98 protein-coding genes and 2 pseudogenes (1 of these 100 only partly in view) are annotated in these 115343 nt (G+C 71.9%); 57 read left to right on the top strand and 43 right to left on the bottom strand.

Annotated elements, in window-relative coordinates; all coding sequences use genetic code 11:
* Both cobM and cbiE read right to left on the bottom strand, forming a co-directional pair.
* A protein-coding gene (gene cobM, locus AB0N81_RS01705) for a precorrin-4 C(11)-methyltransferase (RefSeq protein ID WP_365354668.1) crosses the window boundary here: on the bottom strand, positions 1-673 show its 5' portion. Its footprint begins 77 nt before the window's first position; only the first 673 of its 750 coding nucleotides appear in the window; it begins with the start codon at positions 671-673; its stop codon lies off the left edge, out of view.
* Positions 670-1956 carry a precorrin-6y C5,15-methyltransferase (decarboxylating) subunit CbiE gene (gene cbiE, locus AB0N81_RS01700; protein WP_365354666.1) on the bottom strand — a complete coding sequence of 429 codons (1287 nt, stop codon included), beginning with the start codon at positions 1954-1956 and terminating at the stop codon, positions 670-672. Before cbiE ends, cobM begins: the two co-directional genes overlap by 4 nt.
* 156 nt (positions 1957-2112) lie before the next feature.
* Here cbiE and tsaD point away from each other — a divergent pair, with 156 nt between their 5' ends.
* From tsaD to AB0N81_RS01670, 6 genes are all read left to right on the top strand, one after another.
* A complete protein-coding gene (tsaD, locus tag AB0N81_RS01695) occupies positions 2113-3183 on the top strand; it encodes a tRNA (adenosine(37)-N6)-threonylcarbamoyltransferase complex transferase subunit TsaD (RefSeq protein WP_365354663.1) in 1071 nt (356 codons plus the stop codon).
* A gap of 26 nt (positions 3184-3209) precedes the next feature.
* A complete protein-coding gene (locus tag AB0N81_RS01690; RefSeq protein WP_365354661.1) occupies positions 3210-3803 on the top strand; it encodes a GNAT family N-acetyltransferase in 594 nt (197 codons plus the stop codon).
* A gap of 129 nt (positions 3804-3932) precedes the next feature.
* Positions 3933-4325, top strand: a complete 393-nt coding sequence (locus tag AB0N81_RS01685; RefSeq protein ID WP_365354659.1) for a cell division protein SepF — start codon at positions 3933-3935, stop codon at positions 4323-4325.
* A 130-nt stretch (positions 4326-4455) separates the two neighbouring features.
* Entirely contained in the window at positions 4456-5622 is a 1167-nt protein-coding gene (locus AB0N81_RS01680) for an ATP-binding protein (protein WP_365354658.1), read from the top strand.
* Positions 5619-5954, top strand: a complete 336-nt coding sequence (locus AB0N81_RS01675; protein WP_365354656.1) for a nucleotide pyrophosphohydrolase — start codon at positions 5619-5621, stop codon at positions 5952-5954. Before AB0N81_RS01680 ends, AB0N81_RS01675 begins: the two co-directional genes overlap by 4 nt.
* A gap of 174 nt (positions 5955-6128) precedes the next feature.
* Positions 6129-6611, top strand: coding sequence for a DUF6099 family protein (locus AB0N81_RS01670; RefSeq protein ID WP_365354654.1), 483 nt, complete (start codon positions 6129-6131; stop codon positions 6609-6611).
* A 65-nt stretch (positions 6612-6676) separates the two neighbouring features.
* Here the strand turns inward: AB0N81_RS01670 and AB0N81_RS01665 are convergent, their stop codons facing one another.
* Positions 6677-6898 (bottom strand): hypothetical protein, encoded by a 222-nt coding sequence (locus AB0N81_RS01665; RefSeq protein WP_365354653.1) that lies wholly within the window; start codon positions 6896-6898, stop codon positions 6677-6679.
* Between the two features lie 246 nt (positions 6899-7144).
* Between AB0N81_RS01665 and AB0N81_RS01660 the strand changes: the two genes are divergently transcribed.
* From AB0N81_RS01660 to AB0N81_RS01645, 4 genes are all read left to right on the top strand, one after another.
* Positions 7145-8068, top strand: a complete 924-nt coding sequence (locus AB0N81_RS01660; protein ID WP_365354651.1) for an LLM class F420-dependent oxidoreductase — start codon at positions 7145-7147, stop codon at positions 8066-8068.
* A gap of 244 nt (positions 8069-8312) precedes the next feature.
* Positions 8313-9722 carry a family 2B encapsulin nanocompartment shell protein gene (locus AB0N81_RS01655; protein WP_365354650.1) on the top strand — a complete coding sequence of 470 codons (1410 nt, stop codon included), beginning with the start codon at positions 8313-8315 and terminating at the stop codon, positions 9720-9722.
* 50 nt (positions 9723-9772) lie between these two features.
* Positions 9773-11035 (top strand): family 2 encapsulin nanocompartment cargo protein terpene cyclase, encoded by a 1263-nt coding sequence (locus AB0N81_RS01650; RefSeq protein WP_365354649.1) that lies wholly within the window; start codon positions 9773-9775, stop codon positions 11033-11035.
* A gap of 15 nt (positions 11036-11050) precedes the next feature.
* On the top strand, positions 11051-11929 hold the full coding sequence (locus AB0N81_RS01645) for a geranyl diphosphate 2-C-methyltransferase (protein WP_365354648.1): 879 nt from the start codon (positions 11051-11053) through the stop codon (positions 11927-11929).
* Positions 11930-11982: 53 nt separating this feature from the next.
* Here the strand turns inward: AB0N81_RS01645 and AB0N81_RS01640 are convergent, their stop codons facing one another.
* The gene (locus AB0N81_RS01640; RefSeq protein ID WP_365354646.1) at positions 11983-12801 is read right to left on the bottom strand and encodes a discoidin domain-containing protein; all 819 of its coding nucleotides are present in this window, start codon (positions 12799-12801) and stop codon (positions 11983-11985) included.
* A gap of 19 nt (positions 12802-12820) precedes the next feature.
* Between AB0N81_RS01640 and AB0N81_RS01635 the strand changes: the two genes are divergently transcribed.
* Positions 12821-13147, top strand: coding sequence for a hypothetical protein (locus AB0N81_RS01635; protein WP_365354645.1), 327 nt, complete (start codon positions 12821-12823; stop codon positions 13145-13147).
* A gap of 37 nt (positions 13148-13184) precedes the next feature.
* On the opposite strand, the gene AB0N81_RS01630 is transcribed toward AB0N81_RS01635, so the two are convergent.
* From AB0N81_RS01630 to AB0N81_RS01580, 11 genes are all read right to left on the bottom strand, one after another.
* The gene (locus tag AB0N81_RS01630; protein WP_365354643.1) at positions 13185-13781 is read right to left on the bottom strand and encodes a phage tail protein; all 597 of its coding nucleotides are present in this window, start codon (positions 13779-13781) and stop codon (positions 13185-13187) included.
* The gene (locus tag AB0N81_RS01625; protein WP_365354642.1) at positions 13778-15739 is read right to left on the bottom strand and encodes a putative baseplate assembly protein; all 1962 of its coding nucleotides are present in this window, start codon (positions 15737-15739) and stop codon (positions 13778-13780) included. The genes AB0N81_RS01630 and AB0N81_RS01625 overlap by 4 nt, the downstream gene beginning before the upstream one ends.
* Before the next feature lie 6 nt (positions 15740-15745).
* Complete coding sequence (locus tag AB0N81_RS01620) at positions 15746-16159, bottom strand: GPW/gp25 family protein (protein WP_365354641.1); 414 nt, start codon at positions 16157-16159, stop codon at positions 15746-15748.
* 13 nt (positions 16160-16172) lie between these two features.
* On the bottom strand, positions 16173-18092 hold the full coding sequence (locus AB0N81_RS01615; protein WP_365354639.1) for a VgrG-related protein: 1920 nt from the start codon (positions 18090-18092) through the stop codon (positions 16173-16175).
* Positions 18089-18850, bottom strand: coding sequence for a LysM peptidoglycan-binding domain-containing protein (locus AB0N81_RS01610; RefSeq protein WP_365354638.1), 762 nt, complete (start codon positions 18848-18850; stop codon positions 18089-18091). The genes AB0N81_RS01615 and AB0N81_RS01610 overlap by 4 nt, the downstream gene beginning before the upstream one ends.
* A gap of 1 nt (position 18851) precedes the next feature.
* Positions 18852-19289 (bottom strand): phage tail protein, encoded by a 438-nt coding sequence (locus AB0N81_RS01605; protein ID WP_365354637.1) that lies wholly within the window; start codon positions 19287-19289, stop codon positions 18852-18854.
* Between the two features lie 84 nt (positions 19290-19373).
* Positions 19374-22835 (bottom strand): hypothetical protein, encoded by a 3462-nt coding sequence (locus AB0N81_RS01600; RefSeq protein ID WP_365354635.1) that lies wholly within the window; start codon positions 22833-22835, stop codon positions 19374-19376.
* A 408-nt stretch (positions 22836-23243) separates the two neighbouring features.
* Positions 23244-23405, bottom strand: a complete 162-nt coding sequence (locus AB0N81_RS01595; RefSeq protein ID WP_365354634.1) for a DUF6760 family protein — start codon at positions 23403-23405, stop codon at positions 23244-23246.
* Positions 23402-23845, bottom strand: a complete 444-nt coding sequence (locus AB0N81_RS01590) for a hypothetical protein (RefSeq protein ID WP_365354632.1) — start codon at positions 23843-23845, stop codon at positions 23402-23404. The genes AB0N81_RS01595 and AB0N81_RS01590 overlap by 4 nt, the downstream gene beginning before the upstream one ends.
* Positions 23845-24288 carry a phage tail protein gene (locus tag AB0N81_RS01585; protein WP_125515614.1) on the bottom strand — a complete coding sequence of 148 codons (444 nt, stop codon included), beginning with the start codon at positions 24286-24288 and terminating at the stop codon, positions 23845-23847. The genes AB0N81_RS01590 and AB0N81_RS01585 overlap by 1 nt, the downstream gene beginning before the upstream one ends.
* A 54-nt stretch (positions 24289-24342) precedes the next feature.
* On the bottom strand, positions 24343-25929 hold the full coding sequence (locus AB0N81_RS01580) for a phage tail sheath subtilisin-like domain-containing protein (RefSeq protein WP_365354839.1): 1587 nt from the start codon (positions 25927-25929) through the stop codon (positions 24343-24345).
* Positions 25930-26411: 482 nt separating this feature from the next.
* On the opposite strand from AB0N81_RS01580, the gene AB0N81_RS01575 reads away from it, so the two are divergent.
* From AB0N81_RS01575 to AB0N81_RS01565, 3 genes are all read left to right on the top strand, one after another.
* Entirely contained in the window at positions 26412-29654 is a 3243-nt protein-coding gene (locus AB0N81_RS01575) for a BTAD domain-containing putative transcriptional regulator (protein ID WP_365354631.1), read from the top strand.
* A 110-nt stretch (positions 29655-29764) separates the two neighbouring features.
* Entirely contained in the window at positions 29765-31390 is a 1626-nt protein-coding gene (locus tag AB0N81_RS01570) for a peptidoglycan-binding domain-containing protein (RefSeq protein ID WP_365354630.1), read from the top strand.
* A 5-nt stretch (positions 31391-31395) separates the two neighbouring features.
* Positions 31396-32772: a hypothetical protein gene (locus AB0N81_RS01565; protein WP_365354628.1), complete on the top strand. Its 1377-nt coding sequence runs from the start codon at positions 31396-31398 to the stop codon at positions 32770-32772.
* A 42-nt stretch (positions 32773-32814) separates the two neighbouring features.
* On the opposite strand, the gene AB0N81_RS01560 is transcribed toward AB0N81_RS01565, so the two are convergent.
* The 3 genes from AB0N81_RS01560 to AB0N81_RS01550 all read right to left on the bottom strand — a co-directional run bounded on the left by AB0N81_RS01560 (position 32815) and on the right by AB0N81_RS01550 (position 36258).
* Positions 32815-34776 carry an ATP-binding protein gene (locus AB0N81_RS01560; RefSeq protein ID WP_365354838.1) on the bottom strand — a complete coding sequence of 654 codons (1962 nt, stop codon included), beginning with the start codon at positions 34774-34776 and terminating at the stop codon, positions 32815-32817.
* Positions 34777-34823: 47 nt separating this feature from the next.
* The gene (locus AB0N81_RS01555) at positions 34824-35492 is read right to left on the bottom strand and encodes a DUF4255 domain-containing protein (RefSeq protein ID WP_365354626.1); all 669 of its coding nucleotides are present in this window, start codon (positions 35490-35492) and stop codon (positions 34824-34826) included.
* Positions 35493-35553: 61 nt separating this feature from the next.
* Positions 35554-36258, bottom strand: a complete 705-nt coding sequence (locus AB0N81_RS01550) for a response regulator transcription factor (RefSeq protein WP_365354624.1) — start codon at positions 36256-36258, stop codon at positions 35554-35556.
* A 317-nt stretch (positions 36259-36575) separates the two neighbouring features.
* Here AB0N81_RS01550 and AB0N81_RS01545 point away from each other — a divergent pair, with 317 nt between their 5' ends.
* Positions 36576-37331: a DNA polymerase ligase N-terminal domain-containing protein gene (locus tag AB0N81_RS01545; RefSeq protein ID WP_365354623.1), complete on the top strand. Its 756-nt coding sequence runs from the start codon at positions 36576-36578 to the stop codon at positions 37329-37331.
* Positions 37332-37501: 170 nt separating this feature from the next.
* Here the strand turns inward: AB0N81_RS01545 and AB0N81_RS01540 are convergent, their stop codons facing one another.
* Positions 37502-37984: a MarR family transcriptional regulator gene (locus AB0N81_RS01540; protein ID WP_365354622.1), complete on the bottom strand. Its 483-nt coding sequence runs from the start codon at positions 37982-37984 to the stop codon at positions 37502-37504.
* A 79-nt stretch (positions 37985-38063) separates the two neighbouring features.
* Between AB0N81_RS01540 and AB0N81_RS01535 the strand changes: the two genes are divergently transcribed.
* The 7 genes and pseudogenes from AB0N81_RS01535 (at position 38064) to AB0N81_RS01505 (ending at position 48280) form a co-directional block, all read left to right on the top strand.
* Complete coding sequence (locus AB0N81_RS01535) at positions 38064-39317, top strand: multidrug effflux MFS transporter (RefSeq protein WP_365354620.1); 1254 nt, start codon at positions 38064-38066, stop codon at positions 39315-39317.
* A 115-nt stretch (positions 39318-39432) separates the two neighbouring features.
* Positions 39433-40035, top strand: a pseudogene (locus AB0N81_RS01530) (ATP-dependent DNA ligase); the annotation flags it as partial.
* Positions 40036-40324: 289 nt separating this feature from the next.
* On the top strand, positions 40325-41824 hold the full coding sequence (locus AB0N81_RS01525; protein WP_365354836.1) for a 3' terminal RNA ribose 2'-O-methyltransferase Hen1: 1500 nt from the start codon (positions 40325-40327) through the stop codon (positions 41822-41824).
* Positions 41821-44373, top strand: a complete 2553-nt coding sequence (locus tag AB0N81_RS01520) for a polynucleotide kinase-phosphatase (protein WP_365354618.1) — start codon at positions 41821-41823, stop codon at positions 44371-44373. Before AB0N81_RS01525 ends, AB0N81_RS01520 begins: the two co-directional genes overlap by 4 nt.
* Positions 44374-44434: 61 nt before the next feature.
* Positions 44435-45667 (top strand): arginine deiminase, encoded by a 1233-nt coding sequence (locus AB0N81_RS01515; protein ID WP_365354617.1) that lies wholly within the window; start codon positions 44435-44437, stop codon positions 45665-45667.
* 111 nt (positions 45668-45778) lie between these two features.
* Positions 45779-46777, top strand: coding sequence for an ornithine carbamoyltransferase (gene argF, locus AB0N81_RS01510; protein ID WP_365354616.1), 999 nt, complete (start codon positions 45779-45781; stop codon positions 46775-46777).
* Between the two features lie 45 nt (positions 46778-46822).
* Positions 46823-48280 carry an amino acid permease gene (locus AB0N81_RS01505; protein WP_365354615.1) on the top strand — a complete coding sequence of 486 codons (1458 nt, stop codon included), beginning with the start codon at positions 46823-46825 and terminating at the stop codon, positions 48278-48280.
* Here AB0N81_RS01505 and AB0N81_RS01500 read toward each other — a convergent pair.
* Entirely contained in the window at positions 48243-48692 is a 450-nt protein-coding gene (locus AB0N81_RS01500; protein ID WP_365354835.1) for an ATP-binding protein, read from the bottom strand. The genes AB0N81_RS01505 and AB0N81_RS01500 overlap by 38 nt on opposite strands.
* A gap of 220 nt (positions 48693-48912) precedes the next feature.
* Between AB0N81_RS01500 and AB0N81_RS01495 the strand changes: the two genes are divergently transcribed.
* Both AB0N81_RS01495 and AB0N81_RS01490 read left to right on the top strand, forming a co-directional pair.
* Positions 48913-49740, top strand: coding sequence for an enoyl-CoA hydratase family protein (locus tag AB0N81_RS01495; protein WP_365354613.1), 828 nt, complete (start codon positions 48913-48915; stop codon positions 49738-49740).
* Between the two features lie 2 nt (positions 49741-49742).
* Entirely contained in the window at positions 49743-52028 is a 2286-nt protein-coding gene (locus tag AB0N81_RS01490) for a bifunctional salicylyl-CoA 5-hydroxylase/oxidoreductase (RefSeq protein WP_365354611.1), read from the top strand.
* A gap of 24 nt (positions 52029-52052) precedes the next feature.
* On the opposite strand, the gene AB0N81_RS01485 is transcribed toward AB0N81_RS01490, so the two are convergent.
* From AB0N81_RS01485 to AB0N81_RS01475, 3 genes are read right to left on the bottom strand one after another with little or no spacing between them, the layout of a single operon-like run.
* On the bottom strand, positions 52053-52613 hold the full coding sequence (locus AB0N81_RS01485; RefSeq protein ID WP_365354609.1) for a HutD family protein: 561 nt from the start codon (positions 52611-52613) through the stop codon (positions 52053-52055).
* 45 nt (positions 52614-52658) lie between these two features.
* Positions 52659-53474 carry a PaaX family transcriptional regulator C-terminal domain-containing protein gene (locus tag AB0N81_RS01480; protein WP_365354608.1) on the bottom strand — a complete coding sequence of 272 codons (816 nt, stop codon included), beginning with the start codon at positions 53472-53474 and terminating at the stop codon, positions 52659-52661.
* Positions 53475-53483: 9 nt separating this feature from the next.
* A complete protein-coding gene (locus AB0N81_RS01475; protein ID WP_365354606.1) occupies positions 53484-55133 on the bottom strand; it encodes an AMP-binding protein in 1650 nt (549 codons plus the stop codon).
* Positions 55134-55241: 108 nt separating this feature from the next.
* Here AB0N81_RS01475 and AB0N81_RS01470 point away from each other — a divergent pair, with 108 nt between their 5' ends.
* From AB0N81_RS01470 to AB0N81_RS01415, 12 genes are all read left to right on the top strand, one after another.
* Positions 55242-56429 (top strand): acyl-CoA dehydrogenase family protein, encoded by a 1188-nt coding sequence (locus tag AB0N81_RS01470; protein WP_365354605.1) that lies wholly within the window; start codon positions 55242-55244, stop codon positions 56427-56429.
* Positions 56426-56827, top strand: a complete 402-nt coding sequence (locus AB0N81_RS01465; RefSeq protein ID WP_365354604.1) for a RidA family protein — start codon at positions 56426-56428, stop codon at positions 56825-56827. Before AB0N81_RS01470 ends, AB0N81_RS01465 begins: the two co-directional genes overlap by 4 nt.
* A gap of 130 nt (positions 56828-56957) precedes the next feature.
* Positions 56958-57704: a hypothetical protein gene (locus tag AB0N81_RS01460; protein ID WP_365354603.1), complete on the top strand. Its 747-nt coding sequence runs from the start codon at positions 56958-56960 to the stop codon at positions 57702-57704.
* Between the two features lie 166 nt (positions 57705-57870).
* Positions 57871-58581 carry a class I SAM-dependent methyltransferase gene (locus tag AB0N81_RS01455; protein WP_365354601.1) on the top strand — a complete coding sequence of 237 codons (711 nt, stop codon included), beginning with the start codon at positions 57871-57873 and terminating at the stop codon, positions 58579-58581.
* A 136-nt stretch (positions 58582-58717) separates the two neighbouring features.
* Positions 58718-59533, top strand: a complete 816-nt coding sequence (gene dapB / locus AB0N81_RS01450; protein WP_365354599.1) for a 4-hydroxy-tetrahydrodipicolinate reductase — start codon at positions 58718-58720, stop codon at positions 59531-59533.
* A gap of 5 nt (positions 59534-59538) precedes the next feature.
* A complete protein-coding gene (locus AB0N81_RS01445) occupies positions 59539-60687 on the top strand; it encodes an isopropylmalate synthase (protein WP_365354598.1) in 1149 nt (382 codons plus the stop codon).
* Positions 60688-60733: 46 nt separating this feature from the next.
* Entirely contained in the window at positions 60734-60919 is a 186-nt protein-coding gene (locus AB0N81_RS01440; RefSeq protein ID WP_365354596.1) for a lysine biosynthesis protein LysW, read from the top strand.
* Between the two features lies 1 nt (position 60920).
* Positions 60921-61787: a RimK family alpha-L-glutamate ligase gene (locus AB0N81_RS01435; protein WP_365354594.1), complete on the top strand. Its 867-nt coding sequence runs from the start codon at positions 60921-60923 to the stop codon at positions 61785-61787.
* Between the two features lie 243 nt (positions 61788-62030).
* Entirely contained in the window at positions 62031-63092 is a 1062-nt protein-coding gene (gene argC / locus AB0N81_RS01430; RefSeq protein ID WP_365354593.1) for an N-acetyl-gamma-glutamyl-phosphate reductase, read from the top strand.
* Positions 63089-63892, top strand: coding sequence for an acetylglutamate kinase (locus tag AB0N81_RS01425; protein ID WP_365354592.1), 804 nt, complete (start codon positions 63089-63091; stop codon positions 63890-63892). Before argC ends, AB0N81_RS01425 begins: the two co-directional genes overlap by 4 nt.
* 11 nt (positions 63893-63903) lie before the next feature.
* The gene (locus AB0N81_RS01420; RefSeq protein WP_365354591.1) at positions 63904-64467 is read left to right on the top strand and encodes a gamma-glutamyl-gamma-aminobutyrate hydrolase family protein; all 564 of its coding nucleotides are present in this window, start codon (positions 63904-63906) and stop codon (positions 64465-64467) included.
* A gap of 241 nt (positions 64468-64708) precedes the next feature.
* Positions 64709-66055 carry a VanZ family protein gene (locus AB0N81_RS01415; RefSeq protein ID WP_365354589.1) on the top strand — a complete coding sequence of 449 codons (1347 nt, stop codon included), beginning with the start codon at positions 64709-64711 and terminating at the stop codon, positions 66053-66055.
* Positions 66056-66314: 259 nt separating this feature from the next.
* Here the strand turns inward: AB0N81_RS01415 and AB0N81_RS01410 are convergent, their stop codons facing one another.
* Entirely contained in the window at positions 66315-67844 is a 1530-nt protein-coding gene (locus tag AB0N81_RS01410) for a UDP-N-acetylglucosamine 1-carboxyvinyltransferase (RefSeq protein ID WP_365354588.1), read from the bottom strand.
* A 161-nt stretch (positions 67845-68005) separates the two neighbouring features.
* Positions 68006-69970 carry an amidohydrolase gene (locus AB0N81_RS01405; RefSeq protein WP_365354586.1) on the bottom strand — a complete coding sequence of 655 codons (1965 nt, stop codon included), beginning with the start codon at positions 69968-69970 and terminating at the stop codon, positions 68006-68008.
* A 160-nt stretch (positions 69971-70130) separates the two neighbouring features.
* Here AB0N81_RS01405 and AB0N81_RS01400 point away from each other — a divergent pair, with 160 nt between their 5' ends.
* Positions 70131-71135, top strand: coding sequence for a LacI family DNA-binding transcriptional regulator (locus tag AB0N81_RS01400; RefSeq protein ID WP_365354584.1), 1005 nt, complete (start codon positions 70131-70133; stop codon positions 71133-71135).
* Here AB0N81_RS01400 and AB0N81_RS01395 read toward each other — a convergent pair.
* Positions 71117-72220 carry an alkene reductase gene (locus AB0N81_RS01395; protein ID WP_365354583.1) on the bottom strand — a complete coding sequence of 368 codons (1104 nt, stop codon included), beginning with the start codon at positions 72218-72220 and terminating at the stop codon, positions 71117-71119. The genes AB0N81_RS01400 and AB0N81_RS01395 overlap by 19 nt on opposite strands.
* 130 nt (positions 72221-72350) lie before the next feature.
* Between AB0N81_RS01395 and AB0N81_RS01390 the strand changes: the two genes are divergently transcribed.
* Positions 72351-73241 carry a sigma-70 family RNA polymerase sigma factor gene (locus AB0N81_RS01390; protein WP_365354581.1) on the top strand — a complete coding sequence of 297 codons (891 nt, stop codon included), beginning with the start codon at positions 72351-72353 and terminating at the stop codon, positions 73239-73241.
* Between the two features lie 102 nt (positions 73242-73343).
* Here AB0N81_RS01390 and AB0N81_RS01385 read toward each other — a convergent pair whose 3' ends face one another.
* A complete protein-coding gene (locus AB0N81_RS01385) occupies positions 73344-73931 on the bottom strand; it encodes a TetR family transcriptional regulator (protein WP_365354579.1) in 588 nt (195 codons plus the stop codon).
* Between the two features lie 88 nt (positions 73932-74019).
* On the opposite strand from AB0N81_RS01385, the gene AB0N81_RS01380 reads away from it, so the two are divergent.
* Positions 74020-74835, top strand: a complete 816-nt coding sequence (locus AB0N81_RS01380; RefSeq protein ID WP_365354577.1) for a class I SAM-dependent methyltransferase — start codon at positions 74020-74022, stop codon at positions 74833-74835.
* A gap of 198 nt (positions 74836-75033) precedes the next feature.
* Positions 75034-77748: an aconitate hydratase AcnA gene (gene acnA / locus AB0N81_RS01375; RefSeq protein ID WP_365354576.1), complete on the top strand. Its 2715-nt coding sequence runs from the start codon at positions 75034-75036 to the stop codon at positions 77746-77748.
* A 79-nt stretch (positions 77749-77827) separates the two neighbouring features.
* Here acnA and AB0N81_RS01370 read toward each other — a convergent pair whose 3' ends face one another.
* From AB0N81_RS01370 to AB0N81_RS01360, 3 genes are all read right to left on the bottom strand, one after another.
* A complete protein-coding gene (locus tag AB0N81_RS01370; protein ID WP_365354574.1) occupies positions 77828-78610 on the bottom strand; it encodes a hypothetical protein in 783 nt (260 codons plus the stop codon).
* 114 nt (positions 78611-78724) lie between these two features.
* Positions 78725-79117, bottom strand: coding sequence for a VOC family protein (locus AB0N81_RS01365; RefSeq protein WP_365354572.1), 393 nt, complete (start codon positions 79115-79117; stop codon positions 78725-78727).
* A 121-nt stretch (positions 79118-79238) separates the two neighbouring features.
* On the bottom strand, positions 79239-80591 hold the full coding sequence (locus AB0N81_RS01360) for an MFS transporter (protein WP_365354571.1): 1353 nt from the start codon (positions 80589-80591) through the stop codon (positions 79239-79241).
* A 409-nt stretch (positions 80592-81000) separates the two neighbouring features.
* Here AB0N81_RS01360 and AB0N81_RS01355 point away from each other — a divergent pair, with 409 nt between their 5' ends.
* Together AB0N81_RS01355 and AB0N81_RS01350 are read left to right on the top strand one after the other, a co-directional pair.
* The gene (locus AB0N81_RS01355; protein WP_365354570.1) at positions 81001-81900 is read left to right on the top strand and encodes a GNAT family N-acetyltransferase; all 900 of its coding nucleotides are present in this window, start codon (positions 81001-81003) and stop codon (positions 81898-81900) included.
* Between the two features lie 224 nt (positions 81901-82124).
* Positions 82125-83312, top strand: coding sequence for a S1 family peptidase (locus tag AB0N81_RS01350; protein WP_365354568.1), 1188 nt, complete (start codon positions 82125-82127; stop codon positions 83310-83312).
* A 166-nt stretch (positions 83313-83478) separates the two neighbouring features.
* Here the strand turns inward: AB0N81_RS01350 and AB0N81_RS01345 are convergent, their stop codons facing one another.
* A complete protein-coding gene (locus AB0N81_RS01345) occupies positions 83479-84897 on the bottom strand; it encodes an MFS transporter (protein WP_365354567.1) in 1419 nt (472 codons plus the stop codon).
* A 739-nt stretch (positions 84898-85636) separates the two neighbouring features.
* Between AB0N81_RS01345 and AB0N81_RS01340 the strand changes: the two genes are divergently transcribed.
* The 7 genes from AB0N81_RS01340 to AB0N81_RS01310 are packed head-to-tail and all read left to right on the top strand — an operon-like array spanning position 85637 to position 92817.
* Positions 85637-86401 (top strand): tRNA-dependent cyclodipeptide synthase, encoded by a 765-nt coding sequence (locus AB0N81_RS01340; protein ID WP_365354566.1) that lies wholly within the window; start codon positions 85637-85639, stop codon positions 86399-86401.
* A 2-nt stretch (positions 86402-86403) separates the two neighbouring features.
* Positions 86404-87498, top strand: a complete 1095-nt coding sequence (locus AB0N81_RS01335; protein ID WP_365354565.1) for a 2OG-Fe(II) oxygenase family protein — start codon at positions 86404-86406, stop codon at positions 87496-87498.
* Positions 87495-88403, top strand: coding sequence for a 2OG-Fe(II) oxygenase family protein (locus tag AB0N81_RS01330; protein WP_365354563.1), 909 nt, complete (start codon positions 87495-87497; stop codon positions 88401-88403). Before AB0N81_RS01335 ends, AB0N81_RS01330 begins: the two co-directional genes overlap by 4 nt.
* The gene (locus AB0N81_RS01325) at positions 88400-89980 is read left to right on the top strand and encodes a cytochrome P450 (RefSeq protein WP_365354561.1); all 1581 of its coding nucleotides are present in this window, start codon (positions 88400-88402) and stop codon (positions 89978-89980) included. Before AB0N81_RS01330 ends, AB0N81_RS01325 begins: the two co-directional genes overlap by 4 nt.
* Positions 89977-90948, top strand: a complete 972-nt coding sequence (locus AB0N81_RS01320) for a 2OG-Fe(II) oxygenase family protein (RefSeq protein ID WP_365354560.1) — start codon at positions 89977-89979, stop codon at positions 90946-90948. The genes AB0N81_RS01325 and AB0N81_RS01320 overlap by 4 nt, the downstream gene beginning before the upstream one ends.
* Before the next feature lie 52 nt (positions 90949-91000).
* On the top strand, positions 91001-91879 hold the full coding sequence (locus AB0N81_RS01315; protein WP_365354559.1) for a 2OG-Fe(II) oxygenase family protein: 879 nt from the start codon (positions 91001-91003) through the stop codon (positions 91877-91879).
* The gene (locus AB0N81_RS01310; RefSeq protein ID WP_365354557.1) at positions 91876-92817 is read left to right on the top strand and encodes a 2OG-Fe(II) oxygenase family protein; all 942 of its coding nucleotides are present in this window, start codon (positions 91876-91878) and stop codon (positions 92815-92817) included. The genes AB0N81_RS01315 and AB0N81_RS01310 overlap by 4 nt, the downstream gene beginning before the upstream one ends.
* A gap of 99 nt (positions 92818-92916) precedes the next feature.
* Here AB0N81_RS01310 and AB0N81_RS01305 read toward each other — a convergent pair whose 3' ends face one another.
* Both AB0N81_RS01305 and AB0N81_RS01300 read right to left on the bottom strand, forming a co-directional pair.
* Positions 92917-94050: a tetratricopeptide repeat protein gene (locus AB0N81_RS01305; protein ID WP_365354556.1), complete on the bottom strand. Its 1134-nt coding sequence runs from the start codon at positions 94048-94050 to the stop codon at positions 92917-92919.
* Entirely contained in the window at positions 94047-95369 is a 1323-nt protein-coding gene (locus tag AB0N81_RS01300; protein WP_365354554.1) for an AAA family ATPase, read from the bottom strand. Before AB0N81_RS01300 ends, AB0N81_RS01305 begins: the two co-directional genes overlap by 4 nt.
* A 203-nt stretch (positions 95370-95572) precedes the next feature.
* On the opposite strand from AB0N81_RS01300, the gene AB0N81_RS01295 reads away from it, so the two are divergent.
* On the top strand, positions 95573-95755 hold the full coding sequence (locus AB0N81_RS01295; RefSeq protein WP_365354553.1) for a hypothetical protein: 183 nt from the start codon (positions 95573-95575) through the stop codon (positions 95753-95755).
* 125 nt (positions 95756-95880) lie between these two features.
* On the opposite strand, the gene AB0N81_RS01290 is transcribed toward AB0N81_RS01295, so the two are convergent.
* The 5 genes from AB0N81_RS01290 to AB0N81_RS01270 all read right to left on the bottom strand — a co-directional run bounded on the left by AB0N81_RS01290 (position 95881) and on the right by AB0N81_RS01270 (position 101768).
* Positions 95881-99822 carry a GH92 family glycosyl hydrolase gene (locus AB0N81_RS01290; protein WP_365354551.1) on the bottom strand — a complete coding sequence of 1314 codons (3942 nt, stop codon included), beginning with the start codon at positions 99820-99822 and terminating at the stop codon, positions 95881-95883.
* 82 nt (positions 99823-99904) lie between these two features.
* Positions 99905-100369 carry a hypothetical protein gene (locus tag AB0N81_RS01285; protein ID WP_365354550.1) on the bottom strand — a complete coding sequence of 155 codons (465 nt, stop codon included), beginning with the start codon at positions 100367-100369 and terminating at the stop codon, positions 99905-99907.
* On the bottom strand, positions 100366-101094 hold the full coding sequence (locus tag AB0N81_RS01280; RefSeq protein ID WP_365354548.1) for a hypothetical protein: 729 nt from the start codon (positions 101092-101094) through the stop codon (positions 100366-100368). Before AB0N81_RS01280 ends, AB0N81_RS01285 begins: the two co-directional genes overlap by 4 nt.
* A gap of 76 nt (positions 101095-101170) precedes the next feature.
* Positions 101171-101269: a hypothetical protein gene (locus tag AB0N81_RS01275; RefSeq protein WP_365354834.1), complete on the bottom strand. Its 99-nt coding sequence runs from the start codon at positions 101267-101269 to the stop codon at positions 101171-101173.
* Positions 101235-101768, bottom strand: coding sequence for an FAD-dependent monooxygenase (locus tag AB0N81_RS01270; RefSeq protein WP_365354547.1), 534 nt, complete (start codon positions 101766-101768; stop codon positions 101235-101237). The genes AB0N81_RS01275 and AB0N81_RS01270 overlap by 35 nt, the downstream gene beginning before the upstream one ends.
* A 218-nt stretch (positions 101769-101986) precedes the next feature.
* Between AB0N81_RS01270 and AB0N81_RS01265 the strand changes: the two genes are divergently transcribed.
* Positions 101987-104146, top strand: coding sequence for an NACHT domain-containing protein (locus tag AB0N81_RS01265; RefSeq protein WP_365354546.1), 2160 nt, complete (start codon positions 101987-101989; stop codon positions 104144-104146).
* A gap of 525 nt (positions 104147-104671) precedes the next feature.
* Here the strand turns inward: AB0N81_RS01265 and AB0N81_RS01260 are convergent.
* The 3 genes and pseudogenes from AB0N81_RS01260 to AB0N81_RS01250 all read right to left on the bottom strand — a co-directional run bounded on the left by AB0N81_RS01260 (position 104672) and on the right by AB0N81_RS01250 (position 106776).
* Positions 104672-105391 (bottom strand): SGNH/GDSL hydrolase family protein, encoded by a 720-nt coding sequence (locus AB0N81_RS01260; RefSeq protein WP_365354544.1) that lies wholly within the window; start codon positions 105389-105391, stop codon positions 104672-104674.
* Entirely contained in the window at positions 105388-105858 is a 471-nt protein-coding gene (locus tag AB0N81_RS01255; protein WP_365354542.1) for a cupin domain-containing protein, read from the bottom strand. Before AB0N81_RS01255 ends, AB0N81_RS01260 begins: the two co-directional genes overlap by 4 nt.
* A gap of 82 nt (positions 105859-105940) precedes the next feature.
* Positions 105941-106776: pseudogene (locus AB0N81_RS01250) on the bottom strand (helix-turn-helix domain-containing protein).
* Between the two features lie 204 nt (positions 106777-106980).
* Here AB0N81_RS01250 and AB0N81_RS01245 point away from each other — a divergent pair.
* Complete coding sequence (locus tag AB0N81_RS01245; RefSeq protein ID WP_365354541.1) at positions 106981-107289, top strand: transposase; 309 nt, start codon at positions 106981-106983, stop codon at positions 107287-107289.
* A gap of 209 nt (positions 107290-107498) precedes the next feature.
* Positions 107499-108581, top strand: a complete 1083-nt coding sequence (locus AB0N81_RS01240) for a transposase (RefSeq protein WP_365354539.1) — start codon at positions 107499-107501, stop codon at positions 108579-108581.
* Between the two features lie 68 nt (positions 108582-108649).
* Here AB0N81_RS01240 and AB0N81_RS01235 read toward each other — a convergent pair whose 3' ends face one another.
* Complete coding sequence (locus AB0N81_RS01235; protein ID WP_365354538.1) at positions 108650-108847, bottom strand: hypothetical protein; 198 nt, start codon at positions 108845-108847, stop codon at positions 108650-108652.
* Positions 108848-108971: 124 nt separating this feature from the next.
* On the opposite strand from AB0N81_RS01235, the gene AB0N81_RS01230 reads away from it, so the two are divergent.
* Together AB0N81_RS01230 and AB0N81_RS01225 are read left to right on the top strand one after the other, a co-directional pair.
* On the top strand, positions 108972-111602 hold the full coding sequence (locus AB0N81_RS01230) for a helix-turn-helix domain-containing protein (protein WP_365354536.1): 2631 nt from the start codon (positions 108972-108974) through the stop codon (positions 111600-111602).
* 132 nt (positions 111603-111734) lie between these two features.
* Entirely contained in the window at positions 111735-111926 is a 192-nt protein-coding gene (locus AB0N81_RS01225; protein ID WP_365354535.1) for a hypothetical protein, read from the top strand.
* 311 nt (positions 111927-112237) lie between these two features.
* Here the strand turns inward: AB0N81_RS01225 and AB0N81_RS01220 are convergent, their stop codons facing one another.
* Positions 112238-113635 (bottom strand): sporulation protein, encoded by a 1398-nt coding sequence (locus tag AB0N81_RS01220; protein ID WP_365354533.1) that lies wholly within the window; start codon positions 113633-113635, stop codon positions 112238-112240.
* 145 nt (positions 113636-113780) lie between these two features.
* On the opposite strand from AB0N81_RS01220, the gene AB0N81_RS01215 reads away from it, so the two are divergent.
* A complete protein-coding gene (locus AB0N81_RS01215; protein WP_365354531.1) occupies positions 113781-113912 on the top strand; it encodes a hypothetical protein in 132 nt (43 codons plus the stop codon).
* A gap of 56 nt (positions 113913-113968) precedes the next feature.
* Positions 113969-115288: a UDP-glucose/GDP-mannose dehydrogenase family protein gene (locus AB0N81_RS01210; RefSeq protein WP_365354530.1), complete on the top strand. Its 1320-nt coding sequence runs from the start codon at positions 113969-113971 to the stop codon at positions 115286-115288.
* Positions 115289-115343 lie beyond the last annotated feature (55 nt).

Below are 115343 nucleotides of genomic sequence, written 5' to 3'. Positions count from 1 at the left end.
CCATGATGACGGCGGTCCGCACGATCCCCGCCTCCTTGACCTGGCCCGCGATGGAGTCCAGCGTGCCCCGCAGGATCACCTCGTCGGGCCGGCTGGCGAGGGCGACCACCGCGGTGGGGCAGTCGGCGCCGTAGTGCGGCAGGAGTTCCTCGACCACGCGGTCGACGTACCCCGCGGCCAAGTGGAGGACGAGCAGCGCGCCACTGCGGCCGAGCGTCGCCAGGTCCTCGCCCTCGGGCATGGCTGTCGCCCGCTGCGCGATCCGCGTGAGGATGACGGTCTGGCCGACGGTCGGCACGGTCAGCTCCCGCTTCAGCGCGGCCGCCGCCGCGGCGAACGCCGGTACGCCGGGCACCACTTCATAGGGCACACCGGCCGCGTCGAGCCGCCGCATCTGCTCGGCCACCGCACTGAACACGGACGGGTCGCCCGAGTGCAGCCGCGCCACGTCGAGCCCCCGCTCGTGCGCGTCGACCAACGCGGCGGTGATCTCGTCCAGGTTGAGCTGCGCGGTGTCCACGAGCTGCGCCCCGTCGGGGCATTCGGCGAGCAGTTCGCGCGGCACCAGGCTGCCCGCGTACAGGCAGACCTGGCAGGCGGCGATCCGCCGCGCGCCGCGGACCGTGATCAGGTCGGCGGCGCCGGGTCCCGCGCCGATGAAGTACACGGTCATCTCTGGTCAACTCCTGCTTGCTGGGCCCTGGACGGATCTGGGCCTTGGTCGGACTTGGTGACGGACCATTGGGTGACCGGCATGGCCTGCCGCCACCCGGTGAAGCCGCCCACGGGGACGGCCTGTGCGACGGCGAGCCGCACCAACTCGCCGCCGTGGCGCCGGTAGTACTCCGTGAGCAGCGCCTCGGACTCCAGCGTGACGGTGTTGGCGACGAGGCGCCCGCCGGGCGGCAGGGCGGCCAGGGCCGCGTCGAGGAGGCCGGGCGCGGTGAGGCCGCCGCCGATGAACACGGCGTCGGGCGTGGGGAGTCCGGCGAGCGCGTCGGGTGCCGCGCCGGTGACGACGCGCAGCCCCGGCACACCGAGCCGCTCGGCGTTGCGGGTGATCCGCTCGGCGCGCACGGGGTTCTTCTCGATGGTGACGGCACGGCACGCCGGGTGGGCCCGCAGCCACTCCACGGCGATCGAGCCGGAGCCGCCGCCCACGTCCCAGAGCAGTTCGCCGGGGGCGGGCGCGAGCGCGGCGAGCGTGGCGGCGCGGACATACCGCTTGGTGAGCTGCCCGTCGCTCTCGTACGCGGTGTCGGGCAGCCCCGGCACGACGCCGAGCCGCGGTGCGTCGGGGGAGCGGCGGCACTCGACCGCGACGACGTTCAGGGCGTCGCCGGGCGCGTGCGACCAGGTGCCGGCGACGCCTTCGTGCGTCGACTCGCCCGCGCCGCCGAGCTGTTCGAGGACGCGGAGCCTGCTCGGGCCGAAGCCGCGCTCGCGCAGCAGGGCGGCGACCTCGGCGGGCGTGTCCGCGTTCGCGCTGAGCACGAGGACGCGGCGCCCGTCGTGCAGCGCGGCGGCGAGCCGGGCGGCGGGGCGGCCGACGAGAGTGACGACCTCCGTGTCCTCGACGGGCCAGCCGAGGCGCGCGCACGCGAGGGAGACGGAGGACGGGTGCGGGAACACGTGCAGCGCGGCGGCGCCGAGCTCCTCGGTCAGGGCGCGTCCGATGCCGTGGAACATGGGGTCGCCGCTGGCGAGCACGGCGACGCGGCGGCCCGCGTGGGCGGCGAGCAGGCCGGGCACGGCGGGCCGCAGCGGAGAGGGCCAGGACACCCGCTCGCCCGCGCACTGTCCGGCGGGCAGCAGCTCCAGCTGGCGGGGTCCGCCGATGAGCACCTCGGCCTGGGCGAGTGCGGCGCGCGACGCGGCCGGGAGCCCGTCCCAGCCGTCGGCCCCGATCCCGACGACGGCGACGGCCGGTGGTTCTGCGGAGGGTGCGGGGGTCACTGCGGGTACCTGACCTCGGGGTTCGGGAGAGACTGCGCAGCTCCGCACTCTACTGCCGACCCGGCGGCGTACCCTTATTGCGAATGAGTTGCAGGTGCTAGTCATAAGCCGTACGGCTGTTCCGTGCGGCCCCCAGGGCAGAAAGGCCAACCCGTGATGGGCTCTCCGGTGGTGCTCGGCATCGAGTCGTCCTGCGACGAGACCGGCGCGGGCCTCGTCCGCGCGGGACGGCTGCTCGGCCACGCGGTGGCGTCGAGCATGGACGAACACGCCCGCTACGGCGGCGTCGTCCCGGAGATCGCCGCCCGCGCCCACGTCCACGCGCTCACCCCGGTGGTCCGCCGCGCCCTGGACGAGGCCGGCCTGCGGATGTCCGACATCGGCGCGGTGGCCGTGACGACCGGGCCCGGTCTCTCCGGCGCCCTCCAGGTCGGACTCGCCGGGGCGAAGAGCCTCGCGTACGCCCTGGACGTACCGCTGTACGGCGTGCACCACCTGGCCGGGCACGTCGCCGCCGACACCCTGGAGCACGGCCCGCTGCCCGACCCCTGCATGGTCCTCATCGTCTCCGGCGGCCACACCTCGCTCCTGCTCGTACGCGACCTCGCGCGCGACCCGATCGTCCACCTCGGCGACACCCTCGACGACGCGGCGGGCGAGTGCTTCGACAAGGTCGCGAGGGTCTTTGGACTGCCCTATCCGGGCGGCCCCGCCATCGACCGGGCGGCCCGCGACGGAGACCCTGCGGCCGTCCCCTTCCCGCGCCCGCTGACCGGCCAGCGCGACGCAGCGCACACCCACTCCTTCTCCTTCTCCGGACTGAAGACGGCCGCCGCGCGCTGGGCCGAAGGGCACGCGGGGCGGCCGCTCCCGGTCGCCGACGGGGCGGCGTCGCTCCAGGAGGCCGTCGCCGACGTACTCACCCGCAAGGCGGTCGCCGCCTGCCGCGAGCACGGCGTCGGCACACTCGTCGTGGTCGGCGGCGTCGCGGCCAACTCACGCGTACGCGCGCTCGCCGAGGAGCGCTGCCGGGCGGCGGGCATCGCGCTGCGCGTCCCGCCGCCGCGGCTCTGCACCGACAACGGCGCGATGATCGCGGCGGTCGGCGACCTGCTGGTGCGCGCGGGCGCGGCCCCCGCACCCCTGAATGTCTCGATCGACCCGTCGGCGCCACTGGAGTTCGCTTCGCTCCACCCCGTCGGCGCGGCCTTCGGGCGGGCGGCGTGACGGGGCGGCGGCCCGTCGTCCGACGGGTGACCGGCACCGAACTGCTCACGCGCTACGCCGAAGGCATACGTTCCGTCTACGCGGAGACCTTCGCGCAGCCGCCCTGGAACGAGGACCCGGCCGAGGCGGACCAGTACCTGAAACGCCTCGCGGACGACGCCGTTCGCCCCGGATTCACCGCGGCGGTCGCCCTCGACGACGGCGCGCACGCCCCCGGCGCGGACCGTGTGCCGCGCCTCATCGGCTTCACGACCGCCTGGACGACCGGCAGCCCGCTCCCCGACACCCGCTCGTATCCCCTGGTCACCGCCGCTCTCGGGGCCCGCGCCCACGACTGGCTCGGTGACTCTCTCCAAATCGACGAACTCGCCGTCCGGCCCACCGCCCACGGCCTCGGCGCCGGACGTGCCCTCCTCGCGGCGGTGACGCGAGACGCACCGGACGGCCGCTGCTGGCTCCTGACCGGGGCCCGCGCCACCGACGCGGTCCGGTTCTACCGCCGCGTCGGCTGGCACCAGATCACCCACCCCGCCCCGGACAGCCGGGACGTGACGGTGTTCCTCGGACCGGAGCACCCGGCCCGCTCCGAAGCCGCGAGGTGGCGAAGCTCACGCCGTTGAAACCCGGTGCGAAGGGGCACCCGGGCCGTGCCGGCGGCGGCGACCGTGTCGCTGTTGGGCTGAACGGGTGAGTTGGCGTAAGAATTGGCCGGTGCAGAGAACAAGTGCGAGCCAGGACGGGGTGGGCAAGTGAGCAGCAGTCAGCGCCACGACGTCACCGATGAACAGTGGGAAGGGCTCGCCCAGGTCGTACCGCTGCGCAGCCGCAACGAATGGCCCTCGTGGCCTGGACACCGCGCGCTGCCGGACGCGGAGACCGAGACGCGGCGCCGTTTCGTCGTGATGCGGGTCAACGTGTTCTCGGACGCCCGCGAGGTCGCCGAGACCGTGATGGCGCAGATCCCGGTCCTCCTCGACCTGACCGGCGCCGAGACCGAAGTCGCCAAGCGTGTCCTGGACTTCAGCAGCGGTGTGGTCCTCGGCCTCGGCTGCGGCATGCACCGGGTCGACAAGAACGTCTTCCTCCTGGCACCTCCCGGTACGGAGGTCCAGGGTCTGGTGGAGGCGGTCTCCCAGCAGTAAGGGCCGGTCCCCGCACCGGCGTAGCCTCTCGGCGGCCGGTGCGGAGGATCTTCAGGGGGAATCCCCCGATCGTAGGAAGGTCGGTTGGGCGTAACGGTTCGCCCGCTCCGCCGCCGCCTACCTTCCGGACATGACGGTGCATTCCCGGATGTCGGCCGCGCAGTCGTCGGCGGGGCAGGACCGGCCGCAGGTCACCGAACTGCGCCTTTCCGCCTTCGCAGGACACCGCGCCACAGTGCTCCCGCTCGGCCCGATGACCTTGCTCACCGGGCCGAGCGGCAGCGGCAAGTCCAGCGCGCTCGGCGCGTACGAGGCACTGGCGCGGCTCTGCGCCGGAGCGGAACTGCCCGACGTCTTCGCGGACCCCGTGGCGTGCGTGCCCGAGCGCGCCCGCGCCGACGGCCAGCGACGGCGCGGCTTCCGCATCGGCTGCACGGTCGAAGGACCCGCGGGCTCGGTCCGGCTCGACCTCGCCGTACAGGCGGAACCCGAACTCCGCGTCGTGGGCGAGCGGCTGACCCGCGACGGTCTCGTCCTCCTCGAGACAGCCCTGCGCGACCCCGGCCGGCGCGTGGTCCAGGCGGCCTGGCACACCGCGGGCGCATCACCCGTGACGCGCGCCCCCATGCCGGACGACCGGCTCGGCACGGCGCTCGTGCCGCTGCGCGTGGCGGGCAAGACGGACGGACAGCGGCTGGTGCTCGCGGCGGCGGAACAGGTGGTGGTCGCGCTCCGCTCGGCGTACGCCTGCGACCCGCGGCCCAGCCGCATGCGCGCCCCCGTCCCCGCTGGACTGGTCGGCACGGGCCGCCTCCTGGCAGGCTGCGACAACCTCGCCGAAGTCCTCTGGCGCACCCGCTCGGAGTGTGCGGCACGGCACGCGATGCTCGTCTCGGCGGTGCGTTCCGGATGCGCGGGGCAGGTCGCCGACGTGTCCGCCGAGGAGGTGGAGGACGGCACGGTGCACGCCTTCATCGACCGGGGCTGCGGGGTGCGCACGCCTCTCGGGCGGCTCGGCGACGGCGAGTTGCGGTTCCTCGCCCTGGCGTTGGTGCTGCTGACCGGGCCCGGCGTGCTCGCCGTCGACCCCGTGGCCGAGGTGCCGCAGGCGTACCAGACCCTGACGGTCCTCGCCGACGGCCTGGACCGGCGCCTGGACGCACGGCAGGCCCGTTCCCTCGGCGAACTGGCGGCCCGCACCTGCGAGCGCGGGCACATCCGGCTGGTGGGGTCGGTGGGGGACGCGTCCTGGGCGGCCGACGCCGAGGGCGCCTCGGTGGTAGACCTGGGGCCGTGACGGAACAACTTGACGTGGCGGTACTGCAGCGCAGGCTGGCCGAGTTCGCGGCGGCGCGCGACTGGAAGCAGTACCACACCCCGAAGAACCTGGCCGCGGCGCTCAGCGTGGAGGCGTCGGAACTGGTGGAGATCTTCCAGTGGCTGACGCCCGAGGAGTCCGCGCGCGTGATGGAGGACCCGGGCAGGGCGCCCCGGGTGGCGGACGAGGTGGCCGATGTCCTCGCGTATCTGCTGCAGTTCTGCGAGGTCCTGGGGATCGACGTGCTTGCCGCGCTCGCCGCGAAGATCGAGCGGAACGAGCAGCGCTTCCCGGTCCCGGAGGGCCCCTGACCCCTCTCCGGGCCCGCCGCACCGCCCTTGGAATTGATCCTTCCGATATTTTCGTCACTCTCCGGAGTGGATGGCTTGTCCAAACTCGATTACTTGTCCACAGAATTCCGGCTTCCCCTGGCTTTTCGCCCCGATGGGCATCACTCTGGGTAGTGGACAGGGAGGGGGTCGGACATGAACGCGACGCGGCTCATCGAAGCGAACCGCCGCGCCCTGGCGCGCAGTCAGGATCCGGCGGACATCGTCGTGGAGGTCTGGCAGTCGCAGGCGCTGGCGCAGGCGATCGGCAGCCACCTCGCGGTCGCCGGCCCGCCGGAGTTACGGGGCGAGGCGCTGGGCCTCAGCGAAGTCGGGGGCAGAGCCTGCGGGGTGCTCGACGCCCCCCGGCTGGGGACCGAGGACATACGGGCGGCGCGGCTGACGGAGACCGGCGACGCACATCAGGTCCTGCTCGGCCTCGGCAGGCTCCTCGGCGAGGTCGGCATCGCGCTCGTCGGCGTCGCCATGGGCGCCGAGGAGGAAGGGGTGTACTGGCAGTGCATGGAAGCGATCGACGCCGCCGACGAGTCGAGGGACCGGGTCCTGGAGATGCTGCGCAGACTCGCGGTGCGGGCGGAGAGCCTGCCCGAGCCCGACTCCGCGGCGGGGCCGTCATGAGGCGGCTCGGCGCCGCCCCCGCAAAAGAGCGGGGGAGCGGCGGCCCCGGGGGAGCGCCGGTGCCCTCAGAAGCGGCCGGGCTCGTCGTCGCCCTGCGGCCGGGCGCCCGCGGCGGGGGCTCCGGGCGGCGAGGACTGCTGCAGATCGGCGTCGAGCCGGGTCAGATCCGCGTTGAGCGCTGCCATCAACTCCTCCATCTGCTGCAGCAGGCCCTTGGGTGCGCCCTGCTGTGCGGGCACGGGCGCATCGTGCGCGGCCTCCTGCTCGGGCGCGGCTTCCTGGGACATGACGGCCTCCTCGGCCCTTGCCCTCCCGCGGCGGGAAGGCGGATGACGCAGACGGCGCACCGGCTGCGGCCGCCGGCGCGGGTGCCGGCTGCCCGGCTCCGCCCGAGCCAACGATCACCCGTCGGGCGGGGTCACTGGGGCGGACCCGCGCCGCCGCCGTGTTGACGGCTTTTCACCCGACCGAGGCGGCGGGGGTCCGGCGGGACCGACGGGGTTGACGGGCGTTCGAGCGTGCAGGATGGAGCCATGGATCTTCGAATCTTCACGGAGCCCCAGCAAGGGGCCACCTACGACACCCTGCTCACCGTGGCCAAGGCCACCGAGGACCTCGGCTTCGACGCCTTCTTCCGCTCGGACCACTACCTCCGCATGGGATCCGCCGACGGCCTGCCCGGGCCGACGGACGCCTGGATCACGCTCGCCGGGCTCGCCCGGGAGACCAAGCGGATCAGGCTGGGCACCCTGATGACGGCCGGTACGTTCAGGTTGCCCGGCGTCCTCGCGATCCAGGTGGCACAGGTCGACCAGATGTCGGGCGGCAGGGTGGAACTGGGCCTGGGTGCGGGCTGGTTCGAGGACGAGCACAAGGCGTACGGCATCCCCTTCCCCAAGGAGAAGTTCGCCCGCCTCGAAGAGCAGCTGGAGATCGTCACCGGACTCTGGGCGACGGAGGTCGGCAAGACCTTCAGCCACGACGGCAAGCACTACCAACTCACCGATTCCCCGGCCCTGCCCAAGCCCGCACAGGGCAAGGTGCCGGTTCTGATCGGCGGCCACGGCGCGACCCGCACCCCGCGCCTCGCCGCGCAGTTCGCCGACGAGTTCAACATCCCCTTCGCCTCGGTGGAGGACAGCGAGCGGCAGTTCGGGCGGGTCAGGGCGGCCGCCGAGCAGGCCGGGCGCAAGGGCGGCGACCTGGTGTACTCCAGCGCACTGGTGGTCTGCGTCGGCAAGGACGACGCGGAGGTGGCCCGCCGGGCGGCGGTGATCGGCCGCGACGTGGACGAGCTCAAGGCGAACGGCCTCGCGGGTTCGCCCGCCGAGGTCGTCGACAAGATCGGGCGGTACGAGGCGATCGGCGCGAGCCGCATCTACCTCCAGTGCCTGGACCTGGCCGACCTGGACCACCTGGAGCTCATCTCCTCGCAGGTGCAGTCGCAGCTGTCGTAGACCGACCGGCGACGGCCTGCCCCGTGCGTGACCGCCGGGCTCACCCCTCCGGGGCCCGGCGGTCACTCCGCTTGGTGCTGGTTTCCGGCCCCGTGGCCGGATAAACCCGACATCCGGATAAACCTGATGCGCGGCAAGATCGCTGCATCGAATTAACTGCACAGCGTTTTCAGGCGAGTTGATCCCCGCGGCCGTTAGCTTTCCCGTGGATCTGGACGGATACGTCACAAAGGAGACTCGCCTGATGAGCGTTGAGACCAGCCCCGAAGAGCGGCTGGAGCCGCCCCGGCAGTCCCTGAGCACAGCGGCTGCGCGCAACCTCGCCACCACGACCAAGTCCGCCCCGCAGATGCAGGAGATCACCTCGCGGTGGCTGCTGCGGATGCTGCCGTGGGTGGAGACCAAGGGCGGCGCCTACCGGGTGAACCGCCGGCTGACCTACACCGTCGGCGACGGGAGCATCGAGTTCCTGCAGAACGGCGCCGAGGTCCGGGTGGTCCCCAGGGAGCTCGGCGAGCTGGCCGTCCTGCGCGGCTTCGACGACGCGGAGGTGCTGACCGCGCTCGCCGACCGGTGCGTGCAGCGCGACTTCCGGGCCGGCGAGGTGCTGGTCGAGCGCGGCGCCCCCGCCGACCGGATTCATCTGATCGCGCACGGCCGGATCGGCCAGACCTCCGTCGGTAAGTACGGCGACGAGGTCGACGTCGCCGTACTTGCCGACGGAGGCCACTTCGGTGAGAACGCCCTGCTGGACCCCGACGCCAGGTGGAAGGTCACCGCCACCGCGAGGACCGCGGGCACCCTGCTCACCCTCTCCCGCGCCGACTTCGCCGCCGTCACGTCCACGGCGCCGGGACTCCAGGCCCACCTCAGGCAGTTCACCTCGCGCGCCCTGCCGCGGCAGACCCGGCACGGCGAGGCCGAGATCGCGATGTCGTCCGGGCACGTCGGCGAGGCTCAGCTCCCCGGCGCCTTCGTCGACTACGAACTCAACCCGCGGGAGTACGAACTCTCCGTCGCGCAGACCGTTCTGCGGGTCCACACGAGGGTCGCCGACCTCTACAACGGGCCGATGAACCAGACCGAGGAACAGCTCAGGCTCACCATCGAGGCGCTGCGCGAGCGCCAGGAGCACGAGCTGATCAACAACCGCGAGTTCGGGCTGCTCCACAACGCCGCCTTCAAGCAGCGCATCCAGAGCCACACGGGCCCGCCCACCCCGGACGACCTGGACGATCTGCTCTGCCGCCGCCGCGGCACCAAGTTCTTCCTCGCGCACCCCAGGACGATCGCGGCCATCGGGCGCGGGTTCACCGCCTGCGGGCTCTACCCGGACAACGTCGACCTCGGCGGCCAGCAGGTCCCGGCCTGGCGCGGTGTGCCGATCCTGCCCTGCAACAAGATCCCCATCACCGAGGACAACACCAGCTCGATCCTCGCGATGCGTACCGGCGAGGAGAACCAGGGCGTCATCGGTCTGCACCAGACGGGCCTGCCGGAGGAGTACGAGCCGGGCCTGTCGGTGCGGTTCATGGGCATGAGCGAGCAGGCGATCATCTCGTACCTGGTCACCGCGTACTACTCGGCCGCCGTCCTGCTGCCCGACGCGCTCGGCGTGCTGGAGAACGTGCAGATCGCCCGCAGGAGCGGCTAGGGCCTGTGTCGGAAGTCCCGCCCGCCCCGGCACTCACCAAGGAGCCATGGATGCCCGACACCGGGCTGCCACCCCTGCCACCGGACCCTGCCCAGCCACCGAAGCCTGCCCTGCCACCGACCCTCGCCCTGCCACCCACCCCGGCCCTGTCATCCCTGCCATCGCCTCCCGCCCCGCAACCGGCGCCCGCCCCGCCTCCGGACCCCGGCCTGGAACGGATTCTGCGCGGCCCGAGCGGTCTCGGCACGGCGGGCCTCCGTCTGCGCCCGCCCGCTGAACCCGAGGCCCCGGCCGAGGAGCCCGCCGCCGCTCCGGAGCCCGAGGCGCCCGACGAGGGCAAGGCGATCCCGGGGCTCTACCACCACGCGGTGCCACCGCCCGACCCCGAGCGGGTGGCGGAGGTCAGCCACCGGATCAAGGCGTGGGCGGTGGACGAGGTACAGGCGTTCCCCCCGGAGTGGGAGGACCAGTTCGACGGCTTCTCCGTCGGCCGCTACATGGTCGCCTGCCATCCGGACGCCCCCACCGTCGAGCACCTGATGATCGCCACCCGGCTGATGGTCGCGGAGAACGCGGTCGACGACTGCTACTGCGAGGACCACGGCGGCTCGCCCGTCGGACTCGGCAGCAGGCTCCTGCTGGCCCACACGGCACTCGACCCGCTCCACACCACGAAGGAGTACGAGCCGCGGTGGACGGAGTCGCTCCAGTCGGACGCGCCGCGGCGCGCCTACCGCTCCGCCATGGCGTACTTCCTCCAGCAGGCCAGCGACTCGCAGGCCGACCGGTACCGCCACGACATGGCACGGCTGCACCTGGGCTACCTCGCCGAGGCCGCGTGGTCCCAGACGGACCACGTACCGGAGGTGTGGGAGTACCTGGCGATGCGCCAGTTCAACAACTTCCGGCCCTGCCCCACGATCACCGACACCGTCGGCGGCTATGAACTCCCGGCCGACCTGCACGCCCAGGCCGCCATGCAGCGGGTCATCGCGCTCGCGGGCAACGCCACCACCATCGTGAACGACCTCTACTCCTACACCAAGGAACTCGACAGCCCCGGCCGCCATCTGAACCTGCCCGTGGTGATCGCCGAACGTGAGGACGTCTCGGACCGGGACGCCTACTTGAAGGCGGTCGAGGTCCACAACGACCTCATGCACGACTTCGAAGCAGAAGCCGCCGCCCTGGCGGCCGCCTGCCCCGTCCCGAGCGTGCAGCGTTTCCTGCGGGGCGTGGCCGCCTGGGTCGACGGCAACCACTACTGGCACCGGACCAACACCTACCGCTACAGCCTGCCCGACTTCTGGTAAGGAGCCGACACCACTGTGACCAGCACCGAACTCGCCAACGGCACGTCCCTGTCCATCCCCGCCCCGGCGTCCCCCTATCAAGGGGACATCGCCCGCTACTGGGACGGGGAGGCCAGGCCCGTGAACCTGCGCCTCGGCGACGTCGACGGGCTCTACCACCATCACTACGGCATCGGCGACGTCGACCACGACGCCCTCGGGAACGTCGACGACAGCGGGTACGAGAAGAGGCTGATCGCCGAGCTCCACCGCCTCGAGTCGGCGCAGACCGAAGTCCTCCTCGAACAGCTCGGCCCGGTCGGGCGTGGCGACACGGTCGTGGACGCGGGCTGCGGGCGGGGCGGCTCGATGGTCATGGCCCACCAGCGGTTCGGGTGCAAGGCCGAGGGCGTCACCTTGTCGGCCAAGCAGGCCGACTTCGCCAACGGGCGCGCCCGGGATCTCGGCATCGACGACCACGTCCACGCCCGCGTGTGCAACATGCTCGCCACGCCCTTCGAGACGGGTCAGGCGGCGGCCTCGTGGAACAACGAGTCGAGCATGTACGTCGACCTGGACGACCTCTTCGCCGAGCACTCCCGCATCCTCGCGCCCGGTGGCCGGTACGTGACCATCACCGGGTGCTGGAACCCGCGGTACGGCCAGCCCTCGAAGTGGGTCTCCCAGATCAACGCGCACTTCGAGTGCAACATCCACTCCCGCAGGGAGTACCTGAAGGCCATGGCCGACAACCGCCTCGTGCCGCAGGCCATCGTCGACCTGACCGACGCGACCCTGCCCTACTGGGAGCTGCGGGCGACGTCCTCACTGGTCACCGGCATCGAGGAGGCCTTCATCAACTCGTACAGGGACGGTTCGTTCCAGTACGTGATGATCGCGGCTGACCGCGTCTGACCGAGCGCCGACAGCGGTCCGGGGCCGGTGGTGGCACCGCCCCGGACCTGCCGTCACTGCCCGGTCGAGCGGCCGAAGAACTCCAGCTCCGCGACGGCCACCTGGCGGCCCTTGCCCGCGCCGTAGGCGGAGCGCAGGATCAGCCGGGCGCTCACCGCGTCCCGCACGCGTACGTCGACCTTCTGCACGCCGCCGTCGTTGATGCGGCGGTGCATCGTGTGCTCCTTGCCCGCCGAGTCGCTGACCACCAGGTCGAACTCCATCGGCCTCGCCTGCGCGGCGGCCTGCGCGCTGCGTGGCGAAGTGCCCGGCGTGATCAGCAGGTTGAGCAGGTCGGTGGGCTGGCCGAAGTCGGCCTGCAGCCACTGGCCCGCCGAGTCGCCCGAGTAGCCCGTTCCCCACCAGGTGTTGCTGTAGCCGTCGAAGGCGAGCTTGGCCGCCTGCTTGGGCGCGGAGTGCGAGGCGCTGTAGTCGTTGGGGTGGACGGGGACCCGCTTGGCGAAGTGGTCCTGCACGGCCCGCGCGGCGGGCGGCCCGCCGAAGATTCCACCGATGACGAGACCGGCGACCACCGCGATGCCCACGGCACGGGCGATCCAGCGGGTGCGGTCGCGATTCAGCCGGGGCCGCTGACCGGCGTACGGGCCCTCGGCGGCCGGGGCCGTGGACTCCCTGAGGGGGTTCGCGCAGCTGCGGCAGAAGTGCCGACGGGGGGCGTTGGGCGTACCGCAGCTCGGGCACGGCGCACCGGACTCCGGCTCGACGGGCACGGCGGCCTGCCGTACGCGGGGCCGGGCCGCCTCGGGCCTGCCCGGCAGCACACTGCCCGGCGTCTCCGGCGGCGCGACGGCCTCGTTCTCCGGCACCGGCACGAGCAGCGACCGTATCGCCGTGTCCGAGGAGGACGAAGGCGCGGACGAAGGCGCGGACGAGGGCGCCGACGACGTGGCGGGCGATCCCGCGGGCGGCTCCGGGGGACCGGCCGACGGCAGCGGGACGGTGGTGTCGGCGGCACCGGCCGCGGCGGGGGGCGACGTCTCCGGAGCGTCGGCGGCGGTGTCCGCAGAGGGGCCCGTGACACCGGCCGGGGTGTCCCAGCGGAGGAAGGCGCCGCAGGAGTCGCAGAAGGACTGGCCGCGCTGGCGGACCGGGGTGCCGCACTCGGGGCACGGGCGCGTGGTGGCGGAGGAGTTCGGCATCTCGTTCGTCCTGGGCTGATCGTTTGTCGGTGGCTGGTCGGACTGGGCGGGCATTTCTAGGTCCCTTCAGGGGAAGGTGTGGTGGTCACCTCGGCCGTGAAGGGGAGGTGGGCGGGGCGGGCCGCCGCGACGACGGACCGCAGCCGGTGCGGATCCACCGAAGCGGGGTCCCGTACGCGCAGGGTGACGTGCAGTGCGGGGCGCGGGGTGCCGGGGAAGGCGCCGAGCGGGCGCGCGGACCAGGTCGCTCCGCCGCTCTCCGTGATCTCCGGCCGTACCCCGAAGGCGAGTTCGACGGCGGCGGAAAGACCGCGGCGGGTGCCGCGGACGCGGTGCAGGTCGACGGCGGAGGCGACGGCGTGCCGGCGCGTCCGCAGCGGTTCGGTGCCGTCGAGCTCCGTGCCGACCCAGTCCGTCAGCCAGCCGACGAAGTCCTCGGGCGCCAGGGCGGGCGTGAAGTACGCCTCCAGGCAGTCGAGGACGGTGAAGACGGGCGCGAGCACGACATCCAGACCGGAGACGAAACGCAGCACGAAGTCGTCGTCGGCGAACACGGCGGGCAGCTGCTCCCCGAGGGGATGGGCGGACCGCACCTCCGGCAGCACGCCCCGGTACCCCGCCGCCGGAACGGCACCCTTCCGCAGGCTCGTCATCGGGCCTCGATCACGCGGACGCGGTGGTCGAAGGGGAACAGGAGGGCCGAGGGGGCCAGGTCGATGCGGTCCGTCGAGTCGCCCCGGCGGCCCGTGAGGGGATCGGCGGGATGGAGGAGGACCTCGTCGACCAGCTCCACGCCCGGGACCCGCTGCAACGCGGCGAAGATCTCCCCGGCGCGCAACGGACGGCCGAACGGCCAGCCCTCGCCGTGCGCCCCGCCGCTCAGCGGGTCGAGGTAGGCGTACAGCGCGTCGAGCGCCTCGGTCCGCACCCGCTCGGCCTGCGCGGCGCGGAAGGAGTGCAGCGTGGCGACGACGGTGACGCCCTGATAGAAGGGCGGCCCGACGGAGAGACGCGTGCCGAGCGGGCGGCGGTCGTCGAGGAAGTGGGTGACGCGGGAGAGGAGTTCCTCGCCGGGCACCAGCTGCTCGAAGCGGAGCCTGCCGCCCCGGTCCGGCACGGCCTGGGGGACGACGAGGACCCGGACCGCGTTCTCCCCGGCCTCCGCGGAGTCCGCCGCCAGGCAGTGGATGCGGGCCGTCTCGGGGGCGGCACGCCGCGCCAGTTCCTCGTAGTCGCGCGCCGTCACCGCCCGCTCCTGCGCGCGCAGCGCGATCGGCGCGCGGACCTTGGCCTCCTGCACCGTCTCGCCGTCCACACCGCCGCGCGCCGCCTCGCGGTTCTCCACCCGGGCGACGTACGGAATGGAGCTGCGCAGCACCTGGATGGCGCCGCGCGCCACGTTGCCCGTGCGGCCGCCGCCCGTGCGGTAGCGGGTCGCGCGGATCGCGGCGCCCTTCTGGGGTACCGCGCCGAACTGCCGCAGCGAGCCGTCCGGTTCGCGCACCGCGGGCCCGAAGGCGATCTCGCCGGTCGCCGCGTCCAGGGTGACGTGGGGGTCGTACGGTCCCGATGAGGCGAAGTCGTCCACGACCTGCCACTCGGCCCAGCCCGCCCCCTCGCCGTCGGAGATCTCCAGGACCAGCGGCGGCCGGTCGGCGACGACCGGGGCCTGGGCCAGCCGGACGCGCTGTCCGGGGACGCCCGTGGAGTCGCCGAGGAGCTCGTCGCGTACGACGTCCGCGTGCGCGACGGTGGTCGTGCCGCCGATGGTGTACGCGGACGCGGCCCGCACGGTCGGCGAGGCGCTGTAGAACGGCTGGCCCTTGGCGGCCTCGACCACCCGGCAGCGCAGCCAGCCCGCGTCGAGCCGCCCGACGCGGGACACGATGTGGCCCGCGGGGATGTGCAGGACGACTTCGCCGGGCCGGTTGAGGCCACCGGTGGAGTCCTCGTCGACCTCGCACTCGGTCCAGCCGTCCGCGGTCCACGCCTCCCAGACCAGCGGCGGCTGGCGCGGGTCGACGCCGACGCCGTCCACGCGGCTGTCCAGTTGCAGCACGGCCGCGCAGCGCGGCACCGCGGCGCTGAGCCCGAAGAGCAGCGTGTCACCGGGGCGCGGGGCCGCAGCGAAGGCCGCCACGTCGCGGCCGCCGAAGACGTCCTGCCCGCAGTCCTGCGGGGTGCCGCCCTCCTCCTGCCGCAGCACGGAGGCCAGTTCGCAGGGCACCACGGTCAGATCCGCCTCGGTCGCGAAGGCCACCGCCTCCTCGGTCTCGGTGCGGCCGGTGGCCACCTCCGTGCCCGCGGGCAGGACCACCGGCTCGGCCTGCGGCGCGGACAGCCAGAAGGTGACGTCCGCGCGGGCGGCGGCGGGCGGGAAGAGGGTGACGCCGAGCAGGTCGAGGAAGGCCAGGTGGTTCTTCTCCGGTACGCGGTTGAGGCGGTAGACGATCTGGTCGGCCATGTGCGCGACCGCCTCGACGAGGGTGACACCCGGGTCGGAGACATTGTGATCGGTCCACTCCGGGCAGCGCTGCTGGATGTAGCGCTTGGCGTCGTCGACGAACTGCTGGAAGCGCCGGTCGTCGAGGTGGGGTGCGGGCAGGGCCATCGGACTTCAGACTCCGCTCTCTGATTCCGTGGACGGGATCACGTAGAAGGGGAAGACGAGACTGCGCGGGTTGTTGGTGCCGCGCACGGTGTAGCTCACGTCGATGAACAGGACGGACGGTTCGTCGGGGGCCGGACTGACCTCGACGTCCAGGACCTCGATGCGCGGCTCCCAGCGGTCGAGCGAGGACCGCACCTCGTACCGGATACGCCCCGCCGTCGCCTCGTTGACCGGCGCGAACACCATGTCGTGGACGGCACAGCCGAATTCGGGCCGCATCGGGCGCTCGCCCGGCGCGGTGGCGAGCACCAGCCGGATCGACTCCTCGATCTCACGCTCGCGCCGCGCCAGCGCGATGCCGCCGCCCGCGTCCGTGCGCAGCGGGAACGTCCAACCCGCGCCGACGAACTGTTCACTCATCTCTGTCGACCCCTTAGAACGGAATGCCGTTGCGCAGCACGGCCGGTGCGGTCAGCGCCACGGTCGCGGGCGACGTGATGGCGGCCGCCGCACCAGCGTTGACGGCGACGGCGCCCGCCGCGGTCACGGAGACCGCGCCGACCGCGTTGACGGCGACCGCGCCCGCCGACTTGAGGCTGACGACGCCGGTCGCGTTGATGTCCGCCATGCCGCCCGCGTTGACGCCGAACTTCGCGCCCGCCTTGATGTCGACCGCCCCGCCCGCGCTCATCGTCAGCGAACCGCCCGCGGTCAGCGACAGGTTGCCACCCGCCCTGATGCTGACGTTGCGCGTCCCGGAGATCGACACGGAACCGTCGCTGCGAATGGTGACGCTGGTCCGCGTCTCGTCCATGTGGACGGTGAGACGGCCGTTGCCGGTCTGTAGCCGGATGCCGCTCTTCATACGGGACTTGGCGTCCACCAGCTCGACGGTGTGACCGCTGCGCGAGGCCATGGAACGCCAGTTGACGCGGCCGCTGGTCGGGTCGATCGGCTGCAGACCGTCGGTGTTGGGCGTCGGCTTGTCCCGGCCGTTGTACAGCCCTGCGAGCACGTACGGATGCTCCAGCGAGCCCCGGTCGAAGGCGACCAGGACCTCGTCGCCCACCTCGGGCAGCATCAGGCCGCCGCCCCGCACCCCGCCCAGCTGCGCGATGCGGCACCAGTCGCTCTCGTAGGTGTCCGAGAGCCACGGGAAGCGCAGCTTGACGCGGTTCAGCCTGAGCGGGTCCTTGGCGTTGCTGACCAGCGCCATCGCGACGCCCGGCATCGGCGGCGCGGCGTCCGCGCCACCGGAGGCGAGACCGTAGAGGGAGCGGAACTGCCGCCCCGACACGGTCAGCCACGTCATGAACTGCCGCCCGGACTCGAAGAGATGACGCACTCCGGTCGCCGTGTACTTCCCCTCGAACGGGAACCCGGCGCCCTTCAACGCCACGGGCTGCCCCGGCCGCAGCTCGGGGTTGCCGGTGACCGCGACCTCGAGCTCCGCGAAGGAACCCGTCACATCGTCCGCCAACGCCCGCGCCGCGTGCGTGACCTGGGCCTGCGTCGTGTAGGGCGTCCCGGTCTCCGTCAGCTCGGCCCTGCCGAACGGCTGCGAGAGCTGGGCCGGAGTGATGTCGGCGACGATGTCCTTGCTGCGGACGGCCGGCGACTGCGCCGACAGGGCCCGCTTGGCCCGCATGTCCCAGCCGCGCACACCGGCCGTGGCGACCTGCCCCGCGGCGGTCACCGCGACCCGGCTGTGCAGCGCGTTGTGCCCGAACTCCAAGACGTACGGGCTCTGCGCGGCCGGAGTCGAGTCGGACGGCGCACCCGCGGCGGGGTTGAGCTTGGCGAAACGCAGCTTCCCCTCCTCGTCGAAGGAGAGGTGGGTGTCGTTCTCCTGGGCGAGCCGGGAGAGGAAGTCCCAGTCGGTGATGTTCGGCTGCGTGGCCAGTTCGTACACCGTCGGCGTGGAGTCGATCTTCCCGAGCCGGACCTTGTTGAGACCGGCGACGCGGCGCACGATGTCGGAGGCCGTCATGTTCGGGTAACCCTGCACCCGCCGGTTGCGCAGCAGCCGGTGCCCCGGGTCGTAGCCGCGCACGACGAGGGATTTGCCTCCGCCGTCCGCGTCCACCTCCAGGGCGGTGACCTCACCGGTCAGCATGGGCTTGCCGCGCACCCCGTCGGTGAACGGGCTGAGGACGGCCTTCGCACCCACCTTGATCTGCGGGAACTTCTCCAGGATGTCCCCGCCGGTGTCGGCGAAGGTCAGCTGGAAGGCGGACGGCACGTTGACGCTGGAGTCCACCCAGCCCTCGACGAGCAGCACGGCGAGCTTGTCGGGCAGGACGGACCCGCCGATCTCGGCGTGCAGGACGCTCGTGTACGTCTTCTCGGTCATGCGGACTCCACTGGCGCGGGGGAGAGGTCGGATGCGGGTCGGGCCTCGTCGGCGGCGGGCAGCAGCAGCTCGGTGCCGGGCCGCAGCCGCATCGGGTCGTCGATGTCGTTGGCCTCCGCGATCAGCCGCCAGCGCGTGGCGTCGCCGTACTCCCGCCAGGCCAGCGACGCCAGCGAGTCACCGGCGACGGTGCGGTGCACACGGCGCGCGGAGAGCGCGCCCGAGGTCGGGTTCTGCCCCTTGGTGGGCATCGCGACCTCGGTGAGCGCGAGCGAACAGGTGGCGCGGATCGGCTCACCGGTCGGATTGAACAGGGTGTACGTGGCACTGACGTTGGTCACGTACGCCACGAACTGGACCGTGTTGAACGACCCCCACGAGAACCGCACCCACGGCGGCGACGGCCGCTTGGAGGTGACGCTCTGCGGCGTCACCTCACAGCACGAGAGGAGCAGCTCCACCTGCTTCTGCACCTTTCCCGCGTTGGGGGTGCCAGAGGAGTCGAGGAACACTTCGAGCTGGAGCGTGGCGGGAGCGGCGCCGGTGAACTTCGGCGGGGCGCCGCGCGTATAGGCGACGGCGCGCTGCGTACGCCACTCCGCCGACCGCCCCATCTGCAGCTGCGTCGGGTTGAACTGGAACTCCACCTCACCGATCCGCCCGCCCATCGACCCGCCGAGGTCGGTGGGCGGCTGGTGGATGGCGAGCGCGGCCCGCACCAGGCTCGCCCCGGCGCGGCCGCCGGTCGGCGCGGCCATCTCAGGCACCTCCCGCGTCGGTGAAGCCGTGATGCGCGATCTCCAGCGTCTCCGTCGCCACGGCCGGGCTGTCAGGGCTGAGGCTCGGCCCCTGCCAGCGCACGGGCAGCACCTCGACGAGCCCCCACTGCGCGACGACGGAACCGTCCGCGCGCAGCGCCGCGATCTGCGCGGTGGGCCGCGAGATCCCCGTCGCGATCGACGAGATCCAGGCGGCCACGCGGGACGTGTCGGCGGTGAGGGGCCGGGTGAGGCGGATGGTGGAGAAGGTCACGCGGGTGGGCAACTGCCAGACGAACCCGTTGTTGCCGCCCTCCTGCCGCTGCTCCACCTCCACCTCCGAGGACAGCCCGTCACAGCCGTTGAACAGGCCGAGGTCCTGCCCGTCGATCGTGAGCTTGAAGAAGACGGTGGAGCCGGGGTCCAGGGACGAGGGCATGGGTTCTCTTTGCTGTGGAGGAGGCGGAAGGCTTACGGGACTGGGCTGGGGGACAGGGGTTACGGCTGACGTGCCGGTGTGCCGCTAGCGGCCGTGGTCGCGGAGCCGGCCGACCCGCTCCCGGTCACTGCGGAGCTCAGCCCGGAGCAGCCGCGAGAGCGGGGCGAGCAGACGCCGGGCCAGGTCGTCCAGATCGGCGGGGGTGGACTCGGCGGTGGGAGCGGATTCGGCGGCGGAGGTGCTGCTGCCGGTTCCGGTGCCGGTCCCGGTGGGTGTGCGGTCGGGCTGTGCGGGAGGGGTGGCCGCGGGGGCGGGGGCCTGGCGGGCCGGAGCCGGCGCTTGCGCGGGCTGGACGGGAGCGGGCGCGGGTGTCGGTCCGGGCGTGGGCGCAGGCGTGGGGGCGGGTGCGCGTCGCTGGACGGTCTTGGGGCGCACCGGGGACGGAGTGGGAGGAGGGGTGGGGCGGGGCGTACGGGGGCCGGGGGTTCCGAGCGGTACGACGACGGGGGTGGCGGTGGCGCCGGGCTGGGCTCCGGTGCGGGGGGCTTGCTGGAGTGGTACGGGGTTGGTCCCTTTCGCACCCGCCGCCCCTGCCCCGACGGCCGGGCCTCCGGGACCGGTCGCTGCCGGCGTGCCCGTCGTCGCCGGGGCGTGGGTCGTCAGACCCCGGGAGTGGGAGAGGGGGAGGCGCGTGGTGTGGAGTTCGGCGGGCCGGTAACTGCCGGGTGCGATGCGGCGGTTGACCGGGACGACGGGGAGGGGTTGCTTCGGCGCGGGTGCCGGTGAGGGTGCGGGTGCGGGTGTGGGCTCGGGCGCGCTGTCGGCTGCGGGCGCGGGTGCGGGCGTGGGGATGGGTGCGGGGGCAGGTACGGGGGCGGGCGTGGGCCTGCCGGTCGCCGACTTCTGCACGGGGGTGACCGGGGCGCCGATCGCGGTCCGGCGGGGGCGGTCCTGCGGTGCCGGGGTCGGCGACGGTGCCGGGGTCGGGGACTGGGACTGGGCAGTGGCGGGTGCCTGGTTCAAAGGCGTGCCGAGTCCGGGCCTCGGAGCGCCTGTCGGCGCGGCGGCGGCACCGCCTTCCTGCGCACGCCGGACCCGGCGTGCAAGAGGCCGTCGCTGTACGGGCTGAACGGGGGAATTCGCCCGCACAGCGACGGGGTCCGTGGCCGCGGACGCGGCGTGGGTCCCCGGGCCGGTGGGGGGCACCGGCCCGGGGACGTCGGTGGGCCGGACACCAGTGGTGACGTCCGGCGGAACGGGGCTGGAGGGGGCGGCGCCGGACGATGTGGCGGCCGCCTGGGCGGAGGCGGTCTGGACTGAGGCGGTCTGGACTGAGGCGGTCTGGGAAGGGGTGGCTTGTGGCGTGGCGGACGGTGCCGTACGCGTGGTCCCGACGGGGTAGATCTGCCGCTGCGGCACCACGGCGGGCGCCGCCGACACGAGCGGAGAACGCCCCGCTCGTGCCCGCTGCACCACGGGCACGGCACGGGAACCCGCCGGGTCGCCCGTCGCACCGGAGCCGGTGGCGGGGATGGCCCGGGCCCCGGCGAGCGGCGCGGTGCCGGACTTGGACCCGATTGCGGGGCGGCCGGTCTCCGGGGTGCCGGGCACGGCGGGCGGCGCCTGGGCACGGGAGCGGGGAGCCGACCGCTGCACGGGTCGGTCTGCGTCCGTGCGGGGAGGGGCGGCGGGGGCGGTGGTGTGGTCCGTCCGCGCTTCCGGGACAGCAGTTCCGGCCCCGAGCAGGGGCTTGGTGGCGGTCGCGTCCGGTGCGTCGTTCTTGGGGCCGGGCGAAGTGGTGGCCCGGCGTTGCACGGGGTGGTGGGGCTGGGCTCCGGGGGTGGGTGTTGCCGCTGCCTGCGGCGCTTCATCCCTGGAGCTCGCCGGGGTGCCGGCCTGACGCTGGACGGGCCGGTGTGCGTCGGAGCCGGGGGCCTGTGCTGCCGGCGGGGGTGTTGCTGTCCCGGGCAGCGGCTGGGTCGCGGATGCGTCCGTGTGTGCCTGGGAGCCGTGTGGTGTTTCGGTGTTGGGGGTCGTCGGAGTTGTGGCCCGGCGCTGGACGGGGTGGTGCGTGTCGGGGTCGGGGGCCTGCGCTGCGGGCGGGGGCGTTGCTGCCCCGAGCAGGGGCTTGATCGCGGGTTCGTCCCGGCGGCTGTCGCTCGGCGCCTCGTCCTTGGGGACCGGCGGGATGGCAGCGCGGTCCGTGCCGGGGGCGGTGGGGTTGGAGCCCTGGGTGGCAGGGGTGGGAGTTACGGGCCCGGCCGGGGGCGTCTGTGCCTGGCTGCGGCTCGGGGTGGTGGTCCGGCGCTGGACGGGGTGGTGTGCCCCGGGCGCGGAGGACTGCGCTTCCGGCGCAGGTGCCGGCGTCCCGAGCAGCGGCTTGGTCGCGGGTGCGTCCGCGCGGCTGCGGCTCGGCGCCTCGTCCTTGGGGACCGGGGAGGCGGCGGCGCGGTCTGTGCCGGGTGCGGGAGTTGCTGCGCCGGTCGGGGGCGTGTGTGCCTGGGTGCGGCTCGGCGCCTCGTTCTTGGGGGCCGGGGAGGCGGCGGCGCGGTCTGTGCCGGGTGCGGGGGTTGCTGTCCCGGTCGGGGGCGTGTGTGGCTGGGTGCGGCTCGGTGCCTCGGCCTTGGGGGTCGCGGTAGTGGCCCGGCGCTGGACGGGGCGTGGTGTTTCGGGGCCGGAGGGCTGTGCTTCCGGCGCCGGTGTCGGGGTCCCGAGCAGCGGCTTGGTCGCGGGCGCGTCCGTGCGGCTGTCGCTCGGCGCCTCGTCCTTGGGCGTCGGCGAGGTGGAGCGGTGACGCTGCCCTTCGGGGGCGGGCGCCCCCGCCGCGTGCCGGGGCGTGTTCGTGTGGCCGCCGCCGGGTGTTTCGGTCTTCGGGCTCGTCGGGGTGGCGGCACGGCGTTGCACGGGGCGGTCTGTGCCGGTGGCGGCGGGGGTGGGAGTGCCGGGAGTGCTGGGGGTGCCTGCTCCTGGGACTCCGCGTCGCTGGACGGGGCGGTTCGTGCCGGTGGCGGCGGGGGTGGCAGGGGTCGGTGCCGCTGCCCCGGCCGGGGGCGTCTGCGCCGGGCTGCCGCCCGTGGGGCGGCGGGTCTCCGCCTCCGGGGCGGGCGTCACCGCTCCGCGCGCCGACGGGTTCGTACGGCTGCCGCTCGGCGACGTCGTGGCGCCGCGCCGGACGGAGCGGCCCGCGGGCTCGGTGCCGAGAACGTCGGCCTCCGTCGCCCGCGCGGCCGCACGCTGGACATCGCGACCGTCACGGGCGGAGGCGGCGGAGCGGGAGGTCGAGGGGGTGAACGCGGGCGACGTCAGCGCATCGTCCGGTCCCGCCTCCGCCCCGGCGTCCGCCCGCCCCCGCACCGGCAGCCTCAGCGAGGGCAGGTCGAGGTTGCCCGGGCGGCCGGCGACCGGCGTGAGGACGCCGTGCAGCAGGCCGCCGGGAGCGGAGGCCCGTACCGCGTGGCCCAACTCGCCGCCGAAGGTCGGGTCCTGGTGCGTGGCGAGCATCGCGCCGAAGCGCTGCTCCGCGACGGTGCGGGGTGCCGCGAGCACGCGCTGCACCGGCGGCACGGCCGCCCACGCCCCACCGCCCGCGGCGGAGGCGGCGCCTGCACCCGCCGTACCCGCCGTACCCGCACCGGCACTGGAGGCGGCACCGGCACTGGAGCCGTCACCCGCACCGGAGCCGACACCAGCACCGGAGCCGTCACCCGCCCCAGAGCCCGCACCAGCCCCACCACCGAGCGCCTCAGCCCCGGAAGCCTCGGCACCAACAGCCCCGGCCCCGGCCCCGGCCCCAGCGCCCGCGCCGGGTGCCACCGAACCCGCACCCGCACCCGAAGCACCCGAAGCACCCGAAGCCCCCGCGGCACCCGCGTCGCCCCGCGACCCCCGCCGCCACCTGAACAAGCCCATCACTTACCTCGACTCACCGACCACCGACTCACCGCCCCCGCACCGTCACTGCCTGGCGGCCTCCGCCTGTTCCACCAGCTTTCCGGTCCGCGTCACGTACGCGCGCCGGTCCGCGTGTTCGAGGTCGAGGATGTCGTCCATGCCCCAGTGGAAGTGGTAGGCGAGGTACGCGACTTCCTCCTCGATGCGGTCGGCCGCGTACGTCACGATTCCCCCAGGCGGCTCCCGGCCAGCTCCACCTCGAAGGACTCCGAGCAGTGCGGGCAGGCCACGGCCGCGCGGGTGTGGCCCTCCGCGTTGATCTGCCGGTAGAAGTCCTGGAGGAAGGCCAGGTCGGAGGCGAACATGTTCTCCACCGTGCCGTCGTGGACGGAGCCGAGCGTGCCCAGCCGGGTGATGACCCGGCCGAGCAGCACCACGGACAGGTACGCGGGGTTCTCCCGCACGCGGACGTCCCGCAGCGGCACCAGTTCGTCGCGTGCCGTCGCGAGCCGCATCGCGCCGTTGCGGTGCACGGTGCCCGACTCGTCAACGAAGCCGCGCGGCAACTCGAACTCGAACTCCGTACGCAGCGGTTCACGGGTCGCGGCCGCCGCCGCGCCGGGCACCGCCCCCGCGTTCACCCCCGCCGGGCCTTCGCGCCGCATTACTCGATGACCAGCTCTTCGAAGACGATGGTGACCTGCTCGGTCAGCGCGGCGGCGTCGCCCGCCTTGACCCCGCTGGTCTCGACCTTGCTGCACCAGGCGTTGCGCAGGTTGTACCGCTTCACCGGGTTGTTCTGGTAGTCCATCATCATGATCGTGGCGTTCTTGCGCGCCGAACCCATGTCGCCCGCGATGGACTTGTTGATCCACTCGCTGAAGACGGGGGACTGCGTCATGCCGCGCGTGACCGTGCACTCGCCGGCCTTCTTCACGCCGGGCATCTTCTTCACGACGGGCTTCCCGTCGGCCGACACCTGCTGGTACTCGATGACGTCCTGCTCCATGGAGAGGCCGCTGACCTCCTGGAGGTACTCGACCATGACGCCGTCGATCTGGAGGCCGAAATTGTGTGTGGTGAGGGCGTCACCGGGCTGCAGAGACAAGGGGTTTCACTCCTGTTGGGATGGTTCTCGGGGGACCTGGGGCGAGTACGCGGTCTACTCCTCCAGCTCGCCGCCCCCGCCGGAGAACTGCGCGAGCCGGAAGACCACGAACTCGGCGGGCTTGACCGGCGCGATGCCGATCTCGCAGACGACCCGGCCGAGGTCGACCGACTCGGCGGGGTTGGTCTCCTCGTCACACTTCACGTAGAAGGCGTCCTCGGGGCGCGAGCCGAACAGCGCGCCGGAGCGCCACTCGTTGACCAGGAACGCCGAGACGTTGCGCCGGATGCGGGCCCACAGGGCGTGGTCGTTCGGCTCGAAGACCACCCACTGGGTGCCGATGAGGATCGACTCTTCGAGGTAGTTGAAGTAGCGGCGCACGTTCAGGTAGCGCCAGGCCGGGTCCGACGCCATCGTGCGGGCGCCCCACACGCGGATGCCGCGGCCGGGGAACGCGCGGATGCAGTTCACGCCGACCGGGTTGAGCAGGTCCTGCTCGCCGCGGGTGATCTGCAGCTCCAGGTCGACGGCGCCGCGCACGATCTCGTTGGCGGGGGCCTTGTGCACGCCGCGCTCGGCGTCGTTGCGCGCCCAGATGCCGGCCATGTGGCCGGACGGCGGCACGACCACCGACTGGCCGGAGGCCGGGTCGAAGGACTTGATCCAGGGGTAGTAGAGGGCCGCGTACCGCGAGTCGTAGCCGGCCAGCTCCTGGCGCCACTGCCGGACCTGGCGGGCGTTGAGCGACGGCGGCGGGTCGATGATGGCCATCCGGTCGCCCATGAGCTCGCAGTGCGCGATGAGGCCGAGCTGGACCGCCTTGACCTGCTCCTCGTCGATGAGGCCCTGCTGGTAGGCGGCCATCAGGTCGGGCACCGCGACCATGTTGACCTCGTCGAGGGCCTCCAGGCCGCCGAAGCCGGTGCGGTCCGCGGAGTCGCCGATGAACTGGGCGGTCTCGACGCGGTCCACGGCACCGTTGGCGGTGGGCACGGCGGGCGTGGCCGGGGCGGGCGGCGCGAGCGTCACGGTCTGCGCGTCGGGCTTGGCCAGCTGGCCGCCGGCCGTGGCCTCCTCCAGGGCGATCGCCTTGGACCGCTGCTTGACCTGCGTGACGACGTAGTTGCGTGCCGTCTTCTTCGCGCTGACGTCGAAGCTCTCGACGACCTTGTCGCCGTCCTTGACGATCAGCTTGAAGCGGTCGGCGGCGCTCTCGCCCTCGCCGTCCTGCACCTCGACGGTCAGGGCCCCGCCGTTCGCGGTGCCCGCGGTGATCGCCGACACGGAGAAGCCGCCGAGCGCCACGGGCTCGCCCGCGGTGAGCTTCTTGGCCGCCGGTGCGGGCGCCGTGCCCCGCTCCTGGGGCGCGGCGGCGTCGGAGCCGCCGACCCGTACGACGTACGCGGCGGAGCCGCCGTTGTTGAAGAACCCGTAGACGGAGTGCGCCAGGTAGTACCCGTCCGTGAACTCGCCGAACGCGGCCACGTACTGCGACCAGTTGGTCACCAGCGTGGGCTCGTTGAGCGGTCCCCGCGGTGCCAGGCCGACGAAGGCCGCAACGGACGTACCGACCCCTTCGATGGGTCGTGAACCGCTGGCGACTTCCTCGATGTAGACGCCGGGGGACAGGTAGTTGGGCATGCTGCTGTGCTCCAAGTTTCGAGGGTGAGCGGGACCGGCGCACAGCCGGCACGGATTCGTACCGTGTCGACGATGTCCCACGCGCGGGCCGGTGCGTAGAGACGGACGGACGTCAGTGAGGGCAGATGCCGCTGCCCGTTCAGCCGCCGGGCGGCAGCCGTCGACCTGCGCGTTCGCGACGGCCCGCGGTCCGGTCACGGCGGGGCGGCGCGCGTTGCCCGTCCGGTCACCGGGGCGGAGCGCGGCAGGGCGCCGTCCGGCGCCCCGGCCGCCGCCCCCGGCCGAATGTCGGCGGTCGGTGGCGCATATGCCCCGCCCCAGGCGTCCACAGCGTCAATAGCAGGTCAACAAGGTGGCGCAAGTGCCGCACGTGTGTCCGAGCGCTCGCGGGGCTGACGTAACGTTTGGTGCGTGCGGCCATCCGTGGCCAGTACGAACGGGCACTTCGAAGTGCGTCACGGGGCAAGGGGTGCGGGCTGACGATGCGGGGCGACGCGGGCAGCCGTCCGGGCCGGGACGGCGAGAGGACGGCCGGGCCGGACGATCCGGGCCGGGCGCTGTGGTTCCAGGTCCTCGGGCCGGTGCGGGCCTGGCGCGACGGGCAGCCCCTCACGCTCGGCCCGCCGCAGCAGCGCGCGACCCTGGCGGCCCTGCTGCTGCGCGGCGGACACCCGGCGTCCGCGGCCGAACTGGTCGACGCGCTGTGGGACGAGGAGCCGCCGCCGCGCGCCGTCGGCACGCTGCGTACGTACGTCTCCCGGCTCCGCTCCCTCCTCGAACCGGACCGGCGCGCCCGCGAACCCGCCCGGCTCCTGGTGTCGGCCGGCGACGGCTACGCCCTGCGGCTCCCGCCCGGGTCCCTGGACGCCGTCGAGCTGGAGGCCCGCGTGTCGGCGGCGCGCACGATGCGTCTCGCCGGTGAACACGCCGAAGCGCACGCCGAGTTGACGGCGGCGCTCGCGCTTTCCGACGGCGCCCCGCTGGCCGGCCTGCCCGGCCCGTACGCCATGCGCCAGCGGGACCGGCTCACCGAACTGTCCGTCACCGCCCAGGAGGAGTTCTTCGCCTGCGCGCTCGAACTGGGCTGTCACAGCGAGACGACCGCCCCCCTGAGCGTCTTCGCCGCCGAGCACCCGCTCCGCGAGCGGGCCCAGGCCCTGCTGATGCTCGCCCTGCACCGCGGCGGCCGTCGTGCGGACGCCCTCGCCGTGTACGAGGCCACGCGCCGCACGCTCGCCACCGAGCTCGGCGTCGACCCGGGCAGGGAACTGGCCGCGCTGCACGAGGGACTCCTGAAGGGCACGCCGCTCGTCGGTGACCAGCCACAACGCATATCCGTGCGCCCGGACCACGTACGCCCGGGCCACGTACGCCCGGATCACGTGCGCCCGGATCACGTTCGCCCGGGACCGGGGCAGCCGCACACGCCGGGCCAGGAGAACGCGGCCCCGCCCCCGACCCGTACGGACCGCGCCACCCGCCCCCTCCCCCTGAACGGAACACCCGCACACCCCGTCCGCACCCCCGCCCCCGCCCCCCTCGCCCCCGCCCAGCTCCTCCCCGACGTCACCGACTTCGCGGGCCGCGAGGCCGAGGCGCGCCTGCTGACCGAGACGCTGCGCGCCGCCACGTCCGGCAGCACGATGGCCGTCGCCACGCTCACCGGCCTCGGCGGCGTCGGCAAGACCGCGCTCGCGGTGCACGTCGCCCACGCCTTACGCGAGGAGTTCCCCGACGGCCAGCTGTACGTGGACCTGCGCGGCGCCGACCCGGCGCCCGGCGTCGACAGCGGCAGCGCGCTCACCGGATTCCTGCGCGCGCTCGGCATCCCCGAGAGCGCCGTCCCCGACGGCCTCGACCAGCAGACCGCCCTCTACCGCTCGCTCCTCGCGGGCCGCCGCGTGCTCGTGCTCCTCGACAACGCGCGCGACACCGCCCAGGTGCGGCCGTTGCTGCCCGGCACCCCGGGCTGCGCGGTCCTGGTGACCAGCCGCTCGCGGACCATCACCCTGCCCGGCGCGCGCCTCGTCGACGTGGAGACGATGGACGAGCCGCAGGCGCTCGGCCTGCTCTCCGCCATGGCCGGCGCCCAGCGCGTGGCCGCCGAACCGGCCGCCGCCCGCGAGCTGGTCGCCATCTGCGGCGGGCTGCCGCTCGCCGTGCGGATCGCCGCCGCCCGTCTTGCCGCCAGGCCGGGCCGCCCCGTCGCCGACCTGACGGCGCGGCTGCGTGACGAGCGCCGCAGGCTGGACGAGCTGCGGGTGGACGACCTGGCCGTCGAGGCCACCTTCCGGCTGGGCTACGAGGCTCTGGAGCCGGGCCTCGCGCGCGCCTTCCGCATGGTCTCCCTCTGCTACATGCCGTCCTTCTGCCGGGGCGCCGCGGGCGCGCTCCTCGGGGTGAGCGACGAGGAGGCCGAGACGGCGGTGGAGCGCCTGGTCGACGCCGGGCTCATGGAACTGCACGGCGAGGACCGCTACCGCTTCCACGACCTGGTGCGGCTCTTCGCGCGCCAGCAGTGCGAGCTCCGCGAGAGCGCCGGGGAACGCGCCGAGGCCCGCCTCCGCTTCCTCGACTACGTCCTGGCCACCGTCATCACCGCGATCCGCCGCACCAAACCGCACAGCGTGTTGCCGCAGCAGCTGCACAGCCCCGCCTCCGAGGGCAAGGCACTGCCCGACGAGGCCGCCGCGCACGACTGGCTGGTCGTCGCCCACTCGCGGCTGTGCGCCGCCGCCGAGGAGTCCCTGCGGCACGTACCGGAGGCGGCGGGCAGCACACCCGGCGGGCCGCCCGGCCTGCGCCCCACCGTCGACCTGCTCACCGCCTGGTCCCACCTCGTGGCCGGCACCGCCCGCCACCGCGACCTGGAGCCGCTCGCCGAACTGGCCCTGCGCACCGCGCGCGAGCACGGCGACGACCGGTCCGCCGCCCGCGCGCTGCGTCTCCTCGGCGCCCCGCACCACGGCACCGAGACCTACGGCCACGCCGAACGCGCGCTCCGCGAGAGCCTGCGCCTCGCCGCCGCCACCGGTGACCTGCTGGTCGGCGCGGAGGGCGGCCACGAGCTTGGCATCGTCCTCATGAGCACGGGGCGGCACGAGGAGGCACTGGAGCAACTGCGGCTCGCGTACGCCAGGTTCGGCGCGCTCGGCGGGCACGAGGACCGCATCCGCGTCCTGTCCCACATGGCGCGGGCGTACGTCAGCCTGGGGCGGCGCACGGCGGCGGACACCGCCCTCGTGGCGGCGGTGCGGCAGGCGCGGCAGTCGGTCAGCGCGTCCACGCTCGCGCACGTCCTCTACCAGGCGGGCTGCGCGCTGCTGCAGGACGGCAGGTCGGCAGCGGCGGCGGAGCGGCTGCGTGAGGCCCAGCGCCTGCACGGAAGGAGCCGCAACCCGCGCTGGGAGGCGCTCTGCTGGGCCCGCCTCGCGTACTGCGAACTCGACCAGAACCGGCCCGGCGACGCGATGCGCAGCGCCGACACGGCGCTGGCCGTCGAGGGCGAACCGGGCGACACGTTCTGCCACGCGCTGGCGATGGCCGCGCGCGGGCGGGCGCTGCTCGTCCTCGGCGACCTCGACCGGGCCAGGGCGGCGCTGCGGATCGCGCACCGGGTGATGGAGCGGCGCGGTGCGCCGGAGGCCGCCGAGATCGCCGAACTGCTCGCCCGTTGGCCACAGCGCGCCGGGGCGCGGGGGCCCGTGCTCCCGGCGTACGGCTGAGGGCCTGTCCGAGCCGCTCGGGCGGCCCGTTCGCGAGGGCAGCAGGGCCTGCCCCTGACGTCGCCCTTTCGTACAAGGACGCAGGCCACGACGCCCTCTACCGTGCCCGTATGACGTGGTGGAACTCCCTTGACCCGGCCGCGGTGACCGTGGACCCCGGTGGCCGAGCGACCGTACGGCTTCGCGTACGCAACACGGGAGACACGGTCGAGGAGTACCGCCTCGGAGTGGTCGGCGCCCCCGCCGGCTGGTCCCGCGTCGAACCCGACGTCCTGCGCCTCTACCCGGGCAGCGAGGGCACGGCCGAGATCTCCTTCGCGCCGCCCCGCTCGCCCGACGTGGCCGCGGGGCCCACGCCGTACGGCATCCGCGTCGAACCCCGGGAGAACCCGGAGGCACGCGACGTCGTCGAGGGCCAGGTCACCGTCACGTCCTTCGCGGAGATACGGGCCGAACTCCTGCCGCCCACCATCGTCGGACGCTTCCGCGGCCGGGCCTCCGTCGCCGTGGACAACCTCGGCAACACCCCGCTGACCGCGGCGCTCACGGTCCGCGACGACGCCGACCGGCTCGCCTTCGACATCACTCCCACGGCCATCCAGGTCGCCCCGGGCCGGGCGGCGTTCGCCCGTGTCGTCGTCCGCCCGCAGCAGGTGCGGTGGACGGGCGCGGCGCAGCCACACCCGTTCACCGTCTCCGTGCGGCGCTCCGGCGACGAGCGCGGCCACGAACTGCCGGGCAGCTTCGACCAGCGCCCGGTGCTGCCCCGCTGGCTCCTCACCTTCGGCAGCGTGTTCGTGGCGCTCGCCGTCGCGTGCGCGGTGATCTGGTTCTCCTACTCGCCCAAGCTCAACGGTTCGGCGCGCGAGAACCAGGCGGCCGCAGCACCCGACGCGGTCCCGCAGGGCGGCGAGAAGGACAAGCTCGCGGACGCCCCGCCGCCCAAGGAGAAGGCGGACGGCGGCGGTACCGGCGGCACGGGCGCGAGCGGCGGCGGTGGCGGCGGCGGTGACGAGGCCGGCTCCGGGGGCGGCGGCTCGTCCGGCGGCGGCGGTGACGGCGGAGGAAGCAGCGGTGGCGGCGGCGGTGGCGGTGGCGGCGACGAGAAGAAGCCGGAGTCGCGCCAAGGCGGCGGCACCCGCACCGGACCGCCGTGGCGGCGCGGCTACGCGTCGGACGTCGTCGTCGAGTACGCCCAGCGCCGCCTCGCGGCTCTCGGCTCGAAGAACCCCTGTACGCTCACCGGCGCCTGGACGCCCGGTGTCATCGACGCCAATACCGAGGGCAAGTTGATCTGCTACCAGAAAGCCGTGGTCCGCAGTGGCCGGAACTCCGGACACAACACCGCGCAGATCTTCGAGACGGACAAGGAGGGCACGCTCGGCCGGGCCACCCTGACCTCTCTGTGGGCGCAGGGCATCCGCCCCGACGACGTCCGTTCCGGCGCCGACAACTGGCAGGTCGTGCAGTTGCAGGCCGCGTTCTGGTGGGCCTCGCAGGCCGGCATCAGCGACAAGGACCTGGACCGCGACCGGGCGTACGCCGAGCACGGCGTCGCCTACTTCAAGCACGGCCGCACCGCGCCCACGACGGCCAGGTACAACAGCAACACGGCCGCCCACATCAAGGACTACCAGGCCTCCGTGGGCCTGCCCGCGACCGGTGTCGCCGACAGCGCGACGCTGCAGGCCCTGGTCGGCGGCAGCGTCCACAACCCCGGCGTGACGGGGCGGTGAGCGGCATGTGGAGCGCACTCGAACCAGCGGCCACCACCGTGGAGCCCGGCTCCAGCACGAGCGTGCGGCTGCGCGTACGCAACACCGGGGACACCGTCGAGGAGTACCGCCTCCAGGTGGTCGGCGCCGCGGCGGGCTGGGCCCGCGTACAGCCCGACGTACTGCGCCTCTATCCGGGCGCGGAGGGCACCGCGTCGGTCGAGCTCGCGCCGCCCAGGACCTCGGACGCGCAGGCGGGCCCGACCCCGTTCGGCGTCCGGGTGCAGCCCCGGGAGGCCGCGCACGCCGCGGACGTGGCCGAGGGCCAGGTCACCGTGGGGCCCTTCGCCGAACTCCGCACGGAACTCCTGCCGTTGGTCGTACGCGGCCGGCTCGGTGCCAAGGCTGCGGTGGCCGTCGACAACCTCGGCAACCAGCAGCTCACCGCCTCCTTCTCCGGCCGTGAGAACGGCGAGGAGGTGGAGGTCGAGGCCGAGCCGGGCTCCGTCCAGGTCTCCCCGGGGCGCGCCGGGTTCGCGGACCTGCGCATCAAGCCCGGCGCGGTGAGCTGGGTCGGCGACACCCGCAAGCACCCGTTCACGGTCTCCGTGCTGCGGGCCGGGGTGCCCGATCCGGTGGAGCTGCGCGGCACCTACGTCCAGCCGTCCATGGTCCCGCGCTGGGCCATGGCGGTGTTCTCCGTCCTGGTCGCGCTGGGCATCGCGTTCGCCGTGATGTGGTTCCAGCACAAGCCGGCCATGTCCACCCAGGCCAGGGAGAAGGCGGGCAAGCAGCAGGAGCTCCCGCAGAGCGACGGCATGAAGAAGGCGCCGAGCCCTTCGGCGAGCCCCTCCGAGGAGGAGAAGGAGAAGCCCGAGCCCTCGGACGAGGACAAGGACGACGCGCCGAAGTCCAAGCCGGGCGGCGGCGGCAAGAAGGACGACAAGCCGGCGGGCCCCAAGACGCACACCCTCCGCAGCTCCGAGGGCAGCGGCTGGTACCTGGAGGTCAAGAAGGGGGCGACGGACGACGGCACCTACGTCGGACAGAACCCGTCCCTCTCGGACGAGTTCGGGAAGAACCAGGACTGGATCCTGCACCACTACCCCGAGTCCGACACCTACTCCCTGGAGTCCGCCGTCGCCCCCGGCGCCATCATGGACCAGAAGGTGAACACCAACATCGTCCAGATCTTCCACGCGCCGCCGGAGAACATCAGGACCGGGCAGCTGCCGGGCAACCAGAAGTGGAAGCTGGAGAAGCGCCCCGACGGGCTGACGCGGATCGTCGCCGTCGGTTCCGGCGAGTGCCTCGTGGACATGCAGAACGACACGAGCGCGGTCACGTGGAAGTGCGACGACCGCAAGAGCATGGGCTGGACGATCTCCGACTGGCCGGAGTAGACCCGGACCGGCCGGAGATCGTCCTGGAAGCCCCGGGGCGGGTCACTGCTGCCAGGGCAGCGTCGTCCCCGGCTCCAGCCGGCCCATCTTGCGGTACTCGCGCCGCGCCCCGGCCCGCACGTCCTCGCCCGACACCGGGCCGCCGTGCCCCGCCGCCAGATAGGCGGCGGTCACGGCGGCCGACCGGATGCCGCCGCCCGCGAGCTCGAACTCCTTCGCGCAGACGGCGAGTTCGGCGTCCAGGTCCGGGTGGCAGGGTGTCCCCGCGAGGCAGCTGCGCCACAGGGTGAGACGCTGCTCGACGTCCGGGAACGGGAAGTCCACGACCAGGTCGAGGCGGCGCGTGAACGCGTCGTCGATGTTGGCCCGCAGATTCGTGGTCAGCACGGCGATCCCGTCGAACGCCTCGAGACGCTGCAGCAGATACGCGCTCTCCAGGTTGGCGTACCGGTCGTGCGAGCTCTTGACCTCCGAGCGTTTGCCGAAGACGGCGTCGGCCTCGTCGAAGAGCAGCACCGCGTCCGTGCGGTCGGCCTCGGCGAAGATCCGCTCCAGGTTCTTCTCCGTCTCGCCGATGTACTTGTCGACGACCGCCGACAGGTCCACGACGTAGAGGTCCAGGCCGAGTTCACCGGCCACCACCTCGGACGCCAGGGTCTTGCCGGTGCCGGAGTCCCCGGCGAACAGCGCGATCACCCCGCGTCCGCGCCCGCCGCCGGTGCGCAGCCGCCACTCGCCGAGCACCTTGTCGCGGTGCCGGGCGCGCAGCGCCAACTCCTTGAGCATGCCCATCGGTTCGTCCGGCAGGACGAGGTCGCCGAAGCCGACCTCGGGCCGGATGCGGCGGGCGTGCTTGTCGAGCAGCGGGGCCGACTGAAGCCGGGCGCTGTGCTGGAGGTGCGCGGCGGTCGGCGGGGTGCCGTCGAAGGCGGCGAGGCCGGTGGCGTCGCGTGCCGCGCGGCGGATCTGCGGCCCGCTGAGCCGGTACGGAGCGACGGCCTCGCCGAGGTCGAAGTCCGGCTCGTACGCGGGGGTGTGCCGGGCGAGTTCGGTGTGCCAGGTCCGGGACGCGTCGATGCCGTCCTGCGGGGCGTCCAGCGCGAGCAGCCCGGCGTCCGGCGCCCAGCCGGGGTCGTACGGCTCGCTCCCGAAGAACACGACCGGCACGTCACCGGTCGCCAACGCCTTGACGAGCGGGCCGGGTTCGGCGGGCAGGGGCCCGACGACGAGAGCGGCCCGCCGCAGCCGTGCCTCACGGACGAGCGCGGTGGCCGTCGCGGCGGACGCCTCGCCCGCCCGGGGCGGCGGCCGGTGGCGCAGGACGGGCAGCCCGGCCGCCCGCAGCGCGTCGGCCACAGGGCCGGCGGCGGTGCCTTCCCTGCGCTCGCGCAGATGGACGAGGACCGGCCGCTCGGCGGCGAGAGCGGCGATGCGGGTGGAGAGGGGGTGGGTGGGGACCGTCTCGCCGGTCTCCACCAACTCGACGTCGCAGTCGACGAGTTCGGGGTCGAGCGTGTCGTCACCGAGCAGCTGTGTCACCACCCGCTCCGGTACGCGCAGGGCCCGCCCCGGCAGCGGCCGTTCCTCGTCCTCGACCGCGATCAGGCCCTTGGCGCGCAGCGGTGCCAGCGGGTGGAAGCGGGCGCGGGCGAGCGGGTCGTGCGGGCCGGTGCCCGCGAGGTCCAGGGCCAGCGCGACGGTGGCCCTGCGGCGCCCCACGTCGTCGTTGAGGTAGCCGTACAGCGGCTCGAAGCGGCGGTCCACGTCGGGCGCGAGGGCGGCGAGGAGAATGTGCCGGTCGAGCGCGCTCAGCCCGAACCGCTCCGCCAACTCCTCCAGGGGATCGCCTGGTTCGCCCACAGGTACGTCGCTGGCGGGGCCTGGGGCGGGCGGGGGAGCGGTGGCTAGGCGGAGAGCCGTCTCGGGTGTCACGTACATGCCGCGCAGCGGGTCCGCCGCCGTCGGGTCGTCCGCGGCACGCCGTTCGACGAGCCGCGCCACCATGCCGCGCAACGACTCCAGCCGCTCCAGCAGTACGTCGGCGGCCGCGCTCACCGCGCCTCCGTCCCGTCGCCCCGCGGCGTCTCGTCCCGCGCTGTCCCGGCCCGCTGCTTCCGCAGCATCCGGGGCCGCGCGTCGCCCGGCTCGCCGTCGATGCCGCGGACGCCCACGACCGCGCCCTCGGTGACCGGCGGCGCCACGGGGTACGTCGGCGACACCGGGAACGGCACGGTGATCACGACGTCCAGGGACGGCTTGAGCTCACCGCCGAGCGCCGACCACACGTCCGCGAGGGAGCGGGACTCGGGCGGCGGCACCGCGACGGTCAGCGGCAGGGTGGCCCGCAGCGCGGCGAGCGCGTCGGGCAGGGTGTCCGGCGGCAGCAGCTCGTGCGCGAGCAGGGTGCCGAGGGCCGCGGAGAGCAGCCGGTGCTCGTCCTCGGGCCGGTTGGTCCAGGCGGTGAGCAGATAGGAGAGCCGGAACCAGCGCGGCGGCTGCCGCCTGCGCAGCACGGCGCCGTCAGGACCCCGCTCGGCGTACGCGCCGCGCTCGCGCCGTGCCACGTCCTCGCGGATGTCGTACAGGTACGAGTTGAGAGTGGGGGCGTTGCGCCGCGCGGCCCAGTCGCGGGTCGGTGCCTCGAAGACGACCTCGCCGGTCCCTTCGGGGAGCGCCCCGCGCAGCAGCGCGCGCAGCGCCTCGTCGACTTCGTGGATCAAGGCCGGGCTCCCAGGTCGTGCGCTCCCCCGGCCTGCGTGGGGAGGTGTTTCGTCGGCCGCATCAGATGTATCCCTCCCGCAGCGCGTACGCGACGGCATGCGCGCGGTTCTGCAGCTGCAGGCGCGTCATGAGCGCGTGCAGGACGTTCTTGACCGTTCGTTCGGAGTAGGCGAGCTTCTCCGAGATCTGCTTGGTGTCCAGCCCTTCCGCGATCAGCCGTACCACGTCGACCTCGCGGGGCGCCATGCCCAGCGTCGGTACGAGGGTGGCGGCGGCGGACGCCGTGCCGTCGAGCCCGGAGAGCCTGAGGCGGCCCAGCTGCGTCATGAGCCGGTTGATGAGGTCGGGCGGCAGCTCGCCCTCGCCGCGTGCCGCGCTGTGCACGGCGCGCAGCAGCTTCTGCGGGGTCGCCTGGTGCCGCCACAGGATGGCCCGTACGCCGTACTCGACGACGGCGAGCAGCTCCGGCTCGCGCAGTTCGCTCGCGATCAGTACGACGCGCTGCTCGGTGGACCTGGTCAGGCGGCGCAGTTCGGTGCCGGCCGGGTCGTCGAGGCGGTCCACGAGCATGACGGCGACGCGTTCCGGTGCGGGGGCCGTCGCGTGGCCCGGGGCCGTCGCGTGGCCGGGGGGCGTCGGCGAGCCGTCGTCCGCGATCCGGTCCACCAGTTCGACGGTGGGCTGATGGCGGAGATGGCTGATGACCCCGGCGCGGCTGAGGGGGTCGGTGGCGTGCACGGCCACCGATATACGTGTATCCGACAACTGACGTTTCCTGTCTTCCCCCGAATAGCGACGGACACAGGGTGGACAAGACCGATCAATATCCGATTGCCGCCGGATCAACGGATCAACGCGGACGTTTATCGGCGAACGATTTCCGGGCCGGCGGGCCGGTCCTGCGAGGCGGCACCGGGTCCGCCGTCGACGCGCTGCCGACTCCTGGCGTGTCCCGTAACGTCGCAGGCAGGACGGGCCCCTGCCCGGGCGGACGGCGCGTGCCGGCGGCGATCACGGGGTACCCGGCGGCCCGGACGGATCAGCGACCTGTAGATCAGCGACCCGGAGGGAAGGGGCCTGGCGTGAGCGACGAGGACAAGCTGCGGACCTATCGCGGGAAGCGGCACTTCGACAGGACGCGTGAGCCGAGCGGCGAGCGTACGGTACGGCAGGACGGGGCCGGGGGACAGGATCGGGACGACGATCCCGTGTTCGTGGTCCAGATCCACGACGCGAGCACCATGCACTTCGACTTCCGCCTGGAGGTCGACGGCGTGCTCAAGTCCTGGTCGGTCCCCAAGGGCCCCTCCACCGACCCGCACGACAAGAGGCTCGCCCTCCCCACCGAGGACCACCCCATGGCGTACCGGGACTTCGAGGGCGTCATCCCCGAGGGGGAGTACGGCGGCGGCACTGTGATCGTCTGGGACCAGGGCACCTACCGGCCGATGAGCCACGACAAGAAGAAGCGGCCCGTACCGTTCGCCGAGGCTCTGGAGAACGGCCACGCCACGTTCGAGCTGCACGGCGAGAAGCTGCGCGGACAGTACGCGCTCACCCGCTTCCACGGCCGCGAGGAGCGGAGCGGCGCATCCGCCAAGCCGACCTGGCTGCTCGTACGGAAGGGAGCCGGGGAAGGCAAGGGAGCCGGGGAGGGGAAGGGAGCCGGGGAGGGGAAGGGCAGCGGCAAGGACGGCGGGAAGAGCGGCGGCGGGAAGAGTGGCGGCACCCCTGACCCGAGGCGCGCCCGCTCCGCCCGCAGCGGCCGCACCCTGCGCCAGGTCGCCGAGGCGCCGGACGCGCCCAGATGGGAGCCGCACGGCGGTGACAAGGAGTGACCGGCCTCCTGGACACGCTGCCACCCGGCCTCGACAGCCGCACGCGCCGGGCGGCACCCGGCGTCGAACTCGCGGCACTCGACTGTTCTCCGGATACTTCAGAGGTGTCTCGTACGGCAGCTCCAGCGGCACCCTGTAGCTGAGTTCCGAGCCGGGGGGCCGGAGCACTGTCAGTCGCGGCGGAGGGCTCGCAAAGTGGAGCCGAGTGCTCGCAGCGCGGGCGTCGCGGCGGCGAGTGCGGCACGGTCGTCGGCGGGCAGCGCGGCCAGGGCTTCGGCGAACAGGGCGGCCCAGGCATTCTCGATCCGAGCCATTCCGTGCTGGGCATCCAGCGTCGGGTACAGCTGAACGGCTCGACGGTCCTGAGGATCGGCCTCGCGACGGATCAACCCCCGAGCGACCAGGCCCCGCACCGTGGTGCTGGCGTTGCTCCCATGCAGCCCGAGTTCGCGCGCGAGTTCGCCCGTTCCTGTGCCCGGGGATTCCAGCACATAGCGCAGAACCTCCAGGTCCGACGGCGGTAGCGGAAGCAGCCCCGCCTCGTCGACCCCTCGCAGCCGCAGGACACGAGCGAGGGCGTAGACCGCGGGGGTCAGAAGCCTTGCCTCGCTCAGCAATGCATGGTCATGGAGTTCGTTGTCGCCCTTGGTCACCCTCCCACTCTAGCTTTCCCTATAACTATATATCTATAGTCACGATGCCTGCTGTCCCCTTCCGTCCTCTGGAGCGGCCGTGAACTCCCGTGTCCCCACCCAAGTCGGCCTGCCGGTGCCGAACCCGGCACCCCCGTCCCCGCCGGGCCGCCTGACCGCGACCCTCGCGTTGCTGTCCTTCGTGATCCCGCTGTCGACGGACATGTACCTCCCGGGCTTTCCGGCCATGGCCCGGGACCTGTCCACGGACGCCGCCGGCGTCCAACTCACCCTCACCGCGTTCCTCTTCGGGCTCGCCGCCGGCCAGCTTGTACTCGGCCCCCTCTCCGACCGGTACGGACGCCGGAAGCCGATCCTCTTAGGAACCGGCATCTGCGCCTTGGTGACGGCGCTGTGCGCGGTCGCCCCCTCGCTCGAACTCTTGACCGTCCTGCGGTTCCTCATGGGATTCAGCGGGGCTGCGGCCGTAGTCGTCGGCCGGGCCGTGGTCTCAGACGTCACGTCCGGCACGGCCGCCACGAGGATCTTCGGCATGCTGATGGCCCTGGGCGGCATCGCCCCCATCGTGGCGCCGCTGGCCGGCGGGGCCATAGTGAACGGCTCCGGCGGTTGGCGCATGGTCTTCTGGGTGCTGGCCGGCGCGACCGCGCTCATGTTCCTGGCCGCGCTGCTCCTCGTTCCGGAGAGCCTGCCCGCCGAACACCGACACGCCGGCGGCATCCGGACCACGCTCGAGGCCGCCGTCTCGGTACTGACCGACCGCCTCTACCTCGGCCACACACTTGCCTTCTGCTTCGCCAGTGCCACCCTGTTCTGTTACATCGCCGCGTCCCCCTTCCTGCTGCAGAACGTTCTGGGCTTCAGCGTCGGCGAGGCGTCCTCGGCCTTCTCCGCCGGCGCCCTCACCGCCACTGTCTCCAGTGCCGCCGCAGCCCGGCTCGTCAGCCGCTACGGCTCTCGACTCCTGCTGAACGCCGGACTGGCCGTACTCTTGGTGTCGAGCGCCGTCGCCCTGCTCGTCACCGCCACCGGAAACCTCAACCGGGTGTGGGCTCTGGGCCTGGTCGGCCTCGGCTTCCTCGGCCTCGGGCAGGTTTTCGCCACCGCCCCCGCACTTGCCCTCGCACGCGTACCGAACGCGGCCGGTACCGGTTCGGCGGTGCTCGGCACATTGCAAAGCGTCCTCGGCGCGGCCGTCGCTCCCCTGATGGGCATCGCAGGCGGACACACCGTCATGCCGCTCTTCCTCGGCATGACCGGCTGCGCACTGATCGCCACGCTCGCACTGTGGTTGACCGGACAAGACCCAGATCCGGCACGGCAGAAGCGATAGCCGCACAAGATGGCCGGCAGCAGGTCGCCGACTGGGAGAACCACGTCAACGCGGTCAGCCGCCGTGATCCCCCTCGGCCGCTCACGCGCCGTTGCACCCCCATCAACCGCCCCAGATGTCTCATGAGGCACACCAAAGTCTGGAGAACGACGGCATCCGGGTCCTCGCCGTCCGCGAGAACGGCGAGGTGACGCTCCGCTCCCGCGGCGGGCGGCGGCTCGACGCCACGTACTCCCACGGCAGGACCGACTTCGCCCGCCTCCGGCAGCGCATGGGACTCACCCGGCGGGCCGACGTCGAGGCGAGCGACGTCGCCGTCACGTACTACCTCTTCGACCTGCTGCGCCTGGACGGCGTGGACGTGCGGCGGCTGCCGCTGCGCACCCGCAAGTCCCTGCTGCGGCGCGCGATCACCTCCACGGCCCCGCTGCGCTTCTGCCCCCCCCGCAACGAGGGCGGCCCCGAACTCCTCGCCGACGCGTGCCGGCGCGGCTGGGAGGGCCTCATCGCCCAACGCGCCGACAGCACCTACCGGACGCGCCGCTCCGACGACTGGCTCAAGCTGAAGTGCTCCCTGGGCCAGGAGTTCGTGGTGGGCGGCTCCACCGAGCCGGCGGGCAGCCGGGAGGGCGCCGGCGCGCTGCTCATCGGCCACCACGACGACGCCGGGCGGCTGCGCTACGCGGGCAAGGTCGGTACCGGCTTCGACCGGCGCACCCTCGTCGCACTCCGCGAGAGACTCGACGGGCTCGCGACGCCCCGCTCCCCGCTCCCCGTTCGACGGCCGCATCACGGAGCGGACCGCTCACTGGGTCCGGCCGGAGCTGGTGGCGCGGATCGCCTTCACGGAGTGGACCCGCGACGGCATGCTGCGCCCCCCTCCGCTGCCAGGGCCTGCGGGACGACAAGGACCCGGCGTCGATCGTCCGGGAGCGCGCGGAGTCCTGACGGCCCCTCCGGGACAAACTCCGTGGCTTTCGCCACCCGCCACGGCGATACTCGACCGTGTGTTCTTGACGATCTCTACTACTGGCGATGCGCAGAACCCGGCCACTGACCTGGGGTTCCTGCTGCACAAGCACCCCGAGAAGACGCAGGCGTTCTCCACCTCCCACGGAACCGCCCACGTCTTCTACCCCGAGGCGACCGAGGAGCGCTGCACCGTCGCGCTGCTCCTGGAGGTCGACCCCGTCGCGCTCGTGCGGCGCGGCAAGGGGAAGGGGCGGGGCGGCGCACCCGACGCGGCGCTCGCGCAGTATGTGAACGACCGGCCGTACGCGGCGTCTTCGCTGCTCGCCGTGGCGCTGAGCGCGGTCTTCTCCAGCGCGATGCGCGGCGTGTGCAACGCTCGCCCCGAGCGGGCCGGGCGGCCGTTGCCGCTGCGCGTCGAGGTGCCCGCCCTGCCCGCGCGCGGCGGCGCCGATCTGGTGCGGGCGCTGTTCGAGCCGCTCGGCTGGACGGTGTCGGTGACGCCGGTGCCGCTGGACGTGCGGTTCCCCGACTGGGGCGACTCGCGGTACGTACAGCTCGTGCTCGAAGCGTCCGACGGGACGCTGACCCTGGGCGAGGCGCTGCGGCACCTGTACGTGCTGCTGCCCGTCCTCGACGACGCCAAGCACTACTGGGTCTCGCCGGACGAGGTCGACAAGCTGCTGCGGGCCGGCGAGGGATGGCTCGCGTCCCACCCGGAGCAGGAGCTCATCACCAGCCGCTACCTGGCACGGCGCTGGTCCCTGACCCGCGAGGCCCGCGAGCGGCTCGAACTGGTGCGGCTCGCCGACGCGGACGACACGGACGTCGAGGAGATCGACAACGCCGTCGACGAGAGCACCGACACCGAGGAGCGGCCGGTGCCGCTCGCCGTGCGGCGCCGCGACGCGATCCTCGCGGCGCTCACCGCCGCGGGGTCCGCCAAGGTGCTCGACCTGGGCTGCGGGCAGGGCCAGTTGGTCCAGGAGCTGCTCAAGGACGCGCGGTTCACGGAGATCGTCGGCCTCGACGTGTCCATGCGCGCGCTGACGGTCGCCTCCCGGCGGCTCAAGCTCGACCGCATGGGCGAGCGCCGCGCGGAGCGCGTCACCCTCCTCCAGGGATCGCTCGCGTACACCGACAAGCGCCTCAAGGGGTACGACGCGGCGGTGCTCAGCGAGGTCATCGAGCACCTCGACGTGGAGCGCCTGCCCGCCCTGGAGTACGCGGTGTTCGGCTCGGCGCGGCCCCGCACCGTCCTCGTGACGACGCCGAACGTCGAGTACAACGTCCGCTGGGAGACCCTCCCCGCCGGGCACGCGCGGCACGGCGACCACCGTTTCGAGTGGTCGCGCGAGGAGTTCCGCGGCTGGGCCCGCTCCGTGGCCGAACGGCACGGTTACGGCGTGGAGTTCGCCCCCGTGGGCGACGACGACTCCGAGGTGGGACCGCCCACCCAGATGGCTGTGTTCACCCGGACCGCCGCCCCCGCCGACCACACCACCAGAGCCGAGAAGAAGGAGGCGCGAGCCGCATGACGAACGACATCCCGCGCCGCGTGCTGCCCGTCACCGACCTCTCCCTCGTCGTCCTCGTCGGCGCCACGGGATCCGGCAAGTCGACCTTCGCGCACCGGCACTTCAAGCCCACCGAGGTCCTCTCCAGCGACTTCTGCCGCGGACTCGTCGCCGACGACGAGAACGACCAGAGCGCCAGCGGCGACGCCTTCGACGTGCTGCACTACATCGCGGGCAAGCGCCTCGCCGCGGGCCGCCGCACCGTCGTCGACGCGACCAGCGTGCAGAGCGAGAGCCGCAAGCAGCTGATCGCGCTGGCCAGGCAGTACGACGTGCTGCCCATCGCCATCGTGCTCGACGTGCCCGAGGAGGTGTGCGCCGCGCGCAACGCCACGCGCGAGGACCGGGCGGGCATCCCGCGCCGCGTCATCCAGCGCCACCAGCGCGAACTGCGCCGCTCCCTCAAGCACCTGGAGCGAGAGGGCTTCCGCAAGGTCCACGTCCTGCGCGGGGTGGACGAGATCGACGGCGCCACCGTCGTCACCGAGAAGCGCTACAACGACCTCTCCCACCTCACGGGCCCCTTCGACATCGTCGGCGACATCCACGGCTGCGCCGCCGAGCTGGAGACCCTGCTCGGCAAGCTCGGCTACGTCGACGGCGTGCACCCCGAGGGGCGTACGGCCGTGTTCGTCGGCGACCTCGTCGACCGCGGCCCTGACACGCCCGGCGTGCTGCGCCGTGTGATGGGGATGGTCGCCGGCGGCACCGCCCTGTGCGTGCCCGGCAACCACGAGAACAAGCTCGGCCGGCACCTCAAGGGGCGGAACGTCCAGCACACGCACGGCCTTGCCGAGACCATCGAGCAGTTGGAGGGGGAGAGCGAGGAATTCCGTGCGCAGGTGCGGGAGTTCGTGGACGGTCTCGTCTCCCACTACGTCCTCGACGAGGGGAAGCTCGTCGTCTGCCACGCCGGGCTGCCCGAGAAGTACCACGGCCGCACGTCGGGCCGGGTGCGCTCGCACGCCCTGTACGGCGACACGACCGGCGAGACCGACGAGTTCGGCCTGCCGGTGCGCTACCCGTGGGCGGAGGAGTACCGGGGCAGGGCCGCGGTCGTCTACGGCCACACCCCGGTGCCCACCGCGACCTGGCTCAACAACACCATCTGCCTGGACACCGGTGCCGTCTTCGGCGGCAGGCTGACCGCGCTGCGCTGGCCGGAGCGCGAGCTCGTCGACGTACCGGCGGAACGCGTCTGGTACGAGCCGGCCAAGCCGCTGCGGACCGAGGCGCCGGGCGGCCACGACGGGCGGCCGCTCGACCTGGCCGACGTGCACGGCCGCCGCACGGTGGAGACGAGGCACGCGGGCCGCGTCGCCGTGCGCGAGGAGAACGCGGCCGCCGCCCTGGAGGTCATGAGCCGCTTCGCCGTCGACCCGCGCCTGCTGCCGTACCTGCCGCCGACGATGGCGCCGACCGCCACCTCGCACCGCGAGGGCTATCTGGAGCACCCGGCCGAGGCCTTCGCGTCGTACGCGCAGGACGGCGTCGCCCGCGTCGTGTGCGAGGAGAAGCACATGGGCTCGCGCGCGGTGGTCCTGGTCTGCCGGGACGCCGACGTGGCCCGCGAGCGCTTCGGCGTCGAAGGGGGCCCGACCGGCTCGCTCTGCACCCGCACCGGCCGCCCCTTCTTCACCGACCCTGCCGTCACCGAGGAGGTACTCGGCCGCCTGCGCACCGCCGTCACCGAGGCCGGCCTGTGGGAGGAGCTCGCGACGGACTGGCTGCTGCTCGACGCGGAGCTGATGCCGTGGTCGCTGAAGGCGTCCGGGCTGCTCCGCACCCAGTACGCCGCCGTGGGCGCCGCCTCCGGTGCCGTCTTCCCCGGCGCGCTCGCCGCCCTGGAAGCGGCGACGGCGCGCGGTGTCGACGCGGGACCGCTCCTCGCCCGCCAGCGGGAACGTGCCGCGGACGCCGCCGCGTTCACCGACGCCTACCGCCGCTACTGCTGGCCGACCGACGGCCTGGACGGCGTGCGCCTCGCGCCCTTCCAGATCCTGGCCGTCCAGGACCGCAGCCTCGCCGGGCTCCCGCACGACGAGCAGCTCGCCCTGATCGACCGGATGGTGGAGCACGACAGCGGCCAGGGCTCCGACCTGCTGCAGACCACCCGGCGCCTCTACGTCGACACCGGCGATCCGGAGTCGGTCCGCGCGGGCGTCGACTGGTGGCTGGAGATGACAGGACGCGGCGGCGAGGGCATGGTCGTCAAGCTGGTCGAGGCGCTGGCCAGGAACGCGCAGGGCAGGCTCGTCCAGCCCGGCGTCAAGTGCCGGGGCCGCGAGTACCTGCGGATCGTCTACGGCCCGGAGTACACGCGCCCGGAGAACCTGGCGAAGCTGCGGGACCGCTCCCTCGGCCACAAGCGCTCCCTCGCCGTCCGCGAGTACGCGCTCGGCCTGGAGGCCCTGGACCGCCTCGCGGACGGAGAGCCGCTGTGGCGCGTGCACGAGGCCGTCTTCGCGGTCCTCGCCCTGGAGTCGGAGCCGGTGGACCCGCGGCTCTAGCCGACCGCGGCTTTGGCCCAACGATGAGCGTCGGCCGTCCGGCCGGGGAAAGATGGACCCCATGGGATTCCATGTCGACTCCGAGGCCGGGCGGCTGCGCCGCGTCATACTGCACCGCCCCGATCTGGAGCTCAAGCGGCTGACTCCGAGCAACAAGGACACCCTCCTCTTCGACGACGTCCTGTGGGTGCGCAGGGCCCGCCAGGAGCACGACGGCTTCGCGGACGTGCTGCGCGACCGGGGCGTGGCCGTCCACCTCTTCGGTGACCTGCTGACCGAGACCCTGGACGTGCCCGCGGCCCGCCTCCTCGTCCTGGACCGCGTCTTCGACGAGAAGGAGTACGGACCGCTGGCCACCGACCATCTGCGGTCCGTGTTCGCGACGATGCCGTCGGCGGAGCTCGCCGAGGCACTGGTCGGCGGAATGACGAAGCGGGAGTTCCTGGAGCGGCACGCCGAGCCGACGTCGGTGCGCTTCCACTGCATGGACCTGGACGACTTCCTGCTCGGCCCGCTGCCCAACCACCTCTTCACCCGCGACACCTCCGCCTGGATCTACGACGGCGTCTCCATCAACGCGATGCGCTGGCCCGCCCGCCAGCGCGAGACCGTGCACTTCGAGGCGATCTACCGGCACCACCCGCTGTTCCGGAGCGAGAACTTCAACGTCTGGTCGCAGGGCCAGGCGGACTACCCCTCGACCATCGAGGGCGGCGACGTCCTCGTGATCGGCAAGGGCGCCGTGCTCATCGGCATGAGCGAGCGCACGACGCCGCAGGCCGTCGAGATGCTCGCCCACAAGCTGTTCGCGGCGGGCTCCGCGCAGACGATCGTGGCGCTCGACATGCCGAAGCGGCGCGCCTTCATGCACCTCGACACGGTCATGACGATGGTCGACGGCGACACCTTCACGCAGTACGCGGGCCTCGGCATGCTCCGCTCGTACACCATCGAACCGGGCGTGGGGGAGCGGGAGCTGAAGGTGACAGACCATCCCCCCGAGCACATGCACCGGGCGATCGCCGCCGCGCTCGGCCTCGACGGCATCCGGGTGCTCACGGCCACGCAGGACGTGCACGCGGCGGAGCGGGAGCAGTGGGACGACGGCTGCAACGTCCTCGCGGTGGAGCCGGGCGTCGTCGTCGCGTACGAGAGGAACTCGACCACCAACACGCATCTGCGCAAGCAGGGCATCGAGGTGATCGAGATCCTGGGCAGCGAGCTGGGGCGCGGCCGGGGCGGCCCGCGGTGCATGAGCTGCCCGGTGCAGCGGGACGCGGTGCCGGGGGCATAGCCCGGCCTGCCGACCGGCCGAGCTGGGCGCCTGTATATAAATGTGAAGGATCGTATATAGTTCCAAGGTCACCGTGTCCCGCACCCCCTTTCCGCATTCCTGGAGCGCCTCATGGCCACAGACCTCACCGGCCGCCACTTCCTCAAGGAGCTGGACTTCACCGCCGACGAGTTCCGCGGTCTCATCGAGCTGGCCGCCGAGCTGAAGGCGGCCAAGAAGGCGGGCGCCGAGGAGCGGCGGCTGCGGGGCAGGAACATCGCGCTGATCTTCGAGAAGAGCTCCACGAGGACCCGCTGCGCCTTCGAGGTGGCCGCCGCCGACCAGGGCGCCACCACCACCTACATCGACCCGTCCGGCTCGCACATCGGCAAGAAGGAGTCGTCGAAGGACACCGCCCGGGTGCTCGGCCGGATGTTCGACGCCATCGAGTTCCGCGGGGACGCCCAGGACACGGTCGAGACGCTGGCCTCCCACGCCGGCGTGCCCGTCTACAACGGCCTGACCGACGACTGGCACCCCACCCAGATGCTCGCCGACGTGCTCACCATGACCGAGCACTCCGCCAAGCCCCTCACCGACATCGCCTTCGCCTACCTCGGCGACGCCCGCTTCAACATGGGCAACTCCTACGTGATCACCGGCGCCCTGCTCGGCATGGACGTGCGCGTCGTCGCCCCCCGGGCCTACTGGCCGGCCGAGGAGATCATCGACCGGGCCCGCGAGCTCGCCGGGGCCAGCGGCGCCCGCCTCACGCTCACCGAGGACGTCGCGGAGGGCGTCAGGGGCGCCGACTTCGTCGCCACCGACGTCTGGGTGTCGATGGGGGAGCCCCAGGAGGTGTGGGCCGACCGCATAGCCGACCTCGCGCCCTACGCGGTGACGATGGACGTCCTGCGCGCCACCGGCAACGCGGACGTCAAGTTCCTGCACTGCCTGCCCGCCTTCCACGACCTGGGCACCCAGGTCGGACGCGAGGTCCACGAGACGTACGGCCTGGAGTCCCTGGAGGTCACCGACGAGGTCTTCGAGTCGGCGCACTCCGTCGTCTTCGACGAGGCCGAGAACCGTATGCACACGATCAAGGCGATCCTGGTCGCGACACTGACCTGACACCGCGCACACGCACCACGCACCACCAGAAACGAGAACCACCCCATGAGCCCCACGCGCACCACCGGGCTTCGCATCAAGTCCCCCGACCAGCTCGTCGCCGAATCGGGCGCGGACCTCGAAGGCCACGGCCTGAAGCGCACCATGGGGCTCTTCCAGCTCGTGTGCTTCGGCGTGGGCGCGATCGTCGGCACCGGCATCTTCGTCGGCCTCTCCGACTCCGTCGCCGAGGCGGGCCCCGCCGTCGCCATCTCCTACGTCCTCGCGGCCGTGACCTGCATCTTCACCGCGTTCTCGTTCGCGGAGCTGGGCGGTGCGATCCCGGTCTCCGGCAGCTCGTACTCCTTCGCGTACGCCTCCCTGGGCGAGCGCACCGCGTTCCTCGTGGGCTGGTGTCTGCTCCTGGAGTACGGCGTCTCGGTCTCCGCGGTCGCGGTCGGCTGGAGCCAGTACCTGAACGAGCTGCTGCACAGCCTGACCGGCTGGGAGCTGCCCGCCGCGCTCTGTGCGGGGCCGGGCGAGGGCGGCGTGGTGAACCTCCCGGCCGTCGTCGTCATCCTGCTCGCCGCCACGCTCCTGGTGCGCGGCATCCGCGAGAGCGCCGGGGCCACGGCCGCCATGGCGGTGCTGAAGATCGGCATCCTGCTGCTGTTCCTGGCCGTCGCGTTCACCGCGTTCGAGGACGGCAACCTCACGCCCTTCGCGGGCGCGGGTGTCTCCGGCATCACCGCGGGCGCCTCGCTCGCCTTCTTCTCCTTCATCGGCTTCGACGCCGTCACGACGGCCGGCGAAGAGGTCCGCGACCCGCGGCGCAACATCCCCCTCGCCATCATGATCTGCATCGGCGTCGTCACGCTGCTCTACGTCGCCGTGGCGCTCGCGGCCATCGGCGCGCTCGGCTCGGACGCCGTCGCGGACAAGCCCGCTGCGCTCTCGCTCGTCGTCAACCAGGTCACCGACTCGACCGTCGGCGGCGGCATCATCGCCTTCGGAGCGGTCGTCGCCATCGCGTCCGTGGTGCTCGCCGTGATGTACGGCCAGACCCGCATCCTGATGTCGATGTCCCGCGACGGCCTCATGCCGCGCGTCTTCGAACGCGTCTCGCCGCGGACCGCGACCCCGGTCGCCAACACGTGGATCGTCGCGGCGGTCGTCGCCGTGCCCGCCGCCTTCTCGTCACTCGACGTCGTCGTCAGCCTGACCACCATCGGCACCCTGGCGATCATGGCAGTGGTGAACATCGCGGTGCTCGCGCTGCGCCGCTCGGCCCCGGGCCTGCGCCGCACCTTCCGCGTGCCGCTGTACCCCGTCAGCCCCGTCCTGGGCGTGGGCTTCTGCCTCTATCTGATCTGGGGCACGGGCTGGACGACGTGGCTGCAGTTCGCCGTGTTCCTCGCGGTCGGTGCCGCGGTCTACGCGCTCTACGGGCGCGGCCACTCGCGGCTCGGCAGGGGCGAGGCCCCCGTCAGTGCCGGTGCCGCGGAGGCGTCGCGGGAAGCGTGAACCAGACCGCCTTGCCGGACGCGGTGGGGCGGTGACCGCAGGACGAGCTGAGGGTGCGGATCAGGAGCAGGCCGCGCCCGTGCTCCTGCCAGGGGTCCGGCTCGTCGAGCGGGCCCGGGTCGGTGAGATCGCCGGGCGGCAGCGGGTCGCAGTCGTGCACCTCGACCTGGCAGCCGGTCGGCAGCAGCTCGATGACCAGTTCTATGGGCTCCCGGCCTTCGGTGTGCTCGACGGCGTTGGCGACCAGCTCGGCGGTGAGGAGTTCGGCCGTGTCGCTGTCGGCGGACGACTCGATCTCGGCGAGCGCCGTACGGACCAGGGCGCGCGCGACCGGCACGGCTGCCGTGGTGTGCGGCAGCGCGATGCGCCAGGAGGCGGGGGAGGAGGGCTCGTGCAAGGCGGGTCCGTTCAGGGCAGCAGGGAGCGGTCCTGCTTTCAACCGTACGAATCCTAAGCGCTCTGTCGACAGGGACGACGGTCGGGCATTCACGGGACGTACGACCCTGTGTCGTATCGCGCACTCATGACGACAGTCACGGAATGGTGATAACTTCGGGAGGGTGGCCGCGCTCCAGCCCGTGCGGGGCCACGCCCGCGCACTCCAGCCCCCCAGGCCGAGGAGGCCGCACCAGATGAGTCCCTTCACCGGCTCCGCGACCCGCACCCCCGACTGGCGGCATCTGCGACTCGCCGTCGACGAGGGGGTCGCCACGGTCACCCTCGCCCGCCCCGACAAGCTCAACGCCCTCACCTTCGGCGCCTACGCCGACCTGCGCGACCTGCTCGCCGAGCTCTCCCGCGACAAGTCCGTGCGCGCCCTCGTGCTCGGCGGCGAGGGCCGCGGCTTCTGCTCCGGCGGTGACGTCGACGAGATCATCGGCGCCACGCTCGCCATGGACACCGCCCAGCTGCTCGACTTCAACCGCATGACCGGCCAGGTCGTACGGGCTGTCCGGGAGTGCCCCTTCCCGGTGATCGCCGCCGTCCACGGGGTGGCGGCCGGCGCCGGCGCGGTCCTCGCCCTCGCCGCGGACTTCCGCGTCGCGGACCCCTCCGCGCGGTTCTCCTTCCTCTTCACCCGGGTCGGCCTCTCCGGCGGCGACATGGGCGCCGCCTACCTCCTGCCGCGCGTCGTCGGACTCGGCCACGCCACCCGGCTCCTCATGCTCGGCGAACCGGTGCGCGCACCCGAGGCCGAACGGATCGGCCTCATCAGCGAGCTGACGGAGGAGGGCAGGGCCGCGCAGGCTGCACAGACCCTCGCCCGCCGCCTCGCCGAAGGACCCGCCCTCGCGTACGCGCAGACCAAGGCGCTGCTCACCGCCGAGCTCGACATGCCGCTCGCCGCCGCCGTCGAACTGGACGCGGCGACGCAGGCCCTCCTCATGAACGGCGAGGACTACGCCGAGTTTCACGCGGCCTTCACGGAGAAGCGCCCGCCGAAGTGGCAGGGGCGGTGACCATGGCCGCCCCCCACCGGATCGCCGTCATCGGCGGCGGCCCCGGCGGCCTCTACGCCGCCGCGCTGCTCAAGCGCCTCGACCCCGCCCGCGAGGTGACCGTCTGGGAGCGCAACGCCCCCGACGACACCTTCGGCTTCGGCGTCGTCCTCTCCGACGAGACCCTCGGCGGCATCGAACACGCCGACCCCGCCGTTCACGCCGCCCTCCAGGCCGAGTTCGTGCGCTGGGACGACATCGACATCGTGCACCGCGACCGGCGGCACACCTCCGGCGGCCACGGCTTCGCGGCGCTCGGCCGCCGCAGGCTCCTGGAGATCCTGCACGAGCGCTGCCGGAGCCTCGGCGTCGAGCTCCGCTTCCGCACCTGGGCACCGCCCGCCGCCGAGCTGTCCACGGCGTACGACCTGGTCGTCGCGGCGGACGGCGTGCACAGCCTCACCCGCGAAGCCCACGCCGACGCCTTCGGGCCGAGCCTCACGACCCACCGGTGCCGCTACATCTGGCTCGCCGCGGACTTCGCCTTCGACGCGTTCCGCTTCGAGATCGCCGAGACCGAACACGGCGTGATGCAGCTGCACGGCTACCCGTACTCGCGTGATCCCGACGCCTCCACCGTCATCGTCGAGATGCGCGAGGAGGTCTGGGAGGCCGCGGGCTTCGCGGAGCTCGACGAGCGCGAGTCCACCGAACGCTGCGCCAAGATCTTCACCGACGCGCTCGGCGGCCGCCCCCTGCGCGGCAACAACTCGTCCTGGATCAACTTCCGCAGCGTCGTCAACTCCCGCTGGTCCCACGGCAATACGGTGCTCATCGGCGACGCGGCCCACACCGCGCACTTCTCCATCGGCTCCGGCACCAAGCTCGCCGTGGAGGACGCCCTCGCGCTCGCCGCCTGCCTGGACGAACAGCCCGACATCCCGGCCGCACTCCAGGCGTACGAGACGGAGCGCCGCCCCGTCGTCGCCTCCACCCAGCGCGCCGCCCGCGCCAGCCTGGAGTGGTTCGAGCACCTGCCGGACCACCTCGGCCAGCCGCCCCGCCAGTTCGCGTTCAACCTCCTCACCCGCAGCCGCCGCGTCACCCACGACAACCTCCGCCTGCGCGACGCGGACTTCACCCGCGCCGTCGAGCGCGACTTCGGCTGCCCGGACGGCACCCCGCCGATGTTCACGCCCTTCCGGCTGCGCGACCTGACCCTGCGCAACCGCGTCGTCGTCTCCCCGATGGACATGTACTCCGCCGTGGGCGGCGTCCCTGGCGACTTCCATCTCGTGCACCTGGGTGCGCGGGCGCTGGGCGGCGCGGGCCTGGTCATGACCGAGATGGTGTGCGTCAGCGAGCGTGGCCGCATCACGCCGGGCTGCGCCGGCCTCTACACCGACGGGCAGGCCGAGGCGTGGCGCCGCGTCACCGACTTCGTGCACGACCGTGCGCCCGGCGCGGCGATCGGCCTCCAGCTCGGCCACTCGGGCCGCAAGGGCTCGACGAAGCTGATGTGGGACGGCATCGACGAGCCGCTGCCCGACGGCAACTGGCCGCTCGACGCCGCCTCCCCCCTCCCGTACAGGCCGGACAGCCAGACCCCGCGCGAGCTCACCCGCGCCGGACTGACCGAGATCCGCGAGCAGTTCGTCGCGGCGGCCCGGCGCGCCGACCGTGCGGGCTTCGACCTCCTCGAACTGCACTGCGCCCACGGCTATCTGCTGTCCGGTTTCCTCTCCCCGCTCACGAACCGCCGCACGGACGCGTACGGCGGCTCGCTGCCCGGCCGGCTCCGCTACCCCCTCGAAGTCTTCGACGCGGTACGGGAGGTGTGGCCGGAGGGCAGGCCCATGACGGTCCGCATCTCCGCCACCGACTGGGCCGACGGCGGCACCACGGCGGACGACGCCGTCGACATCGCCCGCGCGTTCGCGGACCACGGCGCCGACGCGATCGACGTCTCCACGGGGCAGGTGGTCTCGAACGAGCGTCCCGCGTACGGCCGCTCCTACCAGACGCCGTACGCCGACCGCATCCGCAACCGGACCGGCATCCCCGTGATCACGGTCGGCGCCGTCTCCTCCTGGGACGACGTCAACTCCCTGCTGCTCGCGGGCCGCGCGGACCTGTGCGCGCTGGCCCGCCCCCACCTCTACGACCCGCACTGGACCCTGCACGCCGCCGCAGAACAGGGCTACGCGGGCCCCGGCGCGACCTGGCCGGTGCAGTACCGAGCGGGCAGCCGCCGCCCTCAGACGGGACGTACGGACGCCCCCAAGCCGAGGCTGAAGCTGGGCGGCTGAGCCGTCGCCGATGCCCCGGCCGCCTCAGGGGATCGGGGCGATCCTGACCTCGGCCACCGTGCCCTCGCCCCGCAGCGTCAGCGTGCCGGGGCCGTCCCGGCGGACGCAGTCGAGACGGCCGAGCGGAGTGACCCGCCCGCCCGGGCCGCCGGTCGCGACCCCCTCGGTGACGGCCATGACAAGCAGGACCTCGCCCGCGGCGCACACCGTCTCCGCCTCCCGCGCGGCGGTGACGGCGACGATCCGCACCCGCGCCGTCGCCCGGCCCCTGCGGGTCATCACGTTCAGGTTGCGCACCGCGCCCGCCGTCAGCCGGCAGTCCATCGCCGCGTCGCCGGGGAAGGCGAAGGGACTCAGCGCCCCGACCGGCCGCGGTGCACCGTTCACGGTCAGCACCATGCCGTCGCCCTCGACCGGGGTGATCACACGGTCGATCCCGGGAAAGACGGAGAAGGGGCCGTCCCCGGCCACGTCCGCGACGCTCACCCGCCAGCCGGCGCCCTCCGCGACCTCCCTGGTCGTACCGCCGCCGTTCTTCCACGGCACGCTGCGGTACGCGCTCTCGCGCAGCACATCCGCGTCCATCCGCCGACCCCTCCCAGGAACATGATCACCGACTCGGGAGTCAGCCTATGCGGGGCGCACGAACAGCGCGCCGGCCTCCCGCAGCCGGCCGTCCAGCGCCGCGAACACCGCGGCGGAACGGGCCCCCGGCCAGTCCGCCGGCAGCAGGTCGGCGGGCAGGCCCGGGTCGGCGTAGGGGAGTTGGCGCCAGGAGTCGAGGGCGAGGAGGTAGTCGCGGTACGCCTCCTCGGGGGCCGGGGGAGCGCCCCTGCGGGACTCCCAGGAACGCAGCACCGGCTCGTGGCGGTCCAGGAACGCCTCGTGCTGCTTGGCCAGCGACGAGAGGTCCCACCAGCGGGCGACCGCCTCGGCCGTCGGCGCGAAGCCCAGGTGCTCGCCGCGGAACAGATCGACGTACGGGGAGAGCTGGAGGCGTTCCAGGGTGTGCCTGGTCTCCTCGTAGAGGTGCGCGGGGGCGATCCACACACCGGGAGCCGCCGTGCCGAAGCCGAGGCCCGCGAGGCGGGAGCGCAGCACGTGCCGCTTCTGGCGTTCGGCCTCGGGGACGGAGAACACGGCGAGGACCCAGCCGCCGCCCTGCCGCGCGGCCTCGGTGCCGTAGATGCGGCGGTCGCCGTCCTCCAGGAGCTGGCGGGCGTCGGGCGACAGCGCGTACCCCGCCGCGCCCGCCTCCGTGCGGGCGGGCACGAGGAGGCCGCGCCGCTTGAGCCGGGACACCGAGGAGCGCACCGACGGCGCGTCCACGCCGACCGGCGCGAGGAGGCGCACCAGCTCGGCCACCGGGACGGGGCCGGGTGCGGCCCGGCCGTAGGCGCCGTAGAAGGTGACGATCAGGGACCGTGGGGTGTGCTGCTCGGACACGTGATCACTCTACGGGCCCGGTTCCGCAGGGGACGCGGCGCGCAGCCGGAACCGCTGCAGCTTCCCCGTGGCCGTCCTCGGCAGGGCGTCGAGGAAGACGATCTCCCGCGGGCACTTGTACGGCACCAGCTCGCCCTTGACGAACTCGCGCAGCCGGTCGGCGTCGGGCGTCGCCCCTTCGCGCAGGACCACATGGGCCACGACCACCTGGCCGCGCCGCTCGTCGGGGCGCCCCACGACCGCCGTCTCGACGACGTCGGGGTGGCGGAGCAGGGCATCCTCGACCTCGGGGCCCGCGACGTTGTACCCGGCCGAGATGATCATGTCGTCCGCGCGGGCGACATAGCGGAAGTAGCCGTCGGCGTCGCGGATGTAGGTGTCGCCGGTGATGTTCCAGCCGTGCCTCACGTACTGCGACTGGCGGTCGTCGGCGAGGTAGCGGCAGCCCACCGGGCCGCGCACGGCGAGCAGTCCGGGCTCGCCGTCCGGCACCGGGACGCCGGAGCCGTCGACCACGCGCGCGTGCCACCCCGGCACTGGCCGGCCCGTGGTGCCGGGCCTGATCGCCTCGTCGGCGGCGGAGATGAAGATGTGCAGCAGCTCCGTCGCGCCGATGCCGTTGATGATCCGGTGCCCCGTGCGCTGGTGCCAGGCCTGCCAGGTGGCCGCGGGGAGGTTCTCACCGGCCGAGACGCAGCGGCGCAGCGAGGAGACGTCGTGCCCGTCGAAGTGGTCGAGCATCGTGCGGTACGCGGTCGGGGCGGTGAAGAGCACCGAGATCCCGTGCTGTCCGATGGCGGGCAACAGCTGCTTGGGACCGGCCTGTTCGAGCAGCACGGACGATGCGCCGAAGCGCAGCGGGAAGACGACGAGGCCGCCGAGCCCGAAGGTGAAGCCGAGCGGCGGACTGCCCGCGAAGACGTCGTCGGGCACCGGCTTCAGGATGTGCCGCGCGAAGGTGTCGGCGATGGCGAGCACGTCACGGTGGAAGTGCATGCAGCCCTTGGGCCGTCCCGTCGTGCCGGAGGTGAACGCGATCAGCGCGACGTCGTCGGCCGCCGTGTCCACCGCCTCGTAGCGCTCGGGCTGCCGGGCGGTGCGCGCGAGGAGGTCGTCGGGGCCCTCGCCGCCGTACGTCGTGACGTTCAGCCCCGGCACACCGGCCTTGATCAGGTCGTCCACCGATCGGATGTCGCACAGCGCGTGCCGCACCTCGGCGATCTCACACATGGTGGCGAGCTCCTGCGCGCGCTGCTGGGCGAGGACGGTCACGGCGACCGCGCCCGCCTTCATCACCGCCAGCCAGCAGGCCGCGAGCCACGGCGTGGTGGGCCCGCGCAGCAGCACGCGCCCGCCGGGCCGTACGCCGAGCTCGTCGCTCAGCACGTGCGCGATCCGGTCGACGTGCTGTCGCAGCGTGCCGTACGTCCACGTCTCGCCGGAGGCGGTGTGGAAGACGGGCCGCTCGGCGCCGAAGCGCTCGGCGGTCCGGTCCAGGAGTTCCGTGCCGCAGTTGAGGCGGGCGGGGTAGTGCAACTCGGGGCGGTCGTGGACCAGCGCGGGCCACTGTGCGCGGGGCGGGAGGTGCTCCCGGGCGAACGTGTCGAGGTGGCCGGACGGTGTCAGCCCTGGGTTGGCTGGATTGCCGGTGGGTTCCATGGCGGCTCTGCCCCCTTGCCTGCCGGTCGGGCGCTGTGGTGGGCTCGCTCCATGAGCGTATCGTGATGGTGACGACAGTCAACGGTGCGCGATAAAGGAGGGTCCGGGATGACGGCATTCTCGCTCAACCCTGAACAAACCGCCCGTTGTGCGGAGCTGCGCACGCTCGCCGCGGAGCGGCTGCGCCCCCTGGCGGAGAAGGGGGAGCCCGGCCACGTCAACCGGCCGCTGGTGGCGGCACTGGGCGAACTGGGCCTGCTGGGCCGCCTGTTCGAGGAGCGGGGCGCCGTCGGGGAAGGGGGCGCGGCCCGCGCTCAGGGGGCGGGCGCCATCGACCTCTGCCTGACCAGGGAATCCCTCGCGTACGCCTGCACGGAGGCAGAAACCGCCTTCGCCCTGCAAGGGCTCGGCGCGCACCCCGTGCACACCCACGGCTCCCCGGCCCAGCGGGAACAGTGGCTGCCGCCGGTCCGCAGAGGCCACGCCGTCGCGGCCTTCGCGCTCTCCGAGCCGGGCGCAGGCTCGGACGCGGCGGCCCTGAACCTCGCCGCGACGCCCGACCGCTCCGACGGCTGGCGCCTCACCGGCGAGAAGTGCTGGATCTCGAACGCCCCCGAGGCCGACTTCTACACCGTCTTCGCCCGCACGACGCCCGGCGCGGGGTCCCGCGGCGTCACCGCGTTCCTGGTCCCCGCCGACCGGGCGGGCCTCACCGGCACGTCCCTCGACATGCTCTCGCCGCACCCGATCGGCGCCCTCGCCTTCGACGGCGTGCGGGTCACCGCGGCCGACGTGCTCGGCGAGGTGGACCGCGGCTTCCGGGTCGCGATGACCACGCTCAACCGGTTCCGGCCGAGCGTCGGCGCGTTCGCGGTCGGCATGGCACAGGCCGCGCTCGACGCCACGCTCGCCCACACCGCCGAACGGACCGCGTTCGGCGGCCCGTTGAAGGATCTGCAGTCCGTCGCCCACCAGGTCGCCGAGATGGCCACGCGCACCGAGGCGGCCCGCCTGATGGTGTACGCGGCAGCGGCGGCGTACGACAGAGAAGGGCCCCAGGGCCCCGGCATCGCCCGGCGCGCCGCCATGGCGAAGCTGATCGCCACCGAGACCGCCCAGTACGTGGTCGACGCGGCCGTCCAGCTGCACGGCGCCCGCGCGCTGCGCCGCGGTCACCTCCTCGAACACCTCTACCGCGAGGTCCGCGCGCCCCGCATCTACGAGGGCGCGAGCGAGGTCCAGCGCACCATCATCGCCAAAGAGCTGTACGCCCACCCGGAGGAGCCGACCGCATGAGCAGCCTGGACCGCGTCAACCCCGCCGAACTCTCCCCGCCCAGGGGCTTTTCGCACGCCGTCACCGCGACCGGCTCCCGCCTGGTCTTCCTGGCGGGGCAGACCGCGCTGGACGGCGAGGGCGAGGTCACCGGGGCGACCCTGCCCGAGCAGTTCGAGAAGGCCCTGACGAACCTTCTCACCGCCCTGCGGCACGCGGGCGGCACCCCCGCCGACCTCGCGCGCGTCACGGTCTACGCCACGGACGTCGCCGACTACCGCGCCCACGCCCCCGAACTGGGCCGTATCTGGAAGCGGTTGGCGGGCCGCGACTACCCGGCGATGGCAGTGGTGGGCATCGTGCGCCTGTGGGACGAGGAAGCCTTGGTGGAACTCGACGGAACGGCCGTGCTCGACTGAACGCGGACCCTTCCGGACGGAATGCCTGCTACCGGGTGCGAGGGGCAGATCGCGGGGTACCCGACGGCGACCGCGGCCACCGGGGTCGCTGGGAACGGAACGTCGAGAGTTCCGCAGGAGGGGTTGTCACGTGCGTACGCGAAGGGTTTCGGGTGTCATCGGAGTTTCGGTGCTCGCGGCGGCGCTGCTGTCGGGCTGTGGCGACAGCGACGACGGAGGAGGCTCCGACAAGCCGTTCGCCAAGGACAGCGCCGACCGGATCGCCTCCAAGGCGGTAGCCGCGACCAAGGGCGCCGACTCCATGCGCATCAAGGGCGACATGAGCCAGGACGGTAAGCCGGTGAGCCTGGACATCGCGGTCGACCAGGAGAAGAACTGCGAGGGGACGATCGGCACCGACGGTTCGAAGGCCGAGGTGCGGCATACGAACGGCACCTTGTACATGCGCGGCAACGAGCAGTACTGGAAGGCCGCGCTCAAGAACCAGCCCAGTTCGCAGAAGGTGCTCTCCAAGGTCGTCGACAAGTGGGTCAAGATGCCCGCCGACGACGCGTCCATCTCCGGCATGTGCGACAAGCAGGGCCTGGTCGCGTCGATGGACGAGGACAAGTCCGAACGCAAGGGCATGAAGAAGGGCGACACGACGACCGTCGACGGCAAGGAGGCCATCGCCCTGACGAAGAAGGGCTCCGGCGGCGAGATGAACACGATGTACGTCGCCACGGAGGGCAAGCCGTACATCCTGCGCGTCTCCACCAAGGGCGGCGACGCCCCCAGCGACGCCACGTTCGGCGACTACGACAAGCCCGTCAGCCCCGAGACACCGGCCAAGGACGAGACGGTCGACATGAAGGAACTCGCGGCGACCGGCTCGTAGCCGACGCCAGCGCTCGGCAGCATGCGGCAGCGCTCGGCAGCCGCAGCAACCGACGCACCGAGTCACCGACGCACCGAGGCACCGACGCACCGACACACCGGCGTGGGCGTGGCGACCGACGCCACGCCCACGCCCACGTGCGCGCTCGGTCGCTACCATGCCGCGCATGGCCGACTCCTATGCGGGGCTTGCCCGTTACTACGACCTCATCATGACGTCGGGGTACTACGACTACGCGGCACTGGCACAAGAACTGCTCGCCCACCTCGGCGACCGCCGACGGCTGCTGGAGCTGGGCGTGGGAACGGGTCTCGTCTGCGAGAAGCTGCTGGAACACGGCCCGCCCGACCTGCGGATCACGGGCATCGACCACACGGCGAGCATGCTGGCCCAGGCACATGAGCGGCTCGGCGGGCGGGTCCGCCTCATCGAGGGGGACATCGTCGAGACGCGGCCGGCACCCGACTTCGACGCCGCCTATTCGGTCGGCGGCATCTGGTACGGCATCCAGGACGAAGGCCGCTTCTGGCTCGGCAGCCACCTGACGGAGGAGGACGAGGACATCCGGGGACTGGACAACCTCGCCGCCGCCCTGCCTCCCGGCGGACAGCTCCTGCTCGCTCTCCAGGACCCGCACCACCCCTACCGCAGGACCCTGCCCGGTGGACTGGTCTACGCCCAGGAGATCCGCACCCGGGGAAACGGACGGTTCGTCAAGGAGTACTCCGTCCTGCGCGCCGACAGGACGCTGGCCCGGCAGCGCTCCCCGTTCCGGCTGCGCCCTCAGCCGGAGGCCGACCGTCTGCTGGAGCGGTGCGGGTTCGTCCTCGCGGACCATGACCCCGGCGGCCGGGTGCGTCGCTATACGCGCTCCTGAGCCGGACGTGCTCCCGGTGCGCCCCCTTGCTGCCCTGGACCGGGGCCTCTTCGGCGAGCCACTGTTTCGGGAAGCAACCGGCAGGCCCTGCGTCGATCCGTCTGCAGTCGGAAGATCGGAAGAAGCGAGGAGCTGGATGGGTGCCATCCGAGTGGGAGTGATCGGTGCGGCCGGCCGCATGGGCCGCGAGGTGGTGAAGGCCGTCGAGTCCGCTCCCGACCTCGAACTGGTCGCCGCCCTGGGCCGTGCCGACCCGCTGGACGGCCTGGCGAGGGCCGGCGCCGAGGTCGCTGTCGAACTGACGCATCCGGATGTGGTCATGGACCATCTGGAGTTCTGCGTACGCAGGGGCATTCACGGGGTGGTCGGCACCACCGGATGGACGGACGAGCGGCTGAACACACTGAGGGGCTGGCTCGCCGGTTCACCGCGGACGGGTGTGCTCGTCGGACCGCTCTCCGTGGGCGCGGTGCTGACGATGCGCCTCGCGCAGTACGCGGCCCGCTGGTTCGAGTCCGTCGAGATCGTCGAGATGCACCACCCCGACAAGGCCGACGCCCCCAGCGGCGCCGCCGTCCGTACCGCCAGGCTCGTCGCCGAGGCCCGCCGCGCGGTGGGCCGGGGTGCCGCGCAGCCGGACGCCACCACCACCGCCCTGCCCGGCGCCCGCGGCGCGGACGTCGAAGGGGTGCCGGTGCACGCCGTGCGGGCGCGGGGGCTCGTGGCTCACCAGGAGGTCGTCTTCGGCGGCACGGGCGAGACCCTCACGATCCGGCACGATTCCACGGACCGCGCCTGTTTCACACCCGGTTTCCTGCTCGGGGTGCGCCGGATCGCTTCCGTCCCGGGGCTGACCCTGGGACTGGAGTCCTTCATGGACCTGGACCGAGACCTGGACCGAGACCCGGCCCGAGACCTGGACCGGAACCTGCACCGACCTGGACCGAGGTGAGGCACATGGCAGCAGAAGGGCCGGAGAGCGCTCCGGGGGCGCCGCACATATCGGACGCCACGCTGCGGGACTCCGCCCACATGGCGGGCGTCGAGTTCGGTCCGGGAGCCGCCGCGGCCCTCGCGGACCTGCTGGTCAGGACCGGCGTCGAGCTGGTCGAGGTGGGCATGGTGTCGGGCCCGGGCGCCAAGGACGCCGACCTCGTGCTCGCCGCACACGAGGCGATCGGCCCCGAGCGCTGCATGACGCTCGTCGTCGTGCGCGACCGCCGGCAGGTCGCCAAGGCCCTCGACGAGGCCGAGCGGCTCGGCGTACGGCACGTCATGTGCTCCATCCCCACCTCCGAGCGGCACGCCGAACTGAAACTGGGCTCGACCAGTCTCAAGTTCCTGGAGGTGCTGGCCCGTTCGGCGATCACCCAGGCCAAGGAGCGCGGCTTCCACGTCACCTTCAGCGGCGAGGACGGCGCACGGACACCCGCCGCCCGCCTCGTGCCCTACGTGACGACGGGATTCCGGGCCGGGGCCGACCGCTTCCGGCTGGCGGAGACTGTCGCCTGTCTCTCGCCCTGGCAGATGGAGGAGCTGGTCGCGCGGCTCGTGGCGGTCGACCGCTCGGAGATCGAGGTCCACGCGCACAACATGCTGGGCATGGCGGTCGCCAACTCCCTGGCCGCCGTCCGCGCGGGCGCCCGGTGGATCTCCGCGACGGTCGGCGGCATCGGCGAGCGCGGCGGCAACGCCCCCCTGGCCGAACTGCTCACCGCGCTGCGGGTCCTGAACGCGGACACCCGCTTCGACCTCACGTACCTCACCGAACTCTCCCGCCTCGCGTTGCAGAGCTCCGGTCTCGGCGACGCCTTCCAGCCGGGCCCGGCCACCCGTCACTCGTACGCGTACGAACTGGCGGGCCAGCTCAGCCACCCGGAGGCGTACGAGACGCTGCCCGCCGAAGTCGTCGGCAACACCCGCCGGTTGCGGGTCCGCAGCCGCCTCACCCCGTCCCTGGTCGCCTGGGCGCTGGCCGACTCGGACATCGACGTGGACGTCGGCGCCTTCACCTCGTGGCTCGTCGCACAGCAGGAACGGGACGGCAACCCGCTGCTCGACCGGGACGCGATCCGCACGGCCGCCCAGGCCTTCCCGTCCTCCTGACACTGACGAGCGATTCCGTCCGCACCCCCGAGCAAGGAGGCCCCTCATGACGAGAGACACGCTCGCCGGTACCTGCCCCGAATGCGAGACGGACCTGACGGTGCCGATGATGGTCAGCGGCGAGACGTTCGTCTGCCCCGAGTGCATGCTCACGCTCCGCGTCGAGGGCGTCTCCGGGGGCCGCACCACCCTGCGGATGGTCGAGACCCGGCTCCGCGACTGGGGCCAGTGAGATGCCGCGGACGGTCGCCGTCGCCGCGGACCGGATCGGCTGGGAGGAGCGCAGGCTGATCGCCGCTGCCCCGGCGTTCGGCCTGCGCCTGGAGTGGGTCAACGACGAGTCGATGTGCCTGGGCCACCCGGACGCCCCGGCCCTCTCCGGCTACGACGCGCTGCTGGTGCGCAGCCGCAGCTACACGCGCGGCGGCCTCGTCGCCACGCTCGCCGAGGCCGCATCGGTCCGCACCCTGAACACCGCCCGCGCGATCCGGACCTGCCAGAACAAGGCGGCCCTGCGCACCGCCCTGCGCTCCGCAGGCATCCCCGTCCCCGACTTCCGGCTCGTGCTCTCCCGCACGGACTTCGAGCGCGCCCTCAAGGAACTGCCCCTGCCCCTCGTCCTCAAGCCCGTCTTCGGCGGCATGGGCAAACGGGTCACGCTGCTCCGGCACGCCGACACCGCCGCGTCCGTGTACGACTACGTCGAGGACCTCGGGCACGCCTTCGAGCAGGCCTGCCTGGTGGAGCCGTACCTGGGCGACACCTCCGTGCGCTGCCTGGTCGTGGGCGACGAGATCGCCGGCGCCGCCGAGTTCACCGGCGGCGGCGAGTTCACCGGCGGGGCCGCCGACTGGCGCACCAACGCGGCGCTGGGCAACCGGGCCCGGGCCGTGGCCCACGACCCGGAGCTGCGCAAGATCCTCGACAGCGTGGTGTCCGAACTGGGGCCGGGCATCTACGGAGTCGACCTCTTCCGCACGCCCGAGGGCCACGTCGTCAACGAGGTCAACCACGCCCCGGGCTTCCGGGCGCTGGACGCGGCGACCGGAGCGGACATCCCCTCGTCCGTCGCCCGCCACCTCCGGGAAGCCCTCGCATGACCTCCGGGAGGCACACGCATGACTCGCGGAAGTCCACGCATGATCCGCCGGGAGGCACACGCATGACCTCCGGAAGGTCCACGCATGATCCGCCGGGAGGCACACACATGGCCTCCGGGAGGCACACGCATGATCCGCCGGGAGGCACACGCATGACTCGCCGGGAGGTCCACGCATGAGCCGCCGGGATGCACACACATGACCTCCGGGAGGCACACACATGATCCGCCGAGAGGTCCACGCATGATCCGTGCGGGCATCATCGGCGCCTCCGGGCTCACCGGAGGCGAACTCGTCCGGCTCCTCACTCAACACCCCGTCCTGGAACCGACGTTCCTCGGCGGCTCCTCCAGCGCCGGCATGCACATCGGTGAACTCCACCCCGGCCTGCGGATCAACCCCGCCCTGACCGTGCGGCACGTCACCGACGGCATCGCCGCCGAGCTCGACGTGGTCTTCCTGGCCACCCCCGCACCCGTCTCCGCCGAGCTCGCCGCGCTGCTCGCGGACCAGGACCACGCCCCCGTCGTCATCGACCTCAGCGGCGCCTTCCGCATCCGCGACCGGGAGCTCCACGACCGCTGGTACCCGAAGGTGGAACGCCGCGCGGACCTCGTGGACCGCTTCGTGTACGGAACGCCCGAACTCGTCGGCGACCAGATGGAAGACGCCGCGCTGATCTCGCTGCCCGGCTGCTACGCGACCGCGATCACCCTGGGCCTGGCTCCCCTCACCCACGGGCTCGGCCTTCCGGTGCACACGGTGCTCGTCGACGCCAAGGGCGGGTCCAGCGGCGGCGGCCTGCGACCGCGCACCGCCGCCCTGCACCCGCTGCGCAGCGGCGCCATCACGCCCTACGCCCCGGCCGGGCACCGGCACGCCGCGGAGGTCACCGACTTCCTGCGGCGGACGCGGCCCGGCTCGCTCGGCTCCCTGACGATGTCCGCGTACGGCGTCCCCACCGTGCGGGGCGTGCTCGCCAGCCTCTACGTCTTCACCGGCCGGGCCGTCGACCCACGTGAGCTGGAGCGGACCTACCTGCGCTACTACAAGGGGCACCCGTTCGTACGCCCGCGGCGCCACACCGAGACGCGGATTCCGGTCCCCGACCCGCAGGCGGTACTTGGCTCCAACTTCTGTGACGTGACGGCCCTCGTCGGCGAGGACGGCGGCCACATCGTCGTCCTCGCCGCCCTCGACAACCTCGTCAAAGGCGCGGCGGGCCAGGCGGTGCAGGCCGCGAACCTGCGGTTCGGCCTCCCCGAGGAGACGGGGCTGACGATGCTGCCGGTGATGCCCGCGTGAGCGCCGCGCCGCACCGCTCGCCCGTGACCGTCGTCAAACTCGGCGGCAGTTGCCTCGATACGCTCGACGACCTCTGGTGGGACGACCTGGCCGGGCAAGGACGCGTACGGCCGCTGATCCTCGTCCACGGCTGGTCCCGCCCGCTGCGGCGGCTCGACGCCCGCCACCGGCAGCCGTCGGCGATCCTGCGCGACCGGTACGGCAACCAGAGCCGCTGGACCACTCCGGAGGTCCTCGACGACATCAGGACCGTCAGCGCGGCGCTGACCGGGAGGGTCCTGTCACAGCTGCGGGAGCGCGGCCTCACCGCCGAGCGGCTGATCGGCAGCGAGGGGCTGATCAGCGCGGGCGCGGGCGAGCGCCTGTGGTGGCAAGGAAGGCGGCTCGTCGAACTGGACAACCTCGTCGGCCCGCCCACCGGCGTGAACACCGTGCCACTGCGGCACGCGCGGCCCGGCCACATCACTCTGCTGACCCCGCTGGCACGCAACCCGGCCGGCCAGGAGGTCAACACGGACGCCGACCGGGCCGCCGCCGCTGTGGCCGGCGCCGTCGGCGCCACCGATCTGGTGCTCGTCACCGATGTCGGCCACGTGACGGTGGACGGGAAGCCCGTCCACCGGATGTCCGGCGCGAGCGCCGCCACAGTGCGGGACACGGTCGCCGCCGACGGGATGCGCAAGAAGCTGCGGGCCGCGTGCGAGGCCCTGGAACGGGGCGTGGAGCGGGTCGTCATCGGCGACGCGCCCGTCACGGCCCTGCTCACCGGCCGCACCGGAACCGTCATCACCCGGGACTGAGGAGCAACCACATGCTGCGTCCCCGTGTCCTGGTCGTCGACAACGGAACCCTGTCGCTCCCCCAACTGTGCCTGCGCTTACGCACCTTGGGCTCACTCCCCGACACGGTGGACACGGCCTCGGTGCCTCACCGGCTCACGGGACGCCACCAGGCGATCGTGCTGAGCGGCACGAAGGTGCGCGCCCACGACCGCGAGCACTACGCGCCGCTCATCGACCTCGTCATGACCGCCGACGTCCCCGTCCTCGGGATCTGCGGCGGAATGCAGCTCCTCGCGGTCGCAGCGGGCGGCCGCCTCGCACCGGGCCCCCAGCGGGTCGGACGCAGCGAGGTGCGGGTCGACAAGGACGACCCGCTGTTCACGTACGTGCGGCCGACGGTGACGCTGTTCCAACGGCACACCCTGTACCTGCGGCACGCCCCCCGCGGCTTCCGGACCATCGGCCGCTCCCCCCAGGCCCCCGTGGAGTTCCTCCGCTCGCACACCGGCCGCCTCATCGGCTCCCAGGCCCACTTGGAGTACCGAACCGACGGCCACGAGATCCTGCGGGGTTTCACACGGTTCTACAGCTGAGCGGCTCTGACGAATTCGTGTCAGTCACGAACCGGTCTCTGTAGCTTGACGTGGGGGCCCCGCACTTTTCTTGTGCTCCAGCCCTCGAAAGGGGATTTGTAGGGAGTGGGTACGTTCTGTAATGATCATGAGGCCGGGCCACGAAAGGGTCCGTGAGCATTGAACAACAGGGGGCGGTAAACATCGAGGACGACTCTGTCAGTCCGGACGAACAGGGGCTCGCCCTCAGTAAAGGAACGACGTGTTTCAAGCGATATTTCAGGGCAACGGCCCCTGGGTCGCCCTTCTGGCGGTTACTGCCACACTGCTTGCCCTCGGGGTTTTCGCCTGGCTGAAGAAGCGGCGGCGGCCAGCGCTCATCCCCGGTGTATTTGTCGCTTATCTCGTCGTGGTCCTGGGCGTGACCCTACTCCTTACCGGTAGCGGCTCGGCCAGTCACGAATGCACGATCAACCGCCAGATCGCGGAGCCGTTCCATACGACTCAGGGTCTGCTCAACGGCCTGATGACGGTCCCACTCGGGTTTCTTGGGTTGTTGGCTTCGCGGCGTCGACTTCTCACCCTCGCGGGCGTCCTCCTCGCCCCCTGTCTCATCGAGCTGTCCCAGGGGACCATTAATGCATTCTCCCGGATTTGCGACAGCTCTGACGCTGAGATGAATATTCTTGGCGGCTTGGTCGGCATGGGGTGTGCCTGGCTGGCGGCCCACAGGTGGGGTATTGAATTCCGGTCCTACGCCGACGAACGTGTAACGGCCCTTGCGGCCACCGTAGTTGGCGTTATCGGAATCGGAGTGACCGTCCCACGCGTCGCGTTCACGGCTGTCGACGCCACCAGCATCCAGGCGGGCTCAAGTGAACAAGCGGACGCCATGCGCGAGGCGCTCGGTCAGGCGTTCGGAGTCGACTACACGTCTGTCGCCGACGGCAAACTCCAGTACACACCTGCGGGGGATGCCGGCGAGCGAGGTACTTTGCACTTCTCGAGTGACGAGGTCGACGCAGAAATGTCGTGGCCGTCGAAGCTGTCTTTCACAGCCTCGCTGGAGTACAGCGACACACCCACAAGCCGCTCTTTCCCCATCGATGGGCGAGAGCATCCACACCTCGCTCGCGGTGAAGCGAAGAAGTTGGCAACCCGGTACGCACAGGCCCACTATCCGTGGGTGAAGGATGCAACCAATGTGACGGTAGTTCCTGTCGCAGACGGCAAACTCGGGTGGCTCGCTTCCTGGCGGACCGTCGAGCAGAAGGTGCTGATGCCGGCCATGCTGGATGTGCAGATCAACACGGCGGGCCGCATCAGTCAACTGAACGTGTCACGGGGGCCGTCGCACTTCGACGACTTGCCGTCGGTCGAGGTCAGCCGTGGCCGGGCGATAGACAAGGTCAGGAAGTCCCTGCGACACCCGGAGGCATACGAGTTCCATGCGAATGTCATCAAGGCGGTTCGCCGTGATGGTCGATGGAACCCGGAGTACATCGTCCAAGCGATGGTGAAGGGCGCGGAGGACGATGATTCGGCGGACTTCACGGACTACTTCGTGGACGCCCACACCGGTCAACTGCGCAAGGAGCCTCCGCTGTGACATCCAAGCACTCCGCCGACCGCCCTTAGGGCAGGCGTTCGGTTGGTTCCGGCCGTTCCGTGGGCCGGTGCGGTCGGCACCTTGGAGTCCGCCTTCCTTCCGTATCCGACTCCCTGGCATTCGCGGCCAGGGAGTCGGATACGGGGAGGGGCGGACGCGGGTACGACACCGCGACGAACCCGGCCTGCCCGGGGCCCTGCGTCATCGCCCCACGGCAGGCCGCCGCACCGTGACCAAGCCGGGGCTTGGAAACAACCGGTCAGATGTCCCGGAACGTCTCGATCTGCGCGCCCACCGAGTTCAGGCGCTCCGCCAGGTCCTCGTAACCGCGGTTGATCACGTACACGTTGCGCAGGACCGACGTGCCCTCCGCCGCCATCATCGCTAGGAGCACGACCACGGCGGGACGCAGCGCGGGCGGGCACATCATCTCGGCGGCGCGCCAGCGGGTGGGGCCCTCGACGAGCACGCGGTGCGGGTCGAGGAGCTGGAGGCGGCCGCCGAGGCGGTTGAGGTCCGTGAGGTAGATCGCCCGGTTGTCGTAGACCCAGTCGTGGATCAGCGTCTTGCCCTGCGCCGCCGCCGCGATGGCCGCGAAGAAGGGGACGTTGTCGATGTTCAGGCCGGGGAACGGCATCGGGTGGATCTTGTCGATGGGCGCCTCCAGCTTGGAGGGGCGCACGGTGAGGTCGATGAGGCGGGTGCGGCCGTTGTCCGCCGCGTACTCCGCCGTCCGGTCGTGGTCGAGGCCCATCTCCTCCAGGACCGCGAGCTCGATCTCCAGGAACTCGATGGGCACCCGGCGCACCGTCAGCTCGGACTCGGTGACGACGGCGGCAGCGAGCAGGCTCATCGCCTCGACCGGGTCCTCGGAGGGGGAGTAGTCGACGTCGACGTCGATGGTGGGCACGCCGTGCACGGTCAGCGTGGTCGTGCCGATGCCCTCGACCTCGACGCCCAGCGCCTCCAGGAAGAAGCACAGGTCCTGGACCATGTAGTTCGACGAGGCGTTGCGGATGACGGTGGTGCCCGCGCTGCGCGCGGCGGCCAGCAGCGCGTTCTCGGTGACGGTGTCCCCGCGCTCGGTGAGGACGATGGGGCGGTCGGGGGACACGTCGCGTGCCACCTCGGCGTGATACAGCCCCTCGGTCGCCGCGATGTCCAGGCCGAACCTGCGCAGCGCGATCATGTGTGGCTCGATCGTGCGGGTGCCCAGGTCGCAGCCGCCCGCGTACGGCAGCTTGAAGTGGTCCATGCGGTGCAGCAGCGGGCCGAGGAACATGATGATCGAGCGGGTGCGGCGCGCGGCCTCCGCGTCGATGGCGTCCATGTCCAGCGTGGCGGGCGGCACGATCTCCAGGTCGACGCCGTCGTTGATCCAACGGGTGCGCACGCCGATGGAGTTGAGCACCTCCAGGAGGCGGTAGACCTCCTCGATGCGGGCGACGCGGCGCAGCACCGTGCGGCCCTTGTTGAGGAGGGACGCGCAGAGCAGCGCCACGCACGCGTTCTTGCTCGTCTTGACGTCGATGGAGCCGGAGAGCCGGCGGCCGCCGACGACTCGCAGATGCATGGGGCCCGCGTACCCGAGCGAGACGATTTCACTGTCGAGAGCCTCGCCGATTCGGGCGATCATCTCAAGGCTGATGTTCTGGTTGCCCCGCTCGATGCGGTTCACGGCGCTCTGGCTGGTGCTGAGCGCCTCGGCGAGCTGCGCCTGTGTCCAGCCCCGGTGCTGACGGGCGTCACGGATGAGCTTGCCGATGCGTACGAGGTAGTCGTCTGCCATGTGTCGAAGGTTATCTCAGATATGAGATGACGCGCGCGCTGGGGTGGGCCATATGAGGACCGGCCGTCCGGGGGACCTTTCGGACCTTTCCCCGCCCGGGAGTTCGTGGACGAGTTCGTGAACGAGTTCACGTCCGGGTTCGGCCCGAGTGCACCTGGGAGTCAGCCGCACCCGCACGACGCGTGCCGCCCGCCGTGCACCGACGCGTACGCCGTGGGCCGGGGCCCCGCCGCCGCCCGCGTCACCCGGGCGGCGGCCGCGCGTCCTGCCGACGACTGCGCGTCGTGCACCACTGTGCCTCCGACGAGCGTGAGGCGCACCTCGACAGAGCTGATATCGGCCACCGGACACCGCGTCACATCGCGGTCGAGCACCACGAGATCGGCTGCTTTTCCCCTCTCGACGGTCCCGGTGATGTGCTCCGTGCGGAGTTGACGCGCGGTGCCCGAGGTGTGCATGAGCAGGGAAGACGTACGGCTGATGCCTTCCTGCGCGCGGTAGAGGTCCCCCTCGCCCTCCATGCCCTCGCGGTCCACCGCAGTGCGTATCTGGTTCCAGACCTGCAGAGGGTCGACCGGCCAGTCCGAGCCACCCGCGAGCGCCGCGCGCCGCTTCTGGAGGCTGCGCGCCGGGTACTGCAAACGATGGCGCTCGGCCCCGATGTAGGGCAGCAGGGCGTCCATCGTCCACGTGTTGCGGGTGGCCCACTGGAGCTGCATGCAGGCGACGACGCCGAGCGCGGCGAAGCGGGGGAGGTCGGCGGGGTCGACCAGTTGGAGGTGGGCCGTGGTGTTGCGGAGATCGCGGCGGCCGGTCTTCCGCAGGGCGTACGCGTACCCGTCGAGGGACGTGCGCACGGCGCGGTCACCGATGGCGTGCGCGTGCATCTGCCAGCCCTCGGCGTTGAAGGCGGCGCTGAGCCGTCCGTAGTCGCGGGCCGAGACGTACAGGTCGCCGCGGTGTCCGGTGGGCCTGCCGTCCTTGTCGAGATAGGGCTCCAGGAGCGCCGCGGTCTGCGCCGGGTGCTCGATGACACCGTCGAGGAAGACCTTCACCGTGCCGAAGCGCAGTCCGCGTACGTCCCCGAAGTCCGCGCGCAGCCCCTTCGCGTACGCCACCGCCGCGGCCGGGTCCTTCGTCAGGTCGGTCTCGACGCGCAGCGCGGGCACGATGCGCTGGAGCAGCCGCCCCGACTCGGCGAGCCGCTGATAGAGCTTCAGCTCGCCGCGCCCGACGACGGCTTCCATGAAGGTGGTGATGCCGGACGCGGCGGCCTCGGCGAGGATTTTCGCCGCGGCCTGCGCCATCCGTGTCTCGTCGGGTTCGGGGATGTGCCGGGAGACGAGCGGCTGGGCGTCGTCCTTGAGCACACCGGTCGGCTCGCCGTCCGCACCCTTGACGATCTTGCCGCCGGCCGGGTCGGGCGTCGACGCGGTGACCTTCGCGATGTCCAGGGCGCGCCGGTTGGCCCACAGGTTGTGGCCGTCGCCGCCGCGCAGGGCGATCGGGCGCCGCGTGGGGAGGCTGTCGAGCAGGGAGTGGTGCGGGGCGGTGCCGTGGGGGAGGAGCCCGACCGGGTTCCAGTCCTCCACGACGAGCCACCCGTCGGGCTCCTGCTCCGCCGAGTCCTCCAGGAACCCCGTCAGCGTCTTCTGCAGCTCCTCGACCGTCTGCTCGGCCCCCGCCAGCGACGGCCGCAGCGAACGGCTCGCGGCGTCCATCGGGTGGGCGTGCCCGTCGTGGACGCCGCTCATGACGGTGCCGCCCCGCGCGTCGACGACGTCGGTGTCCCGCCCGACGAAACGCCTGACGGCGGCGTCCGTGCCGACGGAGAGTATCCGTCCGTCCCTGCCGACGGCCACCGCTTCGTGCCGGGCGCGGTCCGAAGTACCGGTGAAGACGTGGGCGTTGTGGACGACGAGGGCGGCGGAACGGCGCCGGCGGGAGGTGGGGGAGAGGGAGGCGGGGGAGGGGGAGGCGGCGGCGGGGCCGGCCGCGGCGGCGAGCCCGGCGGCTCCGGCTGCTCCCGCCGCCGCGAGGAGACCGCGCCGGGAGAGGGGAGGGGGCGCAGAGGGCAGAGAGGACGAAGAGAACGAAGAGAACGAAGAGGCGTACGACTGGGACACGACCACACTCCAACGCGTAGCGGTGACGGTTATCGGGCGACGGTTATCGGGTCGACGGTTATCGAGCCGACGGCTATCGGGTCGACGGCCATCGGGTGGAGGGAACCCTCGACGAGTAATCCGTTAACCAGAACCCGTCCCCGGCTGCGGATTCCGTACGATGTGGCGCGTGCCAGGGCCGACTCTCGCCGACATAGCCCGCGCCGCGGAGGTCTCGACGGCGACGGTCTCGCACGCCCTCAACGGCACCGGCAGGATCGGCGACGCCACCCGCCGCAGGGTCCGCGAGACCGCGACACGGCTCGGCTACGGAACCCCGGGCCCGCAACGCTGCCGCACACTCGGCGTCGCCGTCACCACGTTCGCAACCGCCTGGAACTACACGGAGATCGCCTACTTCTCACGTGCCGTCACCGCGGCCACGTCGGCGGCCCACGCGCGCGGCTACGCCCTCACCACGCTTCCCGCCGACCGCGCCGCCGACGACTCCTGGCACAGCCTCGCCGTCGACGGCATGCTGATCGTGGACAGCCCGCGCGGCGACCCCATGGTCCGCGCCCTGCGCGCCCGCGGCATCCCGCTCGTCTTCGACGGCGTCCCCGGCGACCCGCACCCGGGCGACCACTGGGTCGACAACGACCACGACACGACCACCCGCACGGTCCTGGACCACCTCGCGGACTCCGGAGCCCACCGGATCGCCCTGCAGTCCGGCAGCGGCGACGAGCACTACGCCCGCGCGGTGACGGCGGCGTACGAGCGGTGGTGCGGGGAGCGCGGCACGGCCCCGCTGATCGTGCCGTTCGACCCGGCCGACGGCCAGGGGCACGCGTTCGACGCCCTGTTGGGGCGCCGGGACCGCGCCGACGCCGTCTACGCCGCGTACGACCCGGGCGGCCGCCAGCTCCTGGCCGCCGCGGCCCGGCACGGCCTGCGCGTCCCGGACGACCTGCGCGTGGTGTGCGCCAGCGAGGACCCGGCCTACGCGGCGACCGAACCGCCCGTGTCCACGGTGACCCTCGACCCGGAGCGGACCGCGCGCGCCGCCGTCGGTCTCCTCGTCGGCCTGGTCGAGGAGGGCCCCGCGGCGGCACGCGGCCCGGTCGTGGTCCCCGCGCGGCTGCTGGTCCGCGCGTCGTCCGGCGCTCAGCCCGCGGCCGGATAGTCGACGTAGCCCTCCGCTCCGCCCTGGTAGTACGTGGCCGGGTCGCCGGTCGCCAGTTCACGGCCGAGGGCGAACCGGCTGACCAGGTCGGGGTTGGCGACGAAGTGCGTGGCGAACGACACGGCGTCGGCGACGCCCGCAGCCACGGCCGCGTCGGCGGAGTCCCGGCCGAAGCCGTTGTTCACGATCAGCGGGCCCTCGAAGCGCCGACGGTAGCGGGCGAACGCTCCGGGGTCCGGGGCGTCGCCGCCCGCGAGGTCCGGTCCACGCAGGTGCAGATACGCCACCGGACCGCCCCCGGAAAGGTCGTTCAGGGCCGTCACCAGCTCGTCGAAGTCGGCGAGCGTCGACGCGTCGGGGGTGAAGCACCCGCCGTCCCAGTAGGGCGAGAGCCGCACCCCCACGCCCTGCCCCGGCCAGGCGGCCGCCGCCGCGTCGACCACGTCGAGCAGCAGACGCCGCCGGCGCGCGCGGTCGCCGCCGTACGCGTCGGTGCGCAGATTGAGCCGCGGATTGAGGAACTGGGCGGGCAGGGACACCCCGAGGGCGCCGATCTCGACGCCGTCGAACCCGGCGCGGCGGGCGTTGTACGAGGCGACGCGGTACTCCTCGACGGTCTTCTCGATGTCCGCGAGGGTCATGGCGCGTGGCGTGACGGTGTCCTTGAACCCGCCCGCGGTGAAGGACTTCTCCCCGGGGTCGACCGCCGAGGCCCCGAGGGGCCGCTCGCCGCCCAGGTGGTCGGGGTGCGAGGCGGCCCCGGCGTGCCACAGCTGCTGCACGATGCGGCCGCCGAGGGCGTGCACGACCTCGGTGACGCGTCGCCACCCGGCGACCTGCGCCTCGCTGTAGACGCCCGGCACGTTCAGGAAGCCGATCGCCCGCTCGCTCACCCAGGTCCCCTCGGTGACGATGAGCCCGGCGCCCGCCCGCTGCCCGTAGTACGCGGCGTGCAGTTCCGTCGGCGCGAGAGCGCTGTTCGTGGCGCGGGCCCGGGTGGTCGGCGCCATCACGACACGGTTGGGCAGGCGCAGGGGGCCCACGTCGAGCCCGTTCAGCAGGGTCCGGGTGAGGGTGGTGGACATGATGGTGTCTCCTTCGTCGGGAGTCCGTCGGGAGCCCGTCGGGTTAAGGTCGCGGCGGCTCGGAGCCGTACGACATGAATCGGAGCCGTACGACATGAAGGTGACGGGGCACGACGGGAAGAGGTGACCGATGGACGGGCAGGAGCTTCTCGCCGAACGGTTCGAGGCGCACCGGGGACACCTGCGCGCGGTCGCCCACCGCATGCTCGGCTCGCTCAGCGACGCCGACGACGCCGTCCAGGAGACCTGGCTACGCCTCAGCCGCACCGGCGACGACGAGATCGAGAACCTCACGGGCTGGCTGCGCACCGTCGTCTCCCGCCTCTGCCTGGACATGCTGCGCTCCGCCGCGTACCGCCACGAGGAGCCGGCCGGCGGTCAACTCCCGGACACCATCGGCGAGTTCAAGGCCGGCGCCGCCCCGGACGAGGAGGTGCTGCTCGTCGACTCGGTGGGCCGGGCGCTGCTCGTGGTCCTCGACAGGCTGGGCCCCGCCGAGCGCGTCGCGTTCGTGCTGCACGACCTGTTCGCCGTGCCGTTCGCGGACATCGCGCCCATCGTCGAGCGCACCCCCGTCACGACGAAGAAGCTCGCGAGCCGCGCCCGTCAGAAGGTGCGGGGCACACCTCGCACCGCCGCCCCCGACCTCGCCCGGCACCGGCACGTCGTCGACGCCTTCCTCACCGCGTCGCGCGACGGCGACCTGGAAGCGCTGCTCACCGTCCTCGCGCCGGACGTCGTGCGCAGGGCCGACCTTGGCGCACTCCCTGCGGGCCGCGCGGCGGAGATCCGCGGCGCGCGGGCCGTGGCGGAGGAGACGGTGCTCCTCAAGGCCAACGCCCGCTTCGCGGAGGCGGCGCTCGTCGACGGCGCGGTGGGCGTCGTCGTGGCCCCGCGCGGCCGCCTGCTCCTCGCGCTTCTGGTCAGCGTGGAGGGCGAACGGGTGGCCGCGTACGAGGTGATCGCCGACCGCTCCCGCCTGGCGGAGCTGGACGTGTCGGTGCTCCCGCCGGTGGGCTGACCGGGTCGGGCGATGGAGTCGCGGCTCGCGCCGGTGGGCTGACCGGGTCGCGCGGTGGGGTCGCGTCTCGCGCTGGTGGGCTGACCGGGTCCCGCGGTGGAGTCACGGCTCCCGTACCGCCCCGGCGACCACCGAGGTCACGACCTTCCGGACGGCCTCGCGCGGTGTGTCCTCGTGGCCGGCGAAGAGCAGGTGTCCGCTGCCGATCAGGGTGAACGCGAGCGTGTCGGTGTCGGTGTCCGGGGTGAGGCGGCCGAGTTCGCGCTCCGCCGTGAGGTAGGCGGCGAGCACGCCCCCCGCCTCCGTGAGGAGGGGGATGCCGACGGGCGTGGTGTGCCGCAGCCGCGCGCGCAGCGCGTCCCGCGAGGCGACCAGGCCGAGGACGCCGAGCGCGACGGGCCCGAACAGGTCCGTCAGCGCGGCGCTCACGTGGTCGACGACCGTGCCCGTCCCCGCCGCGGCCCGCAGCGCGGCGCCCAGGGCCTCGACCTCGCGAATCCGGTCGAGGACCAGCTCGGCGAGGAACGCGTCGAAGTCGGCGAAGTGGCGGTGCAGGACCCCCTTGGCGCAGCCCGCCTCCGTGGTGACCGCCCGGCTGGTCAGCGCGTTCGGCCCATCCCGGAGCAGGACGCGTTCGGCGGCGGCGAACAGCTGCTCGCGCACATCGCGGATGGCCACTCCTGTCGGCACGTGGGTCCTGCCTCTCTCGTGCTCGTTCCTACGTTCCGTTCACCCCGCCCCGTTGACGAGTGGGCGCGTGCCCACTCAAAGTGGGCACATGCCCACTATCCCTGAGAACGAGCCCCACCGACACCGTCGTACGGCTGAATCCTTCGGCGCGGACGCCGAGCGTTACGACCGGGCCCGCCCCCGCTACCCCGACGCCCTGGTCCGACGCGTCGTCGCGGCCGCCCCGGGACCCGCCGTCCTCGATGTCGGCTGCGGCACCGGCATCGCCGCCCGGCAGTTCATGGCGGCGGGCTGCTCGGTGCTCGGCGTCGAGCCCGACGAACGGATGGCGGACTTCGCGCGGCGGCTCGGGGTGTCGGTCGAGGCGGCGGCGTTCGAGGCGTGGGAGCCGGCGGGCCGGGAGTTCGACGCGGTGGTCGCCGGGCAGGCCTGGCACTGGGTCGACCCGGTCGCGGGAGCGGCCAAGGCCGCGCGGGTGCTGCGGCCCGGCGGCAGCCTCGTGCTGTTCTGGAACGTGCCCGAGCCGCCGCCCGCCGTGACGGAGGCGTTCGCCGAGGCGTACGAGAGGGTGGCTCCCGGCTCGCCGCTCGACGTCCGTGCCGCACCGCGGCGGGCCAGGGACGGCTCCGGGCCCCTCCTGTCGAGGGCCGCCGACGGCATCCGCGCGGCGGACGCGTTCGACACCCCCGAGCGGTGGCACTTCGACTGGGAGACGGCCTACACCCGGGACGCGTGGCTGGACCAGCTGCCGACGCAGGGCAGCCTCACGACGCTCCCGCCGGACGCGGTGTCCCAGGTCCTCGACGCCGTCGGCGCGGCCGTCGACGCGCTGGGCGGCGGCTTCACCATGCGCTACACGACCGTGGCACTCGCGGCCAGGACTGCCCGCTCCGGGCAGCGCTGAGCGCGGGCGGGAGGGCGTGCCTCGTCGTACCCGGGGGGTCATGTACTAGAGTTATCTCGACATCGAGATATCTGCCGAGGCGCACCAGAAGCCGCCACTCGGTAAGGGTTACCTAACTAAGCCTTACCTTAGCGGACCGACGAGGAGTCGTGGCGGCAGGATGTACGGAACGCGCGAAAAAATCTGAAGGAGACTGTCGTGTCGGCGAACAGCTTCGACGCCCGCAGCACGCTGCGCGTGGGCGACGAGTCGTACGAGATCTTCAAGCTGGACAAGGTCGAGGGCTCCGCACGCCTTCCCTACAGCCTGAAGGTGCTGCTGGAGAACCTGCTCCGTACCGAGGACGGCGCGAACATCACCGCCGACCACATCCGCGCGCTCGGCAACTGGGACTCCCAGGCTCAGCCGTCGCAGGAGATCCAGTTCACGCCGGCCCGCGTGATCATGCAGGACTTCACCGGCGTTCCGTGCGTCGTGGACCTGGCGACCATGCGTGAGGCCGTGAAGGAGCTCGGCGGCGACCCGGCGAAGATCAACCCGCTGGCCCCGGCCGAGCTGGTCATCGACCACTCCGTCATCGCCGACAAGTTCGGCACCGCCGAAGCGTTCGGCCAGAACGTCGAGCTGGAGTACGGCCGCAACAAGGAGCGCTACCAGTTCCTGCGCTGGGGCCAGACCGCGTTCGACGAGTTCAAGGTCGTCCCCCCGGGCACCGGCATCGTCCACCAGGTCAACATCGAGAAGCTGGCGCGTACGGTCATGGTCCGTAACGGCCAGGCCTACCCCGACACGCTGGTCGGCACGGACTCGCACACCACGATGGTCAACGGCCTGGGCGTCCTGGGCTGGGGCGTCGGCGGCATCGAGGCCGAGGCCGCGATGCTGGGCCAGCCGGTCTCCATGCTCATCCCGCGCGTCGTCGGCTTCAAGCTGACGGGTGAGCTGCCCGCCGGCACCACCGCCACGGACCTCGTCCTCACGATCACCGAGATGCTGCGCAAGCACGGCGTCGTCGGCAAGTTCGTCGAGTTCTACGGCGAGGGCGTCGCCGCCACCTCCCTCGCCAACCGCGCCACCATCGGCAACATGTCGCCGGAGTTCGGCTCCACCGCCGCGATCTTCCCGATCGACGACGAGACGCTGAAGTACCTGCGCCTGACCGGCCGTGACGAGCAGCAGGTCGCGCTCGTCGAGGCGTACGCCAAGGAGCAGGGCCTCTGGCTGGACCCGGCCGCCGAGCCCGACTTCTCCGAGAAGCTGGAGCTCGACCTCTCCACGGTCGTTCCCTCCATCGCAGGACCGAAGCGTCCGCAGGACCGCATCGTCCTCGCCAACGCCTCCGAGCAGTTCAAGATCGACGTCCGCAACTACGTCGACAGCGTGGACGAGGCCGGCAAGGAGTCCTTCCCGGCCTCCGACTCCCCGGCCACCACGAACGGCGTCCCGTCGAACCCGGTCCTCGTGACCGCCCCCGACGGCTCGACGTACGAGCTGGACCACGGCGCCGTCACCGTCGCCGCGATCACCTCCTGCACCAACACCTCGAACCCGTACGTGATGGTCGCCGCCGCGCTCGTCGCGAAGAAGGCCGTCGAGAAGGGTCTGACCCGGAAGCCGTGGGTCAAGACCACCCTCGCCCCGGGCTCGAAGGTCGTCACCGACTACTTCGACAAGGCGGGCCTGACCCCGTACCTCGACAAGGTCGGCTTCAACCTCGTCGGCTACGGCTGCACCACCTGCATCGGCAACTCGGGCCCGCTGCCCGACGAGGTCTCGAAGGCCGTCAACGAGCACGACCTGGCCGTGACGTCCGTCCTCTCCGGCAACCGGAACTTCGAGGGCCGCATCAACCCCGACGTCAAGATGAACTACCTGGCGTCCCCGCCGCTGGTCGTCGCGTACGCCCTCGCCGGCTCGATGAAGATCGACATCACGACCGAGGCGCTCGGTGTCGACCAGGACGGCAACCCGGTCTACCTCAAGGACGTCTGGCCCTCCGAGGCCGAGGTGAACGACGTCGTCGCCAACTCCATCGGCGAGGACATGTTCAACAAGTCCTACCAGGACGTCTTCGCGGGTGACGCCCAGTGGCAGGCGCTCTCGATCCCGACCGGCAACACCTTCGAGTGGGACACCGAGTCGACGTACGTCCGCAAGCCCCCCTACTTCGAGGGCATGACGATGGAGACCACCCCGGTCTCCGACATCACGGGCGCCCGCGTCCTCGCCAAGCTGGGCGACTCGGTCACCACCGACCACATCTCCCCGGCCGGTGCGATCAAGGCCGACACCCCGGCCGGCAAGTACCTGACGGAGCACGGCGTGCAGCGCCGCGACTTCAACTCGTACGGCTCGCGCCGCGGCAACCACGAGGTCATGATTCGCGGCACGTTCGCGAACATCCGCCTGCGCAACCAGATCGCGCCGGGCACCGAGGGCGGCTTCACGCGTGACTTCACGCAGGAGGACGCGCCGGTCTCGTTCATCTACGACGCCTCGCGCAACTACATCGACCAGGGCATCCCGCTGGTCGTCCTCGCGGGCAAGGAGTACGGTTCCGGCTCGTCCCGCGACTGGGCCGCCAAGGGCACCGCGCTCCTCGGCGTCAAGGCCGTCATCGCCGAGTCGTACGAGCGCATCCACCGCTCGAACCTCATCGGCATGGGCGTCCTGCCGCTCCAGTACCCGGAGGGCCAGACCGCCTCTTCCCTCGGCCTGACCGGCGAGGAGACCTTCTCCTTTACCGGCGTCGAGGAGCTGAACAACGGCTCCACGCCCCGCACGGTCAAGGTCACCACCGACACCGGTGTCGAGTTCGACGCGGTCGTCCGCATCGACACCCCCGGTGAGGCGGACTACTACCGCAACGGCGGCATCATGCAGTACGTGCTGCGCAGCCTGATCCGCAAGTAAGTCGGCGGGCAGGACACAGCAGGCAGTCGAGGGCCGTACCCCCGGACACGTTCCGGGGGTACGGCCCTCGCCGCGTCCTTCAGCTCAGAGGAACGCTCTTCACGGCCGACAGCAGCGGGATGAGGACGTAGTCGCCGTTGCCCGCGCCGCAGACCGGCCGTGTGTCGACGGTATTGGAGATGTTCGTGCCCGTCGTGTACCGGTTGTCCGGGGCGGGCACGACGCTCGTCATGTGACTCTTGAGCCGCTCCGAGTAGTACACGCACTGGTGCAGGTTGAGGCGGCTGCCCGCGGTCAGATCCAGGGGCAGGGAGCCCGAGAGGCCCGGGTTCGGCACGTGGTTGCCGTTGCCGGGACCGCAGGTCGGTGAGGTCTCCTTCGTGTCGGAGACCTTCGTGCCGGTGGAGTAGCGCCCGTCGCCGCTCGGCGTCACCAGGGTGGTGAAGCGGTCGGTGGTCGCGCTCCGGTAGTAGTCGCACTGCTGGAGGTTGAGGTAGCGCCCCGTGCCGAGGTCCAGCGCCTTGACGCCGTGCAGGATCGGCACGGGGACGTGATTGCCGTTACCCGCGCCGCAGGCCGCCGTGGTGTCGGCGGTGGCGGAGTGCTTCGTGCCGGTGGAGTAGCGGCCGTCGCCGCTCGGTGTCACGAACGTGTTGAAGTGGTCGTCGAGGCTGCTCGCGTAGTACGCGCACTGGTGCAGGTTCAGATAGCCGGAGGCGGCGGCCGCGCCCACCTGCCGGCCCTGCTGACCCGGGACCGCGGCGGCCGTTCCGGCCGCCCCGGCCGTCCCCAGGAAAGTGCCCACGCCGACCGCGAGGGCGAGTGCCGGTCGCCACACGCGCATGGCCGTCCATCGCGTCATTTCGGTTCTCCCGTCCGGGTGCGGGCTGCGCTCCGGAACCGTCCCGCACTTCCTGCGACAACGGTCCCAGGGGTGCCCCGCGCCCCGATACCCCGAAACGTGGGGAGTTGTCGGCTACGTCTGCGGCCACCCGCCGTACGGCACCGTGATGAGCTCCATCGCGTGCCCCGTCGGATCCAGGAAGTACACGCCCCGGCCGCCGTCGTTGCGGTTGAACTCGCCCGGCTGCTTCTGGTGCGGGTCGGCCCAGTGCTCGATGCCGTGTGCTCTGATCTTCTCGTACGCCGCCTCGAACTCCGCCTCCGAGATCAGGAAGGCGTAGTGCTGCGGGGTGATCGACTCGGCGGGGACGGTCGCGAAGTCGAGGGTGACCGAGTTGCTGAGGGCGACCGCGATGAACGGGCCCCATTCTGCGGTGATTTCGAGGCCCAACAGCTCCGCGAAGAACTCGGCGGACTTCCGGTTGTCCCGGGCATGGACGATCGTGTGATTCAGCTGAACCGACAAGGAATGCCTCCACAAGGCATCTCCCGACACCTCCATGCCTCACCCAGCCGGTGACCGACACGCGATGTCGCCGTGGATCATAGGCACGTCGACACCGCGCTGTCGAGCGGGACTTGTCCGGCTACCTCTTCCCGAGAGCCAGGAACACACCCGTCGCCGCAACGAGCACCGCTGCGGCCGCCCACGCGAACGCCGCCCGGAAGTCGCCCACTTGGGCCGTGCCGCCGACCGCGCCGCCCACCAGGGCCGCGAGGCCGAGCGAGCCGCCGAGCTGGTCGACCGAGCGCTGTACGCCGGACGCCGTGCCCGCGTCGGCGTCCGTCACGTCGGACAGGGCGGCGTTCTGCAACGCGATCAGGCCGACGCCCATGCCGGCGGCGACGGCGACCATGCCGGGCAGGACGTCCACCCACAGGCTGCCGCGGTCGGGCAGCCGCGCCAGCAGCCCGAGCCCCGCCGCGGTCAGGAGCAGGCCCGCCACGGACGCGTACGCGCTACCGAGCACGCGGATGATCCGGCTCACCACCGCCACGGCGACCAGCAGCGCGGCACAGAAGGGCAGGTAGGCCAACCCGGCCTGCAGAGGCGTGAGATCGAGGACGTTCTGAAGGTAGAGCGTCGCGAGGAAAAACGTCGTGGAGAGGCCCGCGCTGAGCGGCACCGTCGCCGCGTTCGCGACCGCGCGGGTGCGGTGCGCGAAGAAGGAGAGCGGCACGAGCGGGCTCTTCGTGCGCCGCTCGACGACCACGAACGCGCCGAGGAGCACGCACCCGCCGAGCGCCGCGGGCACGGAGTGGCGCAGCACGCCGAAGACGAGCAGCAGGGGCCCGGAGGTGAGGAGCGCGGCGCCCGGCAGGTCGAGCCGATGGTCACGGCGGCGAGGCCCGTCCGGTCGTACGAGGGCGGGGGTCGCCAGGAGCACGAACGCGACGACCGGCACGTTGATGCCGAAAATCCAACGCCAGCCCACGAGTTGGACGAGGGCGCCGGACAGCAGGACGCCGACGACGAGGCCGCTCGCGGAGATCGCCCCCCAGATGCCGAGCGCCCTGGCGCGTTCGGCGGGCTCCGGGTGGAGGAGTGCGATCAGCGACATCGCGGCGGGGGAGGCGAGCGCTTCACCCGCGCCCTGCGCGAAGCGGGCGGCGATCAGCGCCTCCAGGTTCGGTGCGAGCCCGGCGGCGAGGGAGGCGAGGGCGAAGATCCCGGCGCCGAGCAGGAACATCCGCCGCCTGCCCAGCAGATCGGTGAGCCGCCCGCCGAGCAGCAGCAGCCCGCCGCCGATCAGGGTGTAGCCGGTGACGACCCAGGAGAGGGTGCTCGCCCCGGCGTGGAAGTGCGCGCCGATGGTGGGGACCGCGACGTTCACGACGGTGACGTCGATGGCGATGAGGAACTGGAGGAGGGAGAGCAGCGCGAGGGTGAGGGGACGACGGTCGCGCACAGAGGTGCTTTTGCTGTTCTTGGCGTTCATGAAGTGGGCACTCCAGATCGGCCCCGGGCCGGCCGACGGGCTTCGGCGGGGGCGGAGGAAGACGGACGCTTCCGTGCCACGGGCCCGCGCGGGGGCGGGCAGGGCACCTGGAGTTACTCGGTCACGGACACGCGGGGGACGGTAGCGGACGGGATGGCGGGGCGCACGTGAATATCCGGTGCGGACCGGCGGCGGCGCCCAAGAGGGCCGCTGGACCTGCTCCGGTACGGAAAATCCGTGGACGGGGCCGCGGTGGGCCGCCTAGTGTGGCTCCACGCCCTGCGATGGATGGAAGGAGGCGAGTGCTGTGCAGTTCACACCTTTCCGGCGCTCCCTTTCTCCGCTGTCCCGGCGTGTGCGTGAGTTCTGACCGGGAGCGCTCCAAGCAGTTTGTATCCCGGAGGAATCCATGACCGATCCGGTCATCCGCACGCTCTCCGCGAGCGACGCTCATCTCTTCGACGCACTCCCCGATCCCCTGGGCGCCCGCGAGGGCCACCGGCGCACCCGGTTCCGCCCCGACTGGAAGCGCGTCGCCCTCCGCGACGGCGAGGTCGTCGCACGCGGCGCCTGGTGGGGCGGCCCCGACGACCCGGAGCCCGTCAACATCAACTGGTTCGATGTGGCCGAGGGCGAGGAGGAGGCCGGCGCCCAACTCCTGCGCTCCGCCCCCCGGCAGGTCGAACTCGAGATCAATCTGCCCGGCGGCTGGCGGGAAAGGACCGACCTGCGCGCCGCCGGCGAGGCGCGCTTCGCCGCCGCACGAGCCGCGGGCTACGAACTCCTCGTGGAACGCTTCGTGTACCGCTGGACCCCGGAGCGAGGGATGCCCGAGCGTCCCGGACGCCTCCGCTTCAGCGCCGAACCCGACGACACCGTGTTCTTCGACGCGCTGCGCCGCATCCACTCCGTCACCCTGGACGCCCACGCGCTCAGCGCCGTCGAGGAGGGCGGCCTCGACCAGGCCGCCCAACAGGAACTCGACTTCTTCCGCTGGTGCCCCTCCCCACGGGAGTGGTGGCAGATCGCGCGCACGCCCGGCGGAGACCTGGCGGGCATCCACATCCCGGCCCACAACCCCTCCGGCCCCACCATCGGCTTCATCGGAGTCGTCCCCGAACAGCGCGGCCGCGGCTACGCGTACGACCTCCTCGCGGAATGCACCCACTTCCTCGTCGAGCGGGGCGCGGAGTTCATCGGCGGAGCGACGGACCAGGGCAACTTCCCCATGGCCGCGAACTTCACCAAGGCGGGCTTCCCGGTCATCCGTGAACGCATCAACTTCCACCCGGCGGGCCGGACGGCTTAGCGCCTCGCGAGGCGCAGCGCCCGGCGAGGCGTAGCGCGCTGACATGGGGGTGGGTACGGGGGCGGATTCCGGCCCGCCCCCTTGTCAGGAGGCTCGCGAGAGCCCGCAGGTCTGGACTTGTCCGCGCAGGCTCTCTACGCTCAGCCGCACCACACACTGAGAGCGCTCTCTATCGTTCAACTCTGGTCTACCGCACCCCTGTTGGAACCACGAGAGGACACCAAGTGAGACGCAAGACCAGCGCACGCCTCGGCCTGTCCGCGTTACTTCTGGCGACCGCCTGTGTCGGCACCGGACTCGTGCCCGCCGCTGCCGCCGACCCGGGCACCACCTCCTCCGGCTCCGGCTCCGAAAGGGCACCCGGCTCCGAAAAGGCGCCCGCCTCCGACGGTCTGCTCCGGGCGATGGAGCGCGACCTCGGCCTGTCGCCCGCCGCCGCGCGCGAGCGGCTCGCCGACGAGAAGCAGGCCGTAAAGGTCGAACGTGCGGCGAAGAAGGCGGCCGGCGAGACGTTCGGCGGGGCCTGGTTCGACGCCGGGCGCGGGCGGCTGACCGTCGCCGTGACCGAGCGCTCCGCCGCCGCGGACGTACGCGCGACGGGCGCCGACGTCCGCTTCGTCGAGCACAGCGCCGCACACCTGGACGCGGCGAAGAAGCGCGTCGACAAGCTCAAGGCCCCCAAGGGCATCGCCAGTTGGCGCGTCGACGCCAAGGCCAACCGGCTCGTCGTCGACGTCGTCGAGGGCCACCGCGCCGACAACGATGTCAGCTCCTTCCTGCAGCGTGCCCGCGCCACCGCCCCCCTGCGCGTGGACACCGTTCAGGAGGCCCCGAGCACCTTCGCCGCCGGAACCGTCGGCGGCGACCCGTACTACACCGGCAACGTCCGCTGCTCCATCGGCTTCTCCGTGCACGGCGGCTTCGTCACGGCCGGGCACTGCGGCGGCGTGGGCGCGGGGGTGCGCGGCTGGGACGGCTCCAACATCGGCTCGTTCCAGGGCTCTTCGTTCCCCGACAACGACTACGCGTGGGTGTCCGTCGGCAACGGCTGGTGGACCGTGCCGGTCGTGCTCGGCTGGGGCGCCATCCCCGACCGGCTGGTCAAGGGGTCCGCGGAGGCGCCGGTCGGCTCGTCGATCTGCCGCTCCGGTTCCACCACGAAGTGGCACTGCGGGAATCTCCTCGCCAAGAACGAGACCGTCAACTACTCGGGCGGCGCGGTCGTGCGCCAGCTGACCAAGACCAGCGTCTGCGCCGAGGGCGGCGACTCGGGCGGCTCGTTCATCAGCGGTGACCAGGCCCAGGGCGTGACGTCCGGCGGCTGGGGCAACTGCAGCAGTGGTGGCGAGACGTGGTTCCAGCCGGTGAACGAGATTCTCCAGCGGTACAATCTGCGACTGCACACCGCCTGACGGCCGCACACCGCCTGATCGAAGGTGCGCCCGGTGGTTCGGACCGCCGAACCGCCGGGCGCGACCTCCCCGCCCACCGCGCCTCGGGCCGCGGCCCCGATCCGGCGACGGCGCCGCGACGTACCGTCCGCGGAACTGAGTCATCCCCCCGATTCATCCCCCCGATTCATCCCCCCGATTCCCCCGGCCCGGCCCGCACCACTCCCTCCCGCAGCCTGATCCACACGGCGAGGATCACACACGCCGCCAGACAGCCCGCCGCGGTGATCAGCAGTGCCGTGTCGGCGGCCGCCTCCGAACCCACGCCGCGGTCCTGGTCGGTGACGGCCCCGGCCAGTCCGACGCCGAGGCCGGCGGCCACGGTGATGACCGTCTTGGTGACTCCCGACGCCTCCCCGGCCCGCTCCGGCCGGATCACCGCCTGGGTGGCGATGAGCGTCAGTGAGTTGGCCACTCCGAGGACCGCGCCGCCCACGGTGGCCACGGCTACGTACAAGGTGAGGGAGGAGGTCCGGGCGAGGCACGCCAGAACCAGCGCTCCCCCGCACAGGCAGCCCGCCATCAGCCGGACCGCGGCCCGTGGCGGCACCCGCCCGGCGAGCGGCCCGGCGAGCGCCATGGCCAGCGCGGGAGCGAGGAACGCGGTGCCCGCGAGGACGACCGAGAGGTCCCACTGGCCCTGGAGCGTCAGGGGTACGACGAACAGGAACATCACGGTGGTGGTGTTGGCCACGGCACCGGCCAGGGTGAGCGCCATGTACGGGCCGTTGCGGAACAGGCTGAGCTCCACCAGCGGATGGGCCGCGGCCCGCTCACGCCGTACGAACAGGATCAGCAGGGCTGCCGTGACGGCCACGCCCGCCAGTGCGGCGGGCCACGGCCAGCGCGGTCCGCGGTCGATGACGACGCAGAGCGCGGCGAGTGCGGCCGTGGCACCGGCCAGACCGCTCCAGTCGACGCTGCGGGGCGCACTGGTGTCGTAGCTCTCGGCGGTGCGTGAGGCACAGACCGCGCCGAGCACGGCGAGCGGGACGTTGAGCCAGAACACGGCGCGCCAGGACACCGACTCGGTCAGGGCGCCGCCGATGAACGGACCGCAGGCGGTGGCGATCCCGCCGATGCCGAGGGCCCAGCCGGTGGCACGGCCCCGCAGTTCGGCCGGGTAGACGTTGGTCAGCAGGGACAGCCCCACCGGCATGATCATGGCGGCTCCCGCGCCCTGGGCCACCCGGGCGCCCACGAGGACGGGCAGGGTCGGGGCGAGCGCGCAGACCAGCGAGGACGCGCCGAACACGGCAAGCCCCGCGACCAGGAGCCGCCGTCGGCCGAACAGGTCGCCGAGCCGTCCCGCCCCCAGCATCAGCGTGCCGGTGGACAGCAGGTACGCGCTGATCACCCACTGGAGACCGTCTCCGCCCGCGTGCAGGTCGCGGCCGATCTGCGGCAGGGCGAGGTTCAGGCCGAACGAGTCGAGCTGGATGCAGAACACACCTACGGACATGGCGAGGAGTGCCCATCGCCGGGTGGGGAAGGGCGGCGTCGTCGTGCCGCCGGCACCGTCCCTCAAGGTCGCGCCCTTGCTCACGATTGCCCACTTCTCCTCATGGTCGGCCCCTTCGGGGGTGGTTCCTGCTGCCGCCGCACGGCCGTGCGGCGGCACGAGACGCTGGTGATGAGGGGGAAGGTCGCAGCCGAAGAGCGCTCCTGGACGTACGTCCTGGACACGGAGCGCCGCTGCGGAGAGAGGGGTGGCGATGAGAAGTGGGGGCCGGGGTGGAGAGGGCTGCCCACGGGAAGTCCGATGTGCCACGTCGACGGGGCCGCTGCGTGGATGACACACGCAGGTCCGTGACTCGACCGGCGGTCGGGACGACAACAACGTAACTGGTCCCCGGGCACTTGCCAACCCACCCCTGTGAGGGCCCGGAGAAAGCATTCAGCCATCATGGGCAACGCTGCGGACTGTGACCCTCCGGTCGCATGGGGTGCCTTCCTCCCGCGGCTGCGCGGCGTCGCGCTCCGGACCTCCGCGCCGTGAACTCCCAGCTGAGTGCCGCGCGTTGGCCGTTCCGCGAATCGACAGGGACGGCGTCACGGCCCCGCCGTCCGCACGTGGCGCGACCGCATGGTCACCATCCGTACCGCCCGGGCGGGTTCTTGCTTCCTACACCGATCAAGTGCCTGGTCAGTCGCCGTGAAGCGCCCGAGAGCCACGGCCGCTCGGCGGGACGGCCTGTTCCCCACCCTGGGGCCTTGGCTTCCGGTTCAACCACCTGTTAGTAATTTCATGCGGCAGACGAATGCCATTCCTGCACTTTCCCCCCATGGATCAGGCGGATGTGATGTCGTTAGATGCGCAGGGGACCGCTACTCCGACGCGCCGGATAGCACCCACCCGCAGGACGCGCTACAAGGCGGAGATTGCTTCGGTTTCTCCGGATTCGAGCAGGAACACCTTCGAGCAGTACGAAACATGTTTTCTCGGTGTCAGCCTGGAAAACAGCAACTTCACCACTCCCAAACTCACGAGCATGGTCAAGTGGATCTCCCGGAGGTTCGCGCGATGCACCGTGCTCATCGGCGACAGCATTCACCGGCTCACTCTGGAGTCGACTCAGGGCCTGCCCCCCGACCGCGCCAGGGAACGGGCGCTCGACCTCGGTCGACGCTTTGCCGAGGCCGCGGAGAAGGTGTTCGACGAGTACCGCGACAGCACCGAGTTCACGGTCCTGACCTGCGGTGAAGTGCAAGCAGGTGAGAGGTGCGCCGAGTTCCACAGCAAGTTGCGGGCGTTCTTCGACGAGGACGAGGCGTTCCGTTCCTCGGTCGAATCGTTCGGTCACGCCTATCACCGGAAGCGGGCCGACGGAATCAGCAAGGCCGAATGGGAAAAACGCATCCGGCTGTCCAACGACTACTTTCTCGAAGAGTTCGCCATCTTCGCCTGTCTCAAAGAGCAGGGGCTGCCGGTCATGGTGTATCCCGGATCGTTCAGCACCCTGTCCGAGATAGCCAAGGGCGACCATCCGGGAGCCCCGGAAGAGCTGCGGGACCTCGTCGTGGTCTCCCTCCATCTGAAAGGTCGGTGAGCATGACAGCCGAAGCTCGTGATCTGGTCCCCGAAATACGGCGGGGAAAGATATACCGAGACGTTTACGAGAAGCGCTCGCCCGACCGTCCCGCGCTCGGCGAAGCACGCCTCGAAAGGGCCCGCGCGGTAGCCGGGGCCCTTGACTTCGGTGGTTCCGGGGCGCGCGACCGTGCATTCCGGGACGGCGTTTTCCTCCTGGAGATCCCGGGCGGGCTCGACGTGTCGGCGGGTGACGCGTTCGCGCGTCAGTTCTACGAGGGTCCAGCATCGGCGCCGTACGGCCGGTTCCGTGACATCGGCAGCGACCACTTCGGAGATCCGCTGCTCGGCTTCCACCAGCGGATCAACCAGATCGAGCAGTTCCTCCTCGAACGCCGGTTCTGGGCCGCCGCCTATCCGCCGGAGATCACCGCCCTGGGCGAGTCCCTCACCCGGCTCTCGCGGCACGTTCTGTGTTCCGTCCTGACCGCGGTGGGCATACCGGAGCGGGACTGGCGGCGGGCGACCGGCGGCTGCTCGCAGTGCGCGGGCTCGTGCCACCTGACGTTCAACCACTACCGGTCCGCGCACGAGGACATCGGGCTCAGCTCCCACAAGGACGACGGGTTCCTCACCATCCTGCGGACGACCGCCCCGGGCCTCGAAGTCAGCCGCGAGGACCACTGGGAGACCGTCCCGGCCGACCCGGACTGCTTCATCGTCAACTTCGGCCTGTCCATGGAGATTCTGACCGCGGGCAGCCGCATGCCCGTGGCCGCCATCATGCACAGGGTCGCCCGCCAACAGGAGGACCGGTCCAGCTTCGGGCACTTCAGCTCCAGCGGCTGCCTGCCCGGCGAGGACGAGGGCATCTACCGCTACGTACACGGCAGCGGCCTGGAGCGGGTCTGCGGCTCGCGTGAACTCATCGACGAGAACGACTACGAGATCTACGCCGGTACGGACGCGCCGGACGCGCCGGACGCGCCGGACGCGCCGGACGCGCCGGACGCGCCGGACGCGCCGGACGGATCGGATGGATCGGATGGATCGGACATCACCGTCGCCCCGGGCCGCCACGACGAGCGCCCCGCCGCGAAGGGCGTACGCCGATGACCATCGACTCCATGACCCTCCAGCGTGCCACCGTGACGGGCGCCGGCCTGCGCTTCGACGCCGTCGACGGCCTGTCCCGGGCCCTGCGGGACGGCTGCTTCCTGCTCGCCGTGCCCACCGGGTTCGATCCGGGCCCGGGCATCACCCTGTGCCGCGAGTTCCACCGGGCACCCGACGAAGGGCCGGTGGCCACCCGGGCGTACCGCGGTTTCAAGGACGTGCCCGGCGTCTACTTCGACCGGGAGCACTTCCAGACCGAGCACGTGCTCATCGACGGCCCCGGGCGGGCCCGGCACTTCCCGCGTGAACTCCGCGCCATGGCCGACCAGATGGGCGACCTGACGCTCCTCGTGCTGCGTGCCGCCATGACCGAGCTGGGCATCGCGCCCGCGCTGTGGAGCGAGATCACCGGTGGCGCCGTCGACGGCCTCGGCACCCACTGGTTCGCGGCGAACCACTACCGGCCGGAGCGCGCCAAGCTGGGCTGCGCCCCACACAAGGACACCGGGTTCGTGACCGTGCTGTACAACGAGGAGCCCGGCCTGGAAGCGTCCGTCGACGGCGCCTGGGTGCCCGTCGACCCCGTGCCCGGCCACTTCGTGGTGAACTTCGGCGGCGCCTTCGAACTGCTCACCGCGGCCCTCGACCGCCCGGTGCGGGCCATTCTGCACCAGGTGCGGCAGTGCGCCCCGGCCCCGGGCGCCCCGGACCGCTTCTCCTTCGCGGCCTTCGCCAACCCGCCCGCCACAGGCGACCTCTACCAGGTCCGCGAGGACGGCTCGGCCGCGGCCGTGCGCAGCTCCGAGGAGTTCCTGCGCGAGTTCAACGAGGAGACCTGGTCCGACCGGCACGCCGACTTCGGCATCGCCGAAGCCGTCGGCGCGAGCGGAGGCGGTACGTCATGAGCGTCTCGGCGGACCGCGTCGGCGCCCCGCGTCAGGGCAGGACCGTCGTCCTGCCGCAGGCCCCCGGCGCGCCCTTCCCCGGAATCGTCGCCCACCACGACGGACCCAGCCGGCTGCACGGCCACGCCCCGGCGTTCCACGAGGCGACCGTGGTGCGCGGGGAGCCCGCCTCGCACTACTTCCGCGCCTCCGGCATCAGCGCCTGCGCCGAGGAGAACGGCGGCCTGTGCACGTTCTGGATGGGCCGGAAGCTCGCCGTCTACCAGATCACCAACGAGCCGCTCGTCGGCGACGACGTCCTCGCGCCCTCCACCGACGCCAACCGCGAGCTGTTCGGCGACTTCATGGGCTCCCTGCCCCACGACCACCCGGACCGCCCGGGGAAGCGGGCCGTGGTCGAACGCTCCCTCGGCAACGCCAAGTTCGTCGAGCGCCTGGAGCCCGCCCTGCGGCGGTACACGGCCGACCACCTCGCCCGCGCGGCCGGCAGGACCGTCCCGCTCGACGACTTCACGCTGTCCCTGACGGCGTACGTGGACAGCATGGTCCCCGGCGTCCTCGATCTCACCCAGCGGCCGCTGCCCGAGTACCTGGACTCCGCCGAGTACGGGCGTGTGGTGCGCGGCTTCTTCGATCTCGCCTCCGACGTCATCAGCAACGACAACCCGGCGGCGATGCGCGAGTTCGACGTCATCGTGCCGTTCGTGCGCGACCTCCTGACGGACAACTTCGACGCCCTGGCCGACGCGCCCGCGTCCAACCTGATCAGGCGTCACTTCGCCCTGTGGGAACTGCCCTTCACCCGGCAGTCCGTGGCCGCGCTGGACGCCGCGCGGATCAAGGAACTGGGCACGGTCGTCGTCGCCACGTACGACACGACGGCCCTCAGCCTGATGTGGGCGATCGGCTATGTGGAGGCCACGCCCCGGGTCAAGGACGCCGTCGTGGCCGAGGCCAGGCGCGGCACAGGGACGGCGGTCGCGGCGGGGTGCCCGTACGCGGACCCGCCTCCGCACACGGGCGCCGCCCCGTCCGTGATCGACCTCGCGGTCCTGGAGGCCGTACGCCTCGGCGGCAGCAATCCCAGTGCCCTGTGGCGCCGTACGACCGAGCCGTTCACCCTGCACCACCGGGGAGTCCCGGTGACGGTTCCACCGGGCACCATGATGTGGCTGGACCGGCGGCAGGCCAACCGCGACCCCGCTGTCTTCCCCGAGCCGCGCCGCTTCGCCCCGGCCAACATCGAGGCCATCGTCCGCTCCGACCGGGAGACGGTCTCCTCGCTGCTCTCCCGCGGCCGCTACGAGATCAACTCGTTCAGCATGGTCAACGCCGACCGGAACCCCCGAAAGTGCCCCGGCCGGCTCTTCTCGGTGCGGATGCAGTCCATGGTCCTCGCGGAGCTGTACGGCCGCTACGCGGTCGCCACGCAGGACACCGACCTCCAGCTGAAGCACCACGCGTCCATGCCGCGCCCGGCACGGCCGGGAAGCATCACGATCCGGCCCGAACCCGGCACGCCGCCGCACCCCGGCACGCCGCGCGACACCGCAACCCCGAGGGAGCCGACCCCATGACCACCGCCAACTCCCGCACCGCCCGGACCCGCTTCCACCCCACCACCGCCCGGGCCCCGGTCACCCTGCCGCCCATGCCCGGCGAGCGGCAGGCTCGGGCCGCCTACCCACCGGTGGACCTCGAACGCTCCTGGTTCGACGGGGACGAGCTGCTCTTCGAACGCGAGGGAGGCTTCGACCGCGCCCTGGCCAAGGGGTTCTTCCTGCTGCGCATACCCGACGGCCTCGACACAGGACCCGGGGACCGGTTCGCCACGCACTTCCACGAGGACCCGGCCGGTGACGGCCTTGATCCCTACCGGGGCTATCGCCACGCCGATGTCCCCGGCACCTACCAGGGCTACTTCGACCGCGAGCACGACCAGTGGGAGAACTTCTACATCGAGAGGGCGAACTGGGCGCTGCTGCCGCCCGAGGTCACCGAACTCGGCCACCGGATGACCGGCCTCGGCGTCGCCGTCCTGCGCGCGGTGCTGCGGCACGTGGAGGTACCGCAGGACCTGTGGAGCGAGGTGTCCGGCGGCCTTTCCGACAACGGTGGACACCAGATGCTCGCCTTCAACCACTTCCGTTCACAGAAGGAGACCCGCGGCTGCAAGTTCCACCGTGATTCCGGGTGGGTGACCGTGCTCCGCTCCTTCGAACCGGGTCTCCTCGCGCTCATCGACGGAGAGCTGGGCGCCGTCAACCCCGAGCCGGGCCACTTCATCGTGAACTTCGGCAGCTCGCTGGAGGTGCTCACCTCCGCCCTGCCGCGGCCCGTGCGCGCGAACGTGCACGGCGTGGTCTCCACCGAGCGCCCGGCGGGCCGGGCCGACCGCATCTCGTACGTGACGTTCCTGGACTCCGCCCTCGACGGCACCGTCTACCGGCTCGACGACGGCGGCACGGCGCACCCCGTGCAGTCGGTCGCGGACTTCGCCGTCCAGGAGGTGAGCCGGACCTATGACAACGACGGCGCGCTGTAGCCGGGGCACGAGCACGGCACCGGCGGAAACCGACAAGGACGGGAGTCACACCATGACGGACACGGCCCATCTCACCCTCCCCGCGGCCGAGGTCGACGCGGGCACCCTGCGGTTCGCCACCGCGGACGACACCGCACGGGCGCTCGGCATCGGCGCGTTCAACGTGGCCGTCCCCGAGGACCTCGACGTACGCGCCGGACTCGACTTCTGCCGCACCTTCTACAAGCCGGGGACCGGTGATCCGGCCGACCGCCACCGAGGACACCGCGAGCACGGCCACCCGGTCTCCAAACTGGGCTACGAGGACCGGCCCGACCAGGTCGAGCAGCTCCAGCTGGAGAGCTTCCTGTGGCAGGAGTACCTGCCGGACGAGGTCACCGCGGTGCTGCGGCGCATGCGGCAGCTGACCCTGGACGTCCTCTACGGCGTGTTCGACGCGGCCGGGGTGCCCGAGACCGACCGCGACCTCATCACCGGCGGCGCTTCGCAGGACACGGGCCTGTGCTACACGACGGTCAACCACTACCGTGCGGGCCTGAGCGACCGCGCCGGGATCGTCGAGCACTCCGACAGCGGGTTCATCACCACGATCTGCACCGACCAGCACGGCTACGAGATCCTCCACGAAGGCCGCTGGCTGCCGGTGCGCGAGCGCCCCGGCCACTTCACCGTCAACCTCGGCGATGCCTTCCGGGTCCTGACCAGGAAGCTGCCCAGGCCGGTGACCGCCGTCTACCACCGTGTGCCGGAGCTGCGCCCGGAGGCGGGCGTCCCGGACCGCTCCTCGTTCACGGTCTACATGGGGCCCCGCTACGACATGCCGCTCTACCAGTACGACACCGAGGGGAGACTGCGCGAGTACCAGAGCTTCCGCGACTTCTCGGTGGAGAAGGCGGGCAAGCTCGGCTACGACTTCCACTCCCGCGTATGAGCACGGCGGCGGGACATCCGCGTACCAGCGCGCTTCAGGGCTGGCAGCTGGCCGAACTGCGGGACGGCGAGCTGCACTTCACCGCCGCGGACGGATTCCGGCGCGCTCTGAAGGACGGCTTCTTCTACGTGCAGCAGCCCGCCGGCACGGACCTGTCGGCGGGGGACCGCTTCGCCCGGTCCTTCTACCTTCCGGCCGAGAACCCGGCAGGCCCCGCCGCGGAGCACCCGGACCCCTACCGGGACTTTCGCCACTGGACGGCCGAACAACTCGGCCCTCACCAGGGCTACTTCTGCCGCGACGCCGACCAGACCGAACAGTTCTTCCTGGAGAGCGCCTGGTGGGACGAGGTCTATCCGGCCGCGCTCGCCCGGCAGGCCGAGCGCATGCGTGACTTCGCGCTCGACGTCCAGCGCGCGGTGCTCGCCCGCCTCGACTTGCCGCGCGCACTGTGGGACAAGGCCACCGGACACAGTCTGACCCCACACGGCACGCACACCCTGACCTTCAACCACTTCCGCCCGGAAGTGGCCGCGCGCGGCCTGAACATCCACAAGGACTCCGGCTGGGTGACGGTTCTGCGCTCCACCGAGCGCGGACTCGAGGTGGACCGGGACGGCGAGTGGCACCCCATCGACCCGGTCCCCGGCACCTTCATCGTGAACTTCGGCTGCGCGATGGAGATCCTGACCCGGCGGACCGCCACGCCGGTGGCCGCGGTGGCCCACCGCGTGGTGCGCCAGCCGCCGAGCGGCGGGGCCAAGCCCGACCGCTTCTCGTACGCGCTCTTCGTCGACAGCAGTCTCGACGAGAGCGTCTGTCCCGGCCTCTTCGCCTACGAGCCGGGCAGCGGCCTCCAACTCCGGTCGGAGTTCGGGACGTTCCTCAACGACATCCTCGACAACACCTACCGAGAGGACACGAGCGGCCTGTACTGAGACGGTGTCGCCCGCTGCGGGAGCAGGAAGGCGGTCAGGACGACGAGTCGGAGCGCGTCCCCGACAAAGGTGGTGTGGTGCTAGTTCGCTGACGCCGCGTCAGGGCCATGTGGTCTTCTTGCGGTCGAACCAGATCGTGGCGATGGTCGGAATCAAGCCCGCCCAGAACAGCGCCTGGGGCACGGTCCGTTCGGTCCACGGGATCTCCGCGATGAGCAGCGTGCAGAGCATCGCCCACGCGGCCTGGGCCAGGACGATGCGGGGCCACTTGCGGCGGCGGATCAGGGAGCGGATGTTGATGCGGACACCGGCGCGCAGTCGGCGGTAGCGGAGCAGGGCGCCCACCGCCCAGAGCGCGGACATGGGCACGAGGAACCAGAGGCGCTGGCCGAGCGGCACCGGCAGGTCGCGGGGCGTCTCGCCCTCGGTGACGACGAGGTCCAGGCCGGAGGCCGCGATGAGGGCCAGGCAGAACAGGGCGATCCAGCGGATGCCGCGCAGCATGCGGTACGAGGCGTCGTCCAGGCCCTGCTGCATCGGCCGGGAGTCCGGGGCGGCGGCCAGCGCGTCCGCGTACAGGGTGGCGGCCTGGGCCGCCTTGACGCCGGGGGTGCTCGCCGCCTTCTTGGTCTGGCGGGCCAGCGCGTAGGGGTGGCTGGGGTCGAGGCGGAGGATGGCGTGGTCCAGCTGGTCGGCTACCGTGCTGTTGCTCGCCAGGTCGGCTATCTGCCAGGCGACTTCGTACGCGTGGAGCTCCTCGGGGCCGAGGCGCAGCGCCTCCATGGCGAGGTCGCCCGCCTCCCGCAGCGGGCCTTCCATCTGTTCGGCGGTGATCGTGCCGCCGCCCGCCTGCCCGATGCGGACGAGGCGGATGCGCCAGACGACGTCGGCGAGCAGCGCGTATCCGTACCAGTAGTCGGGCGCGAGGCGTATCGCCTCGCGCAGCACGCCCTCGGACTCCTGCCAGCGGGTGCCGCCGATGCCGCGCAGCGCGTGCGAGCGCATGATCAGCCCGCCCACGTCCTCGGGGTCGAGCGCGAGAGCCCGGTCCGTCGCGTCGAGGGCCTTCTCGTGCTGCTCGGCCCGTACGTGGCACAGGGCGAGCTTGGTCCAGGCTCGTACGTCGTCGGGGTCCTCGACGAGCCGCTGACCCAACAGTGCCTCGGCCTCCTCGTACCGCTTGAGCTCGATGAGCCCGTCGGCCCGCTCCACGGCGGGGTGCACAGTGCTCACAGCTTCCGCTTCTTCTTGAGGTAGGTGACCAGGTCGTCGTACATGCCGCCCTCGTTGGCGAACATCGCCACGTTGCGGGCGGAGGCGAACCACGGGTCGCTGGACGGCGCGATCGTGGCGGCCGCGTCCATCAGGTCCTTCATGCCGATCATGCGGACGGTCCCGGTGCGCGCGGAGTCGAGCAGCGCGCGCTCGGCGGCGGACTCGCAGAGGTGCGCGAGGTCGGCGCCGGACAGGCCGTCGGTGGCCTTCGCGAGCTTGCGCAGGTCGACGCCTGCGACGGGGCGGTCCCGCAGGTGGTAGCGGAGGATGGCCTCGCGCGCGGGCCCGTCGGGCGGCAGGACGAGGATCGTGCGGTCGAGGCGGCCGGGGCGGCGCAGCGCGTTGTCCACGTCCCAGGGGACGTTGGTGGCGGCCAGCACGAACACGCCCTCGTTGGCGCCCGCGTCGATGCCGTCGAGCTCGGTGAGGAGCTGATTGACGGTGTTGCGCATGCCGCTGTGCGCGGTGCGGCTGCGCTTGGCGCCCAGCGCGTCCAGCTCGTCGAGGAAGAGGACGCAGGGTGCCTGGCGGCGGGCCGTCTCGAAGACCTCGTGCATGTTGCGCTCGGAGTTGCCCATCCACATGTCGAGCACGTCGTTGATGGATATGGACAGGAAGTTGGCGCCGAGCTCACCCGCGACGGCCCGCGCGATGAACGTCTTGCCGCAGCCGGGCGGACCGTACAGCAGAAGGCCGCCGCGCAGGCTCTTGCCGTACAGCTTGCGCAGTTCGGGGTTGCGCAGGGGCGCGAGGAACGCGGCCTCCAGGCGGTCCTTGACGTCCCGCATCCCGCCGACGTCGGCGAGCCGCACACCGTCGGGCGCCTCCACCTCCCAGGCGGCGGCGTCCCCCGGGTCACCACTGCCGTCGGCGGTCCGGGGAGCCTCGGGGGCCTGAGGCGTCTCGACGAAGCGTGGCGGCACGACATCGCCGACCTGATCCTCGGCGGCCTTCCAGTTGAAGCCGGCGGGGGGCGCTTCAGGGGCTTGGGGGGCTTGGGGGGCCTGCGGTGTCTGAGGCACCTGAGGCACCTGAGGCGTTTGGGGCGCCTGCGACACCTGCGGCACCTGCGGTGCGCCCATGGCGCGGCCCATCAGCTCCCGGGCCTTCGCGTCGCCCGGCGCATGCTGCAAGGCCACCGCCACCTCGGCGACCGCCTCGTCGTGATGCCCGCTCTCCACGAGGAGTTCCGCCAGATGCAGACGCAGCGGCACGTCGTCGGGCGCGCCCGCGACGGCTGTGCGCAGGCTCTGGATCAAGGGGGAGTGATCGGGCATGGGACGAGGATACGGGGGCTGTGCGAGCGGTGTTCGAGCGGACGCGTCGTCCGACTTCGCCTGCTCAACCCTGTCCGGGCGGTGGGCCGGTGGACCCCCGCGGGGTGAGCGCAGGCGTGGGAACCTGCCGGGTCACCGTCCGCCGGCCCGCGAGAACCTCGTACAGCGCGCGGGCGACATCGGCATCTGGGTGCAGCAAGCCGATGGCTCTGGCGGAGATGGGCGTGGGCAAGGTCCCCACGGCGTCTCTGCTCAACAGCCAGCCGAACTGGTCGTACTTCATGATCTGGTCGGAGCAGTTGCGCGGCAACAACACCAACTCCGAGATTCAGACGGCCTACTTCCTCCCACGCGTCCTCAACCAGGGGGAAGTGAAGCTGCCCTGACAGAAGATGCGCCGACAGAAGTTGTCCTGACAGAAGGGGCGCGGGGACGGGGGTGGACGCGAACGCACCACACCCGTCCCCGCGCCGGCGACGCCCGTGGACCAGCCGACGACGACGCTTACGGATCAGCTGAGCAGTTCCACCTCCGCCAGCGTCGCGGAGCCGTCCGGCACCAGCCGGTAGTGCGCGTACGTCCCCGGGTGGTCGACCGTGAAGGCCCGGGTCTGCTGGTCCCAGGCGAAGGACTCACCGGACCGCTTGTCCAGGTCCTTCCACCTGCTGCCGTCCTTCGACCCCTGAAGCACCCAGCCGCGCGGCGCCTTCGCCTTGTCGGTGGAGGAGGTCAGCGTGTACTGGACCGCCTTCGTCCGACCGGTCACCGGGAGTTCGATCGCCGACTCCGTGGACGCCTCCGTGGCCGACGAGTCGTCGAAGAGCGCGCCCTCACCCTTGAGGGCGTCCTTCCTCGGCGACGGGACCTCGTCGTCCTGCGTGATCGAGGCCGGCTGGGCGTTCTTGCCGCTGCCCCACGCCGACGGCTTCGGGCCCATGTCGAACTCCAGGACTCCGCCACGGGCGACGAGGTCGTGCGGCAGCGCCGTCGACCTCCACGTCTTGCCGTTGACCTTCAGCCCCTGCACGTACACGTTCTTCGCGCTGTTCTTGGGCGCCTTCACGACCAGGTCGCGGCCGTTGTCGAGGTGCAGGGTCATCTTCGTGAACTGCGGCGACCCGATGGCGTACTCGCCGCTGCCCATCACCAGGGGGTAGAAGCCGAGCGACGAGAAGAGGTACCAGCCGGACTGCTCGCCGTTGTCCTCGTCGCCGTGGTAGCCCTGCCCGATCTCGCTGCCCGTGTAGAGGCGGGAGAGGACCTCGCGGACCTTCTCCTGCGTCTTCCACGGCTGCCCGGCCGCGTCGTACATGTACGCGGCGTGATGGGCGACCTGGTTGGAGTGGCCGTACATCCCCATGCGTACGTCACGCGCCTCCGTCATCTCGTGGATGACGCCTCCGTAGGAGCCCGCGAACTCGGCGGAGCCCGTCTCCGGAGTGGCGAAGTACGTGTCGAGCTTGTCGCCGAGGCCCTTGCGTCCGCCGTACAGGTTCGCCAGACCGCGCGAGTCCTGCGGGGCGGTGAAGGCGTAACCCCAGGCGTTGGTCTCCGTGTAGTCGTGACCCCACACGCGCGGATCGAACTTCTCCGAAGGCACCCGCCAGACGCCCTTGGTGTCCTTGCCCTGGAAGAAGCCGGGGTCGGTGCCCGCGCCCGCCGCCTTGCCGTCGAAGAGGTTCACATAGTCACGGGCGCGGTTGAGGAAGTACTCGGACTCCTCCTTGTAGTGCTTCTTACCCGTCTTCTTGTAGAGGGCCGCTCCCATCCGGGAGATCCCGTAGTCATTGAGATAGCCCTCCAGGGCCCACGACAGACCCTCGTGCGTCTCGCTGGGCGTGTAGCCGAGGAACGGCGAGGTCTTCATGCCCTTGCGGCCGACACCCGACGTCGGCGGGACCACCGTCGCGTTCTTCAGCGCGGCGTCGTACGCGGCCTTCGCGTCGAACTTCACGCCCTTGGTGTACGCGTCGGCGAACGCCACGTCGGACGACGTGCCCGTCATCAGGTCCGCGGCACCGGGCGACGACCAGCGCGAGGTCCAGCCACCGTCCTTGTAGTGCTGCACGAAGCCGTCGACCAGCTCACCCGCCTTCTTCGGAGAGAGCAGCGAGTAGGCGGGCCACGTCGTGCGGTACGTGTCCCAGAACCCGTTGTTGACGTACGGCTTGCCCTCGACGATCTTCGCGCCCGTGTGGGTCGGGGTGTCGGGCCCGGTCTGCGGCGAGAAGGGGGAGGCGTACTTGTACGTGGCCTTGCCGCCCTTCCCACGGACCTTCTCGAAGCCGGAGTTGGGGTACAGGTACAGGCGGTACAGGCTGGAGTACAGCGTCGTGCGCTGCCCCTCGCTCGCGCCCTCGACCTCCACCTTGCCGAGGATGTCGTCCCACTGCTTCTGCGCGCGGTTCTTCACGCGCTCGAAGGAGGTGCCGGCCGGTATTTCCTCGGCGAGGTTCGCCTTCGCCTGGTCCAGGCTGATGAGGGACGTGGCGAGGCGCAGGCTCACCTGGCGGTCCTTGCCGGGCTTGAAGCGGAGGTAGCCCGTCACGTCGCCGCCACCGCCGCCCTCCAGCTTGCCGCCCGCCGAGACGGGGGCGTCGAAGGTGCCGTAGACGAAGAGACGCGTGGCACCCGCCGACAGGCCGGACTTGACGTCCGAGAAGCCGGAGACGATGCCTTTCTCCTTGTCGAGGGTGAGGCCGCCCTTCTCCGAGACGTTGTCGAAGATGACGCTCGCGTCGTCACCGGGATAGGTGAACCGCATCATCGCCGCGTGGTCGGTCGGCGCCATCTCCGCCTTCAGACCGTTCTCGAACGTCACTCCGTAGTAGTACGGGCGTGCCGTCTCCTTCTCGTGCCGGAAGGGCAGCGCACGCTTGGTGCGGGACGCGCTCGGGGTGTCCTTGTCGACGGACGGCATCATCTGGAACGTCTGCCGGTCACCCATCCACGGGCTCGGCTCGTGGCTCGCGCTGAACGCCTGCATCGTCGGCAGGTTGTCGTCGTTGTTGCCGCGCGCGTAGTCGTACAGCCAGCTCAGGGAGCCCGCGTTGGTCACCGGCGTCCAGAAGTTGAAGCCGTGCGGGACCGCGGTGGCGGGGAAGTTGTTGCCGCGCGAGAAGCCGCCGCTGGAGTTGGTGCCGCGCCGCGTGTCCGCGTAGTCGGAGAGATGCGCCTTCGGCTTCGCCGGGGCCTTCTCCTTCAGGGACACATCATCGACCCAGCCGCGGAACTTCGCCGGACCCTTGGGGGAGTCGTACGCGACGAGAACGCGATCGACGGTCTTGCCGCGCGCGACCTCCCCGATCCGCGAGTCGACGTTGTTCCACTGATTCACGTACAGCACTTTGGAGTTGCCCTGCCCCTGCGGGGTCAGCGGGAACCCGTGCTGGTCGACGGCCTTGAGCTCACTCAAGTACGTCCCGTCGGTGAAAGCGAGATCCACGGAGACGTTGGTGGCTGCGTAGTCGAGATCGCCTTCGGCCATGGAGGGAAACACCCGATACCCGAGCTCGGTGTCCCGCCCGACCTTCACATTGACGTCGAAGACCTTGTTGTACGAATAGCCGCGCCCGTCGGCCTTGTGGCTACCCGCATACCGCAGCGCGTGCTTCCCTGTGAACCCGGCACGGGACTTGGCGGTGGGGGAGCCGCTGGGGCCGCGGTCCACCAGGCTCAGCATGTCCTCGGGCGCGGGGGCCTGCGTGCCGCCCACCGACAGCTGCAGGTCCGCGAGTTGCAGCGCGTCCGACGCGCCGTTGTTGGCGGTGACGTCGAGCCGGAAGCGGGAGTAGGCCTTCGCGTCGCCGGGCTTGGCGAAGTCGTACGTCTTCGTCTTGTGCCGCCCGTCGAAAACCTGCCCCTTCCGCTCGTCGAGGACCGTCCACTCCTTGCCGTCCGTCGAGCCCTTGAGGGTCCAGTCCTTGGGGTCGCGCTCGGCGTGGTCGTTGGCGGACGTCAGCGCGTACGTCACGACCTTCGCGGGCTCGTCCAGGTCGAACTCGACCCAGCCGTCCTTCGCGAACGTCAGCCACTTGCTGGTCGCCTCGCCGTCGACGAGGTTCGCCGCGACCTCGCCGGACCCGGCGTTCTCGCCGCTCGCCCGCGCCTCGGTGACGTGGTCGTTCACACTCCCGGGAAGCCCGGAGCTGAACTCCCCGTTCACACCGGCGGCCTTCTTCTTGCCGTCGGGGCCCGTCTCGACGGTGCTCAGCCAGTCCGGCAGGGCCTCGCCCGCCTCGAAGGACGAGGCGAACCCCCGCTCCGCGCGGGGAGGCCGCTCGGGCTCGGCGACGGCGGCGCCCTGAGCCGCCGCGACGACGGCGAGCGCCAACGCCCCGACGGCCACGGCCGAGCGGGGCCCTGGACCGGGCGGACGTTGGTGTCTGAAACGGGATCTGCGTGCGGTGTTGCCTGCGGTGTTGCCTGCCGTGTTGCGTACCGAGTACGGCATCCCCGAGCCCCTCCTTGCGAGTTGGACAACGTTGTCACGATCGCTGCGCAAGGTCTAGTAGGGAGGCAAGTGGCGAGTGGTGTCAAGGCTGTTGACGGGGGCCGTGATGGTGTAGGGGAGGGGGCAGTTGCTCGCGCACCCATGCGGCATCGGGGTTGGTCCGCGGATGGCCCGCCAGGATGACGGTCGGCATGGTCTCGTTGCCGTCGTCGGCCGCCCGCACCACCGCGGCTCCGGCGGGGGCGCGCCAGATGTCGACCCAGTGCGCGCGGTGGGCGGTGCGGCCCAGCCGTATGCGCAGTCGTATGCAGTACTTGCAACCGGGCCGCCAGTAGATGACCGGTCGGCCGTCGACCGCGCTGCGGCGCTGTGCGTCGAGCGCGCCGGTCGACTTCGGGAAGACCAGGGGCGAGTTCACGCCTGCGAGCAGCATGAAAGCCGGCAGGGAGACCACGGATGCGGCGGGGGACCCGCTGGCGGCCGGCCCCATGGCGAGGAGTGCGCCGCAGAGCGCCGGCAGCATCGGCAGGACCCGGGCGCGCATCACAGAGACACAAGCTTTCGATGAGCCGGGTCCGGCGGCCCTGCGAGCGCGGGGCTGTCGCTGCCGTCGCTGCCGTTACTGCCGTTACTGCCGTCACCGCCGTCCCCCGTGGAACCGTGGCGGTCGCGTTCGGCGAGCAGCCGCTTGCGATGGGCGTGGCGGCGGACCGCGGTGACGATGACGATGGCGGTGCAGACGCCGATGCCGATGCCGACGCCGATGCCGAGGAGCGGGAGCAGGGCGGCCGTCATCAGCCCGCCCACCAGCGTGAGATGGCCTTCGGTGCCCCCGATGGCGTACCGGGACGGTCCCTTGGACGAGCAGGTGATCTCGTAGTCGCCCCTTCGCGGCACGTCGATGGTGTGGAGCGGGTTCCAGGTCTCGTCACGGGTGAGGAACACGTCGATTCCCGGATCGGTGAGACGGGGGTCGCCCGGCCCGGAGATGCGGCACTCCTGGGCCGGCGACGGGCCCCGGTCCTTGATCCAGATCGCTTTGTCGCTCCCCTGCTCCAGCCGCAGCGTGACGGTGTCACCGTCGGCGAACCGGTGGCCGGTGTCCACCGCGCCCACCGCGTCGACCGCGCCGCTGAACCGGTACACGCCGAAGCCCACGCCCAGCACGCCCAGCACGGTCAGCACGACGGCGATCGCGGCCGCCGTGACATACCAGTGGCGTCCGGGCCGGACTTCGTTCGCCGGTATCCGCGGCGGAGGGACGAGCTGCATCGACACACCTTAGGGGCTGCCTTCAACTGTCACGCCCGCATCCGGGACGGCCGCTCGGTGGGACTCGGCGGTCTTGTCAGCGGTGAGTCGCGGAGACCGCCGCGTGCGCCTCGGCCCGCAGAACTTCGGCGTCGGGCTGTTCACTCGCCCAGGCGACGTGGCCGTCGGGGCGGATGAGGTGGGGGGTGGAGGGCGGTGCCGGGGTGCCGGGGTGCCGGTGGGCCGGTGAAGTGCAGCAGGACGTGGCGGCCGGTCCGGAGCAGCGTAAAGAGGGCCCTGCTGTCGGAGAGTTCGAGGTTGGGTGCGCGGTGACGGTCAGGGGGTGGTGGTGAGCGGGGCCCGGGTGGGCGACGACCAGTGCGGAGAGCCGTTCGGCCAGGCGTCGGGAGAACTCGGGCGCGGTGGCGATGAGTTGGCTCAGGAGTGCGCGCAGGTCCCGGCCACGCCGCCGAGTAGGCGTTCATCAGTGCCGTCTGGGCGCGGGTGCTGAGCAGCAGGTCGGCGCCGACCGGGTGGCGTTCGGCGTGGTAACTGTCCAGGAGCCGGCGGGGGGCGGTGCCTGCCACTGTGGTGGCCAGTTTCCAGCCGAGGTTCGTGGCGTCCTGGATGCCGAAGTTGAGGCCCACGCCTCCGGCCGGGTAGTGCATGGGCGCCGCGTCGCCCGCGAGGAGCACGCGGCCCCTGCGGTACTACTGGTGAAGAGGCAGTGTTCTGGGAGTGCGCTATTCGGTGGCCGTCGCCCGAAGGTGGTTGCTCGCCGACCCTGTTCGCTTCTGGTCAACTCCGTTGCCTCACACGCACGTTGCTGATCCGGATGGGGCAGGATGGGTTGATGAGGCGTCGGGGGCGTGCCGGGGGAGTCTCGGCGGTGGTGTTCAGCGTTGTGGTGTGCTTGGCCGGGCTGTGGTGGACGGTGGATGCGCTACCGCAGGCACAGGGGGATTCCGACCCCGCTGGGCTGCTGGCCGTCCTTCCGGGTCTGGTGGGTGCGGTTCTCGCGGGTTGGGGGGTATGGGCGGGGGTGCGGGCGCTGCGGGCCCAGCGCACGGCATCGGTGATCGCGGAGGAATTCGCCAGATCGGTGGTGCGGGCGGAGGGGGCGCAGTACCGGCAGATGCTGGGCAGCGGGCTCGCGGCGCCGGACGGGCGGATCGATCTCGCGTTCACGGCGAGGGCCACCGGGGTGAGCGGCACACAGCCCGATGGGACCTTGGAGGAGATCGCCGATTATTACCGGGGCCTGCGGCCGGGGCGGATGGTCATCACCGGCACACCCGCCGCCGGCCCGGACGGGCAGGCCGGCGGTGACGCGGGGACAGGCAAGACTGTGCTCGCCCTGACTCTGATCCTGGGCCTGGCCAAGGACCGTGCCCCTCACGAGCCGGTGCCGGTACGGCTGACTGCGGCATCCTGGCCCGGCAGCGGAGTCCGTGACTGGCTACGGGCACATCTCACCGACGCCTACCGTCTTGCCCCTCGCGAAGCCGCCCGCCTCGTGGACGCCGATCTTGTTCTGCCGGTGATCGACGGTCTGGACGAAATGGATACCGGCACCGCCCCCGGCTACACCTCACGCGCTGCCGCCCTCCTCCGCTGCATAGAACAATTCGAGACCGGCGGCACACACTGCCCGGTCGTCCTGACCTGCCGACACGCCCACTACCAGGCCCTGGTCGACGCCGAGACCGAACCCCGAATCGTGGCACGCCTCGCCTTGGCCCGCGTCGACGCGTCCCGCGCCCACAGATACCTTCGGCAACGCGTCGCCGGCACGGAGCGGGGCCGGGCCCGCTGGCGACCGGTCCTTTCCGCCCTCGCCGCGGTGGCGGCGGCCGGCCCGGCCGGCACCGTGCAACCGGAACACGCGCGGCTGGCCGGCATGCTGGACACGCCCTGGCGATTGACCCTGGCCGCCACCGTCTTCGAGGAACGCACCACCGATGGGCGATACCTGCGTGACCCCGCCGATCTGCTCGCACTGGCCACCGGCGGGCATCTGTATGAGTACCTCCTGGACCGGTACATCGGCGCCGCGGTGGCCGCACCCCACCGTGGGACGGACGACATCCCTCGGCCGTCGGGCACCGACAGCCGTCCGCGGCTGGATGCCGACGCCACCTGGCGCCGCCTGGCAGTCCTCGCTCGCTACCTCAACGGCAACGCCGGAACTGAGGGTGGCCCGCCACGCAGCGTCGCAGGCCGCACTCTGAGCAGTACCGACCTGGCCCTCCACGAACTGTGGCCCCTGGCCGGGACGCACCGGACACGGTGGACCGAACGCATCCTGGCCGCAGCGCTACTCTTCCCGGCTCTTTACCTCGCACTGCCGCAAGCTGACATCCACATACCGGCAGCGATGTGCGCGCTCCTCGTCTGCCTTGCGGTGATGTACCGCCCAGCATGGCCCAAGCCACGACGGATCGACCTTGGCCGTCTTCGCACCCACGCTGGAAGACGCGCCCTCACGCTCGGCTTCGCGATGGGCTTCGTGATCGGTTTCGTGATCACCTTCGTACTGTTCGTGACTTTGTCCTACAGCGAAGACACGCTCGATGAGGGCCTCGTGGTCGGCCTCATGTTCGGGCTCACGTTCGGGCCTGTGTTCGGGCTCGCACGCGGACTCATGACCAAGAAGGAGGGAGCGGGAGTCGCTCCGCGCGATCTCATCCGCATGGACCTCACCGCCGGGGTCGTGTTCGGACCCGTGACAGGGCTCGGGTCCGGGCTCGTGCTCGTGCTCGTAGGCACGCTCGCGTACGGGTTCGCGTACGGGCTCGGGCCGCGGGAGCCCGCCGCTTTGATGTTGTGTGCCTTGGGATTCGCGATCGGGGCCTTCGTATTCTGTATCCCGGCCGCGGGCGGCTTGGCAGCCCTGCGGTATTTCGCGCTCCTCCTGCACACCCGCAAGAAGCTGACGTGGCGACTGGGCCGCTTCCTCGATGCCTGCTACCAGCTCGGCATCCTGCGCGTAGCGGGGACAGCGTGGCAGTTCCGGCATCGTGAACTCCAGGACCACCTCGCCACCCGCCCCCTTCCCCCACCCCGCCCGTGAAAGACCGTGCAGAAAATACCTGACCGCCCGCTTCACCGAGGCACAAGGCCAGTTCAGCCCTCTTCAGGTCCTGCTCGCCTGCCCGGACACCACCCGAGCCTGCGACCTCGCCCGTGCCTTCGCCAACCTTGGTGCACGCAGGCATCGCGTTCTCGGCGGCCTGGCGGGTGGCGTTGCCGAACCGGGAGAGCCGGCTCGGGTCACGCATGCCGAAGTCGGTGCCGACGATCCGGGTCACCTTGGCGCGCAGCCCGTCGAGGGTGAGTTCGCCTGGGTGGCCGCTACCGGTAGTAGGGGCTCCGTCGCAGTAAAGCCGGCATTTACTGCGACATCTCTCACCGCAGCCCTGAGCATTACGCAGTGCTATACGCCACCTGGCTGTAGCTGCGCCCGTAGCCAGCGCTTTTGTCCCGCTCCTCGGACGAGCAGCACATGGCGTCTCACCTATCGGCATCGAGCCGCTGCCCGAAGCCATGCCACCTCTGCGCGGTAGATGGCATCCGGCTGGCCGGGCGCCGGAACCAGCTACGCGCTCTGGGCCAGCAGACCGGCTTCGATGACCGCAGCGACTAGGGTGGCGCCGCGGCTGTTCTGGTGGATGTGGTCGGTCGTGAGCACGAGACCTCGCCGCCGCGAGATCGCGTCGAGGCTGCGGCGCAGCACTGCGTGCTGGACGAGGACGCCGACGGTCGCTGCGGGCGTCGCCTCCCGGTATGAAATCGGCGGCGGGTCCGCCTGGCGCAGTTCCTCGATCTGGCGTTCGTGGAGCGGAAGGTAGGCCACCTCGTTGGTGGCGGCGACCTCGGCGATCATCCGGCTGTACGCCTGCGATGCCTGTGCCGCTGCTCCGTCGAGTTGTTGGCCGAGTACCGGTAGCGACAGCAGACCGATCGTGGCGTCGGTCTCCGCTCGCAGCCGTGCGACGACGGCTCCCAGGCACTGTTGGAACCAGCCGGCCGACGGGCGCTCGGGGAGCTGTTTGCGCTTCATGGCCTGCTCGACGGGGTAGCCGGCAAGGCTCGCTCGGGCGTCGTTGGTCCCGATCAACACGGTGATCACATCGGGTGGGTTCGTGACGACGGCATCGAGGCGCTGCAAGAGGTTGTAGGCGAAGTCGCCGTTGGCGCCGAAACGGGCAAGCTGCATGTCACCGGGAGGGTGGCGTCGTCCGAGACGATCCAGGTAGTCGACGCTGAACTGCGCGCGGGTGAGGCTGTCGCCGAGGCACGCGATGCGTGTCGTCACGGCGCTTCCTCCGGGCTGGGCGTGCCGACGCGTTCGGTCGGGCGGGTGTCGGTCCGAGCACGGTGGTCGGTGCCGAGGGTCGCAGTGATGGCCAGGATGGACGTCGGCCCCTCCGTGTCGACCACGTGCCATACCCCGGCCGGGTTGATGGTGGCCTCGCCCGGCCCGAGCAGAACGCGGTCGGGCACCCCGTCCACGTCGCGGGTGACCGTCACGGACCCGCTGAGACAAACGACCAGTTCGTCGCCTGCAGGGTGGCTCTCCCAATGGTCGCCGAGCCCGTCGCCGTCGAAGATCATCACCATCCGGCCCTCGGCGCCGTCTGCCGCGACCGCGGCGCTGTAGGCCTGGAGCACCTCCGGGTCCCAGGTGAAACCCTCGACGGGTTTCGCTCTCGACCCCAGTCCGAGGTGCACGGGGGTGGTCCGCAGGTCCATGGCATTGCGTTCGTGGTTGACGAGTCTCATGCCGACGATCGTCCACGACAGCGATCGGGCGGTCTTGAAGAAATGGGAAGAGAAGCCGACGCGGAGGGCGGACGGTTGGCTGCTACCCGGCTCCGAGGAGGACTTCGCTGCGGCGCCAGGCCGTCGGCGTTCGGCCCGTGAACTCGCGCCAGTCCCGAACGAGATGGGCCTGGTCGGCATAGCCGGAGACGGTTGCCACATCGCCCCACGGGGGCGGGTCCTGTGCCGCCGCCAGTTCGTGCGCGTGCTCGAAGCGCAAGACTCGGGCGAAGGTCTTCGGTGACAGGCCACCTCACCGCGAAACCGCTCGGTGAGGTACCGACGGCTCCAGCCGAGTTCCGCGGCGACCGCACCGACCTGGACGCAACCCCGCGCGGCGACGAGGCGGCGCCATGCCTCGGCCACCTCGGGGCGCATCCGACGCACATGGTCGCCGCAGGCGCCACGGCCGACAGCTCGGAGGAGCAATTCGTCCAGCGCGGTGAACCGCGTCGCCCATGTTGTCGCCGATCGGAGCCGGTCGACCAGCTCGACGGCAAGCGCTCCGAGAAGCTCGTCAAGTGGGACCAGCCGGTGGGCGAGCTCGGCGGACGGCATGCCGTAGATGGCCCGGGCCCCGAGCGGTGTCAGCGATACCTGAACACCTTGCTGGCGTCCGTCGTGGTGGATCGCGACGGACCGGCACATCAGACCGCCGGCCACGCTGCCGAATCGGGTGACCGGTGACCCGTCGTCAACGCCCGCCGCCACCTCCAAAGGATCTGACAGGCTGATCACCGCAGTGAGCGCGCGGCTCGGCGGGCCGCAGTGCACCCCCGTCGGGAGCCCGCGGAGGTCGAAGCCGACATACGAGTCGACGTACTCCCGCAAGACAGGCGCCGGACGTGCACCGATCTCGGTGACCGTGTGGTCCTCCATTTTCGTCAGTGTACGAGCCGCCCGGCCCAGGAAGATCACAGTCCAGGGACTGATCACCACCGTTTGCGGCTGGTGACGATCCTGCTGGCTTATTCCGTGCCAGCGGGGCTGGTGGTTCGTTGGTCAGAACAGCAGCGGCCGTCTTGGCGTCCCCGGTCGCGGGTGGGGTGTGGGATGTCGATGCAGCCGAGGCAGTGGCCGAAGGTGCCTGAGCTGACCGCGCAGGTGGCGCGGGCGGTGGCGGCACGGGGCCCGTATCCGTTGGCGATGCGGGCCCGTGACGAGTTGGGCGAGTTGTTCGCGGACGCCGAGTTCGCCGAGGCGTTCGAAGCCAGAGGACGGCCAGGCTGGTCACCGGGCCAGCTCGCGCTGGTCACGGTGTTGCAGTTCGCCGAGAACCTCACCGACCGGGCGGCAGCGCATCGGGTGCGGTACGGCATGGACTTGAAATACGCCGACCTGCTGCTGACCGCGCTCAAGGACCGGGGCCTGGTGAAGGCGGGAGGCAGGTAGCGCACCGACTCCACCCGCGTTCTGGCGGCGGTGCGCGATCTGAACAGGCTGGAGCTGGCTGGGGAGACGCTGCGGGCCGCGCTGGAGGCGCTGGCCTGCGCGGCCCCGGACTGGCTGGCCCAGGAGGTGCCCGTTCGGGAACGGCCGAACGCTACGGCCCTCGGATTCACTCCTGGCATCCGCCGGCTTCCACAAGTAAGCGCGAGGAGATGGCCCGGGTTTACGGCCGGGCCGGGTTCGTGTTGCTGGAGGCGGTGCATGCCCGTGACGCGCCGGCCTGGCTGCGTGAGCTCCCGGCGGTGCAGGTCCTGCGCATGATGTGGGTGCAGAACTACCACCGCGCTGTGAGCGAGGCCGGGGCAGAGGTGAAGCGGCGGGAGAGCAAAGACCTCCCGCCCGCCCGGCAGGCTGCGGCTGGCTTCTCCGTACGACACGGACGCGCGCTACGGCCTCAAACATCCTGGTGGACCGGCTACAAGGTCCATATCAGTGAGTCCTGCGACGAAACCGACGTGCAGGACCCGGCCACCGGCCAGGCGATGGTCCCCGGAGCCGACGGATCGCCGCCGCGCTTGATCACCGGCATCGCGACCACCGACGCCACGGTGACCGATGCGGAAATGACCGGACCGGTCCATCACATGCTCGCCGCCCGCGATCTTCTGCCCGCCGAGCATTTCCTCGATTCCGGCTACGCGTCCGCCGAGTTGATCGTGGGCATAAAGAAGAATTTCGGGGTCACCCTGGTCACCCCGGTCCTTCTGAACAGCTCACCCCAGGCACGTGCCGGGGCCGGGTTCGACCGCACCGCGTTCACCATCGACTGGGACAACCGGCAGGCCATCTGCCCACGCGGGGACACCAGCACCTGGTGGAGCCCCGCCACCCTGCGCGGTACCAAGGCCATCGTCATCAAGTTCGACAAAGAGACGTGTCGACCTTGCCCGATGCGTGACCAGTGCACACGTTCCAAGACCGGCGGCCGGACCCTCTCCCTGCAACCCTGCGAGATGCAAGAAGTCCTCGACCATGCCCGCCTCCAACAGGGCGACGAGCAGTGGCGAGCAAAGTACGGAACCCGCGCGGGCATCGAGGGAACCATCCACCAGGCCGTCGCGGTCACCAGCATGAGACGTGCCCGCTACCTCGGTCTCCAGAAGACCCACCTGGAACACGTCTTCTCCGTCGTTGCGCTCAACCTCATTCGCCTCGATGCCTGGTGGAACGGCCACCCGCTCGACCGCACCCGCGTCAGCCACCTTGCCCGCCTCGACCTCTCCCTCACCGCGTGACCGAATATGCCAGCAGGATCGTCCCCAGCCGCAAACGGGGGCACGTTGCGGCTGAGTGGGGTTGGTCGTCAGGTGAGGAGTGCAGTGAGGGTGCCGGCTACGACGGCGGCGAGGGTGATGACTGTGGCGAAGGTGGTGGCGGCGCGGGTGAGGGCCGTGGGGTAGCTGGCGTTGTCCATGCGGGCGAGCTTGCCCGCGCCGGCGGCGGCCAGCAGCGCGACGAGGGTCACGAATGTGGTGGTGAGCAGGACGACGGTGACGGTCACGGCTATCTCCCGGTACGTGTTGGGGCGTTGACGTGGTCGAAGGTCGCGGAAACCGTGTTCGCCGGGGTTCGCCGGGAGGAAGATGAACACCAGCGAACACCACGGTCCGGGGGGGGCACACACCGTGCACGATGAGTACAACGACCAGGATCCGGCGCTGACCAGGCTGCGGGAGAGGCTGAGGGCCGGGATGGCCCACACGCGGCTGAACCAGACGGATCTCGCCAAGCGTGCCGTGCTGGGGCGTACGACGGTGTCGGAGGCACTCTCGTCGGCGAAGCCCCCGCCCTCGCCCCATACGGTGGCAGCCCTGGCCCGTGCGCTGCAGTTGCCGGTGGAGGAGCTGCTGGAGTTGCAGCGGAGCGCGGTCGAGGGCACCGGGGGTGGGGTGCGGTCGGTGCCGGGACGTTCGATCGGTGAGTGGGATCCGCACGACCTGGAGGTCCACCCGGCCGGGCCCGGTGGCACTGCCTCCGGGCCCGGAGGGTCGGGGGCCCGGGCGATGCCTGGGTATGTGCGGCGTGAGCATGACCGGGTACTGGCCGGGCTGGTCGAAGATGCCGCAGCCGGCCGGAGCCGGGCTGTGGTGTTGGTGGGCGGTTCCTCGACGGGCAAGACGCGGGCGTGCTGGGAGGCCGTGCAGCCACTCGCGGCGGAGGGGTGGCGGCTGTGGCATCCCTTCGACCCGACCCGCGCCCAGGACGCCCTGGAGGACCTGCCTCGTGTCGCGCCGCGCACCGTGGTGTGGCTGAACGAGGCCCAGCACTACCTCGGCGACCGCGCGGCGGGCGAGCGGATCGCGGCAGCCGTGCACCAGCTGCTGATGACTGCGGAGCGCGGGCCAGTCCTGGTACTGGGCACGCTCTGGCCCGAGTACGCCACCCGGTACACGGCCCTGCCCGCGCAGGATAAGAAGAAGGATCCGCACAGCCGGGTGCGGGAGTTGCTGGCCGGCCGCGTACTGACCGTGCCCGAGACGTTCGATGCTCCGGAGTTGGCCGCCGCAACCGCTCTAGCGGAGGGTGGAGACCGGCTTCTGGCCGACGTCCTCAGCCGTGCGGGCGCAGACGGGCGCATCACCCAGGACCTCGCCGGTGCCCCCGAACTCCTCAACCGCTACCGGCATGCGACCCCGGCCGCCGCAGCGGTGCTGGAAGTGGCGATGGATGCCCGCCGCCTCGGTGTCGGCCTCCACCTCCCGCAGGCCTTCCTCACCGGGGCCGCCGCCGACTACCTCACCGACACCGACTACGACCAGCTCACCGACGACTGGGCCGAGCAGGCCTTCGCCGAACTCGCCACCCTCGTCCACGGCAAACAGGCCCCCTTGCGCCGCACCAACCCCCGCACCCAGCGACGACCTCCCGCCCCGCCCCCCGCTGGCCACGACCCGGCCCCGATAACCGCGGGACCGATTTACCGACTCGCCGACTACCTCGAACAGCACGGCCGCACCAGCCGCAGGCATCTGTGCCCGCCTGCCTCCTTCTGGCACGACGCCCACACCCACCTCACCGACCCCGACGACCTCAAAAACCTCGCCTTGGCCGCAGAAAACCGGTACCGCTTGCAATGGGCCCAGCATCTCCGCCTCCGCGCCCGCGACCGCAGCGGCTTCAACGCCTTGGTCCTCCTGGCGGCAACGCGGGGCAAGGCTGGGGACCGGGAAAGTATGGAACGCCTCCTCCAACAAGCCGCCGACCTCGACGCCCCGATCCGACCGGCCTGGATGCGGGAGAAGGCTGGGGACCGGGAAGGCATGGAACGCCTTCTCTGGCAGGCCGCCAACGATGGCGACACCGACGCACTGCTCCACCTGGTCTCCATGCGGCGGGCGGGCGGTGACCGGGAGGGTGCCGAAGCCCTGGCCCGGCAGGCCGCCGACCTCGGCGACACTCGTGCCCTAACCGTCCTGGCCGAGATGCAAGAGGCGACCGGGGACCGGGAAGGCGCCGAAGCCCTGGCCCGACAGGCCGCCGCCCAAGGCGGCACCAACGCCCTGACCACCATGGCCGAAATGCGAGAGGAGGCCGGTGACCGGGAGGGCGCAGAGGCCCTGGCCCGCCAAGCCGCCGACTATGGCGACACCGGTGCTCTGCACCGCCTGGCCTTCCGGCGGGAGGCGGCCGGGGACTTGCAGGACGCCGAAGCTCTCTATCGGCAGGCCGCCGATCAGGGCGATACCAACGCCTTGGTCCTCCTGGCGGCAATGCGGGAGAAGGCTGGGGACCGGGAAGGCATGGAACGCCTTCTCTGGCAGGCCGCCAACGATGGCGACACCGACGCACTGCTCCGCCTGGTCCTCATGCGGCGGGCGGGCGGTGACCGGGAGGGTGCCGAAGCCCTGGCCCGGCAGGCCGCCGACCTCGGCGACACTCGTGCCCTAACCGTCCTGGCCGAGATGCAAGAGGCGACCGGGGACCGGGAAGGCGCCGAAGCCCTGGCCCGACAGGCCGCCGCCCAAGGCGGCACCAACGCCCTGGTCCGCCTGGCTGAGATGCGAGAGGAGGCCGCAGACCGGCAACGCCTCATCCGGCAGACCGCCGACCACGGCGGCATCCACGCCAGCCACCACAGCATCGAGATTCAGGAGGCCCTACAAAGGATGTGGCCGTACGGTCTGGAGCCGGACGGTACACCGACACCTCCATGGCAACCCATCAGTGTTCGCCCTGTTCAGACGACAGATACCGCCAGCCACGTCGTAGAGGACGCCGTCATTGCGGCTGGTGACGATCCTGCTGGCTACGAATAAGCCAGCAGGATCGGTGACGCGGTTCTTACCGGCACCCCCTCACGCAGTGCTACATGTCCATTGGCCGTAGCTGTACGAGAACAGGGCCGAGGAGTGCGCCACCGCCGCGGCCAAGTCCCGGGAGCCGCCGCGTTGATCGCGGACGGCAGCGACGAATACCGCGGGACCTACCGGCGCATCCTCGACGCCGGCCACCCCGTCCTGACCGTCCCCGACACCGACCCGGGCACTGTCGCCGAGCAGCTGCGCCCCAACCTGGACCAGGCCCACGAGCACCGTCGGCGCCAGGTCGGGCAGACGCTCAGCCTGGCCGCCGGCGCCTGACCTCGCACAGCACCAACGAAAAGCGGCGCCCGAAGCCATAAGAGGTGGCTCCGGGCGCCGCTTCGACTGCAGGCCCTGTGCTCACGAACAGACGCAGCTCATGCGCGGTGATCAGCCGCTTGAACCGCGGATACGCGGTCCGTTTAATCGACGTCACAACCCGCCCCAGGCCCGAGACGACGCTCAACATCACCACCAACGGCACTGAGCCGAATGGGCGACGGCCGACGAGCGCTTCGACTACGGACTCTCCCGCCTCCTGGGGGCGTGAAGGAGGGCGCGGCCCGTCCTCGCGGGAGACCCGCGCGCTCTCAGGCGCCGACGCCGAGTTCGGTGCGGGTGCGGTGGAGGAAAGCGCGCACGGCGGGCTCGCGCCGCCAAGGGGCGAGGGCCGTGCTGAACTCGCGGACGTAGTCCTTGGCCCGGCTGGACCGGACGCGGGCCAGGATCTCGACGGACCGGTTGCCCAGTTCGAGACCGTGGTCCAGATCGCGGGCCTGGAGATGGGCGGTCCCGACAATGGCGAGCCGCATGCCGACGGAGCGGGTGAAGACACCGGGTGGCATCGCGGCGGCCTGCTGGTTCCAGGCCAGGGCCGCCGTGGGGTTCCTCAGGTCACGGAAGATCTCGGAGGCGTCCGCCGAGAGACGGGCATGGTGGTAGAAGTCGATCCAGCCGGGCTCGTCGCCGCTGTCGGCACCGGCCCGGCCCAGCAGGTCCTCGGACGAGGCGAGAGCACGGGAAGCGGCCCGGGCGTCGTTCGCGCGGGCGTGAGCGCGGGCCTCGATGAGTCTGGTGAAGGCCAGCACCCTCGGGGCCGCCCGGCCCTCGGCCCGGTTGAAGGCGCCTTGGGCCATGTCCACGGCCTCGGAGGCGAAGCCCCGCATCAGCGTCTGCATGGCCATGGTGGTCAGCACGTAACAGCCCAGCTGTACGTCGCCGCCGGCGCGGGCGAGGCGAAGAGCCTGGATGAAGTGCCGCTGGGCGGGTTCGTGCTCGCCGACGTCGAACGCGGTCCAGCCCGCCAGGCGCGACAGTTCAGCGGTCACGGAGAAGAGTTCCCGGCCGATCTCGTCGGAGAAGCTGCCCTCCAGCAGCGGGGTCGCCCGGTGTTCGAGACAGGCGGTGACGGAGTTGGCCTTCCAGCTCCCGCCGCCGTATTTGGAGTCCCAGCGGCGGGCGTCGTCGGCGGCCTCGCGCAGTTCGTCCAGGTCGGCCCGGCCGACCTTCCCGCCGCCCCGGTGGTCGGCGGCCTCATCGCAGGGGGCGACCAGCCAGCGGGTGACCGGAGTGGTGAACGCGGACACGGCGAAACCGGATCCGGCTCGGGCGAGGAAGTCGCGGCGGTTCACGGAGCTCCAGAACGAAGTGGCGACGCGGACGGCGTCGGCGGGATCTCTGGGGAAATCCAACCCCACATCCGCGTCGATCGTCTCCGCCTCGCCCATCCCGATCTCGGAGAGGCCGACCAGCCGCCCGAGCCTCTCGCCGATGGCCTGGGCCAGTAGCTGCGGCACCGGCCACTTCGGGGTCATTCCACGGCGGCACCAGTTCGCGACGGACGTGTGTGAGTAGTCCGTCTCCAACCCGGCCGTGCGGGCGAGCTGGTTGACGCGGTGGGCCAGGGACTTGTGGCTCGCGCCGCAGCCCTCGATGAGCCGGGCCAGGTCCACGTTGGGCGGACGGGTCCGGCGGGTGGTCGATGCCACGGCCTGCCCCCTTGCCGGTGAGCGTGACTCACGTGTTCCGCGTGTCGGGGCACCGACGATATTCCTCCCCGGCGGACCGCGAACCGCCTTCGCGAGTTGTGAGCCCCCCTGCGAGCCCTCCCCGCGACCTCGTCGGGCGGCTGTGATGAGAGCCCAGGCCGTCGCCGGAACGGATCTCCTTCCGGTGGTCTCCGGCGCCAAGGCGCCACCTGACTCGCTGTCCGGCCGCCCGGCCCGCCTGACCACCTCCTCCACGGAGGCCGCCCGGCCCGCCTGACCACCTCCTCCACGGGCCGCCGGACGGCGGCGGCCCCCATCCGGAAGGACACGCTCGTGAAACTCACCGTCATCGGCTGCGGCCACCTCGGCGCCACCCACGCCGCCTGCATGGCCGAACTCGGCCACGAAGTCCTGGGCATGGACGCCGACATGGACAAGGTCCACGTCCTCAACTCCGGCAGGGCCCCGTTCTTCGAACGAGACCTCGACGACCTCCTGGCCCACCACACGGCCAGTGGCCGGCTGAGGTTCACCGCGTCCTATGCGGAGGCCGCCGCCTTCGCCGACCTGCACTTCATCGCCGTCGGCACGCCGCAGCGGCCCGGCGGGAACGCCTACGACCTCTCCCACCTGTTCTCCGCCGTCCGTCAACTCGCCGCCCGGCTCCGCGATCCGGCCGTGGTCACGGTCAAGTCCACCGTCCCGGTCGGCACGGCGCCCCAGGTCCGGGACCTCCTGCACGCACACGCGCCCGCCGGGGACACCGTCGAAGTCGCCTGGAGCCCGGAGTTCCTGCGGGAGGCCTTCGCTGTCGAGGACACCCTCCGCCCCGACCGGCTCGTCCTGGGTTTCGACGCCGAGCATTCCCGGGCCGAGGCCGTGCTGCGGCAGTGCTTCGAGAAGATCATCGGGTCCGGGACACCGACCGTCGTCACCGACTGGGCCACCGCCGAACTCGCGAAGTCCTCGGCGAACGCCTTCCTCGCCGTGAAGATCTCCTTCATCAACGCGATGGCCGAAGTCTGTGAGGCCTCCGGCGCCGATGTCGGCGAGCTCGCCGACATCCTCGGTCATGACGCCCGCATCGGACGCGGCGGCATGCGCCCCGGCCTCGGCTTCGGGGGCGGCTGCCTGCCCAAGGACATCCGGGGCTTCATGGCCCGCGCGGGTGAACTCGGCGTCGGTCAGGCCCTGACGCTCCTCCGTGAGGCCGACGCGATCAACACCCGTATCCGCAAGCGCATGGTCGACCTCGCCCTCGACCAGTGCGGCGGCGACGTCGGCGGCAGGAGGATCACCGTTTGGGGCGCCGCCTTCAAGCCCGGCACCGACGACATCCGGGACTCCCCGGCCCTCGCCGTCGCCCACAGGCTCCACGAGCTCGGCGCCGCCGTCACGGTCACCGACCCCAAGGCTCTGGACAACGCCCGCAAGGCACACCCCGAGCTCGACTGCATCGACGATGCCGGTGCCGCCGTCCAGGACACCGACCTGCTGCTGCACCTCACCGAGTGGCCGCAGTTCAGCGACGTCGACCCGGGCCCACTCGCCATCCGGGCAGGACGGCCGACAGTGATCGACGGCCGGGGCACCCTCGATGCCTCCGCCTGGCGCGAGGCCGGATGGACCTACAGGGCCCTCGGCCGCCCCTGACATCCGGGGCCGGCGACCGGCGAGGGAAACGCGGTGGGCTCCGCGTGCCGCTCAC

Source organism: Streptomyces sp. NPDC093510 (assembly GCF_040683555.1).
GTDB lineage: Bacteria > Actinomycetota > Actinomycetes > Streptomycetales > Streptomycetaceae > Streptomyces.
Note: the sequence above shows the minus strand (reverse complement) of the source record. Positions and strands in the feature narration are given on the sequence as shown.

Bases quoted from the DNA above. Each gene is read 5' to 3' on its own strand.
- tsaD (WP_365354663.1), top strand. From the start codon at position 2,113: ATGGGCTCTCCGGTGGTGCTCGGCATCGAGTCGTCCTGCGACGAGACC.
- AB0N81_RS01680 (WP_365354658.1), top strand. From the start codon at position 4,456: ATGACGGTGCATTCCCGGATGTCGGCCGCGCAGTCGTCGGCGGGGCAG.
- AB0N81_RS01670 (WP_365354654.1), top strand. From the start codon at position 6,129: ATGAACGCGACGCGGCTCATCGAAGCGAACCGCCGCGCCCTGGCGCGC.
- AB0N81_RS01665 (WP_365354653.1), bottom strand. From the start codon at position 6,898: ATGTCCCAGGAAGCCGCGCCCGAGCAGGAGGCCGCGCACGATGCGCCC.
- AB0N81_RS01660 (WP_365354651.1), top strand. From the start codon at position 7,145: ATGGATCTTCGAATCTTCACGGAGCCCCAGCAAGGGGCCACCTACGAC.
- AB0N81_RS01655 (WP_365354650.1), top strand. From the start codon at position 8,313: ATGAGCGTTGAGACCAGCCCCGAAGAGCGGCTGGAGCCGCCCCGGCAG.
- AB0N81_RS01650 (WP_365354649.1), top strand. From the start codon at position 9,773: ATGCCCGACACCGGGCTGCCACCCCTGCCACCGGACCCTGCCCAGCCA.
- AB0N81_RS01630 (WP_365354643.1), bottom strand. From the start codon at position 13,781: ATGACGAGCCTGCGGAAGGGTGCCGTTCCGGCGGCGGGGTACCGGGGC.
- AB0N81_RS01625 (WP_365354642.1), bottom strand. From the start codon at position 15,739: ATGGCCCTGCCCGCACCCCACCTCGACGACCGGCGCTTCCAGCAGTTC.
- AB0N81_RS01620 (WP_365354641.1), bottom strand. From the start codon at position 16,159: ATGAGTGAACAGTTCGTCGGCGCGGGTTGGACGTTCCCGCTGCGCACG.
- AB0N81_RS01615 (WP_365354639.1), bottom strand. From the start codon at position 18,092: ATGACCGAGAAGACGTACACGAGCGTCCTGCACGCCGAGATCGGCGGG.
- AB0N81_RS01610 (WP_365354638.1), bottom strand. From the start codon at position 18,850: ATGGCCGCGCCGACCGGCGGCCGCGCCGGGGCGAGCCTGGTGCGGGCC.
- AB0N81_RS01605 (WP_365354637.1), bottom strand. From the start codon at position 19,289: ATGCCCTCGTCCCTGGACCCCGGCTCCACCGTCTTCTTCAAGCTCACG.
- AB0N81_RS01590 (WP_365354632.1), bottom strand. From the start codon at position 23,845: ATGCGGCGCGAAGGCCCGGCGGGGGTGAACGCGGGGGCGGTGCCCGGC.
- AB0N81_RS01580 (WP_365354839.1), bottom strand. From the start codon at position 25,929: ATGCCCAACTACCTGTCCCCCGGCGTCTACATCGAGGAAGTCGCCAGC.
- AB0N81_RS01575 (WP_365354631.1), top strand. From the start codon at position 26,412: ATGCGGGGCGACGCGGGCAGCCGTCCGGGCCGGGACGGCGAGAGGACG.
- AB0N81_RS01570 (WP_365354630.1), top strand. From the start codon at position 29,765: ATGACGTGGTGGAACTCCCTTGACCCGGCCGCGGTGACCGTGGACCCC.
- AB0N81_RS01565 (WP_365354628.1), top strand. From the start codon at position 31,396: ATGTGGAGCGCACTCGAACCAGCGGCCACCACCGTGGAGCCCGGCTCC.
- AB0N81_RS01560 (WP_365354838.1), bottom strand. From the start codon at position 34,776: ATGGTGGCGCGGCTCGTCGAACGGCGTGCCGCGGACGACCCGACGGCG.
- AB0N81_RS01520 (WP_365354618.1), top strand. From the start codon at position 41,821: ATGACGAACGACATCCCGCGCCGCGTGCTGCCCGTCACCGACCTCTCC.
- AB0N81_RS01515 (WP_365354617.1), top strand. From the start codon at position 44,435: ATGGGATTCCATGTCGACTCCGAGGCCGGGCGGCTGCGCCGCGTCATA.
- argF (WP_365354616.1), top strand. From the start codon at position 45,779: ATGGCCACAGACCTCACCGGCCGCCACTTCCTCAAGGAGCTGGACTTC.
- AB0N81_RS01505 (WP_365354615.1), top strand. From the start codon at position 46,823: ATGAGCCCCACGCGCACCACCGGGCTTCGCATCAAGTCCCCCGACCAG.
- AB0N81_RS01495 (WP_365354613.1), top strand. From the start codon at position 48,913: ATGAGTCCCTTCACCGGCTCCGCGACCCGCACCCCCGACTGGCGGCAT.
- AB0N81_RS01490 (WP_365354611.1), top strand. From the start codon at position 49,743: ATGGCCGCCCCCCACCGGATCGCCGTCATCGGCGGCGGCCCCGGCGGC.
- AB0N81_RS01485 (WP_365354609.1), bottom strand. From the start codon at position 52,613: ATGGACGCGGATGTGCTGCGCGAGAGCGCGTACCGCAGCGTGCCGTGG.
- AB0N81_RS01475 (WP_365354606.1), bottom strand. From the start codon at position 55,133: ATGGAACCCACCGGCAATCCAGCCAACCCAGGGCTGACACCGTCCGGC.
- AB0N81_RS01470 (WP_365354605.1), top strand. From the start codon at position 55,242: ATGACGGCATTCTCGCTCAACCCTGAACAAACCGCCCGTTGTGCGGAG.
- AB0N81_RS01465 (WP_365354604.1), top strand. From the start codon at position 56,426: ATGAGCAGCCTGGACCGCGTCAACCCCGCCGAACTCTCCCCGCCCAGG.
- AB0N81_RS01455 (WP_365354601.1), top strand. From the start codon at position 57,871: ATGGCCGACTCCTATGCGGGGCTTGCCCGTTACTACGACCTCATCATG.
- dapB (WP_365354599.1), top strand. From the start codon at position 58,718: ATGGGTGCCATCCGAGTGGGAGTGATCGGTGCGGCCGGCCGCATGGGC.
- AB0N81_RS01445 (WP_365354598.1), top strand. From the start codon at position 59,539: ATGGCAGCAGAAGGGCCGGAGAGCGCTCCGGGGGCGCCGCACATATCG.
- AB0N81_RS01440 (WP_365354596.1), top strand. From the start codon at position 60,734: ATGACGAGAGACACGCTCGCCGGTACCTGCCCCGAATGCGAGACGGAC.
- AB0N81_RS01435 (WP_365354594.1), top strand. From the start codon at position 60,921: ATGCCGCGGACGGTCGCCGTCGCCGCGGACCGGATCGGCTGGGAGGAG.
- argC (WP_365354593.1), top strand. From the start codon at position 62,031: ATGATCCGTGCGGGCATCATCGGCGCCTCCGGGCTCACCGGAGGCGAA.
- AB0N81_RS01420 (WP_365354591.1), top strand. From the start codon at position 63,904: ATGCTGCGTCCCCGTGTCCTGGTCGTCGACAACGGAACCCTGTCGCTC.
- AB0N81_RS01410 (WP_365354588.1), bottom strand. From the start codon at position 67,844: ATGGCAGACGACTACCTCGTACGCATCGGCAAGCTCATCCGTGACGCC.
- AB0N81_RS01400 (WP_365354584.1), top strand. From the start codon at position 70,131: ATGTGGCGCGTGCCAGGGCCGACTCTCGCCGACATAGCCCGCGCCGCG.
- AB0N81_RS01395 (WP_365354583.1), bottom strand. From the start codon at position 72,220: ATGTCCACCACCCTCACCCGGACCCTGCTGAACGGGCTCGACGTGGGC.
- AB0N81_RS01390 (WP_365354581.1), top strand. From the start codon at position 72,351: ATGGACGGGCAGGAGCTTCTCGCCGAACGGTTCGAGGCGCACCGGGGA.
- AB0N81_RS01380 (WP_365354577.1), top strand. From the start codon at position 74,020: ATGCCCACTATCCCTGAGAACGAGCCCCACCGACACCGTCGTACGGCT.
- AB0N81_RS01370 (WP_365354574.1), bottom strand. From the start codon at position 78,610: ATGACGCGATGGACGGCCATGCGCGTGTGGCGACCGGCACTCGCCCTC.
- AB0N81_RS01360 (WP_365354571.1), bottom strand. From the start codon at position 80,591: ATGAACGCCAAGAACAGCAAAAGCACCTCTGTGCGCGACCGTCGTCCC.
- AB0N81_RS01355 (WP_365354570.1), top strand. From the start codon at position 81,001: ATGACCGATCCGGTCATCCGCACGCTCTCCGCGAGCGACGCTCATCTC.
- AB0N81_RS01340 (WP_365354566.1), top strand. From the start codon at position 85,637: ATGGATCAGGCGGATGTGATGTCGTTAGATGCGCAGGGGACCGCTACT.
- AB0N81_RS01335 (WP_365354565.1), top strand. From the start codon at position 86,404: ATGACAGCCGAAGCTCGTGATCTGGTCCCCGAAATACGGCGGGGAAAG.
- AB0N81_RS01330 (WP_365354563.1), top strand. From the start codon at position 87,495: ATGACCATCGACTCCATGACCCTCCAGCGTGCCACCGTGACGGGCGCC.
- AB0N81_RS01325 (WP_365354561.1), top strand. From the start codon at position 88,400: ATGAGCGTCTCGGCGGACCGCGTCGGCGCCCCGCGTCAGGGCAGGACC.
- AB0N81_RS01320 (WP_365354560.1), top strand. From the start codon at position 89,977: ATGACCACCGCCAACTCCCGCACCGCCCGGACCCGCTTCCACCCCACC.
- AB0N81_RS01315 (WP_365354559.1), top strand. From the start codon at position 91,001: ATGACGGACACGGCCCATCTCACCCTCCCCGCGGCCGAGGTCGACGCG.
- AB0N81_RS01310 (WP_365354557.1), top strand. From the start codon at position 91,876: ATGAGCACGGCGGCGGGACATCCGCGTACCAGCGCGCTTCAGGGCTGG.
- AB0N81_RS01300 (WP_365354554.1), bottom strand. From the start codon at position 95,369: ATGCCCGATCACTCCCCCTTGATCCAGAGCCTGCGCACAGCCGTCGCG.
- AB0N81_RS01295 (WP_365354553.1), top strand. From the start codon at position 95,573: ATGGCTCTGGCGGAGATGGGCGTGGGCAAGGTCCCCACGGCGTCTCTG.
- AB0N81_RS01290 (WP_365354551.1), bottom strand. From the start codon at position 99,822: ATGCCGTACTCGGTACGCAACACGGCAGGCAACACCGCAGGCAACACC.
- AB0N81_RS01280 (WP_365354548.1), bottom strand. From the start codon at position 101,094: ATGCAGCTCGTCCCTCCGCCGCGGATACCGGCGAACGAAGTCCGGCCC.
- AB0N81_RS01255 (WP_365354542.1), bottom strand. From the start codon at position 105,858: ATGAGACTCGTCAACCACGAACGCAATGCCATGGACCTGCGGACCACC.
- AB0N81_RS01240 (WP_365354539.1), top strand. From the start codon at position 107,499: ATGGCCCGGGTTTACGGCCGGGCCGGGTTCGTGTTGCTGGAGGCGGTG.
- AB0N81_RS01215 (WP_365354531.1), top strand. From the start codon at position 113,781: ATGAGAGCCCAGGCCGTCGCCGGAACGGATCTCCTTCCGGTGGTCTCC.